Source organism: Tistrella mobilis (genome assembly GCF_039634785.1).
GTDB classification, from domain to species: Bacteria; Pseudomonadota; Alphaproteobacteria; order Tistrellales; family Tistrellaceae; genus Tistrella; species Tistrella mobilis.
Window position 1 is genome coordinate 1 of sequence record NZ_JBBIAB010000019.1, and the last position, 93500, is coordinate 93500.

Genomic DNA, 93500 nt, shown 5'->3' on the forward strand with positions numbered 1-93500 from the left:
CCTCTGCGAAGTCGGCAAAATCGACGCAGCTCTCGCAGCCGCAGATCGAAGCCGTCAACGCGATCACCAGGAGGTCCAGAAGCTCATGGCGTCTCGCGTTACCCGTGCGCGGGTCGGGCACTTGGCGCAGGATGGTGATCAGAGATGGCATCGGTTCCTCCTTGGAACCGAATAAAGAATCCATCTTTGACCATTCCGCTACCCGGGATTTTCAAATGCGATTCCCCTGCCGGGGCGATGCCGCACTGCGGTGCCGCTCACCGCCGCGCATAGGCATCGAAGGCATAGGGGCCGGAGGTGCTGTTGTCGATCATCTCGGGCACATGGGGCGGGATTTCGGGATGGCCGGGGTCGAACAGGCCGCAGGCCCTGAGCGCGCCGGTCAGCGACAGCCGCGCCGGAATCCGCTCCAGATAGACCCGGACGGAACAGGGCATATGCGCCTGATCGGCCGAGACCCCCAGCTTCACCCCATGCAACCGGGTCCAGCGGAGCGCGTAATCCGGGTAAAGCACCGTCTGGGTCAGCTCGATCCCGGCGCCGTATTCATAATCGGACATGAACACCCGGTCCCCCGCGACCAGCGCCGCCCCCTGATAGCGGTAATGCCGCCTTCCGGGCCGGTCGTGCGGCCCCATGCGTTCCAGACGCCGGTAGAAGGTCCGTCCGTCCTCGACCGAGAACACGATCAACCCGCGGATGACCTTCCCCTTCTGCGACATGGAATAGTAATATTCAAAGAACATGCCGGTCAGATTGCGCACCCGGGCATCGCCCAGCGCCATCACCCGGTCGAAATGCTGGCGCAGCCGACGGTTGGTGGTGCCCTCGTCCAGACCGCGCACCCGGACGATCTCGGCGAAATCGCGCGGCGGCAGCATCATCTCGTAGGGCTCGACGCCGAAATAGTCACAGATCTTGCGCAGCAAGGCCGGCCGCGGCGTGGAACTGCCGGCCAGATAGCGGTTGAGCTGGCTGCGGTTGATGCCGAGATCCCGTCCGACCTGAGAGATCGACGGCCGGTACGAGCAGAGCAGGCGAAGATTCTCGGCAATCTCGGTCATTTGCGCTCTTCGGTGCCGTAACAGCATAAATCTGCACCAGATTGAGCACCGAGTGCCGCATTGTCAAGCCGTGCCCCCGCCGACACCATTCCATGGCAGCTTCTGCGTCTTCGGACCATGCCTTCGGACCAGGCCTTTGGGCCATCTTCGCGGGAAAGACCCCCACGCCATGACACCGCGCCCCCATGCCTCCCGGGCCTATACGCTCGGCATCATCACCGGTTCGGGTCCCGAAGCCGGGCTCGACCTCTGGGCCAAGATCCTGCGCCATACCCAGGCCCTGATGGGGCCCGGCTTCCGCGGAGATCTGGACGCGCCGCGCCTGGTGGCGGTGTCGGAACCGGCCCTCGGCCTGTCGATGGATCTGAAGGCGAACGAGGCGGCGGTCTGGGCGGCGATGGAGCGGACGGTGCGCGAAATCGCCCCAAGGGTCGATGCCTTCGCCATCGCCTGCAACACGCTGAACTGGTATGCCCCCCGCATCGACGCGCTGCTGGCCGGCATGCCGGGCGCCGGGCAGCTGGTCTCGTTCCAGGGCGTGCTGCACGACGAAATCCGGCAGAGCGGTGCCGGCCGGGTCGGGCTGCTGGGTGCGGCCCCGGTCGTGGCGCTGGACGACCACTCCGCCTATGCTGGCCTGGCGGCCCATGTCGCGATCGAGACCCCGGCCGATCCCGACCGGCTGCAGACGCTCATCCACGACGTGAAGCGGCTGGGCGGCGCCCATCCGTCGCTTAGCCCGCGGCTTGAGGAGATCATCATGCAGATGGAGGCCGATACCATCCTGCTCGCCTGCACCGAACTGCCGCTGATCGCGCAGCCCGTCGCCGGGCGGCGGCTGATCGACGTGACCGATGCCGTCGCCGCCCGTCTGGCGGCGCTGGCGCTGGGTCATGCCGGCATGAAGGCGGCCTGATGCGCCTGCTGCTCATCCACACCGGCGGCACCATCGGCATGGGCGACACGCCCCACGGCCTCGGCCCCGTCGACGGGCTGGTCGAAGCCGCGGTCGAGGCGCGCCTGCCCGGAGGCATCCGGCTGACCACACGGGTCTTCGCGCCGCTGCTCGACAGCGCCGATGTCGGCCCGTCGCACTGGAACCGGATGCTCGACCTGATCGACGACCACCCGGGCACGCCGGTGATCGTCACCCACGGCACCGACACCATGGCCTTCACCGGTGCAGCGCTGTCGCAGGCGCTGGCAGGCCTTGGCCGCCATGTCGTGCTTTGCGGCGCCATGCAGCCGCTCGGCCGCGGCGGCGATGCGGAAGACAATCTCGATCTGGCGATCGATGCCGCCCTCCGCCCCGGCGAGGCGGTGATGCTGGCCTTCGCCGGCCGTCTGATGCCGGCGGAAGGGCTGGTCAAACATGATTCGCAGGGCGCCGACAGCTTCCGCGCCATCCCCCAGCCCCCCGCCTGCCCGCCCCGCCGCCGGCGGTTCGGCGACCGGCGGCTGGCGGTCCTCTCCCTCTCGCCCGGCATGCCGGCCGCCATGCTGCGGGCCTCTCTGGCGGAGCTGGATGGTGCCGTGCTCAGGGTCTTCGGCTCGGGCACGGCGATGGCCGATCCCGAGGTTCTGGCAGCCCTGTCCGCGGCCGTGCAGGCCGGCAAGCGCATCCGCGCGGTCAGCCAGTGCGAACAGGGCGGGCTGATCCCCGGCAGCTATGCCGCCGGCGCCGGCCTCTGGTCCTGCGGGGTGGAAAACGGCGGCACCGAGACCCCGGAAGCCGCCCTGATCCGCCTCTGGCTGGGCTGACCCCGGATACGAAATCGGGGGAGCCTCCCCCCGAAGCTCCCCCGATCCGTCGCCGCACCGGCTCCGCGTCAGCGAAGCCAGGCGGCGATCTCCTCATGACTGCCGAACCCCAGCCGCTGAGCGGTCTCGGCAACCCCTGCCCCGTCTGCCAGCGCCGTCTTCGCCACCCGGGCGGCCCGTGTATAGCCGATATGGGGGACGAGCATCGTGGCCAGCACCAGCGAGTTCTCCAATGCCCCCTCGCATTGGGCGACATTCGCCTCGATGCCGGCGACGCAGCGCGTGGCCAGCGTGTCCATGGCCCTGATCAGCATGCGCATGGACTGAAGCAGGTTGAGGATGATGACCGGCTCGAAGGCGTTGAGCTGCAACTGCCCCGCCTCTGCGGCCATGGTGACGGTCAGGTCGTTGCCGATCACCTGAAAGGCGACCTGATTGACGACTTCGGGGATCACCGGGTTGACCTTGCCCGGCATGATCGAACTGCCCGCCTGCATCGCCGGCAGCCGGATCTCGTTGAAGCCGGATCGCGGCCCCGAGGACAGCAGGCGCAGGTCGTTGCAGATCTTGGACAGCTTGACCGCGATCCGCTTGAGCACGCCCGAGAAGGTGACATAGGCGCCGGTGTCGGACGACGCCTCGACCAGATCGCCGGCGAGCGTCACCTTCAGCCCCGAGACCAGGGCCAGTTCGGCGACCGCGCGTTCGGCATAGCCCTCGGGCGTGTTGACCCGGGTGCCGATGGCGGTGCCGCCCAGATTGACCTCCAGCAGCAGTTCCGACAGCCGGGCGATGATCGCGATGTCCTCGCGGATCGTGGCGGCGAAGCCGGCGAATTCCTGGCCCAGCGTCATCGGCACGGCATCCTGAAGCTGGGTGCGGCCGATCTTGCGGATATGGGCAAAGGCCGCCGCGCGATCGTCGAAGGCGGCACAGAGCCGCAGCTGGGCGTCGCGGAAGGCGGCGCACTGGTCGACGATCGCCAGCCTCAGCGCCGTCGGATAGACGTCGTTGGTCGACTGCGAGCGGTTGACGTCGTCATTCGGATGCAGATGGTCGTAATCGCCGGGCCGATGTCCCATGCGGATCAGGCCCAGATTGGCGATCACCTCGTTGACGTTCATATTGGTCGAGGTGCCGGCACCGCCCTGGATCATGTCGACCCGGAAATGCTCCAGATGGCGGCCCTCGATGATTTCGGCCGCGACCGCCACGATCACGTCGTGCTTTTCGGGCGCAAGCACGCCCAGCGCCAGATTGGCGCGGGCCGCCGCCATCTTCACCCAGGCCAGCGCCCGGACGAATTCGGGAAACAGCGACAGCGGGATGCCGGTGATCGGGAAATTGGCGATCGCCCGGGCGGTGTGGATGCCCCAGAGGCAATCCTCGGGCAGAGGCATGCGGCCAAGGCCGTCCTCTTCGATGCGCATGGTGTGGTGCATCGGTCTGATCCAGGCTGTGATGTGCGGGGGTGGGACCGGAGCCGTCCGGAAAGAACGGCCCCGGCAGTCGGGTCCGGGTTACTTCCAGACCGTCGGATCCCAGGCCTTGCGATCGATGTCGAGATCGGGGAAGCGCGCGGGATCGAGCACCGGGCGGGCGACGCCGGCCTTCAGCTGGGTGCGGTAGTCGTCGATCACCCGCATCGCCACGGGGAAGAGCATGATGATCGCGATCAGATTGACCAGGGCGAGCAGGCCCATCATCGGGTCCGAGAAGAAGAACACCGAGGTGGCCTGCGGGGCGGCGGCGCCCAGGAAGACCATCGCCAGGATGGCGAGGCGCAGCGCCAGAACGGCCGGCTTCGACCGGGTCATCACCGCCAGGCCGTTTTCGCCCAGATAGTAGTTGTAGATGATCGACGAGAAGGCGAAGAGCAGGATGGCGAGCGTCAGCAGATAGCGCGCGGCATCGCCCAGATGGCTGGCCAGCGACTGCTGGGTCAGCGCCACGCCGTCGATGCCCTGGGCACCCGGAACATAGACGTCGCCCAAAAGGATGATCAGCGCCGTGCAGGTGCAGATCAGCATGGTGTCGATGAAGACCGACAGCGACTGGGTGATGCCCTGGCTGACCGGATGGCGGACCAGCGCGGTGGCCGCCACGTTCGGCGCCGAGCCCAGGCCGGCTTCGTTGGAGAACAGGCCCCGGCGCAGGCCCTGGGCGATGGCCGCCCCCATGCCGCCGGCAACCGCCTGATCGAAGCCGAAGGCCGAGCGGACGATGCGCACCAGCATGTCGGGCACATCGGCGATGTTGAGGCCGATGACCAGAATGGCGACCGCGATATAGCCGAGCGCCATGACCGGCACCACCACATCCGCCGCCCGGGCGATGCGCTTGATGCCGCCGAAGATGACCAGCGCGGTGACGGCGACGATCACGATGCCCGACCACAGGCGGTCGATGCCGAAGCTGTCATGCAGGGCGCCGGCCATGGTGTTGCCCTGGAAGGCATTGAAGCCGAAGCCGAACGAGGCCATCAGGCAGATGCCGTAGACGATGGCCAGCCAGTTGTAGCGCCCGCCGAGACCGCGGCGGATGTAATAGGCCGGCCCGCCCCGGAACCCGCCCTCGCCGTCGCGGGTTTTGTAGAGCTGGGCGAGCGTGCATTCGATCAGGCTGGTCGCCATGCCGCAGAGCGCGATCGCCCACATCCAGAACACCGCACCCGGGCCGCCGAGCGTGATGGCGACCGCGACACCGGCGATGTTGCCGCCGCCGACACGCCCGCCCACCGAGACCAGCAGCGCCTCCCGCGCCGAGATCGCGTTCGGATCGGCATTGTTGGCGCCGCGCCCCAGCACGCGGAACATCCGCCGGAAAAACACGAACTGCACGAAGCCCGACATGATCGTCAGGAACACGCCGAACACGACCAGGATCGGGATCAGCGCCCATCCCCAGGTCAGATTGTCGATCGCTCCGAAGAACGCCGTCAGAAACTCCATCGTCTCCCTCCTGCCCCACGGCCGTAATCCGGCCCGTTATGGATGAGCGTCATGGTAGAGAGACCCCGCACGCCGCAGGATTCCGCTGTTGGCTGCAACCTGATGCAGTTTGGTGCTGTTCACGCGCCAGGGTGAACCAGGCATGCCAGGGCGCCCCGCGGGCGGCCCCTGCCGGGCCCAGATGCGGCGATCCCTGGCCCGCAACGGGAAGGCGCTGCGGAAATAGGCGGTTGACGGAGAGATGACACCCCGCCATCTTTGCGCCGCACGGCACTCGTTAAAGGTGGTTGACGCGGTCGCTGAGGCGTGCAATTGCCCGCGCGCACCGCAGGCCCGCTTTGCCCGTGGCGCTCCCTGTCGGCCCTGCGCCGGCCGCTGCCCCTCTTCGAACGCTTGCGTGAAGGCCCATGACCGCTCAGACGACCGATGCCACCGCGACCACCGCGCCCACGCCGCGTGACATGGCGAATGCCGTGCGCGCCCTTGCCATGGACGCCGTCGAGCGCGCGAATTCCGGCCATCCGGGCATGCCGATGGGCATGGCCGACGCGGCCACCGTGCTGTTCACCCGTTTCCTGAAGTTCGATCCCAAGGCCCCGAAATGGGCCGATCGCGACCGCTTCGTGCTCTCGGCCGGCCACGGCTCGATGCTGCTTTATGCCCTGCTGCATCTGACCGGCTACGAGGACATGACGCTGGACGAGGTGAAGAACTTCCGCCAGCTGGGCGCACGCACCGCCGGCCATCCCGAATACGGCCATGCCTCGGGCATCGAGACCACCACCGGTCCGCTGGGTCAGGGCATCGCCAACGCGGTCGGCATGGCGCTTGCCGAGCGTCTGCTCGCCGCCCGCTTCGGCGGGTCGGTGGTCGACCACTACACCTATGTCATCGCCGGTGACGGCTGCCTGATGGAGGGCATCAGCCAGGAGGCGATCTCGCTCGCCGGCCATCTGAAGCTCTCGAAGCTGATCGTGCTCTGGGACGACAACGGCATCTCGATCGACGGCCCGGTGTCGCTGTCCAGTTCGGAAGACCAGCGGGCGCGCTTCGAGGCCGCCGGCTGGGCGACCGATGCGGTCGACGGCCATGATGCCGAGGCGGTTGCCGCAGCACTCGACCGGGCGCGCAGCTCCGACAAGCCGGTGATGATCGCCTGCCGTACCGTCATCGGCTATGGCGCGCCGAAGAAGGCCGGCACCTCGGGCGTGCATGGCGCGGCGCTGGGCGCCGAAGAGATCGCCGGCACCCGCGAGGCGCTGGCCTGGCCGCATGCCCCCTTCGAGATCCCGGCCGATATCCGTACCGCCTGGGCCCATGCCGGCGCCCGCGGTGCCGCCGAACGCGCGGCCTGGGAACAGCGCCTGGGCGCGCTGGACGCCGGGACGCAGGCGGAATTCACCCGCGCCATGGCGGGCGAGCTGCCGGCGGGCTGGAAGCAGGCGCTCGACGACTACATCGCCGGCCTGATCGCCTCGCCCAAGACCGTCGCCACCCGCAAGGCATCGGAAATGGCGCTGGAAGTGCTGGTGCCGGCCATCCCCGAACTGATCGGCGGTTCGGCCGACCTCACCGGATCGAACAACACCCGCACCAAGGGCATGAAGCCGGTGGCGCCGGGTGAATTCGACGGCCGCTATGTCTTCTGGGGCATCCGCGAGCACGGCATGGCCGCGGCCATGAACGGCATGGCGCTGCATGGCGGCGTCATCCCCTATGGCGGAACCTTCCTGGTCTTCACCGATTATTGCCGGCCGTCGATCCGTCTGTCGGCGCTGATGGAGCAGCGGGTCATCTATGTCATGACCCACGACTCGATCGGCCTGGGCGAGGACGGCCCGACCCATCAGCCGGTCGAGCATCTGATGAGCCTGCGCATGATGCCGAATGTGGCGGTCATGCGTCCGGCCGACGTGGTCGAGACGGCGGAATGCTGGGCGGCGGCGCTGGAGCGGACCAACGGCCCCTCGGTGCTGGCGCTCAGCCGCCAGAACCTGAAGCAGCTGCGCCTCGAGGCGTCGGCCGGGAACCTTTCGGCCAAGGGCGCCTATATCCTGCGCGAGGCCTCGGCCGCCCCTGAGGCCGTGCTGCTCGCCACCGGTTCGGAAGTCGAGATCGCAGTCGCCGCGGCCGAGGCGCTGGAAGCCAAAGGCGTGCCGACCCGCGTGGTTTCGATGCCCTGCTGGGAGCTGTTCGCAGCCCAGCCGGCCGATTATCAGGCCCAGGTGCTGGGCGGCGATGTCGTCCGCATCGCGATCGAGGCCGGCATCGGCTTCGGCTGGGAACGCTGGACCGGCCCCAAGGGCGCCGTGATCGGCATGACCGGCTTCGGCGCCAGCGCGCCGGCGCCCGAACTCTACCGTCACTTCGGCATCACCGCCGAGGCCGTGGTCGACGCCGCACTCGCGCGCGTCTGACCGGGGATCCGGTCCCGGCCTCCCCCGTTCGGGGGCTGGCCGATCCGGGATGCCGCAGCGACCGTAACAACCCCCCAGGGGCGCCGCCAAGGCGGTCGGCGCCCCCACGTCGAAGACAGTTCGGAGGAAGGCATGACCATTCGGGTGGCGATCAACGGCTTCGGCCGCATCGGCCGTGGCGTTCTGCGTGCGATCGTCGAGTCGGGCCGGACCGACATCCAGGTCGTCGGGATCAACGATCTCGCGCCTGCCGAGACCAACGCCCATCTGTTCAAGTACGATTCGGTCCATGGCCGTTTCAACGGCGAGGTCAAGGTCGAGGGCGACACCATCGACGTCGGCACCGGCCCGATCAAGGTGACCTCGGAACGCGACCCGGCCAAGCTGCCCTGGGGCGAGCTGAAGGTCGACGTGGCGCTGGAGTGCACCGGCATCTTCACCAAGCGTGATGCCGCCGCCAAGCACCTGGAAGCCGGCGCCCGCAAGGTGCTGGTCTCGGCCCCGGCCGACAATGCCGATTACACCGTGGTGTTCGGCGTGAACGAGGCCGGCCTGACGCCTGAGCACACCGTGGTGTCGAACGCGTCCTGCACCACCAACTGCCTGGCCCCGGTCGCCAAGGTGCTGAACGACACCATCGGCATCGAGCATGGCTACATGACCACGGTCCACGCCTATACCGGCGACCAGCCGGTTCTGGACGTGGCCCACAAGGATCTGCGCCGCGCCCGTGCCGCCGCGCAGTCGATCATCCCGACCTCGACCGGTGCCGCCCGGGCGGTCGGCCTGGTGCTGCCCGAACTGAAGGGCAAGCTGGACGGCGTCGCCGTGCGCGTGCCGACCCCGAACGTGTCGATGATCGACCTGACCGTCGTCGCCAAGCGCGGCACCACGGTCGACGAGGTCAATGCCGCGATGCGCGCCGCCGCCGAGGGCCCGATGAAGGGCGTTCTGGGCGTGGTCAGCGAGCCGCTGGTGTCGATCGACTTCAACCACGACCCGCATTCGTCGAGCTTCGACACCACCCAGACCGCGGTGATCGATGGCACGCTGGTGCGTGTTCTGTCGTGGTATGACAACGAGTGGGGCTTCTCGAACCGCATGGCCGACACGGCCGTGGCGCTCGGCAAGCTCTGATCTTGTCCGATGCGGGCCCCGCGCAGCGATGCGCGGGGCCCGTTTCTTTAGATCGTCGTCAGATCGCCTCTCAGACGGCCCTTCCCTCGCGAGAACGGAACGCTCCCCCATGCCCGCCAGCTTCAAGACCCTCGACCAGATCGACGTCGCCGGCAAGGTCGTCCTTGTCCGCCTGGACCTGAACGTGCCGATGAAGGACGGTGTCGTCACCGACGCGACCCGCATCGAGCGCCAGGCCCCGACGGTGCGCGCGCTGGCCGAACGCGGCGCCCGGGTGGTCGTGCTCTCGCATTTCGACCGGCCCAAGGGCAAGGTCGTGCCGTCGATGTCGCTGAAGCCGGTGGCGGCCCCGCTCGCCGCCGCGATCGGCCGTCCGGTCGCCTTCGCCGAGGATTGCATCGGCGACGCCGCCGCCGCCGTGGTCAGCAAGCTTGGCGACGGCGAGGTGGCGCTGCTTGAAAACCTGCGCTTCCATGCCGGGGAAGAGAAGAACGAGGCCGGTTTCGCCGATGCGCTGGCGAGCCTGGGCCAGGTCTTCATCTCCGACGCCTTCTCCTGCGCCCATCGCGCCCATGCCTCGACCGTGGGTCTGGCCGAGCGTCTGCCCACCGCCGCCGGCCTGTCGATGCAGGCGGAGCTTGAGGCCCTGGGGGCGGCGCTTGCCGAGCCGCAGCGCCCGGTGGCCGCGATCGTCGGCGGCGCCAAGGTCTCGACCAAGATCGATCTGCTCAACAATCTGGTCGCGCGGGTCGATGCGGTGATCATCGGCGGCGGCATGGCCAACACCTTCCTGCATGCCCAGGGCATCGCGGTCGGCAAGTCGCTCTGCGAGGCCGATCTGGCCGAGACCGCGCGCGGCATTCTGGCCAAGGCCGAGGCTGCCGGCTGCAAGGTCGTGCTGCCGGTGGATGCCGTGGTGGCGCGTGAGTTCAAGGCCGGGGCCGACAACCGCACCGTCGACGTGGCCGAGGTGGCGGCCGACGAGATGATCCTGGATGTGGGGCCCAGGACCGTCGCCGAGGTCGAAGCCTGCCTCGCCGGCTCGAAGACCCTGCTCTGGAACGGCCCCTTCGGCGCCTTCGAGATCCAGCCCTTCGATGCCGCGACGGTGGCGGTTGCGAAGGCGGTCGAAAAGCTGACCGGCGCCGGCACGCTCGCCTCGATCGCAGGCGGCGGCGACACGGTCGCGGCGCTCGCCCATGCCGGGGTGGTCGACGCGCTCACCTATGTCTCCACTGCCGGCGGCGCCTTCCTCGAATATTGCGAGGGCAAGGAACTGCCCGGCGTGGCAGCGCTTTCCCGTTGACCGATGACGGCCGGTGCAGGCGGGGATGATCGCGTGGCGGCGGTGGCGGCGCTCGCCGACATCACCGCCCTCGCCGATGCGATCAGGGACGGGCGACGGGCGGCGCCCGCCGCGGTGACCACCCCGCCCGGCCTGATGGCCGCAGGCGGGATCGGCTGGATCCGGGAACTGGCCGCGGCGCTGACCGCGCGCCCTGAAACCGCCGGTTGCCGGCTGGTGGTCGACTGCGGCAGCGATGCCGCACGCGCCCATATGCTGGCGGCCTCGGGGCTGGCCGATCCGGTGATCGAGACCTCACCGGCGGTGTTCATGACGCTCTGCGCCGCCGCCGCCCCCGAAACCAGGGTACGAACGCCCCAAGACCCCCTCTGAGGCGCCCTGTCGGGGCCGCTGACACGAAGTTGTCGCGCCCCCCACCGTGGTCGGGTGATTGCAAATCACGCACGTCTCGGTTACAAGGCGCATCGGACGGGCATCCCCCGCGGCCGGCACTGCTTTTCAGCGCCGGACCAGGAGTTTACAGCAAAGGTGGCCGCCTCTGGCGCCGCCGGCGCATCAGCCAGGGAACGACGACCGGATGAAGATCACTCAGCGCGTGAAGCGGATCCTCGCCAATTACGAAGGCGAGAACCCGGGTGTGAAGGCGAACCTCGCCCGCATCCTGATGGAAGGCCGTCTGGGCGGCACCGGCCGTCTGGTCATTCTGCCGGTCGACCAGGGCTTCGAGCACGGTCCCGCGCGCAGCTTCGCCCCGAACCCGCCGGCCTATGACCCGCACTACCACTATCAGCTGGCGATCGATGCCGGCCTGTCGGCCTATGCCGCGCCGCTCGGCATGCTGGAAGCCGGTGCCGACACCTTTGCCGGCGCGATCCCGACCATCCTGAAGGTCAACAGCTCCAACAGCCTGGCGACCGAGAAGGACCAGGCCGTGACCGCGACCGTCGACGACGCCCTGCGTCTCGGCTGCGCAGCCATCGGCTTCACCATCTATCCGGGCTCGGAATACCAGTTCGAGATGATCGAGGAGCTGCGCGAGCTGACCCTCGAGGCGAAGTCGAAGGGCGTCGCCGTGGTCGTCTGGTCGTATCCGCGCGGCGGCATGCTGTCGAAGAAGGGCGAGACCGCCCTCGACGTCTGCGCCTACGCCGCCCATCATGCGGCCCTGCTCGGCGCGAACATCATCAAGGTGAAGCCGCCGACCGCCGATCTGGAGCAGGACGAGGCCAAGAAGGTCTACGAGAAGTTCGACATCGCCCGCTCGACGCTGGCGGAGCGCATCTCGCACGTCATGCAGGCCTCGTTCGCCGGCCGCCGCATCGTGGTGTTCTCGGGCGGCAACGCCAAGGGCACCGACGAGCTGATGGACGAGATCCGGCAGCTGCGCGACGGTGGTGCCAACGGCTCGATCATCGGCCGCAACACCTTCCAGCGCCCGCGTGAGGAGGCCCTCGCCCTGCTTGACCAGATCATCAAGATCTATCAGGGCAAGGCGTGAGCGCGTCCCGCGATTGCCGCCTCTATCTGCTGACGCCGCCGGCCTTCGTGCCGGCGGCGTTCGCGGATACGCTTGCCCGCGCGCTCGACGGCGGTGACGTCGCCTGCCTGCAGATCCGTCTGAAGGATGCGGCTGACGACGACGTCCGGCGCGCGGTAGAGCGGCTGCTGCCGGTGGCCCAGCCGCGCGGTGTCGCCGTGCTGGTCAACGACCGCCCCGACATCGCCGCCGAAATGGGGGCCGACGGCGCCCATATCGGCCAGGACGACATGGATCAGGCCAAGGCCCGCAAGATCCTGGGGCCCAACGCCATCCTGGGTGTTTCCGCCTATGCCTCGCGGCACCGCGCCATGGTCGCGGCCGAAGAGGGGGCGGATTACGTCGCCTTCGGCGCCTTCTTCCCCTCCACCACCAAGACGCCGCCGGCGACCGCCGGGCTGGATCTGCTGGACTGGTGGCAGGAGCTGATGGAAGTGCCCTGCGTCGCCATCGGCGGCATCACGGTCGCCAATTGCGCAGCCCTGGTCCGTGCCGGTGCCGATTTCCTGGCGGTCACCGCCGGGGTGTGGAATTACGAAGCCGGCCCCGCCCAGGCGGTCGCCGACTTCAACCGCGAGATTGCGCGGGCCCTCGAAGACGAAGGCCCCGTCCCCGACCGGGGCTGACGGCCCGAGGGTTCCTCTCCGCGGCAGCGGCCGCGCGGACCCGCGGCGTTCCGTCAGCCTCCGAGACCCGGGGCGGCGGCGATTTCACGGGATGGCGGCGCCCCTTATCATCGCCCCTGTTCGACCAGCGCCATCCCGAAGACCCGTCCCGAGCCCCCCGCCCCGGCAGCCTGTCCGGCGGCTGAGCGGGGCCGGAAACGAAGGACCGCAGGCCATGAAGATCAACGGCAACGCCATCCGCCCGGGCATGATCATCGAGCATCAGAACCGGCTCTGGGTCGCCCGCCGCACCATGCACACCCAGCCCGGCAAGGGCGGTGCGTATCTGCAGGTGGAGCTGAAGGACATCCGCACCGGCACCAAGCTGAACGAGCGCTTCCGCGCCTCGGAAGCCGTGGAGCGCGTGCGGCTGGACGAAAAGGAATATCAGTACCTCTACGCCGACGGCGACATGCTGACCCTGATGGATCAGGAGACCTACGAGCAGATCAACGTGCCCCGGGATCTGGCCGGCGACGCCGCGGTCTTCCTGCAGGACGGCATGACCGTCACCGTCTCGTCCTACGAGGAAGAGCCGCTGTCGGTGGAACTGCCTGAGTCAGTCATCCTCGAGGTCACCGAGACCGAGCCGACCGTCAAGGGCCAGACCGCCGCCGCGTCCTACAAGCCGGCCCTGCTGGAGAACGGCGTGCGCATCATGGTGCCGCCGCATATCGAAACCGGCACCCGCGTGGTGGTGATGACCGCCGATCAGACCTATCTGGAGCGCGCGAAGGACTGACCTGCGGCATCCGCAGTTCCGTCCCGCGCCCCGTTCGGGCATGATGCGCCCCCGCAGGCGGTTCCACGCCGGCGGGGGCGCTTCGTCCTTGGACGACGGCGCCCGCGCGGCCCCCTGCCCCGTTCTTTCTGTTCGTCCGACGACCTCGTGCCCGGGAGTTGCCACCGATGGCCATCCGTTCCCCCATCCTCAATGTCATGATCGGTGCCGCCCAGAAGGCCGCCCGCGGCCTGATCCGCGATTTCGGCGAGGTCGAGAACCTCCAGGTGTCCCGCAAGGGCCCGGCCGATTTCGTGTCCAGCGCCGACCTGAAGTCCGAGAAGGTGCTGCGCGCCGAACTCGCCAAGGCCCGCCCCGATTTCGGCTTCCTGATGGAGGAAGGCGGCGAGGTGAAGGGCTCGGGCGACGGCCCGTCGCATCGCTGGATCATCGATCCGCTGGACGGAACCCACAACTTCCTGCACGGCATCCCGCATTTCGCCGTGACCGTGGCGCTGGAGCGCGAGGGCGAGATCATCGCCGGCGTGACCTATGATCCGCTGCGCGACGAGATGTTCTCGGCCGAAAAGGGCTATGGCGCCTTCGTCAACGACCGCCGCATCCGCGTCGCCGCCCGGCGGCAGCTGATCGACTGCGTGGTCGCCACCGGCATTCCGCGCGCCGACAAGCCCAACCACACCGAATACCTGAAGATGCTGGCTGGCATGATGAAGAACACCGGCGGCATCCGCCGCTTCGGCTCGGCGGCGCTGGACCTCGCCTATGTCGCGGCCGGCCGCTTCGATGCCTTCTTCGAGCTGGACCTGCAGCCCTGGGACATGGCGGCCGGCGTGATCCTGGTCCGCGAGGCCGGCGGTTTCGTCAGCGACCTGACCGGCGGCGACGGCATGCTGACCAGCGGCCATATCATCGCCGGCAACACCACCGTCCACGGCCAGACCCACAAAGTGCTGAGCACGATGCTGGCCAAGCGGCCGCGCCGCCCGGGCGAGGCGCCGGCCAAGGCGTAAGGCCGGCGATCCTGCGACGGCGGGGCGCAGTCATACCCGCCGGGCTTGCCGCTGCTTCGGCGGGTGGGCTATGGTTGGACGGGTCGGCGCACCCCGGTGCACCGGCCGGTCCTGCCGTGCGGCCGCATGACGGCCGCAGGCGATCAGCCATCAGGATGCCATGACGCCCGCGTCGACGCCGACATCCACCGCCCGGCAGCGCAACACCCCCCGGCCACATGGCCGGGGCGTTCGTGTCGCGCCCGCCCTCTGCCGCCGCCCCATCCGCCGCACCATGGCCCGCCGCACACTGGTCCGCCGCACACTGGTCGCCGTCATGACCGGTCTGGCCGCCCTGCTGCCGCTGGCGGCCGGAACGGCGACCACCGCGGCGGCCCAGCAGGCCGTATCGCAGGCCCCCCTTTCCATTCCCTTCGAGACCGGCAGCGCCGACATCCCGACCTCCGGGCGGCGCGCGGTCGAAGATTTCGCCCGCGGCCTGCCCGACCGGACGCGCGTGCTGGTCGATGCCTATGCGACCGCCGCCGCCGATGCGCCGCCCCATGCCGCGCGGCGGCTGGCGCTCGACCGGGCGCTGGCGGTGCGCGAGATCCTGTCGGGCGCCGGGATCGGCCCGACGCGTATCGAGTTGAAGGTACACGGCGCCGCCCCCGACGGCCCCGCCGACCGGGTCGATCTCGACATCCGGGGGGCGGGATGAGCGGCGTTGGCCTTCCGGGCCGGCCGCCGCCGTTCCCCCACCACATATTCCCCTGCCCGCAGGTCGGCATCGTCCGGCCGCATGCCAGACACCGATCGAAGAGCAAGGGTTGATCCGCATGGCCCGCCCGACGACCGACACCCTGACCCGCCCCCAGCGCTATCTGGTGCGGATGATCATCTTCCTCGTCCTGGCGCTGGCCGTGGCGGCCCTGCTTGGACAGACCCTGATCGACGCCTTCATGACCAACCCGGTCCTGAATGCGCTGATCATCGGCACCGCGGTGCTGGGCTGCGCCTATACGCTGCGCAATGTCTGGCGGCTGAACGGCGAGGTCGCCTGGCTGGAGGGCTTCCGCCAGAACCGGCCGGGCATGGCGGCGACGCCCACCCCCGATCTGCTGGCGCCGATCGCCGGCATGATGTCGCAGACCCGCGAGGACGCGAAGCTGTCGCCGCTCGCCAGCCGTTCGCTGCTCGACAGCCTGGGCTCGCGGCTGGATGAAAGCCGCGAAATCAGCCGCTACATCATCGGCCTGCTGATCTTCCTGGGCCTGCTCGGCACCTTCTGGGGGCTGATTCAGACCATCACCGCGGTCGCGGCCGTGATCGGCAATCTCTCGGTCGGCACCGGCGATGTCGGGCGGCTGTTCGACGACCTGAAGGCCGGGCTGGAAGCGCCGCTCGCCGGCATGGGCACGGCCTTCTCGTCCTCGCTCTTCGGCCTTGCCAGCTCTCTGGTGCTGGGCTTCCTGGACCTTCAGGCAGGCCAGGCCCAGGGCCGGTTCTTCAACGAAGTCGAGGAATGGTTCTCGCGCCTCACCAAGCTCGGCGGCGGCGCCGGTGCGATCGAGATCGAGGGGGCGCCCGGCGCCGGGGCCTATCTGGCGGCGCTGGTCGAACAGACCGCCGAGAACCTCTCGGATCTGAAGCGCACCCTGCAGCGCTCTGAAGAGGCCCGCCGGCAGGGCGACGAGAACCTGAAGGCCCTGACCGAACGGCTCGCCACCCTCACCGACCAGATGCGCGTCGAACAGACCGTGCTGGTCAAGATGGCCGAACAGCAGAAGGATCTGAAACCCCTGCTTTCCGCCCTGGTGGATGCCCAGAACCGCGATGACGGCTTCGACGAGGCCAGCCGCGCGCATCTGCGCAATGTCGACATCCTGCTCTCGCGGATGGTCGAAGATATTCCCCAGGGCCGGCAGCAGGCGGTGGAGGACATCCGGTCCGAGGTCCGCCTGCTTGCCCGCACCATCGCGGCCCTTGCCGCCGAGGACGACGCCCGGCGCTGAGCCGGACGCCCTCTTCGTCAGCCCCTGCCGGCATCCCACCCGATGCCCCGTCAGCGTTCCAAGGATCGACGCTCATGCGCCGTTATCGCCGCAAACAGGGCGGCAGCGACATCTGGCCCGGCTTCGTCGACGCTTTGTCGTCGCTGCTGCTGGTCATCATCTTCCTGCTCGTGGTTTTCATGCTGGCCCAGTTCTATCTGAGCCAGGCCCTGTCGGGCCGCGAGGAGAAGCTGGACCAGTTGACGCGGCAGCTCAACGAGATCACGGCGCTTCTGAACCTGGAAAAGGCCGGTGCGGATGAATTGCGCACCACGCTCGACCGGGTCTCCAGCGACCTCGAACGTTCCACCGCCGAGCGCGACAGCCTGGCGGCGCGGGTGTCCGAGGCCGACCAGCGGATCACCGCCCTTGAACAGGCGCTGAACGAGGCAGCCCAGACCCAGCAGGCCACCGAGGCCGAGCGGGCGCGGATCGCAACCGCGCTGGAAAGCGCCGAGAGCGACAAACGCAGCCTGAACGACCGGGTGGCGGAGCTGGAAGAACGGCTGCGCATCCTGGACGAGCGGCTGGTGGCGAGCGAGCAGACGGCGGATCAGCGCGCGCTGGCGCTGCAGAGCGCCGGCGACCAGCTGGCCGATGCGAAATCGGCGATCGAGGCCCAGGCCTCCAGCGTCGATGCGGCACTGGATCGCGCCGACCGCCAGAAGCAGCGCGCCGATGCCGCCGAGGCCCGGGTCGCCGACATGGCGGCACAGCTGGAGCGGCTGAACCAGGAACTGGCCCGGCTTTCCGGCCTGCTTGATGAAAGCCGCAAGCGCAGCGAGGAACAGCAGGCGACCATCGCCGATCTGGGCCGGCAGCTGAACCAGGCCCTGGCCGCCAAGGTCGAGGAACTGGCCCGCTACCGGTCGGAATTCTTCGGCCGCCTGCGCGAGGTGCTGGGCGGACGCGACGACATCCAGATCGTCGGCGACCGCTTCGTCTTCCAGTCGGAAGTTCTGTTCGACAGCGGCTCTGCCGACGTCACCGGCCCGGGCCGCGCCCAGCTCGCCCGGCTGGCGGACGCGCTCAACCAGATCGCCGGCGAGATTCCGGAAGACATCAACTGGGTGCTGCAGGTCGACGGCCACACCGACATCCGGCCGATATCCACCCCCGCCTTCGCCTCCAACTGGGAACTGTCGGCGGCGCGGGCGATTTCGGTGGTCAAGTTCCTGATCTCGCAGGGTGTGCCGCCCTGGCGGCTGTCGGCGGCCGGCTATGGCGAGTTCCACCCGATCGATACCGCCGAGACCCAGGAGGCCTATCGCCGCAACCGCCGGATCGAGCTGAAGCTGACCAACAAGTGAGGCGATTCCGCCCGGCGGGACGTTATTCGGCTGGACGGGTTGCCCTGTCCATGGTATGTCGCAGCCTCGAATTTTCCGCGAGGAGGCATCGCCATGAAGCAGGGCATCCATCCGGATTACCACGAGATCACCGTGGTGATGACCGACGGCACCACCTTCCAGACCCGTTCGACCTATGGCAAGCCCGGCGATACGCTGCAGCTTGACGTCGACATCAAGACCCATCCGGTGTGGACCGGCGGCAGCGTCCGCCTGTCCGAGAAGGCCGGCCAGGTCGCGAAGTTCAAGAAGCGTTTCGCGAACTTCGGCATCTGAACGACCGCCGGGCGGCCAGCGCCGCCCTCCGGAGCGTCCTCGCTGAAACCCGGCATTCGTCCCCGTCCAGGGGCTCGGATGCCGGGTTTCCGCGTTGAGGGGGCAGGTTCAGGTGCGACCCGGCATGAGGTGGCTGCCCCCCTCTTGAACGGGCTTCGGGCCTTCTTACATCATGGTCGTGCCGGGGCCGAAGCGTCGGACCGGCACCGACCGACCACCACCTGTGCGGCCCCGAAGCGGGCGCATGAACGGATGCAGCGGCGTCGGTCGATCCACACATTGCTCGTCTATCGGAGGATGTGACCCATGGCTGGTCTCCTGCAGTTTGCTCCCGCGTTCCGTGCCACCCGCGGCTTCGATCCCTTCCGCGCGCCGCTGTTCGATCTGGTCGACCGTCTGGCCGACGGCCGCACCGACGGCGTGAACATCGCCCGCACCGGTGAAGACACCTTCCGCATCGAACTCGCCGTCCCGGGCTTTGCCGAGAACGAGATCGAAATCACCGTCGACAACCGCGTGCTCACTGTGAAGGGCACCAAGCTGGCCGAGGCGGCTGAAGAGGGCGTCACCTATCTGAGCCGCGGCTTTGCGCCCGCCTCGTTCGAGCGCCGCTTCACCCTGGCCGAGCATGTCGAGGTGGCCGCGGCCGATCTCGCCGCCGGCGTGCTCACCGTGTCGCTGATCCGCAAGCTCCCCGAGGAGCGTCAGCCGAAGCGCATCGCCATCGGTGCCGCCGGTAACGCGTGAGCCTCGATAGGGCCTGAACAACGGCAAGGCCCAGGCGTCGGGGCATAACGCCCCGCCCCTCTGACACCGACACATCAAAAGGCGGGAGCCGCGCCCAACGGCCCCCGCCCTCGCCTGCCAGAAAGCCCCCGCCACCGGCGGGGGTTTTTTGCGTTCAGGCTTCGGCGTCTGTCGATCGGGCGGCAGCTCAAGATCCACGGATCTCGTGAAGGATGTCACCAAGCGATTGATCGGACGTTCCGCTCTCCTCGCCCTCGATCAGGGCCGCCACAAGGGCATCCCGGCTGCGCTCGGTGTCGCGATCGCGTGCGATCAGATCAGCGATGTAGCTGTCGACATCACCAAACCGCCCGCGGCCAAGCTGCTCGCGGACCCAGTCTTCTGCCGCATCGGGCAGGCGCACCTTCAGGACAGCCATGTGTCGGATCCCCGGACGTGAAGCAGGAGCGATACACCCCCTGATAATGGCCCCGTCGCCGGGCAGCGGCAAGGCTGGGGCGTCCCCACGCCCGACGGCATATTTCAGACCGCCACGCTCGTTTTACGTGAGCATCGTGATCACCCACAGACTTTGTGGCACCCCATGGGTTTTCAAACCGGCCCCAATGTGATACACACAGATCACGCATAGATTTCCGGGCATGACATGAAGTCAGTCCGGACATAACCGGCGGCCCATCCGTCCAAACGGCATACGCGTCGTCTGGATACTCGTGGTCGGCGCCCATAGGCCCGTTACGAACGGCTATGCGCATCTCTGATGCGATTGTCACCCGATGGTCAGGCGGTTCCGCTCGACTGTCCGGGGCCTTTTTTGTCTGGTGTCTTCCGTGATGCCCGGCATCGGCGCCGCCCCCACCTCAAGCCCGGTGGGCCCGCCCGATCAGATCGACGGAGCATGAGCGACAACAGCGAAAAGATCGTCGTCCAGGGGCTGACCAAGGTTTTCGGGCCCCACCCCTCTCAGGCGCTGAAACGCATCGCCAAGGGAGAAAGTTCCGCCGCCATTCACGAAGCCACGGGGAATACCGTGGCGGTCCGCGAGGTGGACTTCACGGTCCGCGCGGGCGAGATCTTCGTGATCATGGGGCTGTCCGGTTCGGGCAAGAGCACATTGGTGCGGATGCTGAACCGGCTGATCGACCCGACCGACGGCAAGGTCCTGATCGACGGGGTCGACGTGACCGCCATGGATACCAAGACGCTGCGCGACCTGCGCCGCCGGGATATCGCCATGGTGTTCCAGAGTTTCGCACTGATGCCGCATCTGACCGCGCTCGACAACGCCGCCTTCGGGCTGGATGTCGCCGGGATGAAGGTGTCGGAGCGCCGCGACCGCGCCCGTGCCGCGCTCGAGAAAGTGGGCCTCGGCCATCTAGCCGACCGCTATCCGAACGAGCTGTCCGGCGGCCAGCAGCAGCGTGTCGGCCTTGCCCGGGCCCTGGCCCAGAACCCGACCGTCCTGCTGATGGACGAGGCGTTCTCGGCCCTGGACCCGCTGATCCGCAGCGAGATGCAGGACGAGCTGATCCGCCTCCAGGAAGAGGAAAGCCGGACCATCGTCTTCATCAGCCATGATCTGGACGAGGCGATGCGCATCGGCGACCGGATCGCGATCATGGAAGGCGGCCGGATGATCCAGGTCGGCACGCCCGACGAGATCCTGCGCGACCCGGCCGACGACTATGTCCGCGCCTTCTTCCGCGGCGTCGACGTGGCCCAGGTCTACACCGCCGCCGATGTGGCCCGCCGCGAAGGCCTGACGGTCGTCAATCTTCAGGAAAGCCATCTGCGCGCGGCGCTTGAACGCATCCGCCGTGCCGAGCGCGACTTCGCCGTGGTTCACGACCGTCGCCGCCATTTCCGCGGCGTCATCTCGGTCGAGAGCCTGGAAGCCGCGATCGCCGAGCGCGACCGCAAGCATGGCGACAAGCCTGTCGACCACGAGGCCGTGCTTCGGGCCGCCTATCTGCCCGATCCGGTGACGGTGCCCGCCGATGCCGCATTGTCGGACATCCTGGGCCCCGTGGCCGCCGCCCCCTATCCGGTACCGGTGATCGACGCCGAAGGCGTCTATCGCGGTGTCGTCAGCCGCCGGGCGCTGCTGAATGCGCTCGATCGCGGCAGCGACGACCAGACGGCGGCCGATGCCGCTTCGGCAACCGGCAGCGGGGAGGCCGCGTGATGAACGATCTTGGATTTACCCTTCCGATCGGCGATGGCGTCGAGGCGGTGGTCGACTTCCTGCTCGACAATTTTTCCCCCGCCTTCGACGCGATCGCCGACGTGGTCGAGACCGTGGTTTCGGCCTTCGCCAGCGTGCTCGCCTTCATTCCCTGGTGGCTGATGGTGATCGCGCTGACCGGCATCGCCCTGTGGCGGGTCAGCCGCGGCTTCGCGGTCTTCGTCCTGGTCGCCCTGCTGGCCCTGGTCGGCATGGATCTGTGGGACGCCACCATGCGCAGCCTGTCGCTGGTGATCGCCTCCACCCTGCTCAGCCTGGCGATCGGCCTGCCGCTCGGCATCGCCGCCGCCCGCTCCGACAAGGTGGAAACCGCGATCCGGCCGGTGCTCGACCTGATGCAGACCATGCCGCCCTTCGTCTATCTGATCCCGGCGGTGATGTTCTTCGGCCTGGGCCAGGTGCCGGGCGCCATCGCCACGGTGATCTTCTCGATGCCGCCGGCGGTGCGCCTCACCAATCTCGGCATCCGTCAGGTGCCGGCCGAAATGGTCGAGGCCGGACGTGCCTTCGGCTGCAGCGGCGGCCAGCTGCTGGTCAAGGTCCAGCTGCCCAGCGCCCTGCCCTCGATCATGGCCGGCGTGAACCAGACCATCATGCTGGCGCTGTCGATGGTGGTCATCGCCTCGATGATCGGCGCCGGCGGCCTGGGCAACGAAGTGCTGCGCGGCATCCAGCGGCTGGATATCGGCCTGGGCTTTGAAGCCGGGCTGGGCGTGGTGGTGCTGGCCATCGTGCTCGACCGCCTGACCCAGAGCTTCGGCCGGAGCCGCGGACGCAGGCGCTGACGCCGCCGGCCAGTCCCCGCCACCCACCAACGCCTTTCTGAAGTCACCTGCACCCGAAACCATTCCCTTGAGGAGATCGACATGAGCTTCATCCCGAAGCGTGCCCTCACGGCCCTTGCCGCCACCGCCCTGGTCGGCACGATGGCCACCTCCGCCATGGCCGCCGAGGAGAAGAAGATCAACATCGGCTGGACCGCCTGGTCGGATGCCGAGACGGTCACCAAGATGGCGGCCAAGGTCATGGAAGACCGCCTGGGCTATGACGTCGAGCTGACCCTCGCCGATATCGCGCCCCAGTATCAGGGCGTCGAGAAGGGCGATCTGGACCTGATGATGATGGCCTGGCTGCCCGACACCCATGCCGATTACTACGAGAAGGTCGCCGGTAAGGTGATCGACCTCGGCCCGATGTATACCGGTGCCAAGCTCGGCTGGGTCGTGCCCAACTACATCCCCGAGGATCAGGTCAAGACCATCGCCGACCTGAAGAAGCCCGAGGTGGCCGAGAAGCTGGACAACAAGATCCAGGGCATCGACCCCGGCGCCGGGCTGATGCGCCTGTCGGACGAGGCGATCAAGACCTATGGCCTTGATTACGAGCTGGTCTCGGCCTCGGGTGCGGCGATGACCGCGGCGCTCGACCGCGCGATCAAGCGCAACGAGTGGATCGTGGTCACCGGCTGGAGCCCGCACTGGATGTTCGGCGCCTATGACCTGCGCTATCTGGAGGATCCCAAGGGCGCCCTGGGCGGTTCGGAGCGTGTCCACGCCATCGCGCGCATGGGCCTGGATCGCGAGCATCCGGAACTCTTCGCCTTCCTGACCCGCTTCTCGCTGCCGCTGGAAGAGCTGCAGGCGGTGATGGCCGAGGCCGAGAAGACTTCCTACGAGGATGCGGTCGCGAAGTACATCGAAGAGCATCCCGCCCGCGTGAACTATTGGGTCACCGGCGAGATCAAGGGCTGATCCCGCAGGATCACCCCCATGACAGGGCCGCCGCCGGGCAACCGGCGGCGGCCTTTTCGTTTGAAGATGCCTCCGGTATTCTACCTGAACGTTTATGATCGGGAGGCAGACATGCGACGTGGATGGAAGGCGGGCATCTTTGCAGCCGGGCTGGCCATACCCGGCATCGCGGCAGCCGGGCCCGCCCTGCTGCCGGGAGAGGCCGGGCAGACCGCGGAAGAGGCCCGCGCCATGGCAGACCGCGCGGTCGCCTATTTCGAGGCCCATGGCCGCGCCGCAGGCCTCGCCGAAGTCAATCGCGGGCCGATCGAATTCGACGATCGTGATCTCTATGTCTTCGTCTACGACCTGAACGGCACCTGCCGCGCCCATGCCCGCAGGCCGGGCCAGACCGGCATCAATCTCCGCCGGATCAGCGACGGCGACGGCAACCGCTTCATCGAAGACTGGATCCGCATCGCCCGCTCCCCCGAGGGGCAGGGCTGGTCCCGCTACAGCTACGCCCACGAAGCCAGCGGCCGGGTGCTGCCGAAGATGGCCTGGATCCGCCGCTATGACGATCTGCTGATCGGCGTGTCGGCCTTCATCTATCCCGAGCCCTGATCCACATCCTGCGACATTCCGCCGCAGATGCAGCGGCAGGCCCGCCCGGGCATTCTGGCCGGATGACCCGAAGCCGCCGGCCCCTGCATCACCGCCATCCGTCTGCCGCCTGGGCGCTTGCCCTGGCGCTGCTGCTGCGCGCCCTGCTGCCGGTGGGCGTGATGCCCGACCTCACGGCCGCGGCCGAGGGCCGCTTCGACCTGGTCACCTGCCTGGGTCTGCGTTTCGATCCGCCGGCAGATGGCGGCATCGATGGCCGGGCCGACGACCGGCGCGGATCGCTCTGCGATTTCGCCATGGTGGTCGTGCCCGACCTGCCGCCGGCACCGGCGGGCCCGGCCCTGCCCATGGCCCTGCCCGCGATCGACCACCCGCCGGCCCCGGCCGCGGTGGCACCGGTGCCGGCCCGGGCCGGCCCGCCGCTCGGCGCCCATGCGCCGCCTGTCCGTCCGCGTTCCGCCTGATCACAGGATCCCACGGACCGGACCGGATACCAACATCATGACCGTCACGACCTCCGCCGCCACGGCGGCGCGGCCGGCAAGCCTTGCCGGCACGCTTTATCGCGCGCTCTGGCGCTGGCATTTCTTCGCCGGGCTGCTGACCCTCCCCTTCCTGCTGCTGCTGGCCTCGACCGGCGCGATCTATCTCTACAAGGATACCTTCGACCGGCTGATCGACGGCCATCTGCTGGTGCTGGACCAGCCGGTCGCACCGGGCCAGACCACCCTGCCGCCCTCGGCGCTGATCCAGGCCGCCGGGGCGGCCCGGCCCGACGCCCGGCCGGTCTCGTATCTGGCCCCCGCCGCCGCCGACCGCAGCGCCGGCATCGGCATGAAGACGGCCGACGGCACCGCGATCACCCTGTTCCTGGACCCGCGCACCGGCCGGGTTCTGGGCAGCCGCGCCGATCTGGCCGCCCCGATGATGGTGGTGCGCCGGCTGCACAGCCTGATCATCGCCGGCGATGTCCCCAACCTGCTGATCGAGATTGCCGGCGGCTGGACGGTGTCGCTGATCCTGACCGGGATCTGGCTGTGGTGGCCGCGGGGGCCAAAGCCCGCGGGGAAGCGGCCAGGCGGGGTGCTGCGCATCCGCACCGCCTCTCGCGGCCGCCCCGGCCCGGCAGGCCGGGTGTTCTGGCGCGATCTGCATGCCGTGACCGGCATCGTGGTGGCGCCGGTGATCCTGTTCCTGGCGGTTTCGGGCATGACCTGGAGCCAGGTCTGGGGGCCGGCCGTGCGGTCCGCCGCGACCGATGCCGGCCTCGGCTATCCGCTGGGGGTCTGGCAGGCGGTGCCGACCAGCCCCGTGCCGACCTCGGCGCTGGGCGAAACCGCCTGGACGCTGGAGGACGCCCCCCTGCCCCGCTCCCCCGCCACGACCAGTGCCGTTCCCGATATCGGCATCGACCGCGCCCGCATGATCGTGGAAACCCTGGGCATCGCCCCCGGCTACAAGCTGGCCCTGCCCCAGGCGCCCGACGGGGTCTATACCGCCATGGTCTTCCCGCACGATCTGGCGCATCAGCGGATCATCCATCTGAACCGCTGGACCGGCGAAACGCTGATCGATGCCTCTTACGCCGATTACGGCCCGGTCGCCCGTGCCACCGAATGGGGCGTCAACATCCATATGGGCCAGGAATGGGGCGCCCTGAACCGGCTGGTCCTGCTGCTCGCCTGCCTCGCCCTGATCGTGATGTGCGGGGCCGCCCCGGTGATGTGGTGGAAGCGCCGCCCGAAGGGGCGCCTTGGGGCCCCCCGCCAGGCGGATGGCCGCAGCCAGGCCCGGGCGGCGGCGCTGATGGCGGTGCCGGCGATCATCTTCCCGGTGATGGGGGCCACGATGCTCGCGGCCCTGCTGGTCGAAACGATCATTTTTCTCAGCCGTCGAAGGAGTCTGTAGTCGGTCCCTCGCCGGGCGGGCGTGTCCCACGCCCTTGGCCGCCGCCTCAATGGCGGCTGGGGGCACCTTTTCAGGCGCCCCGGAGTCCTCACCCGGCGGGTTCCGCCTCGCCGGCCTTGCGATAGGCGAAGGTCTCGTCGAAGCGCGACAGGATGTATGCGCCCGAGGTGACGGTGGGATAGCGCGCCGGGCGCTCGGCGGTGGTGCAGGTGTCCAACACCTCGATCGGCGTGTCGTAATCGGGGCCGAAGAAGAACGGGATCGAATAGCGTTCGCGGCCCGACCGGTTGATGGCGCGGTGGATGGTGGACGCAAAGACGTCGTTGGTCCATCGCGCCATCTGATCGCCGACATTGATGATGAAGGTGCCCGGGATCGGCGGTGCCTCGATCCACTCGCCCGCGCCGTTCAGCACCTGCAGGGCCGACACACCCTCCATCTGGTTCAGGATGGTGAAGCACTCGTAATCCGAATGGGCGCCGATGCCGATCTGGCGCTCGTCGATCGGCCCCTGCTGCGGCGGGTAGTGGACCACGCGCAGCTGCGCCATCGGCTTGCGGATCAGCGGTTCGAAATGATCCTCGGGCAGGCCCAGCGCCAGGGCGAAGCCGCGGAAGATCCGCCGGCCCAGCTGATAGACCGCCTCGTAATACCCCTCCATCGCCGGGCGGAACCCGTCCAGCTCCGGCCAGATATTGGGACCATACATGGTTTTGCCGGCCAGCACGTCGGGATCGTCGGCCGGCACCTCCAGCGCCATGTCGAAGGCCTCGTGCAGGTCGCCCTTCGCGGTCGGGTCGGTGTTCTCTTCCAGCAGCGGCACATAGCCGCGATGGTTGGTCGACTTGCGGATGTGGATCCGCATCTTCTGGTCCATCGGCAGGGCGAAGAAATCGCGAGCGGCCCGGTAGGTGCCGTCGATGACCGACGGATCGACACCGTGATTGCGGACATAGAAGAAGCCGACCCGCGTGCAGGCGTCGCGCACCGCATCCCCCACCGCCAGACGCTCGGCCGGGGTGGAAGCAGGGTCGACCAGCGCCCCGAAATCGATCACCGGGATTTCGGTGAAGGCGAGGCTGCGGGCATCGAGCCCGCTGTCGACGAGTTCGCGCGGCCCGTTGCCGGTCTGAACCACGGCCATGATCTGTCGTCTCCGTTCGGCATGTCGGTGGGGGGAGATGGTCCGGCGCAGGCCTCAGCAAGAAGCGGACCAGCCGCCCGGACCATGCCACCGCAGGCCGGCAGGCCGGCAAATCCCGACCGGATGGTCAAAATTTAGACAGCCCCTGGCGGTCTGTGCGGAAATTGTGCACACCATATGATGTGGCCGGCCGAAGCGTCCCGCATTCCGGGCCCGGCAGGCTGCGGCACGGGGATTGCTAAGACGGTGCCGACACCCCCTTTCTCCCTGTTGCGAGGACCGCACCCGGATGTCTCTTTCGCGCTTCGCCCGCCGGCTCGGCATCGCCGGCTTCGCCGTCCTGATCGCCGCCACCTCGCTCACCATGGCCCCGCGGGCCCATGCCGCCGACGAGGCGCTGCGTGTCGCGGCCGTGCTGCCCGGCAGCATCCGCGACCAGGCCTGGAACCAGAGCGCCTATGACGGGCTGATGAAGGCCAAAGAGACCATGGGCATCGACGTCGCCTATGCCGAAGGCGTGGCCGAACCCGACCAGATGTCGGCGATGCGCGATTTCGCCCGGCGCGGCTATGGCATCGTGATCGGCCATGGCGGCGAGTTCCAGGACCCGGCCGACCGCCTGGCGAAGCAGTTCAAGGACACGCTGTTCGTGGTCTCGTCGGGGGCGACCGCCGGCGGCAATGTCGCGACGATCAATTTCGACTACCGCCAGCTCGGCTATGTGCTGGGCTATATGGCCGCCAAGGTGTCGAAGACCGGCACCATCGGCTGGCTGGGGGCCACCGAGATCAAGTTCTCGACCGAACTGGTCGAGGGCTACACCAAGGGTGCGGAGGCCGGCAAGCCGGGCACCAAAGTCCTGGTCACCTATATGGGCGACTGGAACGACGTGGCGAAGGGCAAGGAGGCCGCATCGGCGCAGATCTCGCAGGGCGCGGACGTCCTGTTCCCGACCATGGATCTGGCCTCGAACGGGGCGCTGACCGCGGCGAAGGAAGCCGGCGTGAAGGCCTTCGGCATCTATTACGACGCCATCGTCGACTGGCCCGACACCGTCATCCAGTCGGTGATCATGGATGTGAATGCAGCGCTGGTGCACTTCCTGGAAGACGCCAGGGCCGGCAAGGCCGGCGGCAAGGAATATGTCTACGGTCTCGCGACCTCTGATGCCGCCCGCTTCGGCAGCTTCCACGAGGCCGTGCCCGCCGGGGTGAAGGCCGAGGTCGAGGCGCTGATCGCCGATCTTGCCGCCGGCAGGAAGCAGATCTGACCGCCGGCCTTTCCCGCGTCGCCCCCCCTGCCCACCACCCCCCCTGCCCACCACCCCGGATACCTGCCCCATGCCGCGCCTCACGCTCGACGGCATCGCCAAGAGCTTCGGCGGTGTGCCCGCCCTCGACGGCATCACCCTCGACATCGCCCCCGGCACCGTGCATGCGGTGCTGGGGGAAAACGGCGCCGGCAAATCGACGCTGATGAACATCCTCTCAGGGCTTTACCGCCCCGATGCCGGGCAGGTCGCGCTCGACGGCCGGCCGGTGCCGCCGGGGGATCCGAAACGGGCGCTGGATCTGGGCTTCGGCATGATCCACCAGCACCTGACCCTGGTCGACCGCTTCACCGGCGCCGAAAATGTGGCGCTGGCGACCGGCGGCCGGCTGGATCGGGGCCTCGGCCGTGCCCGGGCCGAGGCCCTGGCCCTTGCGGCAGAGCTGGGCTTCACCGTCGATCTGGATGCCAGGGTGGAAGACATGCCGCCCGGCATGCGCCAGCGGGTCGAGATCCTGAAGGTTCTGGTCCGCGGCGCCCGCATCGTGGTGCTGGACGAGCCGACCAGCGTGCTGACCCCGGCCGAAGCCCTGGGGCTGATGGCGGCGCTCCGCCGGCTGGCCGCCGCGGGCCGCACGGTGCTGCTGGTCACCCACAAGCTGGCCGAAGTCTTTGCCGCGGCCGACGAGGTCACCGTGCTCCGCCGCGGCCGGCTGGTCGCCACCCTGCCGATCGGCGGGGTGGACGCCGACGGGCTGGCGGCGCTGATGGTCGGGGCCGACGAGGCCGGCACGGTCGCGGCCGCACCCGCCGCGCCCTCGACGATCGACGGCCAGGCGACCCCGGTTCTGGAAGTGGCCGGCCTCGACATCGACGACGATGCCGGCCGGCCGGCGGTGCGCGGGGTCTCGTTCCGGATCGCGCCGGGCGAGGTGCTGGGCATCGCCGGTGTCGACGGCAACGGCCAGGCAGAACTCGCCGAGGCACTGGCGGGGCTGCGCCGGCCGGTGGCGGGCGATGTGCTGGTCGACGGCGTAACCGTCACCCCCGGCAGCGCGCGCGACCGGCTGACCCGCCATCGGGTGGCCTATGTCCCGCGCGACCGCCACCATACCGGGCTGGTGCTGGACATGGACGGCGCCCGCAACCTGATCCTGCGCGATGTCGACCGCCCGCCGGTCCGGCGTCGCTTCGGCATCATCGATCAGGCACGCGCCGCCCGCCGCCTGGCGCAGGCGATCACCGATTTCGATATCCGCGGCGCGGCCCATGGCCCCGCCCGGGCGCTGTCCGGCGGCAATCAGCAGAAGCTGGTTCTGGCGCGCGAACTCGGCCATGCGCCCCGGCTGCTGATCGCCGAGCAGCCGACCAAGGGGCTCGACGTCGCCGCCACCGCCTTCGTCCAGCGCAAGGTTCTGGACCTGACCCGGAGCGGTGCCGCCGTGCTCTATATCTCGACCGAACTCGACGAGCTGCGCATGGTCGCCGACCGGATCGCGGTGATGAGCGGCGGCCGGATCACCGGCATCGTCACGCGCGCCGAAGCCAACCCGCAGACCCTGGGCCGGCTGATGGGGGGCGGCACCGCATCCCCCGCCGCCGCCACCGATCCCCGCACCGGAGATGCCGCATGAGCCCCGCCCGCCTTCTGAAAGGGGCCGCCGTGCCGGTCGGTGCGGTGGTGCTCGCCCTCGTCGTGGGCGCGCTGCTGGTGGCGGCGACCGGCGGCGACCCCGTCGATCTGGGCGCCCAGATCGTCGACCGGGTGCTGCTCGACTATTGGGGCCTGTCCGACCTGCTGTCGCGGATGTCGCCGCTGCTGCTCGCCGGGATCGCGGTGGCCATCCCGCTCCGCGCCGGGCTCTACAATGTCGGTGCCGAGGGGCAGATCTATATGGGCGGCCTGTTTGCGACCGTGATGGCGCTGAACCTGCCCGCGGGCGTGCCGATGCCGGTGGCGGTGCTGGCCGCCAGCCTGGCGGGTGCCGCAGGCGGGGCGCTCTGGGCCGGGATCGCCGGCGTGCTCAAGGCCCGGCGCGGCATCGATGAGGTGGTCACCACGCTGCTCATGAACTATGTGGCGCTCAACCTGGTCAGCTATGCCGCAAGCGGGCCGCTGAAGGCGCCGGGTGCCCCCTATCCCTATTCGCCGGAAATCCCCGAAGCGAGCTTCCTGCCGCTGCTGATGGCCGATACCGAGGCGCATCTGGGGGTGGTCGTGGGCCTGCTGGTCGCCGTGCTCGCCCGTTTCGCCCTTGGCCGCACGGCCTGGGGCTATGGGGTGGAGGTGGCGGGCAAATCGCCCGGCGCCGCCACCTATGCCGGCATCGCCGTCGGCCGGACCACGGTGATCGCCTTCGCGCTGGGCGGCGCCGCGGCCGGGCTTGCCGGTGCCTTCGAGGTGATCGGCCTCAAGCACCGGCTCTATGCCAATTTCGCCGCCGGCTATGGCTATGACGGGCTGGTGGTCGCCTTCCTGGCGGCCGGCGATCCGGTCTGGTCGGTGATCTCGGCCGCCTTCATGGCGCTGCTGCGCACGGCGGTCACCACGCTGAAAAGCGCCGGTCTGGACGCCACCGCCGTCACCATCGTTCAGGGATTGATCGTGCTTTTCGCAGCCTCGGGCCTCGCCCTTCAGCGCTATGGCGCCTTCGACCGGCTGTTTGCCCGCAGGCGCCGACCTGCCGCCGCCGCAGCGGGCAGCGGAGCCGCATCATGATCGACATGCTGACCGATCCCGCCGCCCTGGGCGAGCTTTTCGCCACCATGCTGCGCCTGTCGGTGCCGCTGGTCTTCGCAGCGCTGGGGGGCGTGTTTTCGGAACGCGCCGGCGTCGTGAACATCAGCCTGGAAGGCTCTATGATCCTGGGTGCCTTCGGGGCCGCCTGGGGCGCCATCGCCGGCGGCTCCGCCGGCTGGGGCGTGGTGACCGGGGCGCTTGCGGGCGGCATGCTGGGGGCTGCCTTCGGGATCGCCACCATCTATGCCGGCGCCAACCAGATCGTCGCCGGCATCGGCGCCAATCTGGCCGGGCTCGGCCTCGCCGCCTTCCTGCACCGGCTGACCGCCGCGGGCCGCGCGGCGGAAAACCGGGTGCCGGGCTTCGGCGACATCACCATTCCGGGGCTCGCCGACATTCCCATGATCGGCAAGGCCCTGTTCTCGACCGATCCGATGACCTGGGCCGCCATCCTGGCGGTGCCGCTCGCCGCCCTGATCCTGGCCCGCACCGGCATCGGCCTCAGGCTGAAGGCGGTGGGCGAAAACCCGCGCGCCGCCGATGTCGCCGGGCTGCCGGTCCGCCTCTACCGGCTGGGCGCGGTCGTCGTCTGCGGCATGCTGGCGGGGCTGGGCGGTGCGGTGCTGGTGCTCTCCCAGGTTTTCCTGTTCACCGAGGGCATGACCGCGGGCAAGGGCTTCATCGCCGTCGCCGCGGTGATCCTGGGGCGCTGGTCGCCGGTAGGCGCCGCCCTCGCCTGCCTGCTCTTCGGCCTGTCGGATGCCATTCAGCTCCGGCTGCAATTCGCCAATGGCGACGTGCCCTATCAGCTCTTCGTGGTGCTGCCCTATCTGGCGGCCATCCTCACCCTGGTCGGGCTGGTCGGCCGCAGCCGTCCGCCCCAGGCCTCGGGCAGCTTCTATCGACGGGAGAGCCGCTGACCCCATGGATGGCCTGATCCCGCCGGGCAACCCCGACCACCGCCCCCGCCGCCACCGCGCCTCGGACGAGCGGATCGACCGCATCCTGACCGCGGCGGTGGCGGTGTTCTCGCGCGTCGGGCTCGACGGGGCACGGATCGAGGCCATCGCCCGCGAGGCGGGCATGTCGAAAACCAACCTGCTCTATTATTTTCCGACCAAGGAACGGCTTTATACCGCAGCACTCGACCGGGTGCTCGACCGCTGGCTGGTGCCGCTGCGCGACATGGATGTCGAGGACGATCCGGTGGCCGCGATCCGCGGCTATATCGCCGAAAAGCTCGACTGGTCGCGCCGCGACCCGGCCGCCTCCAGGCTCTTCGCCATGGAGATGCTGCGCGGCGCGCCGCTGCTCAAACCCCTGCTCGAGGGCGCGCTGCGCGATCTGGTCGACGAAAAGAGCCACATCATCCGGGGCTGGATCGCCGCCGGCCGCCTGGCCCCGGTCGACCCGCGCCATCTGATCTTCGCGATCTGGGCGACCACCCAGCACTATGCCGATTTCGCGGTTCAGGTCGAGGCGGTCGCAGGCCACACCCTCGACGACCCCGCCTTCGCCACCACCACCGCCGACGCCCTCACCCGGCTTCTGCTCGACGGGCTGCGGCCGCGGGCGTAACGGCAGCGCTCAGTTCCCGGCGCGAAGACGGGCGACGAATGCGGTCAGGCGTTGGGCATCGAGACTGGCTAGAAAGGCCTGGCGGTCCGGCGTGCTTGTTCTGAGGTTGCGCCGCGCCTTCTCGACGCTCTCACGAATGATGTCTGGATGCTCGCTCTCCAGGTCGCACAGGAACAGGTCGGGCGTTTGGCAGCGCAGATCATGCCGTGCAAGCTCTGCTTGAGGGAAGTCCGAAACATTCCATGTGATGATCACGTCCGCCTGCGCTGAAATGGCCGTCGCCACGACGTGACGATCGCCGATATCAGGAAGCTGGATGCATTCAACAACAGTCGGTTCGCTCACGACATCGGCATCCGGCAGAACCGCACACATCAGGTCACGCGTCTTCTCCAGTCGGGAGCGGCTTATATCGGGACGATTCTGGACGAGGTTTCGAATCCACTCCTCGTGAATTTTCTGGCTCCACTTCGCCTCGACCAGTCCGTCGACGGCGAGTTGCATCAGAAGATTCCGCAGATGAAAAGGGTATAGGACACAGGCGTCATAGACGGCGACAGGCGGCCTATAGCTCATGATGGCAGATCAGGTCTTCGGTGTCCGCCGCCAGCGCATCAAGGGCCTTCTGGCGTGCCTCGCCTGCTGCCTGGAGCTTGAGGACATCGGCCAGACGCACGCGTCGGTGACTGCCGACCATGCGGAAGGGCAAATCGCCCCGGTCCATACGCAGAACGACCATCGGTCGCGACATGCCGAGGATCTCTGCCGCTTCGGCAGGCGTGAGTTCCTGATCCTCCGCCAGAACGGCGACCCGTTCGCCTTCGATAAGCGAGGTCAGCAAGGTGCTTACGGCACGCACGGCCCCCTCGGGCAATATCAGCACGTGCTCGCGCCCATCCTGCCGGACGCGAAGTTCGACCTGATCCGCACCGACGAGGGGCGGCAATGCATCCGCGCTCTCGCGCTCCCGGACGGGGAGACCGGCATAATGCAGAACACGTGTCGTCATGAGGCGGGTCCCTCCCTTTGTTGAGGATGTGGGAGGGACAGGCCTCGCGTCAATAACTGAAATAACTGAAAGTGCCGGCTGCCGCTTCAGACCACCGGGCTGATCACCCCCACCGCGCGCCGGAGCACGGCCAGCACCGCTTCGGGCTTTTCGTGCAGCATCATATGGCCGACGCCATCCAGGGCGGTGACCTCGGCATGGCGGAAGGCGGCGGCGAGGGCGCGGCCCTGCTTTGCCCGGGTCATCTTGTCGGCCTCGCCCACCACCACATCGACCGGCATGGCGAGGGCGGCGGCAAGGTCGAGCGCGCTGCCGAAGGCGTTGCAGGCGGTGAGGTCGGCATGGAGCACGCCCGCCGGCGCATCGGCGGCATTGGCGCGGGCCTCGGCGCAATGCGGGCCGTCGGGGATGCCGTAGGACCATTTGTCCATCATCGCCTGGGCGGCAGCCGGGTCGTTCAGGGTCTGCTGGAGCAGCGCATCGTTCACCGCCATCACGTCGGCCGGCGCCAGAAGAACCAGGCGGTCGACCGTCACCGCGTCGTCGCCGCGGAGCAGCAGCGCCGTCTCCATCGCGATCAGGGTGCCCATGCTGTGGCCGACCAGCACGGCGCGGCGCACGCCCGCCGCCTTCAGTGCCGCCGCGATCCAGGCGGCACTGTCGGAGATGCGGGTGAAGGCCATCCCCTCGCTGCCCTGGCGGCCCGGCAGGTCGAAGGCGATCACCGGCGTGGTGATCGCGGCATCGTCGAAAACCGGGCGCCAGAAGCGGCGGTTGAGACCGGCGCCATGCAGCAGCACCAGCACCGGTGCATCACCGGCGGCCGGATCGCCCTTCACCCGGGCGGTGGCCGGCTGGCCGTGCACCATGTAGACGCGCGGATCGGTGGCGGATGGGGTCTCGGTCATCGGGGGGCGTTTCCTCGGCTGGTTCTTGTTGGTGATGATGAAGACGGGATCAGCGGGCGGTCCAGGCACCATCGACCGGCAGCGAAATGCCGGTGATGTTGTCGGCGGCGGCGCTGCACAGGAAGACCGCCACGCCACCCAGCTGTTCCGGGGTGGTGAAGCGCAGGGTCGGCTGCTTCTCGGCCAGCAGGTCGCGGCTGGCTTCCTCGATCGAAATGCCGTGCTCCTTGGACTTGGCCTCGATCTGGCGTTCGACCAGCGGCGTGCGCACCCAGCCCGGGCAGATCGCATTGCAGGTGACGCCGGTCTCGGCAGTTTCGAGCGCGGTGACCTTGGTCAGGCCGACGATGCCGTGCTTGGCCGCCACATAGGCCGATTTTTCGGCCGAGGCGACCAGGCCATGGGCCGAGGCGATGTTCAGGATCCGGCCCCAGCCCTTGGCCTTCATGCCCGGCAGCGCCAGCCGGCTGGTGTGGAAGGCGGAGGACAGGTTGATGGCAATGATCCGGTCCCACTGCTCGACCGGGAAATCCTCGATCTTCGCCACATGCTGGATGCCGGCATTGTTGACCAGAATGTCGATCCCGTTCGGGGCTGCATTGGCGAACAGCGCCTCGATCTCGGCGGGCTTGCTCATATCGGCGCCGTCATAGACGACCTTCACCCCGGCCTCGGCCTGGATCTCGGCCACCAGCGCCTCGATCTGCGCTGCGTCGCCGAAACCGTTCAGGACCAGATCGGCGCCGGCCAAGGCCAGCGCGCGGGCGATGGCCAGCCCGATACCGCTGGTCGACCCGGTGACGAGCGCGGTCTTACCCTTGAGATTCATGACGAAACGGCTCCTCTGAACTCTGACGGCGCCGCCCGCCTCCGGAAGCCCTTCCGGAGGATCCCGCAGCGCCGTGGCAGTCTAGCCCCGCCCGCCCCGCCGCCGCCAGCATCAAGGCCTGTCCCGGCTGCTGCATCGCAACATGGTCACATGCATACTGTCGCAGTCTCCCTTTCCTCAAACCATGTTTAAAGTGACCGAAATATCAAGAAAGCAGACGTAAGATTTCTTACAACGCATCCAATTTATAATCAGCTTGCGTGACGATAACATTCAGTTAACCATCTAAGCAAAGGGACGGCATCCGGAGCGATCTCCGGGACTGAACGACACGTCCCGACGGCATGCACCCCGCCACGATGACGATGGCGGGGGCTGCAGGTGGACCGGCTGCCACTTCTGCCCAACGGAGCGGCCGGCCACGTCAGGCAGCGGCCCGGCCCGATCTGCCGGACCGCGAAGGGAGGAGAAGACCAGGTATGATCACGAACCGTCAGGGGACGGGCGCGTCCGTCCGCCGGCATGGCCGGCGCCTTGCACGCACCGCCGCAGCCACGGCCATGGGATGTCTGATCGCCGGCACCGCACTGGCTGCCGACGACTGGACCAAGTCCAAATGGGGCCCGGATGACGAGATCGGCGCCGCCAACAATCTGAGCCCCGAGAAGGTTCTCGAGGCGGCCCAGCTGATCAAGACCGGCAAGACCTATCCGCTGGGTATCGAGACCAATTCCAAGACGCCGGCCTATGCGCCGCGCGGCTTCAAGATCTATGTCGTCCAGCCGGGTCAGGCCCAGGGCGGCAGCCTGGGGCCGACCAAGACCACCTATAACGACGACATCATCGAAGGCTGGCTGGGCATCGGCAGCCAGATCGACGGTCTTGGCCATATCGGCATCGACGGCACCTATTACAACGGCCATCAGGCCAAGGACTTCGCCGCGATGACCGGGCTCACCAAGCTCGGCATCGAAAAGGTGCCGCCGATCACCACCCGCGGCGTGCTGCTCGACATGGCCGCCCATTACGGGACCGACATCGTCAAGGAAGGCACCGCCTTCAACAAGGCGGAGATCGACGAGGTCGCGAAGAAGCAGGGCGTCGAGATCCGCAAGGGCGACGTGGTGCTGTTCAACACCGGCTGGATCAGCCTGATCGGCAAGGACGACAAGCGCTATTCGAGCGGCGAGCCCGGGCTCGGCCGCGAAGGCGCACGCTATCTGGCCGAAAAGGGCGTGGTCGCGATCGGTGCCGACAGCTGGGCGCTGGAAGCCATTCCCTTCGAGGAAGGCGCCGGCGTGTTCGAGGTGCACCAGATCCTGCTGCCCCAGAACGGCGTCTATATCCTCGAGAACATGAACACCGCCGAACTCGCCAAAGACAAGGCTTACGAGTTCATGTTCGTGCTGGGCCAGCCCCGCTACACCGGCGCGGTGCAGGCGATCATCAACCCGGTCGCCATCCGCTGAGCGAAGGCGGCCGAGGCTTCGTGGCCGTCATGCGACGAGGCAGCAGGCATGACGGCGACGCGGCATGGGCGGGTGCTCCCTCCTGTCTCCCCGCCTGCCCGTGCCACTCGGGGCGGCGCCGGTGCGGCCCGGCGCAGGGCGCCGTCCCGTTTTCACTTCGCAGGGCGCCGTCCCTCTTCGTTCTGAACGACGACACCCCCTCCGGCAGGCCCGGAGGGGGTGTCGTCATCAGCGCGGCAGATCGTGGAAACTGTCGGTCAACAGATCGACCACCAGGCCTTCGCGGGCGATGAAAGCGCCGGGCCACATCACCGCGGCCGCCGCCCCCACCCGGTCCATGAAATCATCCTCGTGATCCGGGTCGTGATGGAAGATGGCGAGCCGGCGCGCCCCGGCCATCCGGGCCAGGCGCACCCCTTCCTGCCAGGTGGAATGCCCCCAGCCGGCCTTGGCCGGGTATTCGTCGTCGGTATAGGTGCTGTCATAGATGGCGAGGTCCACCCCGTCCATCAGCGCCAGCACGTTCTGGTCCGGCCCGTCGGGGCGATGTTCGGTATCGGTGATGTAGGCTACAGACCGGCCGGCATGGTCGATGCGATAACCGGTAGCACCGTCGGGGTGGTTGAGCGGCAGGGTCCGGACCCGGATGTCGGGGCCCAGCATCAGCGTATCGCCGGCGGCGAAATCGTCGAAGGTCATTTCGGCATTCATCGCCTCCAGCGGCACCGGAAAGGTCGGGGCCTGCATCTGGCGGTCGATGACCCGCCGGATGCCGCCCGACGCGATCAGATGGCCGGCCAGCACTTCGAACCGGTTGCCGCGGCGGAAGGCGGGCGAGAAGAAGGGGAAGCCCACGATGTGGTCCCAATGGGTGTGCGACAGCAGCAGCGTGGCCGTGCGCACGCCCGCAAGGTTCATGTGGTGCCCCAGCTCGCGGATGCCGGTGCCGGCATCGAAGATCAGCTGGCGGTCCCCACAGGTCACCGCCACGCATGACGTGTTGCCGCCATAGCGCATATGACGGGGTGTGGGGCAGGCGATGCTGCCGCGTACCCCCCAGAAGGCGACTGAAAAGGTCATCATGCGCCTGTTCGTGGTGATCGGCCTGTCGTCTTCAGAACCGTAGTGTGCGGCGGCGTTCCGGGCAAGATGTGCGCGGTTTGCATCACGCCACCGAAGCAGGCAAACTGCCGTTCGGGAGACCTGAGGATCACCGCCGGGAGAGCGGTGGCCGAAAGGACAGGGACCGCCGGAGAGCCACCGGTGCGGGCCGGCCATGCCGGAACCGCATGGGGCGTCGTCGCATCCCTGTCACCATATACCTGTAGAGCACGCGGGGTCGGACAGGAGAGGCCGCTCGAAACGGCGGGTAAGGGATTGGCAAAGACACAGGAATTCTGGGTGAAGTTCTGGGGTGTGCGCGGCAGCATCGCCTGCCCCGGCCCGTCGACGGTACGCTATGGCGGCAACACGTCGTGTCTGGAGATGCGATGCGGAGACCGACGCCTGATCTTCGATGCCGGCACGGGGCTGCGCGTCCTGGACGACGAATTGAGAACCCGGGTTCCCGTGGATGCGGACCTGTTCCTGACCCACACCCATTTCGACCATATCTGCGGGTTTCCGTTCTTCTCCACCGCCTTCGATCCGCGCAACACCTATCGGATGTGGGCCGGGCACCTGCATCCGGAGCGCAATCTGCGCGACCTGCTGTGCGCGCTGATGAGCGACCCGGTCTTTCCGGTCCCGGTCGAAATCATGAAGGCGGATATGAGCTTCCGTGATTTCGTTCCCGGCGATGTGCTGGAGCCGCATCCGGGGATCCGGATCCGCACCGCCCTGCTGAACCATCCGCAGCGGGCCGTGGGCTATCGGGTCGAATTCGATGGCCGCGCCATCTGCTACATCACCGATACCGAGCACCCGGCCGAGGGCGTGGATCCGCGCATCGCCGAGCTGGTGGCCGGTGCCGACATCATGGTCTACGACGCCATGTTCACCGACGAGGAATATCCGAGCCGGGTGGGCTGGGGCCATTCCACCTGGTCGGCCGGCATGCGTCTGGCCGAGGAGGCGGGCGTGAAGACCTATGTCGTCTTCCACCACGACCCGGCCCATGACGACGATCAGATGGACCGCATCGCCGCCGAGGTCGCCGAACGGCGGCCGGGCACGGTGGTCGCGCGTGAGGGCATGGTGCTGGAGCCCTGAGCCCCACCTCATCGGCTTCCCCTTCCATCCGGCCGGCTTTGGGTCCATGCTCGGCCGCGAACCGGAATGATCATTTCCGACAGCCGTGCCCCGCCCGACCGGGGCCGCGGTGGTGCCCCGCCACCGCAGGACAAGACCGGAGACGCCCTGCATGACCGCCCTGCCCCAGACCGCGCTACCCGACACGATGACCGCGATCGAGATCACCGCCCCCGGTGGTCCCGAGGTGCTGAAGCCCTGCACGCGCCCCGTCCCGCAGCCGGGCCATGGCGAGGTGCTGATCCGGGTTGCCGCCGCCGGCGTCAACAAGCCGGATTCGCTGCAGCGCCAGGGCAACTACCCCCCGCCGCCCGGTGCCTCGGACATTCCGGGCCTGGAGGTTGCGGGCGTGGTGGTGGCGGCCGGCGACGGCGTCACGCGGGTGAAGCCGGGCGACCGGGTCTGCGCGCTGGTCACCGGCGGCGGCTATGCGGAATATGTGGCGGCCCCCCAGGAACAGTGCCTGCCGGTGCCGGCGGGGCTGGATCTGGTGAAGGCGGCCGCCCTGCCCGAGACATATTTCACCGTCTGGACCAATGTCTTCGAGCGCGGCGCGCTGAAGGCGGGCGAACGCCTGCTGGTCCATGGCGGATCCAGCGGCATCGGCACCACCGCCATTCAGCTGGCGGCGGCACTGGGCGCCGAGGTCTATGCCACGGCGGGGTCCGACGACAAGTGCCGGGCCTGCGAAGAGCTGGGGGCGACGCTTGCGATCAATTATCGCACGGCCGATTTCAAGGAAGCGGTCGAGGCCGCGACCGCCGGCGATCCCGGCGTCGACGTGATCCTGGACATGGTCGGCGGCCCCTATCTGGGCCGCAACCTGCAGCTGCTGCGCCGCGACGGCCGGCTGGTCTATATCGCCTTCCTGCAGGGGCCGAAGACCGAGGTCGACCTGCGGCCGATCATGATGAAGCGGTTGACGGTCACCGGATCGACCCTCAGGGCCCGGCCGGTGGCCGAGAAGGCGGCGATCGCCGATGCGCTGGCCGAAAAGGTCTGGCCGCTGATCGAGGCCGGCCGGGTCGGCCCGGTGATCGACAGCGTGATGCCCTTCGACCGCGCGGCCGATGCGCATGCCCGGCTGGACGGCAGCACCCATGTCGGCAAGATCGTGCTGAAGGTGGCCGATCTCTGAGCCCTTGGCCGCCGGTCACATAAATGGCCGCGCGACGGTGCTTGCCTGTCGCGCGGCTTTCGTTTAAAGCCGGGGCTTCGCTATAGTCATCGGCACGACCGCCGCCGGGGGCCCATCCCCGAGCCCCCAGCGGGTGCCTGCCAGGCGGTAGCCTGAACAGTTCGAACGAGGAGCGACATGGCTGGTCCCCTGATGCCGAAGGCCACCGCCGTCTGGCTGGTCGAGAACACCGCCCTCACCTTCGACCAGATCGCCGAGTTCTGCAGCCTTCACCCGCTGGAGGTTCAGGGCATCGCCGATGGTGACGTCGCGACCGGCATCGTCGGTCAGGATCCGATCAAGAACGGTCAGCTCACCCCGGAAGAGGTGACGCGCTGCGAGCGCAACCCGGCGGCGCGGCTGAAGCTGCGCGAGCCGACCGTGCCGCTGATGCGCCGGACCAAGGGCCCGCGCTACACCCCCGTGGCCAAGCGCCAGGAGCGGCCCGACGCGATCGCCTTCCTGCTCAAGAACCATCCCGAGCTCGACGATGCCCAGGTCTGCAAGCTGCTGGGCACGACCAAGCAGACGGTGAACGCGGTCCGCAACCGGACCCACTGGAACAGCCCCAACATCAAGCCGCGCGATCCCGTGCTGCTGGGCCTGTGCACCCAGACCGACCTGAACCGCGAGCTGGCCATCCGCCGGCTGAACCGCGACCCCAACGAGCAGATCCCCGAACCGATGCAGTTCGACGAGGATGACGATCACGGCTACAACGACGACTATTGAGCCGTCGACGGCCGGGCTTTTCAGACGGGCGGCACCTTCGCGGGTGCCGCCCGTCTGGTTTATGGCTGATCCGGTTTATGCGCCAGGCTCCCAAAGCCGCACGGCCCGCCAGCCGGTGCGGCCCCTTTTGTCGGTGCGCCGGATCGCAAGGCAGCTCCGGCCCGGCCAGCTGCCGATCGCGATCCCGGCCGCAAGATCGGGTGGCACGAAGACATCGCCCCCGGGGCTGCGCAGAAAGGCGAAGGCCTGATCCTCCTGGCGGTCCAGCACACCGGTGAAGCGCTCGCACAAGCCCGGCAGCGTGTCGGCCGCAGAGGGGCGCCAGTCGATCGCCGGCCCGTCGGCCGTGGCATGGCCCACCTCCACCACCGTACCCGGCGGCAGCGTCCTGATCGCCGGAAACCGGCCATGGGGCAGAACGAAGCCGCTGGTCACACCGGTCGCCACATAGCTCAACGCCTTGGCCGTGTTGACATGGTCGATCACGCCCGGGCTGTAGCCGAGATTTGCCCGTTCCAACCCGCGCAGCAGCGCCTCGGCTTCGGCATCGACCGGGGCCGGCGCACGCGGTACCGCGGCGGCGAACCAGTCGGCCGCGCAGAAGGCCGCCAGGTCCGGCGGGATGCGATAGCCGTGCTGCTCGCGATACCGCGTCGCCTGGCGCAGCTGTTCCGCCGCCTCGTCGAAGCGGCTGTCGAGCGCCAGCAGCCGGGCCAGGCGGATGCGCAGCTGGCCCAGCTCCTGTTCCTCGCGGGCAAGACGGGTCGCATGGATCAGGCAGATCAGGGCATCGCTCCGCGCGCCGGCCTCTTCCAGGATCTCGCCCAGCAGACCCCAGACCCAGGCCGCCCGCCCCTGACGGCGCAGCACCGGGATCAGGCGGCGGCTCGCCGGGGCGGTCTCGCCATCGGCGAGGTGCAGCCTGCTGCGGTAATAGTTCAGCCATTGATCGTCGGGTGCGCCCTCCAGCGCCCGGTCCAGAACCTCCCGCCCCCAGGCCAGGGATGCCGCCTCCGGGCCTTCGGCGCCGGCCTTCGCCACCGTGGCACGACAGACCGCCCGGACGAAGCGGGTGCGCAGATCATCGAGCTTGCGGCCGGTCTCGTCGACGAAGGGCTTGTGGTCGTCCCAGGTGAAATCGTCGATGCCGGCCCAGTGGGCGAAGGACAGGAAGTCGGGCCAGACGCCCGAAACCTTGCCGGCCAGACGCAGGACCTGCGAAAAGGCGCTGTCGCGCCGGAGCGGATCGGCCATGCGTGAGAATTCGCGCAAGGTCGGCGAAATCTCAGCATGAAGCGCCGTGGGGGAGAGACGCCCGGCCTCGTGCGCATCCACCGCCTGTCGGATCCGGTCGTAGAGCACCCAGGCATAGGCGCGCAGCAGCCAGATGTCGGGGGCACCCTCGCCCGCCCCGGCATGGGCGCGGCGCGCCAGATCCAGCGCCTCGGCCTGGCGGCCCTGGCGGCGCAGGGCGAAAATCTCCCGCGCGCTCATGCGCCGCGTCCGATCCGGTCGGTCATCAAGCGGCGCAGATCGTCGCACAGCCCGCCGGTCGCCCCCGGGCCGCCCACTTCCTGAACCGCCGTCCAGTTCTGGCGGGCATCGTGGATGACATCGATCTCGCCCCTGCGGGTGGCATCGGCGAGCGCGATGCGCAGGCGATAGGGCATCGGCTTCTGGCCGGTGCGCCGGATGGAGGTCCCCGCCAGCGCCGCATCCAGTTCGACGAGGAAATCCCGGATGAAGGCCGGCTGTCCACCTTCGGCCGTGCCGTCCGCCGCCGGCCGGAAGGCCGCGAGCGCCTCCTCAGCAAGTGCGGCATCCCCGCCGCCCGGCGCCATGCCGGCCCGGCCGGGCTGGAACTTTCCGTTGTAATGATACTGCACCATGACCCGCCGGCCCTCGCGGGCCAGGGTGTAGCGCTCGCAATACTGAAGATGCTGCAGGCCGTCGATCGTGATGCCCCGGGCCGCCCAGAAGGCGCGCAGCCGGCGGTGGACCGGCATCAGCGGGGCGGCGGCAGCGGGAAAGGACAGGCGATGCCAGTCGGGATCCGCCCGCGGATCCTCGGCCGGGCCATCGGCCGTGGCCGCCGGTGCCGGATCGGGTGCCCAGATATCCGCCGGGCCGAAATCGGGCGGGTTGACCAGGATCAGCCGGCCCACCGCCCGGGTGACGGCGGTATAGGCCCAGCGGAAGAAGGCCGGGTTGCGCTGGCCGCGGCCGGGGGCGAAATGGACCAGAACCGTCTGCCACTCCCCGCCCTGCGCCTTGTGGCAGGTCATCGCATAGCCGTATTTGACCTGGAGCGCGTTGACATAGGGGTCTTCGACGATCGCCTGCCGGAAGGCCGCAGATTTCGGAGACAGATCCGGATGGCGGGTGCGGAAATGGACCAGCAGGGCCCGCTGTTCCAGCGGGGCAAGATCGCGCCCCGGCTGGTCGAGCAGGTTTTCGAGCAGCAGACAGCGGGTGCGGACGACCGTCCCGTCGCCCTCGCGATGCGCCACCACCGCTTGCCGGAAGCGCAGGGTGATCAGATGGCCGCCGGCCAGCGGCACCGGCACGGTCTCGGCCGTCTGGTCGACCGACAGCACCTTCACCACATCGCCGTTGCTGAGGCCATGGCGGCGCGAATTGCGGTTGACCAGCAGCGTGTCACCCGGCTGCGCCGGCAGGGCGGCATCCCCCCACAGCCGTTCGCGGACACTGCGATTATAGTCGAGCGCGGTGGCGTTGGAGGCGACCACGGCCACCACCTGGTCGCGCGCATGAATGCCGCCCACGATCAGCCCGACGGCACCGGCGGCACCCACCTCCACGATCTCTGTGGCATCGGGCCTGAGCGAGAGGGTATCGAACCGCCCGGCCGCCAGCGCCTCGCGGATCCGGGTCGCCCGGTTCAGGATGGCGCTGCCCTCGGCCTGACGCAGCACCACCGCCAGATCGAAACCGGCGACCTGCAGCCCGAAGGTCGCGGCCAGATAACCGGCATCGAGCGCGGGCGAGGTTTCCTCCCCCACCGGCGGCAGCTGGGCGGGGTCGCCGACGAAGAGCAGTTTCGCCAGCCGGTCCCCCGCGCGCCCCGGTCGCCGCATGCGGCAGAAGGCAATCAGATCGGCCAGCAACCGGCCTGAACCGAAGCGCAGCAGATCGCCCTGCATCTCGCGATCGCCGACCATCGAGGCCTCGTCGACCACGATCAGCGGGGCGACCGCCTCCTCGCCCTGCAGCGGAAAGATCATCCTGAGGCCGGGATCGGTCTCGGAGACCGCGTCTTCGTTCACCTCGATGCGGTCGAGGGCATAGATCGCACGGTGGATGGTCACGGCCGTGGCCGCCTCGCCACCGGCCATCCGGCCGACCTTGTGGGTAAGGATCCGTGCGGCCCGCCCCGTGGGGGCGACAAGGGCCGGTGACAGGTTCCGTGCCGCCAGACGGCCGACCAGGGCCGCGATCAGCGCCGTCTTGCCGGTGCCGGCCCCGCCCCGCAGGATGAAGGCATCCAGCCCGTCATCCCGCAGGAAGCCCTCGATCGCATCGAGCGCCGCCGCCTGATCCGGTGTCAGTCTGATGGGCGTCGCGTCGCTCGGTCTGGTCATCTCGCCTGTCATCGCATTCCGGTCGGCCCCAGCATAGTCGCCGGACGGGGCGGCGGGGAAGCTGCGTGACACGAAATCGAGCGCAGGTGACCACGCGTCAGGCCGGCAGCGCCGCGCGCCCCGGGCGCAGATCCCGGCCGCGCGGCCGCGCGAGGGTGAGCACGATCAGCACCGCCACTCCCGACAGGGCGGCGGCCCCATACCAGAGCCCGGCATAGTCGCCGGTTGCGGCGAAGATGCGCCCGCCCGCCCAGGCGCCGAGCGCGGCGCCGAGCGAATGGCCGGCCGAAAGCAGCCCCATGGCCAGACCCATCCGGTGCAGCCCCAGACGGTCGGCGACCAGCCCGGCCGTGGGGGCGACGGTCGAATAGTCGAACAGGCCGAACAGCACCGCGAAGATCAGCAGCAGGCCGTAATCGTCGCCGATGAACACCAGCAGCACCAGCGCCGCCGCCCGGCCGGCATAGATCACCGCCAGCAGCCGGCCGCGATCGATCCGGTCCCCCAGATGGCCCGCCAGGATCATGCCACCCAGATTGACCGCGCAAAGCACGCCATAGGCCGTGGCCGAGGGCAGCGGCGGAAAGCCGCAGAGTGCGGCATAGGGCATCAGATGCACCTCGATCACGCCCGAGGTGGTGATGCCGCAGATGAAAAAGCTCCAGAACAGCGCGTGGAAGACCGGGTTGGTGGCCAGGAAGCCGATCCGCCGGCCCATGGGCTCGACAGCCGGTGCCGCACCCCCAGGGGCCGCCGCCGCGGCACGGGCGCGGGGCAGCAGCACGAAGGCCGCCACGGCCGCCACGCCGGCCGCTATGGCGAGACCGATGAAGCCGGTGCGCCAGTCATCCGCCGTCATCCAGACCGACAGGATCGGCACCAGGGCAAGCTGCCCGGCCGTGGCGCCGGCGGTCGCGATGCCGGTGGCGAAGCCGCGTCGGGCGGCCGGCACCATCAGCGCCACCGCGGTCGCCACCACATGGGTCGCCACCGCGCCGAAACCGATGCCGCCCACCACCGAAAAGGCCAGGATCAGCATCACCGGCCCGTCGGCCAGAGAGATCAGCCCGGCCGCGGCGGCCACCATCACCAGCCCGGCACCCAGCAGGCGGCGGGGGCCATGGCTGTCGGTCAGAAGGCCGGCGGTCGGCGCCAGCAGGGCCATCACCACCAGGGCGAGCGCGCCGGCATTGGACACCTCGGTCCGGCTCCAGCCTTCCGCCTGTTCCCAGACCGGCATGGCAAGGCCCAGCGCCGCGCGGGTCGAGAAGGCGAGGCCGAGCGACAGGAAACCGATGATCACGACGGTCCAGGCAGCCAGGCCGAAACCGGGCTGACGCGGCAATGGAGAGGCGGCGGACATGGGGCGGGAGGCTCCGCGAGAGATGAAACTGCGCGGCATTTAGCCGCGGCGGGCAAGCTTCGTCATCATCTCAATGCCGGCCGCGATCCCATACCCCCGTCCATCTTCGGGCAAGGCGAAGCCCAACTTGCCCTCGGCCCCCGTCGCATCACGCAAAAAAGGCCGGCCGATCAACCGCTGATCGGCCGGCTAACTCCCGGAAACGAGCCGCGGCGGGGACGAAGGAGATGGCCGCGACAGAATGATCATGTCGTTCTATGAGTGAACACGCAAGTAGATTTTTTCTTTGGCTTATTCATTATAATTTAATTTCAAGATATGTGATGCATGAATGCTGTGATCCGGCCCCTCCCGCGGACGCATGTCTGCAGGGGCGGCCGGCCCCCCGACCATCGGAGGGGGTCCACACCCTTGACTTGAACCATGTTTTACCCGATCAACTCTTTCAACGGGACCCGGTGGGAAATTACGCGGACGATGGCCCGGGCATCCCGATAATTATTGCATCCAGGCGCAAGCCGTCCGCAGCCAGGGGGAAACGACCATGTCCGATCAGGCCGCCGCCAAGATCGCCGCGCTGCTGACCGTCACCGAACGCTTCGATCCGCCGGCGCGTGTCGTCGAGGCCGCGACGGTCAAGGATCCCAAGGCCTATGTCGCCGCCGCCAATGCCGACCCGCTGGCCTATTGGGCGGAGCGGGCGCAGAGCCTGACCTGGACGAAGCCCTGGGACGAGGTCTGCCGCTTCGAGATGCCGGACCATCAGTGGTTCACCGGCGGGCGCACCAACATCTCGATCAACTGCCTGGACCGCCATGTGCAGGCGGGGCGCGGCGATGCCAAGGCCATGACCTTCGTCTCGGAAAACGGCGAAGAGCGCAGCTTCACCTATGCCGAGGCGCTGGCCGAGGTCTGCCGCATCGCCAACGGGCTGAAAAGCCTGGGCGTCGCCCGCGGCGACCGGGTGGTCATCTACATGCCGCTGACCCCGGAAGGCGTGTTCTCGATGCATGCCTGCGCGCGCATCGGCGCGGTGCATTCCATGGTCTATGCCGGCATGGGCGAAGGTGCGCTGAAAAAGCGCATCCAGGACAGCGGCGCGAAAGTGGTGCTGGTTTCCGACGCCACCTGGCGGCGGGGCAAGATCGTCGACCTGAAGGGCATCGTCGACCGCGCGCTTGCGGGCGACGACGCGCCGAAGCTGGATCATGTCGTGGTGCTCTCGCGCACGGGTCGCGAGGTTGCGGCCGGCGAGGTCGATTTTGCGTCCCTCATCGCCCATCAGCCCGACTTCATCGAGGCCGAGGAGATGGAGGCGGAAGACCCCCTCTTCATCCTGTACACCTCGGGCACGACCGGCGCGCCCAAGGGCGTGGTCCATGTCCATGGCGGCTATATGGTCGGCTGCGACACGCTGATCCGCACCTTCTTCGGCGTGACGCAGGATTCGGTCTGGTGGTCGCTGTCGGATATCGGCTGGATCGTCGGCCATTCCTACATCGCCTATGGCCCGATGCTGGTCGGCTGCCATCAGATCATCCGCGAGGGCACGCCCGACTACCCGGATGCCGGCGTCACCTGGGACGTGGTCGACCGCTTCGGGGTGACCGAAATGTTCACGGCACCCACGGCGGTGCGGATGTGGATGCGGTTCGGCAGCGATTTCGTGAAGAAATACTCCCGCCGCAGCCTGAAGGTCATGGCCTGTGCGGGTGAACCGCTGAACCCCGAGGCCTGGTCCTGGGCGCAGCGCGAGATCCTGTCGGATGACGGCGAGGCCTTTGCGCATTGCGTCGACAACTTCTTCCAGACCGAGGTGGCGAGCCCGATGCTCGGCACCTATCCGGCCATGGCCACCCGCCCCGGCCGCGCCGGCATCGCCATGCCGACACTGCTCGCCCGCATCGTCGACCCCGAGACCGGAGCCGACGTCCCCAATGGTCAGGGCGGGCTGTTCGTGGTGGAAAAGCCCCTGCCCTACATGCTGCGTACGGTCTGGGGCGACCCCAGGCGCTATGCCAGCTATTGGTCGGAGCGCCTCGGCGGCTATGTCACCGGCGATCTGGCGGTGCGGGACGATGAAGGCTATATCGCCCTGCTCGGCCGGTCCGACGACGTGATCAACGTTGCTGGCCACCGCATCGGCACCGCCGATGTCGAAAGCTCTCTGGTCGGCCATCCGGCCGTCGCCGAGGCCGCCGTGGTCGGCCTGCCCGACGAGTTGAAGGGCGAGAAGATCAAGGCCTTCGTGGTGGTGCGCGCCGGCGAAACCGGCGATCAGGCCCTGGTGGCGAAGCTGGTCGCCCATGTCCGCGAGGATCTGGGCCCGATCGCCCAGCCCTCGGAACTGGTGATCGTCGACAAGCTGCCCAAGACCCGGTCGGGCAAGATCATGCGGCGCCTGCTCAAGGCCCGCGAGCTGGGCCTGCCCGAGGGCGACACCTCGACCCTCGACGAATGATCCGCTCTGCGGAATTATAGCGATCCGGGCGCGACTGCCTTGCGGGTGGTCGCGCCTTCAGGTTTTCAGGACCATCCGGAGAGACCGCCCCATGTCGGCCGAGAGCACCCCGTCGAAATACGACACCAACCTCGATCGCAACCCGGCGAATTATCAGCCGCTGACCCCGCTCTCGCTGCTGGAGCGCACGGCCGACGTCCATCCCGACCGGGTGGCGGTGATCCATGGCGATCAGCGCTGGACCTATCGCGAACTCTATGCCCGCTGCCGGCGCCTGGCCTCGGCGCTGGCGGCGCGGGGCATCGGCTATGGCGACACGGTCTCGATCATGGCGCCCAACACCCCTGCCATGCTGGAAGCCCATTACGGCGTGCCGATGACCGGGGCGGTGCTGAACGAGCTGAACATCCGGCTCGATCCGGAAGCGCTGGCCTTCATCCTGAAGCATGCCGAAACCAAGGTGCTGTTCACCGACCGCGAATTCAGCGGCGTGATCAAGGCCACGCTGGAGCTGCTGGACGACAGGCCGCTGGTGATCGACATCGACGATCCGGCGATCACCCATGGCGAGTTCCTGGGCGAGATCGAATACGAGGCCCTGCTGGCCGAAGGCGACCCCGACTATGCCTGGCAGATGCCGGCCGACGAATGGCAGTCGATTTCGCTGGGCTATACCTCGGGCACCACGGGCGATCCCAAGGGCGTGGTCTACAGCCATCGCGGTGCCTGGATGAACGGGGTCAACAACATCCTGACCTGGGATCTGCCCAAGGGCTCGGTCTATCTCTGGACCCTGCCGATGTTCCACTGCTCGGGCTGGTGCTTCCCCTACACCATGGTCGCGGCCGCGGGCACCCAGGTCTGCCTGCGCCGGGTTGAAGCCAAGGCGATCTTCGATGCGATCGAGACCCACGGCGTCACCCATCTCTGCGGTGCGCCCACCGTGCTCGGGCTGCTGGTCAATGCGCCCGCCGAGGTGAAGCGGAATTTCGACCACAAGATCCAGATGATGACTGCGGCCTCCGCCCCGCCCTCTTCGGTGATCGCGGGCATGGAGGCGATGGGCTTCGAGATCACCCATGTCTATGGCCTGACCGAGGTCTACGGCCCGGTGGTGGTCTGCGAATGGAAGCCCGAATGGGATGCGAAGCCGCTGGAGGAACGCGCCCGGATCAAGGCCCGCCAGGGCGTGCGCTACGCCCTGCAGCAGGGGCTGACGGTCGCCGATCCGGAAACCCTGGAACCGGTACCGGCCGACGGGCAGACGATGGGCGAGGTGATAATGCGCGGCAACATCACCATGAAGGGCTACCTCAAGAACAAGTCTGCCACCGACAAGGCCTTCGCCGGCGGCTGGTTCCATTCCGGCGATCTGGGTGTGATGCACCCCGACGGCTATATCGAACTCAAGGACCGGTCGAAGGACATCATCATTTCGGGCGGCGAGAACATTTCCTCGATCGAGGTCGAAGAGGTGCTCTACAGCCATCCGGCCGTGATGGAAGCCGCGGTCGTGGCCCGGCCCGACGAGAAATGGGGCGAGACGCCCTGCGCCTTCATCACCCTGAAGCCGGATTCCACCGCCACCGAAGCCGAGATCCGCGAGCACTGCGCGAAGCACCTGGCCCGCTTCAAGCTGCCCAAGACCTTCGTCTTCACCGACCTGCCCAAGACCTCGACCGGCAAGGTGCAGAAATTCGTGCTGCGCGAACGCGCGCGAGGGCTGTAAGACGCCGACAGCCGGCCCGGACATACGAAAACCCCTGCCGTCCTATCCGGGCGGCAGGGGTTTCGCGGGATCGCGGGGGTCTTCATCGGCCGTATCGGCGCTGGGCGGCCGCGGCCTGATCGCCGCAGCGCAGGCCGGCATCCCGCCGGCGGGCACTACGGCCTCGGATAGGCGGGTCTACCGGTCAGTTGATCTCCAGCCGCGAGATCTCTTCCTTGACTTTCAGCTTGCTGCGCTTCAGCTCGGCGATCGCGTGGTCGTCGGGCTTCGGTCGGATGTACTCGCTGTGCAACGCCTCGTCGAGAGCGGCATGCTTCTGCTTCAAGGCTTCGACACGCGCCTGAACGCTCATGGACACCTCCGTTGCGCAATACCATCTTGGACCGGGACAGGCGGCCACGTCCCGTGGCACGGCCCGATCCCTTACACAGGGCGACCCCTCAGAAAGTTACGTGGATATGACGACGGACGGCTTCAACCCCCCTGATGACGGTTCGATGACGGCAATGAATGGCATGGGCCGGCCCGGGCCCCGCCGTCTGATCGTCGGCATCTCGGGCGCCTCGGGCGTCGTCTACGGTATCCGCCTGTTGCAGTTGCTGAAATCGGCCGGAATCGAGAGCCATCTGGTGATGAGCAAGGCGGCCGAGATGACGGTCGCCTATGAAACCGATCTGCGCATCGCCGAGGTAAAGGCGCTGGCCCACACGGTCCATGATCCGCGCGATGTGGGCGCCGCGATCTCCAGCGGCTCGTTCCGCACGCTGGGCATGGTGGTCGCCCCCTGCTCGATCCGCAGCCTGTCAGAAATCGCCTATGGCAACACCACCGGCCTTCTGACCCGGGCCGCCGATGTGGTGCTGAAGGAACGCCGCCGGCTGGTGCTGATGGTCCGCGAAACCCCGCTGCATCTGGGCCATCTGCGCGCCATGACCCAGGCCGCCGAAGCCGGCGCCATCATCGCCCCGCCGGTGCCGGCCTTCTATGCAAAGCCCGACAGCCTGCAGGCGATGATCGACCACACCCTCGGCCGGGTGCTGGACCTCTTCGACATCGACACGCCGGGGCTGAAGCGGTGGGGGGAGACGGCAGCCACTCCGGATAAGGCACAGGCTGATCTATAGATGCAACATGTTGCAACATAACAGATTTTTACACGAAACCTGTCGGCACTTAGCCTGACTCCCGCATCCGAAGGTATTCCGCGCCAGCCTGGAACGGAGGCCTTCGGCCAGCATTTACAGCGGGAGTTTGCCCCATGAAGTTCGTCCTGCCGATCCCCGTCCCGGTCGATGGCAACGGCACGCCCTACCCGTTCACCCGGCTTCATCTGTTCGATGCCGGCACCACCACGCCCAAGACGGCCTGGGTCGATGCCGCCCATACCGCCACCCACAGCCATCCGATCCTGTCCGACGCGGATGGCCGTTTCCCCGAGATCTGGCTGGATGATGCCCCGGCAGCCGCCCGGCTCGGCCGTACCGACGGCACCCTGATCTGGTCGGCCGACCCGGTCGGTGGCGGTGTCGAATATCCCGCTCATCTGGATGGGTTGAGAGCCTGGCCGGTGCTGAGCGGCGCGGTCTATGTCCACGGCCACGACCTGCCCGGTGATGGTGGTGGCGGCTGGTTCGTCTACGATCCCGCTTCAACCGCAGCCGATGACGACGGTATCCTGGTCAAACCCGACGCGGTCGCCGGCACCAGCCCCGGCCGCTGGCGGCGAAGCTTCGAAGGGCCGATCTATGCCGCCTGGTATGGCTGCCGCCCGCGCAGCCTGACCAGTTCCGAGGGCGTCGTCAATTCGGCGGCCCTGAACAGGGCGCTCGCCGCCTCTCGCCATGTGATCCTGCCCCAGGGTGAGATCCCTCTCGCGGGCGGACACCGTATCAACAAGACGGTTCTCGAAGGCAGCGGTACCAGCGTCACCATGCTGGTCCACACCGGCGGCCATCAGTACTGCCTGATGCTCGAAACCCTGGACACGCTCAAAAATCGGGATTGCCCGCGCGGCTGGGGCATTCGCGACTTCTCGGTCATCAAAAAGGCCGGCGTGACCGGTGGCCACACCGGCATCTGTGTCACCGGCGCCATGTTCACCGTCAACCAGCGCATCCGCGTGTCGGACTACGCCCATCCGGCGGACATCTCCATCCACTTCCTGAACGGGGTCCCGGATTTTGGTCTGCCACCGGATTTCGGCGACCCGAAGGAATTTCTGTACAGCGAATACACCATCTTTGAAGACTGCGTCACCGCCAACACCGTTCGCGGCGTCCTCTTTGAAACCAGAGAGGCCAACGGATCCTTCCACGGCTGCCGTGTCGTCAGGCATGTCCATTGCGAGATGCCCTGGGACACGTCGCTCGAGTCCGTCGGTATCGAGGTCCGGCGTAACCCCGGTCAGGAAGGCAACGCGACCGCCACGCTCTATAACGGCGAGATCGATCTGAGCGTCTATCTGTCCTCGACCAATTCACGCAACACCGGCGGTGAGGCGCTGCGCTGCGGCCTGCTGGTAAGTGCCCGGCTCCAGGAATCGAAGATTTCGGTTCGCGGTGAAGGTGTGGGCGGCGATATCGCGCGCTGGAGCGCCGGGCGGACGTTCACCATCGCGGCCGGCAAGCAGGCCATGGTGATCCCGCCACTCGGCACGGCGACGGGCCTGATGTATAGCGCCACTCAGAGTGGCCAGACATCGACCATCGAACCCGACTGGCCACTGGTCCCTGGCGGACAGGTGACCGACGGCACCATCACCTGGACGGCCATTCCGGGCGTCTGGCTGATGTATCTGGAAGACGATGCCAATCTCCGTGATAACCGGGTCGCCTTGGCAGGTGTTGCCTCGAGCACCCGCTACTTCCTGGAAAAGCTTCCCTTTTCGATCACCGAGCCGTCGGGTTTCAACCCCAAAGACCCGGCAGCACCGGTGAATGAATGGAATATCTACGGCAGCTGGTCGATCGGCGTCCGTCCGACGGAGGCCCTGCATCAGGCGACGGTTTCAGCCCCTTATGGACGCGACGGCCTGCTGATCGACATGGGCGGGCACAACACCACCGCCCCGCTCACCCTGCGCAACGGCGAACTGACCGTCATCGACGGGCAGCCCCATATGCGGGTTCGGTATTACGAGGGGGCTTCCAATCTTGAAACGCCTGAGACCCGGCGTCTGATCCCGACGCTCGACTCCGACGCCAACTGGTCAGGCACGCCGCGCTTCATCAACGGCATGCAGCTGGGCATGTGGCATGAACTGCGGCATGTCGACATCGCCGCCTCTCCCTGGCTCTGGAACACCGAAGTGAAGCGGGGCGACATCCGCTTCAGACTGAACCCGGCGGCTGGCGGCAACATCGGCTGGGTGGTGGTGACCAGCGGTCACATGGTGCAGTTCGCCTGGGCGACGGGCGAAACGGTCGCGATCGGTGACTTGCGCTATAACGGCACCAAGGCCTACAAGGCCACCACAGACGGCACCACCGGCACCACGCCGCCGACGCACACCTCGGGCACTGCCAGCGACGGCGGCGTCACCTGGGAACATCTCGGCACGCGTGCCGTCTACAAGAACTGGGGGGCCATCGAGGCCTGATCGGCTCCTGTCGCGCCATCCGGGTGGCGGTGTCAGCCTTGCCGGCGCCGCCACCCCACCAGTTGCCGGATCTTGTCGTCCGCCCCCGGTCCCGCCACGGCGGTGATTTCCTGCGGGCGGAGGGGGCGGCCGTCTTCGGAGCGGACCGCCATCTGCGCCACCGGGCGGCCGGTGGCGGTTTCGGTCAGAAACATGCGCTCGCCGCCGGGATCCGGGGTCCAGCGCTCGCCCCAATGGAGCAGCGCCACCATCACCGGATAGAGGCCGAGCCCCTGTTCGGTCAGGCGGTATTCATAGGACCGGCCGTCGGTGGGCGACGGGGTCTTGCGCAGGATGCCCGCCTCGGTCATCTGCTTCAGGCGGGTGGAGAGCACGCTCGACGACAGGCCCAGATGGTCCTGGAAGGCGTCGAAGGTGCGCATGCCGTTGAAGGCGTTGCGCAGGATCAGGAAACCGTCGATCGACCCCACCACGTCGAGCGCATGGGCGATGCTGCAATTCATCCGATCGAGCGGTTCCCGCGCCACCGTGCTCCCCCTCCCGCGTGCTCTCCTCCCGGCCCGGATATCAGCCGGCGATCATGCCGGCGAGGCGCTGATTGATCAGGCCTTCGGCCTCGGACATGATCCGGTCGATCAGCTCCTGACAGCTCGGCACGTCGTGGATCAGGCCGGCGACCATGCCGCAGCTCCAGGCGCCGGCATCCATCTCACCCTCGATCATCACCCGCGGATAGACGCCGGCCACCAGATCGTGGATGTCGTCGATCTTGAGGTCGGCTCCCTTTTCGCGCTCGATCTCGACCAGCCGGTCGACCGCGGCGTTGGCCAGCACGCGCTCGGTATTGCGCAGCGGGCGCATGACCAGGCGGGTATCGAGTTCGGTCGCGGCCACGATCGCCTGCTTGACGTTCTCGTGGACCGGCGCCTCTTTGGTCGCGATGAAGCGGGTGCCCATGTTCATGCCGTCGGCGCCCAGCGCCAGCGCCGCCACCAGGCTGCGCGCATCGGCCATGCCGCCCGAGGCGACGAAGGGGATGGTCAGCTCTTCCGCCGCCCGCGGCAGCAGGATCATGTTGGGGATGTCGTCTTCACCCGGATGACCGCCGCATTCGAAGCCGTCGACGCTGACCGCGTCGCAGCCGATCTTCTCGGCCTTCAGCGCATGGCGGACCGAGGTGCATTTATGGATCACCTTGATCCCCGCCGCCTTCAGCGCCGGCATATAGGCCTCGGGGCTGCGGCCGGCCGTCTCGACGATCTTCACCCCGCCTTCGACGATCGCCTGGATGTATTCCGGATAGGGCGGCGCCTGGAAGGTCGGCAGAAAGGTCAGGTTCACGCCGAAGGGCTGGTCGGTCATCTCGCGGGCCCGCGCGATCTCGCGCGCCAGAAGCTCGGGCGTCTTCTGAGTCAGGCCGGTGATGATGCCGAGCGCACCGGCATTCGACACTGCGGCTGCCAGTTCGGCGAAGCCCACATAATGCATGCCGCCCTGGATGATCGGATGCCGGATGCCCAGCAGTTCCGTGATGCGCGTCTTCATGAGGCGTTCCTGCCTTCCCGTTCAGGACCGGGGCCTTCGATGGCCCCCGTGTCATTTAGCTTCGATTTTCGAAGCTATCTCCGGGCGCGACGGAAGGCAAGCCCGCGACGGGCGGCACGGCATCACGGGTGGCGCGGATCATCAGGTCGCGCCAGGCCGCCATCGGCCGGACCGGCGCATCGGCGGCAAGCGTCAGACCGGGGGTCAGCCCCTCGGCCTGGAAGGCGCGGATCAGGCCGGCATCGCGGGCGATCACATGGATCGGCACGCTGTGCGGGGCATCGGCCGGGGTGACCAGCGGCGGCTGGTGGTCGCCGACCACGATCATCAGGGCATCTTCCGGCATGCGCTCCACGGCCCAGCGGCCGACCAGGGCCAGGGTATAGTCCAGCGCATTGGCATAGCGTTCCGCCCAGACGGCCGTGTCGCGGGCAAAGGGCTGGCCCTCGGGCGGGGCCGCGGTCTCGAAGATCCACCCGCCGGCGGCGCCCGCCATCGACCAGTCGTCGAGCAGCGGCGGCAGCGGCCCCCAGGGGTGATGGCTGGTGATCATGGCGAATTCGAGGAAGAGCGGCGGCCGGTCGACGGGTGCCTGTTCCTCGGCGGCATAGCGGTCCAGCGCATACTGATCCGGCACCGTCGGCCAGCCGAAAGCCGGGCCGCGATAGTCGAGTGCCGCCGCATCCATCACCCGGTCATAGCCGAAGGCGGCCGCCTCGGGCCAGGTTTCGCGGATGGCCGGCATCAGCGCCACCGTCCGCCAGCCGGCGCGGCCGAACAGATCGACCAGCGTCGTGCGCCCGGCCGAGAGCGCATAGTCATAGGCCCGCTGCCGGTCGAGCGTCAGGCCCGAAAGCAGCGTGCCATGGGCCAGCCAGGACTGGCCGCCGACGACGGGGCTGTCCAGCCAGCCGCTCACCACCCGGAAGCCCGCGGCATCGAGCCTGTGCCCCAGATCCGCCAGCCGCCGGCCCACCGCATCGCGGATCCGCGGATCGTGATGGGCCGACCAGCCATAGCTTTCCATGAAGAACAGGTTCACGTCGCGGCCGCGCAGCCGCGGAAACAGGGCCGGCCCCGGCAGGTGAGCTGCGGGATCATCCGCCACCGCCGCGGCAAGCTCCGCCTCGATCCGGGCCCGTGCCTTCAACGCATCGGCCTGGAAGGCGGCGAGCCGCAGCGCCCCCGCCCCCACCGGTCCGCCGGTCTGGCTGGCGGCCCCGACCACCTGGCCCAGCGCCAGCATGCCGCCCAGCACCGCGACGGTCATCGCCGGCCGGCGGCCGCCGGTCAGATGGCGCCGGGCCAGGATCTGGCCGCGCCGGGCGAGCAGATAGACCGCCACCGCCGGCAGGATCCAGAAGCCGAGCACGGCGGCGAGCCGCGCCGGATCACCCGCCAGCACATCCCAGAGCGCCGGCATCAGATAGAGATCGCGACCGAGATCGAGCGGCCGGCCCGCGGCGGCATGGGCGACCAGATCGGCGCCGCGCAGCAGCACCAGTGCCGCCAGACCGGCCGCCGCCAGCCGGAGCAGGAAACCCGGCAGCCAGCGTTCGGCCTGTGCCGGGCTGCGGGCCAGGCCGCTGCCGCGGGTGACGGGAAAGCCCCCCGGCAGGGCCAGGGCGAGCAGGATGACCGCCGCCACCTCGACCGACAGGCGGAAATGGGCCGGCGTGAACCAGGCATCGAAGCGCGCCGGCATGTTGACCAGCAGGCCGGCCAGGATCCAGACCAGCAGCAGGCGGGCAAGGCCGGCAGCGAAGCTTGTGGGGGGCTGTCTCACCGCGGGGCGATCCTCGGCAGCACGGGAGGCGGGGGCGCAGAAGGCGGGGGCGGCAGGCAGACGCCCTGGAAGTGGAAGAAGATGGGCCGACGCCATACGTGATCAAGCCCATACGCGGTCAAGACGGGGCGCGGTCAAGACGGGGCACGGTCAAGGCGGGGCGCGATCAGGCCCGGCCTTCCGTCTCCCCCCGCGGAATGGCCGGGCCCATGCTGGCCACCAGCCCGTCCCGCACCCGGGCCCAGCCGTCGGGCAGGGCCACCAGCAGCGTCCCATAGAGATCCAGCATGCGGGCAAAGGCGGTGCGGCCGTCTTCCCCCGCGCCGAGCGGCCGGGCGAGGCCGTCCAGCACCGGTGCCAGGGCATCGAGCATGGCGGTCTCTGCCGCAATCTCGTGGGCGAGCAGGCCGTCGCCGATCGCCCGGGCACGATCCGCCGCCATGCCGGCCATGACCGGGGCATCGCCGCGCAGCCGCCGGCGCAGGGCGCGCAGCGGCCGCACCACCTCGGCCCGCCAGCCGGCGGCTGCCGCATCCAGCGCCGCAATGCCATGCGCGTCCAGCCGGCGGCCGGTTGCGGCCACATGGTGGAAGGCCAGGATCAGCACCACATCGGCGCCATGGCCGTCCTGGGCCTCAAGACAGACCTCGCGCGCCGACGGCCGGCCATAAACCGCATGGGCATGGCGGCCAAGGGGGGTTTGCGGCGTGGAGGGGGCAGGCACGGGGCTGGGCATGATGCGCATCTTCCGGCAATGTCTTGAGAGGGGGCGTGCTGGGCTTATGCGTCGGCGCGAGTATACACGGCCGGGCGGTGTTTGTATGATCCGCGGCCCCCGATCCCTCCTGAAGGTCCGGCAGCCGCGCCGGCCCGATCCGCCAGAGACAGAAGGACAAGGCTTCATGACCGGAACGCCCGCCGGAACGCCCGCCGCCACCTCTCCCCTGGTCGGCATCGTGATGGGCAGCCAATCCGACTGGGCCACCATGCGCCATGCCGCGGTGCTGCTGGAACGTTTCGGCATCCCGCACGAGGTGCGCATCGTTTCGGCCCATCGCACGCCGCAGCGCATGGCCGATTACGCCGCCGCCGCGCGCGGCCGGGGCCTGCAGGTCATCATCGCCGGTGCCGGCGGCGCCGCCCATCTGCCGGGCATGATCGCCGCCCAGACCAGCGTGCCGGTCTTCGGCGTGCCGGTGCAGAGCAAGGCGCTGAACGGCATGGACAGCCTGCTGTCGATCGTGCAGATGCCGGCCGGCATCCCCGTCGGCACGCTGGCGATCGGCGAGGCGGGCGCCAAGAATGCCGCCCTGCTCGCCGCCGCCGTGGTCGCCAACCACGATGCCGCCGTGCTGGAGGCGCTGGAAGCCTTCCGCGCCGAGCAGACCGACGGCGTGGCGCTGGAACCGGTCGACGACCAGGCCTGAGCCGCCTTCTCATCTTCCCTCACCCTGTACGGACGACCCCGATGACCGATCGCACCACCACCCCCGCCCCGCTCGCCCCCGGTTCGGTGATCGGCATCATGGGCGGCGGACAGCTTGGCCGGATGGCTGCGATCGCGGCCGCGCGGATGGGCTACAAGGTCCATGTCTATGCCCCCGAAGCGGAAAGCCCGGCCGCCGAGGTGGCCGATGCCTGGACCCGTGCGGCCTGGGATGATGCGGCCGCCCTCGACGCCTTCGCGGCCGCCGTGGATGTGGTGACCTTCGAGTTCGAGAACGTGCCCGCGGCAAGCGTCGCCGGGCTGGCGGCGAAGCGCCCGGTGCGCCCGGCCTGGACGGTGCTGGAGACCACCCAGGACCGCCTGTCCGAGAAGGATTTCGTCAACCGGCTGGGCATCGGCACGGCGCCCTATGCCCGGGTGGACGATGTCGACGGGCTGGTGGCCGCGATCGAGAGGCTGGGCCGGCCGGCCATCCTGAAGACCCGCACGCTCGGCTATGACGGCAAGGGTCAGGCCCGCATTGCGGCCGAGGGCGACATCCGCGCCGCGGCCGAGGCCGCCTTCGCAACGATCGGTGGCCGGCCGGCGATCCTTGAAGGCATGGTCGATTTCGGCTGCGAGATCTCGGTCATCGTCGCCCGCTCTCCCGCAGGCGAGGTGCGCTGCTTCGAGCCGGCCGAGAACGAGCATCGCAACGGCATCCTGCATCTGAGCCGCGTGCCGGCGCGGGTGGCCGAGGCCACCGCCGTCGAGGCGCAGCGCATCGCGCTGGCGCTGGCCGATGCCTTCGGTCTGGAGGGGCTGCTGGCGGTGGAGATGTTCGTCACCCGCGACGGCCGGGTGCTGGTCAACGAAATGGCGCCGCGGCCGCATAATTCGGGACACTGGTCGTTCGACGCCGCCGCGACCAGCCAGTTCGAGCAGTTCATCCGCGCGGTCGCCGACCTGCCGCTGGGCGATCCCGCGCGGCTGGTCGATGCCGAAATGGAAAACCTGCTGGGCGACGATGTCGACCGCTGGCGCGAGATCCTGGCCGAGCCGCGCGCCAAGCTGCATCTCTACGGCAAGAGCGAGGCCAAGCCGGGCCGCAAGATGGGGCATGTCACCCGGCTCGGCACCGCGCGCAGCTGACGGGCGGGCGGGGGCTCAGCGCCCCCGCATCCGCAGGGAATTGCGGCCGGCGAAGCGGCTGCCGCCGGGCAGGAAGCGGCGCGGATCGGGCAGCATCTTTTCCACCCGGCCGCGGACCTTCTGGATGCGCATCACATCGGCAATCCGCCGGTCCAGGAAGGCGCGGGTGTCGGCGAAGCCTTCGCTTCTGTCGTCCAGCCAGACCGCGAGCGTCGAGCTGTAGACCGCAGCCAGGGTCGCGCGCTTGGTGTAGAAGCTGAAATCGGTCGCGGTGTCGCCCGCCGCCCACCACATCGCATCGACCGTGCGATAGAGCGTCTTCAGGCCGAGGGCGGCATTCTGCGGCAGGGCGAGCAGGCCGAGCGCGGTGCGGATCGCCTCGCGATGGGGCAGGTTCTGCTCCAGCCGCACCAGAACCGCGGTGGTGATGCGGCTGCGGATCGGCAGCGACGGCAGATCGATCCGCTCCAGCTCCGCCGCCATCCGCCGGTCGGCATAGTCGCAGAAATGCACGATCAGATCGATCCGCCCGCGCGGGAACAGCCGGCGGGTGGCGGCGGCGTCGAAGCCGGCGGCCTGGCCGGCGCGACGGACCAGGTCATCCGTCCAGCCGTCGAAGGGCACATCGGGCAGCGCCTGTTCCAGCACCGCATCGCGGTCGCGGAGCAGCTGCGGCACGCCGGCTTCAAGCTCCCCCGCCCCGCCGGTTTCGGTATCTGAGGGCGGCAGAACCCCGGCCTCGTCGTCAGCGCCCGTCTGGTCGCGGGTACGTCCGTCGTCTGCGGTCATCTTCCGTCTCCCTCAGGATCGGCATGGTCGTCGCGGCACCATGCCAGATCAGCTAGCGTCGCAAGCCTGCGCCGTCAACGGGTCATGCCGCCGCATAAGCCGCATCGAAGAAGGCGCGTTCCGCCGAAACCGCGCGCCGGAACAGATCTTCGACCCGCGCCCGGGCCGCATCATCCAGCATGGGGCCCACCCGGTCGAGTTCCGAGACCAGCCAGCCCACGAACTCCCGGAAGAACGGGTTGTCGTGGAGCGTGATCCATTCGGCATGCTCGAAGCGCGGCGGCAGGCGGCCTCCGGCCCGCTCGGCCCAGGAGAGATAGCTCCATTCCGCCACCACCAGCACCGCCAGACAGCAGGCATAGTCGGCCGTCAGCCGCGCCTCGGCCATCAGCGCCTTGAAGGTGGCGGTTGCCGGGTGGTCGGGCAGGTCCGCCCGCATCGCCTCGTCCACGCCCAGTGCCTTGAAGGCCCGGAGGAAATAGTCGTTCTCGTCGCTGGTGACCATGGCGGCGAAGCGGCAGAGCGGGATCCGCGCCTCGAAGCGGTCGGCCGAGGCGATGGCCGCGCCCAGCAGGGCCACGAATGCGTCGATGAACCGGTGATCCTGAACCAGATAACGGGCGAGCACCGCATCATCCAGCGTGCCGGCGATCAGCTCGTCGGTGAAGCGGTGGCCGGTGACCGCGCTCCAGTCGGGCTCGGCGGCGGCACGCAGGCTGAGGCTGAAACGCGCCTCGGCGGGGCTGGCGGACATCTGGCATCTCCCTGGGTCTTCTGATCCGGCCACACGCCCTTGCCGGCGTGGGCCCCTTCCCCTATACTCGGTTTCGAACAAACACGCACGCCGTCGGGATCTCGGGACGAGAGGCTGGGAGGCCACTCGTGCCGGCTTTCGTTTCGCAACGGTCGAATCGGTTTGACTTTCATCCGTCGCCCCGGTACCAAAGGCGGCCGATGGTCGCCGAGGGTTTCGGTGGTCGTGATCTGTCGCGGTGCTTCGCGACGGGCCCGGACGGAGGACGTCCGGACCGGGTTTCAATCGACTGACAAGACGGGTGTAGACTTGGTGCAGGTCATCGTTCGCGACAACAATGTCGACCAGGCGCTTCGCGCGCTGAAGAAGAAGATGCAGCGTGAAGGCATCTTCCGCGAGATGAAGATGCGTCGGCATTATGAGAAGCCGTCGGAGAAGCGCGCCCGTGAGGATGCGGAGGCCGTTCGTCGCGCCCGCAAGCTCGCGATGAAGCGTGCGCAGCGCGAGGGCCTGCTCTGAGCAGCAGGCGCGTTCCGCGCCCCGACGACCGGATGCATGCCCTGAAGCCGAACCGGCCAACGGCATGACATGCCTGCCGTTACGAAAGACCGCCCTCCTCGCGAGCGGCGGTTTTTTGTTGCCCGGATTCCGGTGACGGGTCTAGCTTCCGCCGGCGCCCTGCCGTGCCGCCCTCCCCCCCCGGTCGTGAAGGAAGCCCGATGATCCGGCATATCGTGATGTTCAGCGCAAAGACGCCGGCCGATCTCGCTGCGGTGCGCGACGGCCTCGCGATCCTGGGCGGCATTCCCCATGCCCGCCGCTTCGAGGTCGGCACGAATACCAAACGCGATGCGCTGTCGTCGGATGTCGATCTGATCGTCTATGCCGAGTTCGACGACGAGGCGGACCTCGCCGCCTACAAGGCCGACCCGCTTTATGCCGAATCGATCGCCCGCGTCCGCCATCTGCGCGATCTGCGCATCGTGGCCGATTATGTCGTCGAGGATGCCGTCATCGCCGACCGGCGCGGCTGAGACCGGGCAAAGCGCCCCGGCGTCTCTCCGGTCCAGCGCCGGAAGGCGCGGGTGAAGGCGGCGGCATCGGCATAGCCCAGCGCTATCGCCACCCGTTCGACCGCCGCCCCCTCGCCCAACAGTCGCCGGGCGCGTTCGGCCAGTGCTGCATCCCGCCGTTGCCGGAAGCTGGTTCCGGCCGCGGCCAGCCGCCTGCGCAACGACCGTTCCGACATCGCCAGCCGCCGCGCGGCCTGAACCAGATCGACCGGCGGCCCGGCCTCGTCGCGCAGCAGCACGTCGAGTGCCGCCACCGGGCCGCCGACGCTGCGCCTTGCCGCCTCGGCCAGAAAGGCCCGTTCCGCCGTGCGCGTGGCCACCGGATGGGCAAAGGGCAGCGGCCGACCGGCCAGGGCCGCATGATAGACCAGCCGATGTCCGCCGCCCCCGCCGAAGACGAGATGCGGCCCCAGAACCTCGTGGAAACGGTCCCGGTCCTGAACCTCCGGCGGCGGCGGAATGTCGATCCCTGCCGCCATCGGCATCACCGGGGCCGCCAGCAGATCGGCGGTGAGCACGGCGGTCGAGATCAGCCCGCGCGCCACCAGAAAGCGATGCACCGCACGCGGCAGAGAGACCAGGCCGTGATCGTCCAGGGTGAAGACGATCGCCTCCCCCGGCGGATATCGGGCGGTGATCGCACTGAACGACAGGCCGAGCGTCGGCAGCCGCGCCCAGAGGGCCAGGGCGTCGGCAAAGGCCGCGCGGGTCAGCATAGCCCAACCGAACAGGCCAAAGGCAGAGACGCGATAGCACAGCCCGGTTTCCAGCCCCAGCAGGGCCGGATCCTGGTCCGGCAGGGCGCGCAGCACCGCTTCGATCACCGCCAGTTCCTGCCAGGCCAGCACCGGGGCATCGGCCGGCCGCACGGCGTCCAGCCCGCCCGCGGCCGCGAGTGCAGCGGGATCGAGCCCGCGCCCGCGGGCCATCTCCAGGATGTTGACCACGCCCACCGGATCGCGCCGGTCGCCGGCATGGACCATCGCCACCCTCCTCGTCTTCAGCGGTCGATCTGGCCGATTTTATCAAGAATCCGGCCGGCTCCGCCATGGCCGCCCGGCCCTTCCGGCGGCACTCTCAACCTGTCGAAGCCGGCATCACGAACCGGCCGCCCGAAGGGAGGACATGCCCGATGACCGCCAATCCGTTCTTTTCGGCCAAACCGCCGACCGCCCGCAGCAATGCGCCCCGCCCGTCGGCCCATTTCACGGCCCGGCCCCTGACCGGTGCGCTGGGTGCAGACATCACCGGCATCAACGTCGCCACGGCCCCGGATGAAGCCATCGCCGATCTGCGTGCGGCCCTGGTCCATCATCAGGTGCTGGCCATTCGCGGGCAAAGCCTCGATCCGGCGGGCATGGAGCGGGTGGCGCTGCGCTTCGGCGCCTTCGGCCAGGATCCCTACGTGCGCCCCCTGCCCGGCTTCACCAATGTTCTGCGCCTGCTGAAAACGGCGGACGAGGCGCATCCCAATGTCTTCGGCGAGGCCTGGCACAGCGACTGGTCGTTCCTGGACACGCCGCCGGCCTTCACCCTGCTTTATGGCCACGACGTGCCCGACTGGGGCGGCGACACCATGTTCGCCAGCCAGATCCGCGCCTGCGAGGCGCTGAGCCCGGCCATGGTCCGGCTGCTGGAACCGCTGAAGGCGGTGCACAGCGCCCGGCGCGGTTATGGCCCCGCCAGCCGCGAGGCAGTGGCCGACCGGCTGCCCAATATGGACATCGTGGTCAGCGAGACCGCCATGGCCACCCGCCTGCACCCGGTGATCCGCACCCATCCCGAAACCGGCGCCCGCGCGCTCTATGTCAGCCCGGCCTACACCATCGGCCTCGACGGCTTCACCGATGCCGAGGCCGAAGCCCTCCTCGGCTACCTCTTCCAGCTCTCGGTCGACCCGCGCTTCACCTGCCGGGTGCGCTGGGAACCGGGCACGCTGACCATCTGGGACAACCGGTCCGTGCTGCACCTGCCGATCGGCGACTATCACGGCGCCCGCCGCGAGATGTACCGCACCACGGTGGCAGGGGATGAGCCGGTGTTGACGCCGGTGTAAGTGCAGGGGCGGGAGCCCGTCACCGTCCGGATCAACCGGTTCCGTCGTCAAGACCCCGATCATGGACGCGACCGGCCCTTGCATCTGCCATCCCGCGATGCAGGCGCTCTGCGTTTCGCGGAGAGCGGAGCAAATGAAGGGTCTCGATGAGACCTCCCCAGCTACGACGCGACAGGATCACGACCGGCTCTCGTCCATCAGAGCGGCTGACAAGGACGGGCTCTCCGCCATGTGCGACTTCATCACAGATGGCATCAAGAGACTCTGCAAACTCGCGCTGATTGACGATGCGCATGTCACCTCTCCGGAGCCGCACCTCTTTCTGCAGTTTACGAAAAAACGCGGCCCCCGTCTCCGGAGGCCGCGTTTTTCGTCGTCTGATGCGTCGTCGTGGACGCGGTCGGGCGGTGCCTGATCAGGCGTGCTCGATCGCCTTCACGATTTCCTCGGTCATCTTCTTGGCGTCGCCGAAGAGCATCATGGTGTTGTCGCGGAAGAACAGCTCGTTCTCGACGCCGGCATAGCCCGAGGCCATGCTGCGCTTGATGAACAGCACCGTGCCCGCGCGCTCGACGTCCAGGATCGGCATGCCGTAGATCGGGCTTGCCGGGTCGGTCTTGGCCGCCGGGTTGGTCACGTCGTTGGCGCCGATGACGAAGGCGACGTCGGTCGAGGCGAAGTCGCGGTTGATGTCTTCCAGCTCGAACACCGCGTCATAGGGCACATTGGCTTCGGCCAGCAACACGTTCATATGGCCGGGCATGCGGCCCGCGACCGGATGGATGGCGTAGCGCACCTTGACGCCCGCCTTCTCCAGCATGTCGGCCATTTCCTTCAGCGCATGCTGCGCCTGGGCCACCGCCATGCCATAGCCGGGGACGATGATCACCGACGAGGCGTTCTTCATGATGAAGGCGGCATCCTCGGCGCTGCCCTGCTTCACCGTGCGGTCGCCCAGATCGGCGCCACCCGCGGCGGCCGAGCTGCCATCGGTGCCGAAACCGCCCAGGATCACGTTGAAGAACGAGCGGTTCATGCCCTTGCACATGATATAGGACAGGATCGCGCCGCTCGACCCCACCAGCGCGCCGGTGATGATCAGCAGGTGGTTTTCCAGGGTGAAGCCGATGCCGGCCGCCGCCCAGCCCGAATAGCTGTTCAGCATCGACACCACGACCGGCATGTCGGCGCCGCCGATCGGGATGATCAGCAGGATGCCCAGCGCCAGCGCGATGAGGGTGAGCAGCCAGAAGGCCGCCGGCGCCTCGGTCAGGCAGAACACCACGATCAGCGCAATCACGGCGATGCCGAGACCCAGATTGATAGGGTGCTGCATCGGGAAGCGCACCGGCGCCGACTTGAAGATGCCCTGAAGCTTGCCGAAGGCGATGATCGAGCCGGTGAAGGTGATCGCACCGATGGCCGAGCCCAGCGACAGCTCGATCAGGCTGTTCACCTTGATGCTGCCGGCGGTACCGATGCCATAGGCCTCGGGCGCGTAATAGGCGGCGATGGCGACGAACACCGCGGCGAGGCCGACCAGGCTGTGGAAGGCCGCGACCAGCTGCGGCATCGCGGTCATCTGGATGCGCAGCGCAATGATCGTGCCCACGGCACCGCCGATGATCACGCCCAGCACCACCAGCCAGTAGCTTTCGACACCCGGCTGGAACAGGGTGACCAGCACGGCCAGCGCCATGCCACCAATGCCGATGCGGTTGCCGTTGCGGGCGCTGACCGGCGAGGACAGCCCCTTCAGCGCCATGATGAAGCAGACGGCGGCGACGAGATAAAGGAGTGAGGAAAGGTTTGCGTTCACGGTTCCGCCCTCAGCCCTTCTTCTTGAACATCTGCAGCATGCGGTTGGTCACCACGAAGCCGCCGAAGATGTTGACCGAGGCGAGCGTGACCGCCAGGAAGCCCATCACCGTGGCGAAGCCGAAGGTGGCAGGACCGGCGGCGATGATCGCACCGACGACGATGATGCCCGAGATTGCGTTGGTGACCGCCATCAGCGGCGTGTGCAGCGCCGGCGTCACCTTCCAGACCACGTAATAGCCGACGAAGATCGCCAGCACGAAGACGGTCAGGCCAAGCACCAGCGGATCGACGCCACCATGGGCGGCGGCACCATCAACGGCAAGGCGGGCGATTTCGGCCTGCGCCTGACGCGCGGCGTCGAGGCTGGCATTGGCCGCCTCGAGATTGGCATCGGCGGCAGACTGAAGCTGGTCGAGCGCGCTCATCACTCGGCCTCCTTGAAGTTCGGATGCACCACGGCGCCGCCCTGGGTCAGCAGCGTGCCGGCGATGATCTCGTCGGCCGTGTCGACCTTCAGCGCCTTGGTTTCCTTGTCGACCATCAGCGTCACGAAGGTCAGCAGGTTCTTGGCGTAGAGCTGGGCGGCATTGACCGCCACCCGGGCCGGCACGTTCGGGAAGGCGACGATGCGCACGCCACCCGGGGTCTCGACCACCTCGCCATGGCGGGTGAGCGCGCAATTGCCGCCGGTTTCCGACGCCAGATCGACGATCACCGAGCCCGGCTTCATCGAGGCCACCATCTCCTCGGTGATCAGCACCGGGGCGGGCTTGCCGGGGATCTGGGCGGTGGTGATGACCATGTCGTTCTTCTTGACATGATCGGCCAGCACCTGCGCCTGGCGGGCCTTGTAGGCGTCGCTCATCTCGCGGGCATAGCCGCCCTTGGTCTCGGCAGAGGCGGCCTCGTCATTGGGCACGTCGACGAAGCTCGCCCCCAGGCTTTCGACCTGTTCCTTCACCGCCGGACGCACGTCGAAGGCCGAGACGACACCGCCCAGGCGCCGCGCGGTCGCGATCGCCTGCAGGCCGGCGACGCCGGCGCCCAGCACCAGCACGCGGGCCGGTGGCACGGTGCCGGCTGCGGTCATCATCATCGGCATGGCGCGGCCGAACTCGGCAGCCGCGTCGATCACCGCCCGATAGCCCGCCAGATTGCTCTGCGACGAGAGCACGTCCATCGACTGGGCGCGGGTGATGCGCGGCACCAGCTCCATGGCGAAGGCGGTCACCCCGGCCTCTGCCAGCCGCTTCACCAGCTCACGATTGGTGTAGGGGCTCAGCATGGCGACCAGGGTCGCCCCCTTGGGCAGGGCCGCGGTCTCGGCCTCGTCGGGTGCCTGCACCTTCAGCACAAGGTCGGCCCCGGTCAGCGCCGCCGCGGCATCGGCGGCGATCTCGGCACCTGCTGCCTTGAACGCATCGTCGGTGATGGCGGCCCCCAGCCCGGCGCCCGCCTCCACCACGACCTCAAAGCCCAGGTCGCGATATTTTTTGACCGTTTCGGGGGTCGCCGCGACGCGCTTCTCGTGCGCGCGGGTCTCCCTCGGAACTGCGATCTTCATGGTCTCTCCGGCCCTCGTTCTGTCTCTGCGGCGCCCCGACGCCGCCGACGCTGCGGTGCAGCAATATTATGAGGCAGTTATTCTTGCCTCAGGTAACTTTGTTTGCCAAGTCCGCGATTTCATGGAACGCCGTTCCATACGCCACTGCATCTGGCACCGCACATGCCGCAGTGCACCCACGGTCCGGCAAACCTGTCCAGACATCCACCGGCGGAGATGATCACCCGCCGGCTTCAGGGCCCCCCGGACCGGCGGGATGGTATCCCATGCCGGCCCCCTCCTTCCCTTATCACCCGGACGGCCGCGCGGTTCAACGGTGGATTCATGACGTTCGATGCAATCGCCGCAGCGCGGTTGCGGCCGATCGTCACGGAACCATCCCGCACATCATCAACCATAACGCGCAGAACTGGACAAAAGGAAGGCCGGCCCCGGATACAGCCGGGGCCGGCCTCGGGTGGTCAGATCCCCGTCAGACGGAGAAATACTTCGCCTGCGGGTGCAGCAGCACGATGGCCGATGTCGACTGTTCAGGGTGCAGCTGATCCTCGTCCCCCATCTGAATGCCGATGCGATCGGCGCCCAGCAGTTCCAGCAGCACCCGCTGATCTGCAAGGTTCGGACAGGCCGGATAGCCGAAGCTGTAGCGGGACCCGCGATAGCCCTGCTTGAGCATCCGATCGATCTCGCGCGCATCCTCGGCCGCATAGCCGAGCTCGGCGCGGATCCGCTTGTGCACGTATTCCGCCATCGCCTCGGCGATCTCCACCCCCAGCCCGTGAAGGTAGAGATAATCCTGATAGCGATCGGCGGCGAACCAGTCGCGGGCGACGTCGGAGGCATGCTGCCCCACGGTCACCACCTGCAGGCCGATCACGTCGCGCACCGGATCCGAGATGTCGCGGACGAAATCGGCGACGCAGAGCCCGCCCTCGCGATCCTGCCGCGGCAGGCGGAAACGGGCCAGTTCGGTGGTGCCGTCGGTCTCGAACAGCACCAGATCATTGCCCTCGCCCGCCGCCTTCCAATAGCCATAGGCCGCCTGCGGATCCAGGATCTTCTCTTTGGCGCAGGTCTTGAGCAGGGCTTCGAGCTTGGGCCACAGTTCCTGCTTCACATAGGCCTCGAACTCGGCCGGCTTGCGGCCGGCACGCTTGTAGCCCCAGTGGAACTGGAACAGCATGGTCTCGTTCAGATAGGGCACCACCGATTTCAGCGGCACATGCTCGATCACCCGGGCGCCCCAGAAGGGCGGCTCGGGCACCTCGATCCCCCCATGCAGTTCCGTGCGGCGCAGCCGGACCTCGTCGAAATCGACCGGCCGGTCGAGCATCGCCTTGATGTCCTCGTCGCTCGATGCCCGCTTCTTCGGGCCCCGGATGCTCGACGGCCGGGCCTCGCGCTTGCGCTTCGCCTCGTCGAGCACCGCATCGAAACGGCCGTCGACCACCGCATTCATCAGGCTGAGCCCGTCGAAGGCATCGCGGGCATAGGCGACGCGGCCGGCGCCATAGGCGGCGACGCAGTCTTCCTCGACATATTTGCGGGTGAGTGCGGCACCGCCCAGCAGCACCGGCACGTCCAGCCCCTCGCGCGTCATCTCTTCCAGGTTCTCGCGCATGATCACGGTCGATTTGACCAGCAGGCCCGACATGCCGACCGCATCGGCCTTGTGCTCGCGCGCCGCCTGGACGATCGAGGCCACCGGCTGCTTGATGCCGAGGTTGACCACCCGATAGCCGTTATTGGTCAGGATGATGTCGACCAGATTCTTGCCGATGTCGTGGACGTCGCCCTTGACGGTGGCAAGCACGATCGTCGCCTTCTGCTCGCCCTCCACCTTCTCCATATGCGGCTCCAGCCAGGCGACCGCCGCCTTCATGGTCTCGGCCGATTGCAGCACGAAGGGCAGCTGCATCTTGCCGGCGCCGAACAGCTCGCCCACCACCTTCATGCCGTCGAGCAGCACGGTGTTGATGATCTCGAGCGGCGGCATCTTCGCCATCGCCTCGTCCAGATCCGCGCCCAGCCCCTCGCGGTCGCCGTCGATGATGCGGAGCTTCAGACGCTCTTCCACCGTCTCGGGCCGCACCTTGGTGGCCTGGCTTTCCGCCTTGCGGTCGGCGAACAGCGCCATGAACGAGATCAGCGGGTCATAGCCCTCGGCGCGACGGTCGAAGATCAGGTCTTCGGCGACCTTCACCTCGTCCTCGGCGATCTTGTGCAGCGGCATCAGCTTGGAGAGATGCACGATCGCCCCGCTCATGCCCGCCTTCAGCGCATGATCCAGGAAGACCGAATTCAGCACATGACGGGCCGCGGCCTTCAGACCGAAAGAGATGTTCGACAGGCCGAGGATGATCTGACAGCGCGGGAAGCGCTCGCGGATCAGCCGGATGCCCTCCAGCGTCTCGATGCCGAGCTTGCGGTCGTCCTCGTTGCCGGTGGCGATGGTGAAGGTCAGCGGGTCGAACAGCAGATCCTCGGGCGCCAGGCCGTATTCGTCGACCGCAAGCGCATAAAGCCGCTCGGCGATCGCGAGCTTGCGATCGGCGGTCTTGGCCATGCCCTCTTCGTCGATGGTCAGCGCCACCATGGCGGCGCCGAACTTCTTCGCCAGCGCCAGCCGGGCGCGCGCCGGCTCTTCGCCGTCCTCGAAATTGATCGAGTTGATGATCGGCTTGCCGCCATAGAGCTTCAGCGTGGTCTCGATGACGTTGAGCTCGGTCGAATCGATCACCAGCGGTGCCGAGACCGCACCGCGCATGGCGGTGGTGAGCGCGGTCATGTCCGCGACCTCGTTACGGCCGGTGAAGGCGGCGCAGAGATCGATGGCGTTCGAGCCCTCCTTCACCTGCTCGCGCGCCATGCCGACGCAGCCGTCCCAGTTGCCGGCGTCCTGCATCTCGCGGAACTTCTTCGAGCCGTTGGCATTGCACCGCTCGCCGATCGAGAAATAGGCGTTTTCCTGGAAATAGGGCACGAAGCCGAACAGCGAGGCCGCCCCCGGCATCCAGTTCACCTCGCGCTTCACCGGCGCCGGGCGGTGCCGGGCGCCGCCGCGACGGCGCAGCATGTCGTCGATCGCCCGGATATGGTCGGGGCCGGTGCCGCAGCAGCCGCCGACGATGTCGATGCCGTCCTCGACGATGAACCGCTCCAGCCACTGGGCCAGTTCGCGCGCGCCCAGCGGATAATGGGTGCGGCCGTCGACCAGTTCGGGCAGGCCGGCATTGGGCAGCACCGAAATCCGCCTGCGCCAGGTCTGCGACAGGTAGCGGACGTGTTCCTGCATTTCCTGCGGGCCGGTGGCGCAGTTCAGGCCCATCACATCGACGTCGAGCGCATCGACGATCGCGGTCGCCGCCGCGATGTCGGTGCCGACCAGCAGCGTGCCGACGGTTTCCACCGTCACCTGAACCATGATCGGCAGGTCGACGCCCGCTTCCGCCCGGGCGATCTTGACCGCATTCACCGCCGCCTTGATCTGCAGCGGATCCTGGCAGGTTTCGATCAGGAAGGCATCGGCGCGGCCGGCGATCAGGCCGCGGGCCTGGATGATGAGCGCCGCCTCCATCCGGTCGTAGTCGATATGGCCGAGCGAGGGCAGCCGCGTGCCCGGCCCGATCGAGCCGATCACGAAGCGCTCGCGGCCGTCGCCCCTGAACCGCTCCGCCGCCTCATGCGCCAGCTCGCAGGCCTTCACATTGATCTCGAAGGCCTGATCGGTGAGGTCGAACTCCCCCAGCGTGATCGGAGAGCCGCCGAAAGTGTTGGTCTCCACCGCATCCGCGCCTGCCTCGAAATAGGCGGTGTGGATATCGCGGATGATGTCGGGGCGGGAGAGGTTGAGGATTTCGGAGCAGTTCTCCTTGCCCCAATAGTCGCCGTCGACGCTGAGATCACGCGCCTGAAGCTGGCTGCCCATGCCGCCGTCGAGCAGCAGGACGTTGGAGCCGAGAAAGTCGAGAAGCCGTGACATCTTGCCTCGATCGCGCTGTTCGGGGACCAGGATAACGTGGTGAGGGTTGCGGTCAGCCGGCCGCGCGGGCGGCGGCCACCTCCGCCCGCGGGCGGATGCCGAGCAGGTGGCAGGCGCTGATGGTCAGCTCCGCCTTGTTCAGGGTGTAGAAGTGCAGATCCGCGCAGCCTTCCGCCGCCAGCACCCGCGCCTGTTCGGCGAGCAGCATGGCCGAGACCGCCTGATGGGTGGCTTCGTCGGCATCGGCGCCATCATAGAGCCGTTCCATCCAGTCGGGAATCCCGGCACCGCAGGCGGCCGAGAACCGCTTGATCTGCTGGAAGCCCAGCACCGGCATCAGCCCGGGCAGGATGGGTCTGGTGATGCCGGCCGCCGCCGCGCGGTCGCGGAAGCGCAGGAACACCGCCGGGTCGAAGAAATACTGGGTGATGGCGCGGGTGGCGCCGGCATCCAGTTTGGCCTTCAGATTGTCGAGATCGGCCCCGGCGCTTTGTGCCTGGGGGTGAACCTCGGGATAGGCCGCCACGCTGATCTCGAACCGGCCGAGATCGGCCAGGGCGCGCACAAGATCCACCGCGAAGGGGAAGCCGTCCGGATGCGGAACATAGGGCCCGGCCCCCTGGGGCGGGTCGCCGCGCAACGCCACGACATGATCGATGCCATCTGCGATGTAGCCCTCGGCCACCGCCATGACATCCGCGCGCGAGGCGTCGACGCAGGTGAGATGAGCAGCGGCGGCAAGGCCGTAGTCCCGGCGCATGCGCAGCACCGTGTCCCGCGTCTTGTCGCGGGTGGACCCGCCCGCGCCATAGGTCACCGACACGAAGTCGGGTGCATAGGCGGCAAGCCGTGCGACATTCTCCCACAGTCGCGCCTCTGCCTGGGCGCCGCGGGGCGGGAAGAACTCCAGGCTGATCTTCAGCCCGGGCACCGGCGCGGGCGCGTCCCAGAGCGCCCGGGGGGTCAGGACCCGCCCGTCGGTGGTCACCGTCATCACGTCGTCTCCCTGTTCTTATGGCCGGTCCTGCGGCCAGCCGCAGCCCGAAGGGTCTCGTCCTCCCCCGGCCCTGCCGCACCATCCGTCCGGTGCGCGGGCCACAACACCACCGTCAGCGGCTCACCCGGCAGCCGGATCGGCACCCCGGACCTGAGCCCGGCCGCCGAGAGCCAGTCTTCAACCTCGTCGTCGGAAAATCCCAGCCGGCGATGCGCGTGATCACGCCGCAGATCCTCGAGCGTATGGGCGGCGAAATCCACCACCACCATCATCCCGCCCGGGCGCAGCACCCGTGCCGCTTCGGCCAGCGCATGGCCGGGATCGTCCAGATAGTGCAGCACCTGGTGGATCACCACCGCATCGAAGGCCGCATCGGTCACCGGCAGCTGGTTCAGATCGCCCAGCCGCACCTGGCAATGATCGAGCCCCGACGAGGCCAGCTGTTCGCGCGCCACCGCCAGCATCTCGCGCGAGCGGTCGATCCCCAGCCCGAAATCGACCAGCGGGCCCAGCAGGTCCAGAATCCGGCCGGTGCCGGTGCCGATATCGAGCAGGCTGCGCGGCCCGGCCGTGCGGATCAGGCCCGACAACGCCGCCTCGACCTGCGCCTCGGGCACATGCAGGGCGCGAATGCGGCGCCATTCCGCCGCATTGGCCCGGAAATAGGCTTCGGCCTGACGGGCACGGTCTTCCTTCACCCGCCGCAGCCGGCCCAGATCGACCGCCAGCGCCGGATCGTCCAGCGGCAGCAGTTCCACCAGGCGCCGGGCCAGACCTGCGGCCGCCCCTTCGCGCGCCAGGCGGTAGAACACCCAGGCCCCTTCGGGAATCCGGTCGAGCAGCCCGGCCTCGCACATCAGTTTCAGATGGCGGGAAACGCGCGGCTGGCTCTGGCCCAGGATCTGGGTCAGTTCGGTGACGGTCAGCTCGCCTGCCGACAACAGGGCGAGCAGGCGCAGCCGGGTCGGTTCCGCCGCAGCCTTCAGCCCGTCGAGCAGCGTGTCCATGGCTGCCACGGTCGCCGTATCATGCGGCCCGTCGACGGCCGGAAGGCTTCCCATCCCCTGATGCTCCCTCTGCGGGTCATGACATAAACATATCTTTATATCTTAAATCGACCTGTGGCAAGCCGGCAGCGCATATCCGGCCCAGGCCCCCCGAAGCATGGGGGCTGCGGGCTTTTCCATGGCCTGCGGCAGTGTCCTGTGATAGGTGAACCTGTCGCACGTCGTCTTTCCATGTGATAGTTCGGGGTGCGGGTCGGATCGGGGCCGCGAATACGGAGGACGGACGCATATGGCCGCAGTCGCAAGCCGGGCGGAGTGCCAGACCATGACCATCCAGTCCCCGGAAGCGGACAGCCCCCGGCCCCGGCGCCTGGCGGCACGCCTTGGTGCAGCCGTGGCCGCGCTCGCCATGCTGGGCGCCTGTGCCACCGCCGGAAACGACGTGCCGATGTCGGCCGTGCCCAACCAGCCGGCCGAGCTGTCGGACCCGATCGAGCCCGTGAACCGGGCGATCTTCGCGGCCAACACCTTCGTCGACGGCCTGCTGATCCGTCCGGCGGCGATGTTCTATCGCCAGATGATCCCGCCGGCGATCCAGACCGTGATCGGCAACTTCCTTGTCAACCTGTCGCTGCCGCTGGTCTTCGTCAACGACGTGGCCCAGGGTGAGCCGGAACGCGCGGCGGAAACCGCCGGCCGCTTCATGATCAACAGCATCGCCGGTGTCGGCGGCCTGATCGATGTGGCGACCGACGCCGGCATGCCGCCCGCGCATGACGAGGATTTCGACCAGACCTTCGCGGTCTGGGGCATCGGCCCCGGCCCCTATATCGTGCTGCCGATCCTGGGGCCGGCGACGCTGCGCCATACCTTCGGCCGCGCGGCCGATGCTTTCGGCAATCCGGTCGACTATGCCATCGACGATCAGGGCACGATGATCGGGATCACCGTGGCCAAGGGCATTGTCGCGCGGGAGCGTGCGATCGAGCCGCTGGACGACCTGAAGCGCAATTCGGTCGATTTCTACGCCGCCGTGCGCAGCGCCTACTGGCAGCGCCGGCTGGCCGAAATCTCCAACGGCAAGGTCGGCACCGGTCAGGGCAATGACGACGTCTTCCGTCTGGACCTCGACGCGGACTGAGTCGTGGCCCATATGTTGGCGGTACGTCCGTCGGGCGGCGCAGCACCCGGCGTGCAGCCCACCATCACCAGGCACACCACCAGGAGAGTCATCGCGATGACCATCCGTCTTCGCGGAATCGCGGTTGCCGTGGCACTCGGCGCAGCGCTGCCGATTCTGCCAGTCTTCGGACCCGCCACCTCGTCCGTGGCGATGGCCGCCATCTCGCCCCAGGCTGCGGCCAGCTCGATCGAGGATTTCGGCAACAAGGCGATCTCGGCCCTGTCCGAACCCGGCCTCGATCGTGAGACCCGGACCGAGCGGTTCCGCAAGCTGTTCCATGAAGGCTTCGATTTCGACTGGATCTCGCGCTTCGTGCTGGGCCGCCACTGGCGGACCGCGAGCGGGCCCCAGCGCGACGCCTTCCGCGACGCCTTCGACGCCTATGTCGTCGCCACCTATTCCAGCCGCTTCGCCGACTACATCGCCGATACCTATTCGAAGCAGCTGGCGGCATCGGGCGAAGGCAAGGCCTTCAAGACCACCAATGTCCGCGCCGATAGCAATGATGACCGGATGGTCGTGATTTCCGGCCAGATCTGGCGCCCGGACGGGCCGCCGGTGCCGCTGGATTTCCGCGTCCGCGTGGACGGCAGCAGCCCGCAGATCATCGACATCGCGATCGAAGGCGTGAGCATGGCCATCACCCAGCGCTCCGAATTCTCGTCGGTGATCGAGCGCTCGGGCATGGACGGGCTGATCGGCGAGCTGAAGCGCCGTACCGAACAGGTCACCGCCTCGGCCCGGTAAGCCCGGCTCTGCACACCCGTCACTGAAAGCCGGTGGCCTCTCCAGAGGGGCCGCCGGTTTTTCATGTCAGCTGCCCTCGACCGCCTGCATCACGGCCAGGACGCAGGTCACCGGATCGACGCGCTCATTCCCGAAATAGACACTGCCCTGCTGACGCAGGAAGCCTTTGGTCGTCAGCACTTTACCGATGTCGTTGTAAGCGTTCTGCCACGAGGGATCGTGGCAGGCCGTCTTCAACGCTTCGGTACCCAGGTCGAAAGCGATGGCATGCACGGTGCGCCTCGGCTGTCCGGTGTTGTGGCCGACACCCGCAGTCACAGCTGATGCACTGATGTCGGACGTGGCGCTGATCATGGCATGCCTCGCGTCATACGTCATCTTCTGCCTGCTTTCCATCGCCTGAAACGATATCGCCCCCATCCATGCAAGAGATGGGGGCGATGATGTCGCAGTGACAGGTCTCCGCAGATGCGAAGATCCGTCGCCTCAACCGCGGGTCAGCGGCTTATACCTGATCTGGTGCGGCTCGACCGCGGCATCGCCCAGGCGGCGGCGCTTGTCGGCCTCGTAGGCTTCGAAATTGCCCTCGAACCATTCGACATGGCTGTCGCCCTCGAAGGCCAGGATGTGGGTGGCGATGCGGTCCAGGAACCAGCGGTCATGGCTGATCACGATCGCCGAGCCGCCGAAATCGAGCAGCGCGTCTTCCAGCGCGCGCAGGGTGTCGACGTCGAGGTCGTTGGTCGGCTCGTCGAGCAGGATCAGGTTGCCGCCCGACTTCAGCGTCTTGGCCAGATGCACGCGGTTGCGCTCACCGCCCGAGAGCTGGCCGACCTTCTTCTGCTGGTCAGACCCCTTGAAGTTGAAGGCGCCGCAATAGGCGCGGCTCTTCACGGTGCGCTTGCCGAGCACAATGTCTTCGTGCCCGTCGGAAATTTCTTCCCAGACCGTCTTGTTGGCGGCCAGCGCGTCACGGCTCTGGTCGACATAGGCGAGCTTCACGGTCTCACCCACCCGGAAGCTGCCGGAATCCGGGGTCTCGTGGCCGGTGATCATCTTGAACAGGGTCGACTTGCCAGCACCGTTCGGGCCGATCACGCCGACGATGGCACCGGGCGGGATGCGGAAATTCAGGTCGTCGATCAGCAGCCGGTCGCCGAAGCCCTTCGAGACATGCTCCGCCTCGACCACCACATTGCCCAGACGGGGCCCGGCCGGGATCACGATCTGGGCGACCTCGCCCACCCGCTCGCGGTCCTGCTCCAGCAGGCGCTCATAGGCGGCCAGACGCGCCTTGGACTTGGTCCGCCGGGCCGACGGCGAGGAGCGCACCCATTCCAGTTCCTGCTTGAGGGTCTTCTGGCGGGAGCTTTCCTCCTTCTCTTCCTGCTCGAGCCGCTTGGCCTTGTGGTCCAGCCAGGCGGTGTAGTTGCCCTCGAACGGCAGCGCCCGGCCGCGATCCAGTTCCAGGATCCAGCCCGCGACATTGTCCAGGAAGTAGCGGTCATGGGTGACGGCCACGACGGTGCCCGGATAGTCGTGCAGGAAGCGCTCCAGCCAGGCCACCGACTCGGCATCGAGATGGTTGGTCGGCTCGTCGAGCAGCAGCATGTCGGGCTTGGAGAGCAGCAGCTGGCAGAGCGCCACGCGGCGGCGCTCACCACCCGACAGCTTGGTCACGTCGGCATCGGCCGGCGGGCAGCGCAGCGCATCCATGGCGATGTCGACCGTGCGGTCGATTTCCCAGCCATTGACCGCGTCGATCTTCTCCTGCAGCTCGGCCTGCTCGTTGATCAGCGCGTCCATCTCGTCCGGGTCCTCGACCTCGGCGAACTTCGCGCTCACCGCCTCGAAACGGTCGAGCAGATCCTTCACCGGCCGCACGCCGTCCATGACGTTCTCGAGCGCGGTCTTGGACGGATCGAGCTGCGGCTCCTGCGACAGATAGCCGACCTTCAGCCCCTCGGCCGCCCAGGCCTCGCCGGTATAGTCGGTGTCCATGCCGGCCATGATCTTGAGCAGCGTGGACTTACCGGCACCGTTCACGCCCAGCACGCCGATCTTGGCGCCGGGCAGGAAGGCCAGCGTCACATCCTTGACGACCTGACGGCCGCCCGGATAGGTCTTGTTCAGACCACGCATGGTATAGACGTACTGGTAGGAAGCCATATGCCACCCCGTGAGGCCCTGGCGGAGGCGATCTCCGCGGGCGCTTGAAGAGAAATGGTGCCGGGCAGCGCTCGCCCGTGTCGGCCCCGCCCGTGTCGGCCCCGGTTGTACCCCATCAGGGCCGGTCGCTTCAATGTTCTGGGGCCGGGGGCGCCCCTGTCAGCTGCGCATGGCCGAGAGCTTCTTCACCTGATAGGCCCTGACCGTCCGCCGGTCGGGCTCCGGCGCCGTCAGCGGCTCCGCCCGCCGCAATTCGCCGGCCAGCGCCCGGCGGCGGAGGTCGTCATAGCTGAGCGCACCTTCGCGGATCCAGCCGATCTCGGCCTCGCCCACCTCGCGCAGCGGCTTTGCCGGCACGCCCGCCACCATGGTCCGCGGCGGCACCTTCATGCCGGTCTTCACGAAGGACATGGCGGCGACCACCGAGAAATCGCCGATCTCGGCATCATCCATCACCACCGCATTCATGCCGACCAGCGCGAGCTGGCCCAGCCTGCAGCCATGGAGCACAGCGCCATGGCCGGCCGCCGCCATCTCGCCCACCACGACCTCGCCGCCCGGATAGGTATGGGCGACGACATTGTCCTGAAGATTGGCGCCCCGCAGCACGGTGATCCGGCCGCTGTCGCCGCGCAGCGACGCCCCCGGGCCGACATAGGCCTCGGGGCCGATGATCACGTCGCCGATCAGCACCGCGGTCTCGTGCACGAAGGCGGTGGGATCGATCACCGGCACCACGTCGTCATAGGCATAGATGAAAGCCATCGGGAGCGTCTCCTCGTCTCGGTCGGCGCCCGCTCGTTGGGGGAGGTGGCAGCGCCTTTGCTTTCCGGTTTATAGCGCGTTTCGCAGGGCTGCGGGGTCAAATCCGTCCAATACGCCACGGCTTTCCACGGGTTAGGATGACCTCTCCCCCCTTCCCCAACGGTGATGTCCGGACGTGGCCCGATACGACCCCGACAACCATGCCGTCTTCAGCCTGGACCGCCAGATCGCCGGGCTCGGCCTGCTGACCGCCGCCTTCGGCACGCTGGTCTTCGCGCCCCATGTCCACGAGGAAATGGTCATCGCCGTCACCCAGGCCGGGGCGGGGCGCTGCGTCACCCGCGGCACCGCCTCGGTCGGCACGCCGCAGACGGTGATGGTGTTCAATCCCGGGGAACCGCATCAGGGCGGCGTGACGGGCGACGCGCCCTGGTGCTATCGCAGCTTCTATCTGGGCCCCGATCTGCTGACCACCCTGGGTGACGAGACCTTCGGCCGCCGCATCACCCTGCCCTGGTTCCGCGAGGCGGTGGTGAACGACCCCGATCTGGCCCGGTCGATGCTTGCGGCCCATCGGGCGATCGACGGCGGCGCCGGGCGGCTCATGCGCGAAACCCTGCTGCTGGAGGCCCTGGCCCTGCTGTTCCGGCGCCATGGCGCCCCGGCGCCCCACCTGCCGGTCCCCGGGCGGGAGGGCAGGCCGGTGCAGCGGGTGGCGGCGGCGCTCCGCGACGACCCCGCCGCCGACTGGTCGGTGGCGACGCTCGCCGCCCTGGCCGGCATGAGCCCGTTCCATTTCTGCCGCGCCTTCCGCAAGGAAACCGGCCTTGCCCCCCATGCCTTCCTGACCCAGGCGCGGCTGAATCTCGCCCGCCGGCATCTTGCGGCGGGCATGGCACCGGCCGAGGTCGCGGCCGCAACCGGGTTCTGCGATCAGAGCCATCTGACCCGCCAGTTCAAACGCTGCTACGGCATCACGCCGGGCCTTTGGGCGGCGGCGGTCGCGGGCGCAAGATCCGCCAATACAGAGGCCCGCTGACGGGCCAGTCTGGCAGGACATCATGTTCAGGGAGCCTGCCGCCATGACCAGACCCGTCGTTCTCGTCTCGGGCGCCACCTCCGGCATCGGCCGGGCCACGGCGCTGGCCTTTGCCCGTCAGGGGGCCCGGCTGATGCTGGGCGGGCGGGATGCGGCACGCGGCGAGGCCGTGGTGACCGCCTGCCGGGCCGAAGGCGCCGAGGCCACTTTCCTCGCCGGCGACCTTGCCGAGGCCGGCACCGCCACCGCCCTGGTCGATGCCGCGATCGCATGCTGGGGGCGGCTCGACATCGCCTTCAACAATGCCGGCTGGCAGGAACCGCAGGGGTCGCTGGTCGATCGCGATCTCGCCGTGCTCGACCGGGTGTTCGCGATCAACCTGCGATCGGTCGCCGAGGCGATGCAGGCCCAGATCCGGGTCATGCGCCAAAGAGACGGCGGCGGGGTGATCGTCAACGACGCCTCGGTCAGCGGCGTGCGCAACCCCTATCCGGGCTTTGCGATCTATGCCGCCTCCAAGGCGGCGCTGCTCTCGCTCACCCGCTCGCTTGCCATCGAGCATGCGCCCCGGGGCATCCGGATCAACGCCGTCTCCCCCGGGCGGATCGAGACGCCGATGATGGCAGGCGCCGGGGTCGCCGATTTCGCGACCATCGCCGCCACCCTGCCCGCCCGGCGCATGGGCCGGCCCGAAGACGTGGCCGCAGCCGTGCTCTGGCTTGCATCGGATGCCGCAGGCTTCGTGATCGGCCAGAACCTCTGCGTCGATGGTGGCTTTCTGGCCGGGTGATCAGATGCCCTCCAAGGCCTGCGTGATCGCCGCCCGGGCGGGGGCCTGGATCTCGTCGGTTTCCATCAGGATTTCGTGCAGCGCCCCCGGCACCACCACCAGCCGGGCGCGGGGCAGCCGCGCCACCAGCCTGGACTGCGCGACCGGGTCGACCACCATATCGGCGCCGCCCTGCAGCAGGGTGACCGGAACATCCAGCCCTGCGCCCGCACGGATCACCGCCCGCTCCAGATCGCGGATCGAATCGAAGGCCGCCGCCAGCCAGCCCCAGCTGCTGCCGCCCAGATGCAGGGCGGGATCGGCCGCCAGCAGCGCCTGTTCCCGCGCCCAGCGCGCCGGATCATGGGTCAGCCGGTTGCCGGCGAAACCGCCGCCGCTGGCCCGCCCCGGCCCCTGGCCAGGGGCATAGGTCATGCCACGGCCGCGGGCGCGCATCAGCCGTGCCAGCGGCGGCACCAGCCGCCGGGCCGGCAGCGGCATGCGGATGTCGATCATCGGCGCCGACAGGATAATGGCCGCCGGCCGTGCCGCGGCCGGCACCCGTTCCAGCACCCAGCGCATGCCCAGATGGCCGCCCATGGAATGGCCCAGCATCACCAGCGGCCGCGGCAGGCCGGCAAGCGGCCCCGCCGCCAGCGCATCCAGATCGTCCAGGCAGTCGTCGAACCGGTTCAGATGCCCCATGGCCCGATCAGGAGCAAGCCGGCCGGACCGGCCCTGCCCGCGCCAGTCGGGGGCGAAGACCGCCCAGCCCGCCGCCCGCAGCCATCCGGCCAGCTCGGCATATTTCTCGACGAATTCGCCGCGGCCCTGAAGCAGCAGCACCGTGCCGCGCGGCGGCATCCCGGGGGCCGGATGCCAGATCAGATAGCGGATCACCATGCCGTCCGGCCGGTCGAGCAGATCGGCCTGATCTGCCGCGGGCCCCTGGGGTGCGGGGGGCACCGTCACCGAGGCGAGCGCGGCCCGGGCGGCCGCAACGGCGTCGAAATCCATCGGAACCTTCAGCCTCCCAGCGAGCTGCGCATCACCCAGGTCATCGCATCAATATGCTTGAGGGCTGATTTCAACCGAGACCGGCGGCGGGAGTCCAGCGCCGTGACGTCGACCAGCGTGTCCGGGACCTTGCCTTCGCGCAGGCGCGCGACCTGCGCTTCCAGGAGCAGCGCCATCACCAGGGCGTGGGATCGGTCCAGCTGCTCGGCATCGGCAGGGTTCAGCAGGCCGGCCTGGGCCAGCGCCTTCACCCGGGTTGCGGTGCCGGTGGCGGCGATGCCGTGGCGCAGCGCCAGCGCCCGGGCGGTCAGCGTCAGCGGCAGCAGCCCGTGGCGCTTCAGGTCCAGCCGGCCCTTGCCGTCGGTGCGCAGATCGCCGAACAGGCCGATGGGCGCGTGCATGCGGTCCAGATCGCGGATCATCGCCTGCAGGAAATGCGGCGCATGGGCGGCCTGGGCCAGGGCATAGCCATGCAGCTCTTCGGCAAGCGCCAGATCGCCCGCGACCGGCGCCATGTCGAAAAAGATGTCGGCGTTGAGCATGTTGTCGCCATCGGGATCGCCGATCCAGGCCCGCACCCGGCCACGCCAGCCCTCCAGCCCATGGCGCCAGGCGGGCCTGGAGGCCATCACCCCGCCCTGGCAGAAGGGGATGCCGGCATCGGCGAGCAGCCGGCACATCCGCTGGCCGAAGGCCCCGAACCAGCCGTCATCGGCATCGCGCCCGGCATGGACGATGGCGTTGTCCTGGTCGGGCACCAGCAGGGTCTCGCCACGGCCGGCCGATCCCAGCACCAGCACGGCATAGGGGGCGGGGGCGGCGCCCTGCCCCTCGGCCACCATGGCCGCTTCGGCGAGGGCGGCCGCGCGCTGGGTCAGGTCGCGTGTGACGGCCGAAATCACCGAGGCGATGGCCCGCGCGTCGACCGCCTGATCCAGAAGGCTTGCGGCCAGCGGCCCCAGATCGGCGCGGACGAGGGCCAGGCCCTTTGCATCTTCCGCCGCCTCCACCCGATCGCCCATGGCCAGCGCATCACCGGCCCTGAGCCTGAGCAGGGCGCGCCGGGTGATCATGCCGGTGGCCCGGCCGGCCGTGTCGACCACCACCAGATGGCGGATTTCGAAGCGGCGCATGCGGCCGATGGCGACATAGACGAAGGCGTCGTCGTCGACGGTGCGCACCGGCCGGCTCATCAGCGCCGCCGCCGGCAGACCCGCCGCGTCGGCACCCTCGCGGGCCAGGGCGCGGACGACGTCACGCTCCGTCAGGATGCCGGTCGGGCGGCCGTCCTCGTCCCGCTCCACCAGGGCGGAAATGCCGGCCCGCGCCATGGCCCGGGCCGCATCCTGAACCGTCATGCCCGGCTCTGCCGTCACCAGCGGTCGCGAGGCGACCTCCCCCGCCCGATGGCGATAGGGATAACTGTCCAGCCGGAACAGGGCTTCGGCTTCGGAAGGCTCCATCGGGACGGGCTCCCCTCTGGGATCGTGAGGCTGTGGCGATCATGCGCCCCCCGATCATTCCATGCCACGCCGCCGATCGCCAGCCCGCGCGACCTACCAGCCCGCGCGACGCTGCGCCGCAGCCACGGCCCCCGCACCATCGGCAAAGCGCCGGGCCGCCCCCAGATCATGCACCCCGATCTCGGCCAGGCGCGGGATCATGGCCGCGAACACCCGCCCGGTGAGCAGGGCATCGCCCAGGGCCGTGTGCCGGCCCGATACGGCGATGCCATAGCGGTGGGCGATGGCCTCCAGATCCAGTTCCGGCCGGTCGGGGTCGAGCCGGGCCGCCAGGCGCAGCGTGTCCAGGGCCGGCCCGCCCGGCCCCAGCCAGTCGGGTACCGCGCGGCCCGCCCGGGCCGCTTCGGCACGCAGCACGGCCAGATCGAAGCCGATATTATGGCCCACCACCACCCGCCCGGCCGCCAGGGCCGTCAGCCGTTCCACCGCCACCACCGGCGGCGGCGCACCCTGCAGCATCGCCCGGTCGATGCCGTGAATGCGGGTCGCGGCCGCAGGCACCGGTCCACCCGGATCGACCAGCATGTCCAGGACATCGGCCAGGAACAGCCGCCCGCCCACCATGCACACCGCGCCCGCCGAGACCATCCGGTCGGTGGTCACCTCAAGGCCCGTGGTCTCGAGATCCAGCGACAGCACCGGCAGCCGGTCGAGCGGCGTGGCATCACAGGCCGGCGGCAGATCGGGGGCAAGATCGTGGAGCGCCAGCGCCATCGGCAGCTCGGCGGCCGGCAGGACCGGCATGCCGGCCGCCGGCGGATCGGCAAAGATCAGCCAGCCCGCCGTCGCCGCCGGGGCGGGCAGCTGCACGGCCGTCAGGTCCAGCAGCCGGCCGTCGACATGATGAACGCCGGCCCGCCGCATGCCGCCGTCGGCGGCCGTCAGCAGCGGGGCCAGGCTTTCCCGCGCCAGCGCCGCATAGACCGAGGTTCCGGGCATCACCGCCCCGATCAGCGCCGCCATCGCCGGGTTGACCAGGGTGACCAGCCCGGTCGCCCCCACCCCCATCAGCGGAACCGGCAGGGCCGCGACCAGGGCGGCCAGCCGGGCATCGCCGCGGCCGCCGGCCGCCCGCGCGGTTTCGGCAAGCGCCCGCGCCAGCGCCACCAGCCGCCCGTCGGCGCCCGGCAGATCCCCGGCCGCAAAGGCCGGGAGCGGCAGATCGGGATCGGTCGCCGCCCGCAGCGCCTGGGCCAGATCGCCCCGCAGCCGCCGGCCGGCCCGGGCGGCCGAGCGGATGATCCAGAGGCCGAGCCCCAGCCCCGAGGCGCCGGCGAACAGGGCAAGCCCCAGCGGCAGGGCCGCGGCCCCCGCCGCAAGCCCCGCCCAGCCGGCACCGGCCAGCCCGCCCGCCGCCAGCAGCCCGGCGACGATCAGCGCCGGCCGGTTCTCGTCACGCGCCAGCCCGTCACGCGGCGGCCCGTCACGCGGCAGCACGTTACGCGGCGACACGGGCACCGGCAGCCAGATCGGCGGCGAGCGCGGGCCAGTCGAAGCGCAGATCGGCCCTGGCGAGCGCCCCCACGGCGTGGAAGCACACCCCGTTCACGATCATCTCCCGCTCGTGGTCGCGCAGGCTGGGATGGATGGGCAGGCAGTCGAACACCCGGCCGCCGCCCTGGGCGAAAATCCGGGCCGGGGGTTGCGGATCTGCGGCCCGGCCAAGCGCCAGGCGCGCCGCAAGCGCCGCCACCTCGGCAGCGAAGCCGTCTGGCCGGTCGGTGAAATGCGGGGCGGCGGCCAGGGCGGCCGCGAAGTCTTCGACCAGCGCCGTCTCGATGGCGGCAGGATCCCCGGCATGGGGCCGCAGCCGGTCGCGGATCGCCACCGCCATATCGGCCCGCACGGCGGCAAAGGCTTCCCAGCGCGACCGTTCAAGCAGGACCTGAAATCCCGCTTCGCGAAACAGGCTGTGCCGCAGGGGGCCTGCCTTGATCTCGCAGTAACCGATGGTCATGCGCTGCGCAACATAGGCGGACTGCGCCTCGACGAAGCGGTCGAGGGCAGCCCGGTCGCGATCGCGCGGCGTCTCGCGCAGAAGGCGCATCATTCTCCGGAGCATCGGTGGGGACGACCTCCTCCCTCGGGAAACATTCTGTCGCATTTTACAGAAGAAGCCGCTGCCACCAGCGGATCTTCATCTTGGTTGTTGACAAGATTACCAGTTTGGCCCGGAAATCTATAGAAGATCGTCACCCGCCCCTGGGTTGATCCGACGGGTGACCGCCGGCCCGGCCGGCCAAGGCTGCATGAAAGCGGCCGCGTGGAGCTTATGGGGGGAGACATGTCTGAAAATCGCAGCCTGACGCCGCAGAAGGCGCAGGAGTACTGGCAGAGAACCAAGGGCCTGATGTGGACGGTGCTCGCGATCTGGTTCCTGTCGGGATTCGTGATCCACGCCTTCGCACCGGAGCTGAACCAGATCCGGATCCTGGGCTTCCCGCTCGGCTTCTACATGGCCGCGCAGGGCTCGCTGATCATCTTCGTCTGGCTGATCTTCTGGTATGTCGCGCGCCAGAACCGGATCGACGACGAATTCGGCGTGTCCGAAGACTGAGGGGGCACGGGCCATGAAGGGCGATTTCACCCAGAATCTGGGCAAGGTCTACGGCATCTACACCGGCAGCTTCGTCGGCTTCACCATCCTGCTCGCCATCCTGGAACAGATGGGCGTGCCCGACCGGATCATCGGCTACGCCTTCGTCGCGGTGACGATCGGCGTCTATGCGATGATCGGCATCCTGAGCCGCACGGTTCAGGTCTCGGAATATTATGTCGCCGGCCGGCGGGTGCCTGCCCTCTATAACGGCATGGCCACCGCCGCCGACTGGATGAGCGCCGCCTCGTTCATCGGCATGGCCGGCACGCTCTATGCTTCGGGCTATAACGGCCTCGCCTTCGTGCTCGGCTGGACGGGCGGCTATGTGCTGGTGGCGGTGCTGCTGGCGCCGTATCTGCGCAAATTCGGCCAGTTCACCGTGCCCGACTTCCTGGGCACCCGCTATGACGGTCACGCCCCGCGGCTGATCGGCATCGCCGTGCTGATGATGTGTTCCTTCACCTATGTCGTGGCCCAGGTGACGGGCGCCGGCATCATCGCCTCGCGCTTTCTGGCGATCCCGTTCGAGATCGGCATCTTCGTCGGGCTCGTCGGCATTCTGGTCTGTTCGATGCTGGGCGGCATGCGTGCCGTCACCTGGACCCAGGTCGCGCAGTACATCATCCTGATCATCGCCTATCTGATCCCGATCATCCTGATGTCGGCGCAGCTGACCGGCGTGCCGGTGCCGCAGATCATGTACGGCTATGCGCTGCAGGAGATCGAACAGATCGAGCCGACGCTCGGCGTCACGGTCGGCCATGTCACCGCCTTCGCCCGCGACGGCGACATGCTGAACTTCTTCAGCCTGGTGCTGTGCCTGATGGTCGGCACCGCCGCCCTGCCCCATGTGCTGATGCGCTTCTTCACCACGCCCAGCGTGCGCGAGGCGCGGTCATCCGTGGGCTGGAGCCTGCTGTTCATCTTCCTGCTCTATTTCAGCGCGCCCGCCTATGCCGCCTTCGCCAAGCTGGAGGTGTATACCAACGTCATCGGCCAGCCCATCGCCAGCCTGCCCGACTGGGTGCGGATCTGGTCTGATATCGGTCTGCTCGCCATCCGCGACGCCAATGGCGACGGGCTGCTCCAGCTTGCCGAATTCACCATCAACAATGACGCGATCGTGCTGGCGACCCCGGAAATCGCCGGCCTGCCCTATGTGATCGCCGGTCTGGTCTCGGCCGGCGGCCTGGCCGCGGCGCTCTCGACCGCCGACGGCCTGCTGCTCGCCATCGCCAACGCCCTCAGCCACGACATCTACTACAAGATGATCGACCCCAAGGCGAGCGCCGCCCGCCGGCTGATCGTGGCCCGGGTGCTGCTGATCCTGGTTGCGATGCTTGCAGCCTATGTCGCCTCGTTCCGCCCTGCCGGCATTCTGGCCATGGTCGCCTGGGCCTTCTCCATCGCCGCATCGGGGCTGTTCCCGGCCCTGGTGATGGGGGTGTGGTGGAAACGCACGACCAAGGCCGGCGCCTGCGCCGGCATGCTGGCCGGGCTTGCCGTCTGCCTGATCTATCTGGCCGGCACCCAGTGGTACGGCATGGAGCTGTGGTTCGGGGTGCGGAACATCTCGGCCGGCCTGTTCGGCATTCCGGCCGGCTTCCTGGTCACCTGGGCGGTCAGCCTGATGACCCGTGAACCGTCGAAAGACATGCAGGATTTCATCGAGTTCGTGCGGGTGCCGAGCGCCCGCCTGGCCGAGAACAATCCCTATGCCCAGGGCCTGAAGAACTGACCGATCGCCCGTCAAGCCAGCGCGGCGCCGGAGGGCATGACCTTCCGGCGCCGCCGCCGTTGAGAGACCGCACCACCCCATGCAGTTCGATCCGTTTTTCTGGACCTACTGGGCCTACAACCTGCCCAATTACGTGCTGTCGCTGCTGATCTACACCCTGATCGGGCGCGCCCTGCTCTCGGCCTTCATCCGGCCGGGGGATCCCAACTACATCTGGCGCTTTTTCTGCCGGATCACCGATCCGGTGCTGCGGCTGACGGCGCCGCTGACCCCGCGTTTCGTTCTGCCGGGGCTGCGGCCGCTGGTGGCGGCAGGCTATCTCTGGATCCTGCGGATCATTTTCTGGCTGGTGATGTACAATCTGGGCCTGGCGCCACGCCTGAACGCCCCCGCATGATATTCAAACGGTATTCGGATGAATTTCCGCCTGAAGATCGGGCGGGTGGGGCCTCTTCGCGCAGAAGGTCATGACATGCCCTCGTATCGGGGGATGACAGGCCGGGGCCCCGCGGGCTAGGATAAAGGCACCAATTTTGCCACTGGCGTCGCCGTGACGGGGGCCCCATCTTCGGTAACAGGTCCAGGTCGTCTGCCGTATCGGCCCCTGCTCCCGTGTTCCCCCGTCGCGTTCTTTTCCGCCGTCACGTGGTCCTGCCCTCCGGCACCTCTGCCCGTCGCCGTTCCACAACGCGCCGTCTCCGCAACGCACCGTCGGCCCGTCCCCCCAACGAGCCGGCCTCAGCCCGTCGTTCTCAGATGCAGACAGATCTCATCGAACAAGCCGCGGCGGTGTCCGTCCGCCGCGCCTGTGCCTTTTCGCTGTTCGCCATCTGGGTCATCATGATGGCGCTGGTCTATGACCCGATGATGAGTCTCAGATCCGGCGCCATCCTCGTGACCCTGATGGGGGCCATCCTGATGCTGAAGGGCTATCGCGCCCCCCATCGGGACCATCGCCGCACCGAGGTGTGGCAGGCGGTGAAATCGGAGCTGAAGCTGCCGGCCGAACAGGCCCGGGCACTGATCAACGCCACGCTCCAGGACACCTATTTCCACCACGCCACCCTGGTGGGCGTCGGCGCCCTGGCGCTCTGGACGACGATCGTGGCCCTGGGGCTGGTCATCGCCCTCAGATAAGGGCGATGACCGAAAGGGCAAACCGTCAGAAGCGCAGGCCCAGGCCCGCGGTCACGGCGGTCTGCGCGCCGTCGTCATGGCCGAAGCGGGTTTCGACCTCGGCATAGGTAGAGACCGTCTCGCCGAAGAAGATCCGCGCGCCCAGCGTCGCCCGGCCGAAATCGTCATCGGCCTCGGCCAGCGCCACCTGGCGCGACGACCCGTCCCCCGCCGTCAGACGGATGGCATCTGGCCGGCCATCGGCGAATTCATGCACCCAACCCGCACGGGCATAGGGCGCAAGCGTCGTGGTCTCGCCAATGGCGACACTGCCGCGCACCCGCCAGCCCAGCTCGCCTTCGGCCGAAGAATAGTGCTGGTCGGGATAGGTGAGTGCGGTGCGTGCCGGCCCGGTCTCGGTGAAGCCGTCCAGTTCATAGCGGGTATAGTCCAGCCCGACCACCGGGCCGGTGGCGATGCCACCCAGCGCCAGATCCCAGCCGCCCTCGATCCGCGCCCCGAAGCTGCGGGCATTGGTCTGCCCGTCGAAGCGCTGGTCCAGGATGGTGGCCCCCAGCCCCGAGGTCATGGTGAAGGCACGGGTGCCGTCGACCCGGGCATAGCCGGCCGACACCGAGGCCACCAGCCAGCCGGGCGCGCCATCATTCACCAGCACGCCCAGACCGAAAGCGACGCCGGTGCGGTCCAGATCCGACCCGCCCGACAGATCGTCGCGCCCGCGCGACAGATGCAGATCGGCGCCCAGCGTCACCAGATCGCTCAGCCGGTGGTCGGCCCGGAAGCCGATGCGGCCGGCCGTTTCGTGATCGGCCGTGGCCGCGCCGTCGAACCCGCCCGGCCGCGCCAGACCCTCGACGAAGACATCGACGCTGGTCTCCCCCAGCCCGGGCCTGCGGGTGAACAGCGCCAGCACCGCACGGTCGACGGCCGCCTGGAAGGCCTGATGATCACGGGCGAGCTGATCGGTCATCGCAAGGCTGAAGCCGGCGCCCGACTGCGCCGAGGCCGCAAGATCGGCATTGGTCAGCTCCACCAGCAGCCGGGTCAGCAGCCGCGACCAGTCTTCCAGCCGGTCGGGGATGTGATCGGGGCCGAAGGCCGCCTCCAGCACATCCCAATTGTCGATCGCCGGGTCATGCCAGCTGGCGCCGCCCGGAATGCCCGGATTGGTGGTCTGGGTATACCCGTCCAGATCCCCGATCTCCCAGTTGGTCGCCTCCAGCCACAACACCGGGATGTTCAGATCCTCGTAGTTGCCGGCGTCGCTGCAGCAGCCGGTATCGACCGGATAATGCGGGTTCAACCCGGGATTGCTGCGCAGGTCGATGCCCAGCTCGTCGGCAATGGCGTGGATCCGCGTCCAGTAGGATTTCAGCGCCGGGTCGGTCAGATAATTGGTGCCGGCATGGGCATACATGAAATCGCCGGTGATCAGGCTGTCGATATTGATCATGCCCTTCAGCCGATCGATCTCGCCCGCCGCCTCCAGCTCCTGCCGATAGAAGGCAGAGCCTTCAAGCCCGGTCTCCTCGGCGCCGAAGGCGTTGAAGACCAGCCCGGTTTCGACCGGCAGCCCCGCCAGATGGGCGGCGATCTCGGTCAGCACGGCGGCGCCCGAGCCGTTGTCGTCCACGCCCTGCAGGGCGGGGCCGGTATAGCCCGGGCGTTGCGGCGCGCTGTCGAAATGGGCGCCGACCAGGATGAAGCCCTGATCGGTATTGCCCACCGTGCCGATCACGTTCTGGGAGGCGAGGCCCCGGCGGGTGGTAAAGGGCTGGCGGGTCAGCGTGGTGCCGCCAAGGGTGAAGCGCGACGACATCCAGTCGGCTGCGTCCTCGAAGGCCTCCGTGCCGCTGTGGCGGCCGGCATGATCGATGGTCAGGGTTCTGAGCGTGTCATAGGCGAAGTCGCCATACTCCGCCGCCTGCACCGGCAGGGCCGGGATGGCGACGGATGCGAGCAGCGCGAGACAAAGCGGACGCAGGGTGAGGCGGCCGGGCATCTGACCTCCTGAAGGGGGAGCATCGCCCCGGATAGCCCCGGTGGCGATGGTGGTGCGGGGATGAGGGTGCCGCAGGCATGATGGGCCGGTATCGGCGCAAGCTTCACACAGCCTTAACTGAACCATACCCTGTCATCATCCGTCCGGTCACCTCCGGATCTGTCCGGATCAACCGCTGTCATCTGCCCCTCAACCGGGCCGCCCGTCCGGCCCCAACCCCACAACCCGGCCACCGGTTTCCCGAAGCCGGGCCCGCCACGCGCCCGCCAGATGGACCACCCGGCGCGGCCTCAGCCGCCAGAGCCGCTCGGCCCCCGGATGGCGGGCAAGCTCGGGCCCCTGCCAGACGATTTCGACATCGCCGGTGATGGTCAGCAGGTCGCCGGTTGCGAAATCCGGCACCAGCAGCCCGGCGGCCGGGCGCAGCACCATGTTGCCCAGCGTGTTGAAATAGCGGTTGCCGGCGTAGTCCGGCACCGTGATCACCCCGGCCTCGTCGACCGCCACGAAGCCGGCCGGCCCGCCGCGATGCGAGGCATCGGCCCCGGCGGCCCGGCCTTCCACGCGTGTATCGGCGGCGCTGGCGACGAAGATCGTATCGGCCTGGGCGATCATCTCCCGCGCCCGCGGATCCGGCACCGCCTGAGACACCACCGCCGGCGCCGGATCCATCCCGCCGCGGCCGGGCACGGCCTGGCGGGGGCGGATGTAACGCGGGCAGTTGCCGAAACACTGGTCCACCAGCAGGTCGATGCGCGGCGCGCCGTCACGATCCAGCGCCAGCACCCGGCCATTGACCCGGATGCGCCGCCGGGTGGCGAGATCGATGCCGAGCAGGCCCAGCGCCGCCCCGGGCTGAAGATTGGCCGCCAGCGGGTCGCCCGCCGGCACGGCGCCCAGGATGCTGAGCACCCTGGGATCGGGCGAGGCGATGAAGCCCGGCGGCCCCGCCAGCAGCGAGGCCCAGGGCAGCCCCTGCCCGTCGACCGAGGCGACCACCAGGAATTCCAGATCCATGAAAAACAGCCGGAACGGGTCGGGCAGCGCGGTCATGAACACCTGGGCGCCGATCGACGCCATGCGCTCCCCCAGGCCATACAGATCCTGCACCGCCCGCTCGCCCAGATGAAAGCCGATCCCCTCCGCCGCGGGACCGGCCGGCGGCCCGTCTCTGGTCATGGACTGGCCGGTCCTGGACTCGTCGGTCATGGATGCGTCTCCCGTCGGCAGATCGTCCCGCGATCATACACCGGAACCGGCGCTACCGTGACCACAGGAAGGCGCCGGCCGGCCGATCGGCCGGCTTTGGGCCCAAAACCGGCCGGGGTCTGACCAAATCCGGTCACGTCTTTGTCCGCAGCGGAGCCCCGCGCCGGGTGCTACATTTCAATCAACACGAAGCAAGTCGAAAGCGGCCGACAGAAAAAACCTGACCGCCTTCCCGCACCGGCTTTCGTATCCCGCCTCGCCCGGACATTTCGGGCTTGAGATCATTCGGAACAAGATGACTGCGAAACGACTTTACACGGGTGGCGTATCCCATCCGGATGTCGCAGGCACCATCCGAAAAGACAAGGAGATCTGAACCATGGGCAGCCTTCTTCATTGGGCCATCGTTTTCCTGATCGTGGCGCTGGTCGCGGCCCTTCTGGGCTTTGGTGGTGTCGCAGGCACGGCGATGGCAGGTGCCAAGATCCTGTTCTGGGTGGCGATCATCATCTTCGTCATCACCCTGGTCGCAGGCCTGATGCGCAGGGGCCGCTGACCGCCGCTCTTCCTCCCGCCTCCCTCCCCCCGCAGCACGACGGGCGGCCGGTTTCCGGTCGCCCGTCGTGTTTTTCAGGCAGGGGTCAGGCAGGGTTCCGTGACATCACCCGTGGTCACGACGAAGACATGTCAGCCGCCGGTCATCTCCGCCACCTGCGGCACATCCTTGTCGCCGCGCCCCGACAGCGAGACCACCATCACCGCATCGGGCGCAAGATCGGGCGCCATGCGGATGGCCCGCGCCAGCGCATGGGCCGATTCCAGCGCCGGGATGATGCCTTCCAGCCGGGTGAGCAGGTGGAATGCCTCCAGCGCCTCGGCATCGGTCGCGGGCAGATAGGTCACCCGGCCGATCTGGTGCAGCCAGGCATGTTCCGGCCCGATGCCCGGATAGTCGAGCCCGGCCGAGATCGAATGGGCCTCGGTGATCTGGCCGTCATCGTCCATCAGCAGGAATGTCCGGTTGCCGTGCAGCACGCCCGGCCGGCCGCCGGTCAGCGAGGCGGCGTGTTTGCCGCTCTCGATCCCGTGCCCCGCCGCCTCGATGCCGTAGATCGCGACCTCTGCGTCGTCGAGGAAGGGATGGAACAGGCCCATGGCATTGGACCCGCCGCCGACACAGGCCATCACCACATCCGGCAGCCGCCCCTCTGCCTCCAGAATCTGGGCCCGCGCCTCGTCGCCGATGACCGTCTGGAAATCGCGGACGATCATGGGATAGGGATGCGGTCCAGCCACGGTGCCGATGCAGTAGAAGCTGTCTTCGACATTGGTCACCCAGTCGCGCAGGGCCTCGTTCATCGCATCCTTGAGCGTGCGGGAGCCAGAGAGCGCCGGGATGACCTCGGCGCCCAGCATGCGCATGCGGATGACATTGGGCATCTGCCGGGCAATGTCGACCTCGCCCATATAGACCACGCAATCCAGCCCATAGCGGGCGCAGAGCGTCGCGGTGGCGACACCGTGCTGGCCGGCGCCGGTCTCGGCGATGATCCGCTTCTTGCCCATGCGCCGGGCGAGCAGGATCTGGCCCAGCACGTTGTTCACCTTGTGCGAGCCGGTGTGGTTCAGATCTTCGCGCTTCAGATAGATCTTCGCCCCGCCCAGATGCGCCGTCAGCCGGTCGGCGAAATAAAGCGGGCTGGGCCGGCCGATATAGTGCCGGCGCATGTCGTCCATCTCGGCCGCGAAGGCGGGATCGGCCCTCGCCTCCGCATAGGCCTGCTCCAGCGCCAGCAGGTTGGGCATCAGGGTCTCGGCCACGAAGCGGCCGCCGAAGATGCCGAAACGGCCATTCTCGTCGGGGCCGTTGCGCAGGCTGTTGGGCAGATGAGAGGCGGGCTGGGGGGACGTCATCGGTCGAAAACCTCCGGATCGGGATCGCTGGAGGGTCGCCGCCCCGGATCCCCGCCCCTGTCGTGCGCATAAACGACAAAGGCCGCTCTCCGGAGTGAGCGGCCTTCCACAGGGCATGACGACTGCCGGTGAAACCGCCCGCTTACGCGGGCCACCAGCGGCGGGTCTGCATCGGGCAGAAGATGGGGTGCAGCATCGTCATGGGCTGACGGTAACAGAGCGGGCGGCGGGGGACAATGGGGGTCATGCATCGCCGCAGGGCTATCGCATTTGCCCGATGACGGATCGGGCGAATGCGTCGGACCATCCGGATCGCTTTCGCTTGCGACGGATGGAGATGGATGGCCTGGCCGTTTTGAGGACGTTGAGGGCGAGTT

At 68.4% G+C, this 93500-nt stretch carries 87 protein-coding genes and 1 pseudogene; 48 read left to right on the plus strand and 40 right to left on the minus strand.

Annotated elements, in window-relative coordinates:
• Both WI697_RS21375 and WI697_RS21380 read right to left on the minus strand, forming a co-directional pair.
• Nucleotides 1-151: transposase family protein (locus WI697_RS21375; RefSeq protein ID WP_345959914.1), on the minus strand; the 151-nt coding region annotated here is incomplete at its 3' end.
• A 106-nt stretch (nucleotides 152-257) separates the two neighbouring features.
• Nucleotides 258-1064, minus strand: a complete 807-nt coding sequence (locus tag WI697_RS21380; RefSeq protein WP_062766752.1) for a helix-turn-helix domain-containing protein — start codon at nucleotides 1062-1064, stop codon at nucleotides 258-260.
• A 169-nt stretch (nucleotides 1065-1233) separates the two neighbouring features.
• On the opposite strand from WI697_RS21380, the gene WI697_RS21385 reads away from it, so the two are divergent.
• Nucleotides 1234-1980 carry an aspartate/glutamate racemase family protein gene (locus tag WI697_RS21385; protein WP_345959858.1) on the plus strand — a complete coding sequence of 249 codons (747 nt, stop codon included), beginning with the start codon at nucleotides 1234-1236 and terminating at the stop codon, nucleotides 1978-1980.
• Nucleotides 1980-2825 carry an asparaginase gene (locus WI697_RS21390; protein ID WP_345959859.1) on the plus strand — a complete coding sequence of 282 codons (846 nt, stop codon included), beginning with the start codon at nucleotides 1980-1982 and terminating at the stop codon, nucleotides 2823-2825. The genes WI697_RS21385 and WI697_RS21390 overlap by 1 nt, the downstream gene beginning before the upstream one ends.
• Nucleotides 2826-2893: 68 nt before the next feature.
• Here WI697_RS21390 and WI697_RS21395 read toward each other — a convergent pair whose 3' ends face one another.
• Together WI697_RS21395 and WI697_RS21400 are read right to left on the minus strand one after the other, a co-directional pair.
• Entirely contained in the window at nucleotides 2894-4267 is a 1374-nt protein-coding gene (locus WI697_RS21395) for an aspartate ammonia-lyase (RefSeq protein WP_062766743.1), read from the minus strand.
• A gap of 78 nt (nucleotides 4268-4345) precedes the next feature.
• The gene (locus tag WI697_RS21400; protein ID WP_345959860.1) at nucleotides 4346-5776 is read right to left on the minus strand and encodes an alanine/glycine:cation symporter family protein; all 1431 of its coding nucleotides are present in this window, start codon (nucleotides 5774-5776) and stop codon (nucleotides 4346-4348) included.
• A gap of 407 nt (nucleotides 5777-6183) precedes the next feature.
• On the opposite strand from WI697_RS21400, the gene tkt reads away from it, so the two are divergent.
• From tkt to WI697_RS21465, 13 genes are all read left to right on the plus strand, one after another.
• Entirely contained in the window at nucleotides 6184-8193 is a 2010-nt protein-coding gene (gene tkt, locus WI697_RS21405) for a transketolase (protein WP_345959861.1), read from the plus strand.
• 132 nt (nucleotides 8194-8325) lie between these two features.
• Complete coding sequence (gene gap, locus WI697_RS21410) at nucleotides 8326-9330, plus strand: type I glyceraldehyde-3-phosphate dehydrogenase (RefSeq protein WP_062766737.1); 1005 nt, start codon at nucleotides 8326-8328, stop codon at nucleotides 9328-9330.
• Between the two features lie 109 nt (nucleotides 9331-9439).
• Complete coding sequence (locus WI697_RS21415) at nucleotides 9440-10636, plus strand: phosphoglycerate kinase (RefSeq protein ID WP_345959862.1); 1197 nt, start codon at nucleotides 9440-9442, stop codon at nucleotides 10634-10636.
• A 3-nt stretch (nucleotides 10637-10639) separates the two neighbouring features.
• The gene (locus WI697_RS21420; RefSeq protein ID WP_345959863.1) at nucleotides 10640-11008 is read left to right on the plus strand and encodes a hypothetical protein; all 369 of its coding nucleotides are present in this window, start codon (nucleotides 10640-10642) and stop codon (nucleotides 11006-11008) included.
• Between the two features lie 205 nt (nucleotides 11009-11213).
• Complete coding sequence (locus tag WI697_RS21425) at nucleotides 11214-12134, plus strand: class I fructose-bisphosphate aldolase (protein WP_014744399.1); 921 nt, start codon at nucleotides 11214-11216, stop codon at nucleotides 12132-12134.
• Nucleotides 12131-12799, plus strand: coding sequence for a thiamine phosphate synthase (thiE, locus tag WI697_RS21430; RefSeq protein ID WP_062766729.1), 669 nt, complete (start codon nucleotides 12131-12133; stop codon nucleotides 12797-12799). The genes WI697_RS21425 and thiE overlap by 4 nt, the downstream gene beginning before the upstream one ends.
• Before the next feature lie 214 nt (nucleotides 12800-13013).
• On the plus strand, nucleotides 13014-13580 hold the full coding sequence (gene efp / locus WI697_RS21435; protein ID WP_014744397.1) for an elongation factor P: 567 nt from the start codon (nucleotides 13014-13016) through the stop codon (nucleotides 13578-13580).
• 167 nt (nucleotides 13581-13747) lie between these two features.
• Nucleotides 13748-14590, plus strand: coding sequence for an inositol monophosphatase family protein (locus WI697_RS21440; RefSeq protein ID WP_345959864.1), 843 nt, complete (start codon nucleotides 13748-13750; stop codon nucleotides 14588-14590).
• Nucleotides 14591-14750: 160 nt separating this feature from the next.
• A complete protein-coding gene (locus WI697_RS21445) occupies nucleotides 14751-15290 on the plus strand; it encodes an OmpA family protein (protein ID WP_345959865.1) in 540 nt (179 codons plus the stop codon).
• Nucleotides 15291-15408: 118 nt separating this feature from the next.
• A complete protein-coding gene (locus WI697_RS21450; protein ID WP_062766757.1) occupies nucleotides 15409-16584 on the plus strand; it encodes a hypothetical protein in 1176 nt (391 codons plus the stop codon).
• A 74-nt stretch (nucleotides 16585-16658) separates the two neighbouring features.
• Nucleotides 16659-17933, plus strand: a complete 1275-nt coding sequence (locus WI697_RS21455) for a peptidoglycan -binding protein (protein ID WP_062766719.1) — start codon at nucleotides 16659-16661, stop codon at nucleotides 17931-17933.
• Nucleotides 17934-18026: 93 nt separating this feature from the next.
• The gene (rpmE, locus tag WI697_RS21460; protein ID WP_062766717.1) at nucleotides 18027-18248 is read left to right on the plus strand and encodes a 50S ribosomal protein L31; all 222 of its coding nucleotides are present in this window, start codon (nucleotides 18027-18029) and stop codon (nucleotides 18246-18248) included.
• Nucleotides 18249-18554: 306 nt separating this feature from the next.
• Nucleotides 18555-18995: an Hsp20 family protein gene (locus WI697_RS21465; RefSeq protein ID WP_345959866.1), complete on the plus strand. Its 441-nt coding sequence runs from the start codon at nucleotides 18555-18557 to the stop codon at nucleotides 18993-18995.
• A gap of 187 nt (nucleotides 18996-19182) precedes the next feature.
• On the opposite strand, the gene WI697_RS21470 is transcribed toward WI697_RS21465, so the two are convergent.
• Nucleotides 19183-19413, minus strand: coding sequence for a ribbon-helix-helix domain-containing protein (locus WI697_RS21470; RefSeq protein WP_014744389.1), 231 nt, complete (start codon nucleotides 19411-19413; stop codon nucleotides 19183-19185).
• Nucleotides 19414-19893: 480 nt separating this feature from the next.
• Here WI697_RS21470 and proV point away from each other — a divergent pair, with 480 nt between their 5' ends.
• The 6 genes from proV (at nucleotide 19894) to WI697_RS21500 (ending at nucleotide 25502) form a co-directional block, all read left to right on the plus strand.
• Nucleotides 19894-21180, plus strand: coding sequence for a glycine betaine/L-proline ABC transporter ATP-binding protein ProV (gene proV / locus WI697_RS21475; RefSeq protein WP_345959867.1), 1287 nt, complete (start codon nucleotides 19894-19896; stop codon nucleotides 21178-21180).
• Complete coding sequence (locus WI697_RS21480; protein WP_014744387.1) at nucleotides 21180-22025, plus strand: ABC transporter permease; 846 nt, start codon at nucleotides 21180-21182, stop codon at nucleotides 22023-22025. Before proV ends, WI697_RS21480 begins: the two co-directional genes overlap by 1 nt.
• An 81-nt stretch (nucleotides 22026-22106) precedes the next feature.
• On the plus strand, nucleotides 22107-22991 hold the full coding sequence (locus tag WI697_RS21485) for a glycine betaine ABC transporter substrate-binding protein (protein WP_345959868.1): 885 nt from the start codon (nucleotides 22107-22109) through the stop codon (nucleotides 22989-22991).
• A gap of 111 nt (nucleotides 22992-23102) precedes the next feature.
• The gene (locus WI697_RS21490) at nucleotides 23103-23594 is read left to right on the plus strand and encodes a cache domain-containing protein (RefSeq protein WP_062766708.1); all 492 of its coding nucleotides are present in this window, start codon (nucleotides 23103-23105) and stop codon (nucleotides 23592-23594) included.
• Nucleotides 23595-23656: 62 nt separating this feature from the next.
• Complete coding sequence (locus WI697_RS21495) at nucleotides 23657-24058, plus strand: DUF2946 domain-containing protein (RefSeq protein ID WP_345959869.1); 402 nt, start codon at nucleotides 23657-23659, stop codon at nucleotides 24056-24058.
• Between the two features lie 37 nt (nucleotides 24059-24095).
• The gene (locus tag WI697_RS21500; protein WP_345959870.1) at nucleotides 24096-25502 is read left to right on the plus strand and encodes a PepSY-associated TM helix domain-containing protein; all 1407 of its coding nucleotides are present in this window, start codon (nucleotides 24096-24098) and stop codon (nucleotides 25500-25502) included.
• An 88-nt stretch (nucleotides 25503-25590) separates the two neighbouring features.
• Here WI697_RS21500 and WI697_RS21505 read toward each other — a convergent pair whose 3' ends face one another.
• Nucleotides 25591-26646 carry an isopenicillin N synthase family dioxygenase gene (locus tag WI697_RS21505; RefSeq protein ID WP_062768296.1) on the minus strand — a complete coding sequence of 352 codons (1056 nt, stop codon included), beginning with the start codon at nucleotides 26644-26646 and terminating at the stop codon, nucleotides 25591-25593.
• 289 nt (nucleotides 26647-26935) lie between these two features.
• Between WI697_RS21505 and WI697_RS21510 the strand changes: the two genes are divergently transcribed.
• The 5 genes from WI697_RS21510 to rutR all read left to right on the plus strand — a co-directional run bounded on the left by WI697_RS21510 (nucleotide 26936) and on the right by rutR (nucleotide 32233).
• Nucleotides 26936-27916, plus strand: a complete 981-nt coding sequence (locus WI697_RS21510; protein WP_345959872.1) for a BMP family protein — start codon at nucleotides 26936-26938, stop codon at nucleotides 27914-27916.
• Between the two features lie 70 nt (nucleotides 27917-27986).
• Nucleotides 27987-29549: an ABC transporter ATP-binding protein gene (locus WI697_RS21515; protein WP_345959873.1), complete on the plus strand. Its 1563-nt coding sequence runs from the start codon at nucleotides 27987-27989 to the stop codon at nucleotides 29547-29549.
• On the plus strand, nucleotides 29546-30634 hold the full coding sequence (locus tag WI697_RS21520) for an ABC transporter permease (protein WP_345959874.1): 1089 nt from the start codon (nucleotides 29546-29548) through the stop codon (nucleotides 30632-30634). The genes WI697_RS21515 and WI697_RS21520 overlap by 4 nt, the downstream gene beginning before the upstream one ends.
• Entirely contained in the window at nucleotides 30631-31575 is a 945-nt protein-coding gene (locus tag WI697_RS21525; protein ID WP_345959875.1) for an ABC transporter permease, read from the plus strand. The genes WI697_RS21520 and WI697_RS21525 overlap by 4 nt, the downstream gene beginning before the upstream one ends.
• A gap of 4 nt (nucleotides 31576-31579) precedes the next feature.
• The gene (rutR, locus tag WI697_RS21530) at nucleotides 31580-32233 is read left to right on the plus strand and encodes an HTH-type transcriptional regulator RutR (protein ID WP_345959876.1); all 654 of its coding nucleotides are present in this window, start codon (nucleotides 31580-31582) and stop codon (nucleotides 32231-32233) included.
• 9 nt (nucleotides 32234-32242) lie between these two features.
• Here the strand turns inward: rutR and WI697_RS21535 are convergent, their stop codons facing one another.
• The 4 genes from WI697_RS21535 to WI697_RS21550 all read right to left on the minus strand — a co-directional run bounded on the left by WI697_RS21535 (nucleotide 32243) and on the right by WI697_RS21550 (nucleotide 34979).
• Nucleotides 32243-32809, minus strand: a complete 567-nt coding sequence (locus WI697_RS21535) for a PIN domain-containing protein (RefSeq protein WP_345959877.1) — start codon at nucleotides 32807-32809, stop codon at nucleotides 32243-32245.
• Nucleotides 32799-33242, minus strand: a complete 444-nt coding sequence (locus WI697_RS21540; protein ID WP_345959878.1) for a helix-turn-helix domain-containing protein — start codon at nucleotides 33240-33242, stop codon at nucleotides 32799-32801. Before WI697_RS21540 ends, WI697_RS21535 begins: the two co-directional genes overlap by 11 nt.
• A gap of 86 nt (nucleotides 33243-33328) precedes the next feature.
• Nucleotides 33329-34150 carry an alpha/beta fold hydrolase gene (locus WI697_RS21545; protein ID WP_345959880.1) on the minus strand — a complete coding sequence of 274 codons (822 nt, stop codon included), beginning with the start codon at nucleotides 34148-34150 and terminating at the stop codon, nucleotides 33329-33331.
• A gap of 49 nt (nucleotides 34151-34199) precedes the next feature.
• Entirely contained in the window at nucleotides 34200-34979 is a 780-nt protein-coding gene (locus WI697_RS21550) for a 3-hydroxybutyrate dehydrogenase (protein WP_062768275.1), read from the minus strand.
• A gap of 560 nt (nucleotides 34980-35539) precedes the next feature.
• Between WI697_RS21550 and WI697_RS21555 the strand changes: the two genes are divergently transcribed.
• The gene (locus tag WI697_RS21555) at nucleotides 35540-36448 is read left to right on the plus strand and encodes a cyclase family protein (RefSeq protein ID WP_345959915.1); all 909 of its coding nucleotides are present in this window, start codon (nucleotides 35540-35542) and stop codon (nucleotides 36446-36448) included.
• A 228-nt stretch (nucleotides 36449-36676) separates the two neighbouring features.
• Here WI697_RS21555 and WI697_RS21560 read toward each other — a convergent pair whose 3' ends face one another.
• Nucleotides 36677-37528, minus strand: a complete 852-nt coding sequence (locus tag WI697_RS21560; RefSeq protein ID WP_062768321.1) for an MBL fold metallo-hydrolase — start codon at nucleotides 37526-37528, stop codon at nucleotides 36677-36679.
• A gap of 297 nt (nucleotides 37529-37825) precedes the next feature.
• Between WI697_RS21560 and WI697_RS21565 the strand changes: the two genes are divergently transcribed.
• From WI697_RS21565 to WI697_RS21575, 3 genes are all read left to right on the plus strand, one after another.
• Nucleotides 37826-38659: an MBL fold metallo-hydrolase gene (locus WI697_RS21565; protein WP_231889516.1), complete on the plus strand. Its 834-nt coding sequence runs from the start codon at nucleotides 37826-37828 to the stop codon at nucleotides 38657-38659.
• Nucleotides 38660-38810: 151 nt separating this feature from the next.
• Nucleotides 38811-39836 carry an NAD(P)H-quinone oxidoreductase gene (locus WI697_RS21570; RefSeq protein ID WP_062768272.1) on the plus strand — a complete coding sequence of 342 codons (1026 nt, stop codon included), beginning with the start codon at nucleotides 38811-38813 and terminating at the stop codon, nucleotides 39834-39836.
• Between the two features lie 177 nt (nucleotides 39837-40013).
• A complete protein-coding gene (locus tag WI697_RS21575; RefSeq protein WP_014744369.1) occupies nucleotides 40014-40607 on the plus strand; it encodes a DUF1013 domain-containing protein in 594 nt (197 codons plus the stop codon).
• A gap of 75 nt (nucleotides 40608-40682) precedes the next feature.
• Here the strand turns inward: WI697_RS21575 and WI697_RS21580 are convergent, their stop codons facing one another.
• The 3 genes from WI697_RS21580 to WI697_RS21590 form a co-directional block, all read right to left on the minus strand.
• Nucleotides 40683-42101 carry a tetratricopeptide repeat protein gene (locus WI697_RS21580; protein ID WP_345959881.1) on the minus strand — a complete coding sequence of 473 codons (1419 nt, stop codon included), beginning with the start codon at nucleotides 42099-42101 and terminating at the stop codon, nucleotides 40683-40685.
• Nucleotides 42098-44209, minus strand: a complete 2112-nt coding sequence (locus WI697_RS21585) for an ATP-dependent DNA helicase (RefSeq protein WP_345959882.1) — start codon at nucleotides 44207-44209, stop codon at nucleotides 42098-42100. Before WI697_RS21585 ends, WI697_RS21580 begins: the two co-directional genes overlap by 4 nt.
• Nucleotides 44210-44306: 97 nt before the next feature.
• Entirely contained in the window at nucleotides 44307-45572 is a 1266-nt protein-coding gene (locus tag WI697_RS21590; protein WP_345959883.1) for an MFS transporter, read from the minus strand.
• A gap of 544 nt (nucleotides 45573-46116) precedes the next feature.
• Between WI697_RS21590 and WI697_RS21595 the strand changes: the two genes are divergently transcribed.
• Both WI697_RS21595 and WI697_RS21600 read left to right on the plus strand, forming a co-directional pair.
• On the plus strand, nucleotides 46117-48033 hold the full coding sequence (locus tag WI697_RS21595; RefSeq protein WP_345959884.1) for an acetate--CoA ligase: 1917 nt from the start codon (nucleotides 46117-46119) through the stop codon (nucleotides 48031-48033).
• Nucleotides 48034-48124: 91 nt separating this feature from the next.
• A complete protein-coding gene (locus WI697_RS21600) occupies nucleotides 48125-49762 on the plus strand; it encodes an acyl-CoA synthetase (RefSeq protein WP_345959885.1) in 1638 nt (545 codons plus the stop codon).
• A 184-nt stretch (nucleotides 49763-49946) separates the two neighbouring features.
• Here WI697_RS21600 and WI697_RS21605 read toward each other — a convergent pair whose 3' ends face one another.
• Complete coding sequence (locus WI697_RS21605; protein WP_014744362.1) at nucleotides 49947-50114, minus strand: YdcH family protein; 168 nt, start codon at nucleotides 50112-50114, stop codon at nucleotides 49947-49949.
• 145 nt (nucleotides 50115-50259) lie between these two features.
• Here WI697_RS21605 and WI697_RS21610 point away from each other — a divergent pair, with 145 nt between their 5' ends.
• Nucleotides 50260-50886 carry a UbiX family flavin prenyltransferase gene (locus WI697_RS21610; protein ID WP_345959886.1) on the plus strand — a complete coding sequence of 209 codons (627 nt, stop codon included), beginning with the start codon at nucleotides 50260-50262 and terminating at the stop codon, nucleotides 50884-50886.
• A 134-nt stretch (nucleotides 50887-51020) separates the two neighbouring features.
• On the plus strand, nucleotides 51021-53360 hold the full coding sequence (locus WI697_RS21615; RefSeq protein WP_345959887.1) for a hypothetical protein: 2340 nt from the start codon (nucleotides 51021-51023) through the stop codon (nucleotides 53358-53360).
• Between the two features lie 32 nt (nucleotides 53361-53392).
• On the opposite strand, the gene WI697_RS21620 is transcribed toward WI697_RS21615, so the two are convergent.
• The 4 genes from WI697_RS21620 to WI697_RS21635 all read right to left on the minus strand — a co-directional run bounded on the left by WI697_RS21620 (nucleotide 53393) and on the right by WI697_RS21635 (nucleotide 57427).
• The gene (locus tag WI697_RS21620) at nucleotides 53393-53887 is read right to left on the minus strand and encodes a winged helix-turn-helix transcriptional regulator (protein WP_345959888.1); all 495 of its coding nucleotides are present in this window, start codon (nucleotides 53885-53887) and stop codon (nucleotides 53393-53395) included.
• 40 nt (nucleotides 53888-53927) lie between these two features.
• Nucleotides 53928-54905 carry an NAD(P)H-dependent flavin oxidoreductase gene (locus WI697_RS21625; RefSeq protein ID WP_014744358.1) on the minus strand — a complete coding sequence of 326 codons (978 nt, stop codon included), beginning with the start codon at nucleotides 54903-54905 and terminating at the stop codon, nucleotides 53928-53930.
• A gap of 55 nt (nucleotides 54906-54960) precedes the next feature.
• Entirely contained in the window at nucleotides 54961-56691 is a 1731-nt protein-coding gene (locus WI697_RS21630; protein WP_345959889.1) for an alkaline phosphatase family protein, read from the minus strand.
• A gap of 166 nt (nucleotides 56692-56857) precedes the next feature.
• Nucleotides 56858-57427 carry a TIGR02444 family protein gene (locus WI697_RS21635; RefSeq protein WP_345959890.1) on the minus strand — a complete coding sequence of 190 codons (570 nt, stop codon included), beginning with the start codon at nucleotides 57425-57427 and terminating at the stop codon, nucleotides 56858-56860.
• 166 nt (nucleotides 57428-57593) lie between these two features.
• Between WI697_RS21635 and purE the strand changes: the two genes are divergently transcribed.
• Both purE and WI697_RS21645 read left to right on the plus strand, forming a co-directional pair.
• Nucleotides 57594-58118 (plus strand): 5-(carboxyamino)imidazole ribonucleotide mutase, encoded by a 525-nt coding sequence (gene purE, locus WI697_RS21640; protein ID WP_345959891.1) that lies wholly within the window; start codon nucleotides 57594-57596, stop codon nucleotides 58116-58118.
• Between the two features lie 41 nt (nucleotides 58119-58159).
• Nucleotides 58160-59269, plus strand: a complete 1110-nt coding sequence (locus WI697_RS21645) for a 5-(carboxyamino)imidazole ribonucleotide synthase (RefSeq protein WP_062768247.1) — start codon at nucleotides 58160-58162, stop codon at nucleotides 59267-59269.
• A 15-nt stretch (nucleotides 59270-59284) separates the two neighbouring features.
• Here WI697_RS21645 and WI697_RS21650 read toward each other — a convergent pair whose 3' ends face one another.
• Entirely contained in the window at nucleotides 59285-60058 is a 774-nt protein-coding gene (locus WI697_RS21650; protein WP_062768244.1) for a COQ9 family protein, read from the minus strand.
• Between the two features lie 82 nt (nucleotides 60059-60140).
• Complete coding sequence (locus WI697_RS21655) at nucleotides 60141-60812, minus strand: TenA family protein (RefSeq protein WP_062768241.1); 672 nt, start codon at nucleotides 60810-60812, stop codon at nucleotides 60141-60143.
• A gap of 312 nt (nucleotides 60813-61124) precedes the next feature.
• Here WI697_RS21655 and rpsU point away from each other — a divergent pair, with 312 nt between their 5' ends.
• Entirely contained in the window at nucleotides 61125-61331 is a 207-nt protein-coding gene (rpsU, locus tag WI697_RS21660; RefSeq protein WP_014744351.1) for a 30S ribosomal protein S21, read from the plus strand.
• A 200-nt stretch (nucleotides 61332-61531) separates the two neighbouring features.
• On the plus strand, nucleotides 61532-61846 hold the full coding sequence (locus WI697_RS21665; RefSeq protein ID WP_345959892.1) for a Dabb family protein: 315 nt from the start codon (nucleotides 61532-61534) through the stop codon (nucleotides 61844-61846).
• On the opposite strand, the gene WI697_RS21670 is transcribed toward WI697_RS21665, so the two are convergent.
• Nucleotides 61804-62868: a helix-turn-helix domain-containing protein gene (locus tag WI697_RS21670; protein ID WP_345959893.1), complete on the minus strand. Its 1065-nt coding sequence runs from the start codon at nucleotides 62866-62868 to the stop codon at nucleotides 61804-61806. The genes WI697_RS21665 and WI697_RS21670 overlap by 43 nt on opposite strands.
• A gap of 149 nt (nucleotides 62869-63017) precedes the next feature.
• On the opposite strand from WI697_RS21670, the gene WI697_RS21675 reads away from it, so the two are divergent.
• Entirely contained in the window at nucleotides 63018-63941 is a 924-nt protein-coding gene (locus tag WI697_RS21675) for a TauD/TfdA dioxygenase family protein (RefSeq protein ID WP_345959894.1), read from the plus strand.
• 31 nt (nucleotides 63942-63972) lie between these two features.
• Here WI697_RS21675 and WI697_RS27495 read toward each other — a convergent pair whose 3' ends face one another.
• The 7 genes from WI697_RS27495 to WI697_RS21705 all read right to left on the minus strand — a co-directional run bounded on the left by WI697_RS27495 (nucleotide 63973) and on the right by WI697_RS21705 (nucleotide 73366).
• Nucleotides 63973-64236: a type II toxin-antitoxin system Phd/YefM family antitoxin gene (locus WI697_RS27495; protein ID WP_385997493.1), complete on the minus strand. Its 264-nt coding sequence runs from the start codon at nucleotides 64234-64236 to the stop codon at nucleotides 63973-63975.
• Between the two features lie 120 nt (nucleotides 64237-64356).
• Nucleotides 64357-65706, minus strand: coding sequence for an NAD(P)(+) transhydrogenase (Re/Si-specific) subunit beta (locus WI697_RS21680; RefSeq protein WP_385997507.1), 1350 nt, complete (start codon nucleotides 65704-65706; stop codon nucleotides 64357-64359).
• A gap of 64 nt (nucleotides 65707-65770) precedes the next feature.
• Nucleotides 65771-66187: an NAD(P) transhydrogenase subunit alpha gene (locus WI697_RS21685; RefSeq protein ID WP_385997494.1), complete on the minus strand. Its 417-nt coding sequence runs from the start codon at nucleotides 66185-66187 to the stop codon at nucleotides 65771-65773.
• On the minus strand, nucleotides 66187-67326 hold the full coding sequence (locus WI697_RS21690; RefSeq protein ID WP_345959897.1) for a Re/Si-specific NAD(P)(+) transhydrogenase subunit alpha: 1140 nt from the start codon (nucleotides 67324-67326) through the stop codon (nucleotides 66187-66189). Before WI697_RS21690 ends, WI697_RS21685 begins: the two co-directional genes overlap by 1 nt.
• Nucleotides 67327-67798: 472 nt before the next feature.
• Nucleotides 67799-71308, minus strand: a complete 3510-nt coding sequence (gene metH / locus WI697_RS21695) for a methionine synthase (RefSeq protein ID WP_345959898.1) — start codon at nucleotides 71306-71308, stop codon at nucleotides 67799-67801.
• 52 nt (nucleotides 71309-71360) lie between these two features.
• Nucleotides 71361-72302: a methylenetetrahydrofolate reductase [NAD(P)H] gene (gene metF / locus WI697_RS21700; protein ID WP_345959899.1), complete on the minus strand. Its 942-nt coding sequence runs from the start codon at nucleotides 72300-72302 to the stop codon at nucleotides 71361-71363.
• On the minus strand, nucleotides 72302-73366 hold the full coding sequence (locus WI697_RS21705; protein ID WP_345959900.1) for an ArsR/SmtB family transcription factor: 1065 nt from the start codon (nucleotides 73364-73366) through the stop codon (nucleotides 72302-72304). Before WI697_RS21705 ends, metF begins: the two co-directional genes overlap by 1 nt.
• Nucleotides 73367-73637: 271 nt before the next feature.
• On the opposite strand from WI697_RS21705, the gene WI697_RS21710 reads away from it, so the two are divergent.
• Together WI697_RS21710 and WI697_RS21715 are read left to right on the plus strand one after the other, a co-directional pair.
• The gene (locus WI697_RS21710; protein ID WP_345959901.1) at nucleotides 73638-74453 is read left to right on the plus strand and encodes an MlaA family lipoprotein; all 816 of its coding nucleotides are present in this window, start codon (nucleotides 73638-73640) and stop codon (nucleotides 74451-74453) included.
• A gap of 96 nt (nucleotides 74454-74549) precedes the next feature.
• On the plus strand, nucleotides 74550-75242 hold the full coding sequence (locus tag WI697_RS21715; RefSeq protein ID WP_345959902.1) for an MlaC/ttg2D family ABC transporter substrate-binding protein: 693 nt from the start codon (nucleotides 74550-74552) through the stop codon (nucleotides 75240-75242).
• 66 nt (nucleotides 75243-75308) lie between these two features.
• On the opposite strand, the gene WI697_RS21720 is transcribed toward WI697_RS21715, so the two are convergent.
• From WI697_RS21720 to WI697_RS21730, 3 genes are all read right to left on the minus strand, one after another.
• Nucleotides 75309-75596 carry a hypothetical protein gene (locus tag WI697_RS21720; RefSeq protein ID WP_345959903.1) on the minus strand — a complete coding sequence of 96 codons (288 nt, stop codon included), beginning with the start codon at nucleotides 75594-75596 and terminating at the stop codon, nucleotides 75309-75311.
• Nucleotides 75597-75728: 132 nt separating this feature from the next.
• Entirely contained in the window at nucleotides 75729-77411 is a 1683-nt protein-coding gene (gene ettA, locus WI697_RS21725) for an energy-dependent translational throttle protein EttA (protein WP_014744338.1), read from the minus strand.
• 159 nt (nucleotides 77412-77570) lie between these two features.
• Nucleotides 77571-78176, minus strand: a complete 606-nt coding sequence (locus WI697_RS21730; RefSeq protein ID WP_062768210.1) for a gamma carbonic anhydrase family protein — start codon at nucleotides 78174-78176, stop codon at nucleotides 77571-77573.
• Nucleotides 78177-78351: 175 nt separating this feature from the next.
• On the opposite strand from WI697_RS21730, the gene WI697_RS21735 reads away from it, so the two are divergent.
• Entirely contained in the window at nucleotides 78352-79215 is an 864-nt protein-coding gene (locus WI697_RS21735; RefSeq protein ID WP_345959904.1) for an AraC family transcriptional regulator, read from the plus strand.
• A gap of 43 nt (nucleotides 79216-79258) precedes the next feature.
• Nucleotides 79259-80005, plus strand: coding sequence for an SDR family NAD(P)-dependent oxidoreductase (locus tag WI697_RS21740; RefSeq protein WP_345959905.1), 747 nt, complete (start codon nucleotides 79259-79261; stop codon nucleotides 80003-80005).
• Here the strand turns inward: WI697_RS21740 and WI697_RS21745 are convergent, their stop codons facing one another.
• From WI697_RS21745 to WI697_RS21760, 4 genes are all read right to left on the minus strand, one after another.
• On the minus strand, nucleotides 80006-81001 hold the full coding sequence (locus WI697_RS21745; protein WP_345959906.1) for an alpha/beta hydrolase: 996 nt from the start codon (nucleotides 80999-81001) through the stop codon (nucleotides 80006-80008).
• 8 nt (nucleotides 81002-81009) lie between these two features.
• The gene (locus WI697_RS21750) at nucleotides 81010-82464 is read right to left on the minus strand and encodes a DUF294 nucleotidyltransferase-like domain-containing protein (RefSeq protein ID WP_345959907.1); all 1455 of its coding nucleotides are present in this window, start codon (nucleotides 82462-82464) and stop codon (nucleotides 81010-81012) included.
• A 93-nt stretch (nucleotides 82465-82557) separates the two neighbouring features.
• On the minus strand, nucleotides 82558-83976 hold the full coding sequence (locus WI697_RS21755; RefSeq protein WP_345959908.1) for a 3'-5' exonuclease: 1419 nt from the start codon (nucleotides 83974-83976) through the stop codon (nucleotides 82558-82560).
• Nucleotides 83963-84574, minus strand: a complete 612-nt coding sequence (locus WI697_RS21760) for a hypothetical protein (RefSeq protein WP_345959909.1) — start codon at nucleotides 84572-84574, stop codon at nucleotides 83963-83965. Before WI697_RS21760 ends, WI697_RS21755 begins: the two co-directional genes overlap by 14 nt.
• Nucleotides 84575-84808: 234 nt before the next feature.
• On the opposite strand from WI697_RS21760, the gene WI697_RS21765 reads away from it, so the two are divergent.
• The 4 genes from WI697_RS21765 (at nucleotide 84809) to WI697_RS21780 (ending at nucleotide 87998) form a co-directional block, all read left to right on the plus strand.
• Nucleotides 84809-85081, plus strand: coding sequence for a DUF4212 domain-containing protein (locus WI697_RS21765; protein ID WP_041604819.1), 273 nt, complete (start codon nucleotides 84809-84811; stop codon nucleotides 85079-85081).
• Between the two features lie 13 nt (nucleotides 85082-85094).
• Nucleotides 85095-86861, plus strand: coding sequence for a sodium:solute symporter family protein (locus tag WI697_RS21770; protein WP_345959910.1), 1767 nt, complete (start codon nucleotides 85095-85097; stop codon nucleotides 86859-86861).
• Between the two features lie 79 nt (nucleotides 86862-86940).
• On the plus strand, nucleotides 86941-87258 hold the full coding sequence (locus tag WI697_RS21775; RefSeq protein WP_062762152.1) for a YggT family protein: 318 nt from the start codon (nucleotides 86941-86943) through the stop codon (nucleotides 87256-87258).
• Nucleotides 87259-87650: 392 nt separating this feature from the next.
• The gene (locus tag WI697_RS21780) at nucleotides 87651-87998 is read left to right on the plus strand and encodes a hypothetical protein (RefSeq protein WP_156503050.1); all 348 of its coding nucleotides are present in this window, start codon (nucleotides 87651-87653) and stop codon (nucleotides 87996-87998) included.
• 25 nt (nucleotides 87999-88023) lie between these two features.
• On the opposite strand, the gene WI697_RS21785 is transcribed toward WI697_RS21780, so the two are convergent.
• Nucleotides 88024-90000 carry an autotransporter outer membrane beta-barrel domain-containing protein gene (locus WI697_RS21785; RefSeq protein ID WP_345959911.1) on the minus strand — a complete coding sequence of 659 codons (1977 nt, stop codon included), beginning with the start codon at nucleotides 89998-90000 and terminating at the stop codon, nucleotides 88024-88026.
• 189 nt (nucleotides 90001-90189) lie between these two features.
• Nucleotides 90190-91209 carry a pyridoxamine 5'-phosphate oxidase family protein gene (locus tag WI697_RS21790; protein WP_345959912.1) on the minus strand — a complete coding sequence of 340 codons (1020 nt, stop codon included), beginning with the start codon at nucleotides 91207-91209 and terminating at the stop codon, nucleotides 90190-90192.
• A gap of 379 nt (nucleotides 91210-91588) precedes the next feature.
• Here WI697_RS21790 and WI697_RS21795 point away from each other — a divergent pair, with 379 nt between their 5' ends.
• Entirely contained in the window at nucleotides 91589-91765 is a 177-nt protein-coding gene (locus WI697_RS21795) for a DUF1328 domain-containing protein (RefSeq protein WP_041607573.1), read from the plus strand.
• A 131-nt stretch (nucleotides 91766-91896) separates the two neighbouring features.
• Here the strand turns inward: WI697_RS21795 and trpB are convergent, their stop codons facing one another.
• Complete coding sequence (trpB, locus tag WI697_RS21800; RefSeq protein ID WP_345959913.1) at nucleotides 91897-93123, minus strand: tryptophan synthase subunit beta; 1227 nt, start codon at nucleotides 93121-93123, stop codon at nucleotides 91897-91899.
• A gap of 261 nt (nucleotides 93124-93384) precedes the next feature.
• Nucleotides 93385-93500, minus strand: a pseudogene (locus tag WI697_RS21805) (ISAs1 family transposase); the annotation flags it as partial.

Coding starts and splice junctions, on each gene's coding strand:
- WI697_RS21380 (WP_062766752.1), bottom strand. CDS start 1,064: ATGACCGAGATTGCCGAGAATCTTCGCCTGCTCTGCTCGTACCGGCCG.
- WI697_RS21385 (WP_345959858.1), top strand. CDS start 1,234: ATGACACCGCGCCCCCATGCCTCCCGGGCCTATACGCTCGGCATCATC.
- WI697_RS21390 (WP_345959859.1), top strand. CDS start 1,980: ATGCGCCTGCTGCTCATCCACACCGGCGGCACCATCGGCATGGGCGAC.
- WI697_RS21395 (WP_062766743.1), bottom strand. CDS start 4,267: ATGCACCACACCATGCGCATCGAAGAGGACGGCCTTGGCCGCATGCCT.
- WI697_RS21400 (WP_345959860.1), bottom strand. CDS start 5,776: ATGGAGTTTCTGACGGCGTTCTTCGGAGCGATCGACAATCTGACCTGG.
- tkt (WP_345959861.1), top strand. CDS start 6,184: ATGACCGCTCAGACGACCGATGCCACCGCGACCACCGCGCCCACGCCG.
- gap (WP_062766737.1), top strand. CDS start 8,326: ATGACCATTCGGGTGGCGATCAACGGCTTCGGCCGCATCGGCCGTGGC.
- WI697_RS21415 (WP_345959862.1), top strand. CDS start 9,440: ATGCCCGCCAGCTTCAAGACCCTCGACCAGATCGACGTCGCCGGCAAG.
- WI697_RS21420 (WP_345959863.1), top strand. CDS start 10,640: ATGACGGCCGGTGCAGGCGGGGATGATCGCGTGGCGGCGGTGGCGGCG.
- WI697_RS21425 (WP_014744399.1), top strand. CDS start 11,214: ATGAAGATCACTCAGCGCGTGAAGCGGATCCTCGCCAATTACGAAGGC.
- efp (WP_014744397.1), top strand. CDS start 13,014: ATGAAGATCAACGGCAACGCCATCCGCCCGGGCATGATCATCGAGCAT.
- WI697_RS21440 (WP_345959864.1), top strand. CDS start 13,748: ATGGCCATCCGTTCCCCCATCCTCAATGTCATGATCGGTGCCGCCCAG.
- WI697_RS21445 (WP_345959865.1), top strand. CDS start 14,751: ATGACGCCCGCGTCGACGCCGACATCCACCGCCCGGCAGCGCAACACC.
- WI697_RS21450 (WP_062766757.1), top strand. CDS start 15,409: ATGGCCCGCCCGACGACCGACACCCTGACCCGCCCCCAGCGCTATCTG.
- WI697_RS21455 (WP_062766719.1), top strand. CDS start 16,659: ATGCGCCGTTATCGCCGCAAACAGGGCGGCAGCGACATCTGGCCCGGC.
- rpmE (WP_062766717.1), top strand. CDS start 18,027: ATGAAGCAGGGCATCCATCCGGATTACCACGAGATCACCGTGGTGATG.
- WI697_RS21465 (WP_345959866.1), top strand. CDS start 18,555: ATGGCTGGTCTCCTGCAGTTTGCTCCCGCGTTCCGTGCCACCCGCGGC.
- WI697_RS21470 (WP_014744389.1), bottom strand. CDS start 19,413: ATGGCTGTCCTGAAGGTGCGCCTGCCCGATGCGGCAGAAGACTGGGTC.
- proV (WP_345959867.1), top strand. CDS start 19,894: ATGAGCGACAACAGCGAAAAGATCGTCGTCCAGGGGCTGACCAAGGTT.
- WI697_RS21480 (WP_014744387.1), top strand. CDS start 21,180: ATGAACGATCTTGGATTTACCCTTCCGATCGGCGATGGCGTCGAGGCG.
- WI697_RS21485 (WP_345959868.1), top strand. CDS start 22,107: ATGAGCTTCATCCCGAAGCGTGCCCTCACGGCCCTTGCCGCCACCGCC.
- WI697_RS21490 (WP_062766708.1), top strand. CDS start 23,103: ATGCGACGTGGATGGAAGGCGGGCATCTTTGCAGCCGGGCTGGCCATA.
- WI697_RS21495 (WP_345959869.1), top strand. CDS start 23,657: ATGACCCGAAGCCGCCGGCCCCTGCATCACCGCCATCCGTCTGCCGCC.
- WI697_RS21500 (WP_345959870.1), top strand. CDS start 24,096: ATGACCGTCACGACCTCCGCCGCCACGGCGGCGCGGCCGGCAAGCCTT.
- WI697_RS21505 (WP_062768296.1), bottom strand. CDS start 26,646: ATGGCCGTGGTTCAGACCGGCAACGGGCCGCGCGAACTCGTCGACAGC.
- WI697_RS21510 (WP_345959872.1), top strand. CDS start 26,936: ATGTCTCTTTCGCGCTTCGCCCGCCGGCTCGGCATCGCCGGCTTCGCC.
- WI697_RS21515 (WP_345959873.1), top strand. CDS start 27,987: ATGCCGCGCCTCACGCTCGACGGCATCGCCAAGAGCTTCGGCGGTGTG.
- WI697_RS21520 (WP_345959874.1), top strand. CDS start 29,546: ATGAGCCCCGCCCGCCTTCTGAAAGGGGCCGCCGTGCCGGTCGGTGCG.
- WI697_RS21525 (WP_345959875.1), top strand. CDS start 30,631: ATGATCGACATGCTGACCGATCCCGCCGCCCTGGGCGAGCTTTTCGCC.
- rutR (WP_345959876.1), top strand. CDS start 31,580: ATGGATGGCCTGATCCCGCCGGGCAACCCCGACCACCGCCCCCGCCGC.
- WI697_RS21535 (WP_345959877.1), bottom strand. CDS start 32,809: ATGAGCTATAGGCCGCCTGTCGCCGTCTATGACGCCTGTGTCCTATAC.
- WI697_RS21540 (WP_345959878.1), bottom strand. CDS start 33,242: ATGACGACACGTGTTCTGCATTATGCCGGTCTCCCCGTCCGGGAGCGC.
- WI697_RS21545 (WP_345959880.1), bottom strand. CDS start 34,150: ATGACCGAGACCCCATCCGCCACCGATCCGCGCGTCTACATGGTGCAC.
- WI697_RS21550 (WP_062768275.1), bottom strand. CDS start 34,979: ATGAATCTCAAGGGTAAGACCGCGCTCGTCACCGGGTCGACCAGCGGT.
- WI697_RS21555 (WP_345959915.1), top strand. CDS start 35,540: ATGGGATGTCTGATCGCCGGCACCGCACTGGCTGCCGACGACTGGACC.
- WI697_RS21560 (WP_062768321.1), bottom strand. CDS start 37,528: ATGACCTTTTCAGTCGCCTTCTGGGGGGTACGCGGCAGCATCGCCTGC.
- WI697_RS21570 (WP_062768272.1), top strand. CDS start 38,811: ATGACCGCCCTGCCCCAGACCGCGCTACCCGACACGATGACCGCGATC.
- WI697_RS21575 (WP_014744369.1), top strand. CDS start 40,014: ATGGCTGGTCCCCTGATGCCGAAGGCCACCGCCGTCTGGCTGGTCGAG.
- WI697_RS21580 (WP_345959881.1), bottom strand. CDS start 42,101: ATGAGCGCGCGGGAGATTTTCGCCCTGCGCCGCCAGGGCCGCCAGGCC.
- WI697_RS21585 (WP_345959882.1), bottom strand. CDS start 44,209: ATGACCAGACCGAGCGACGCGACGCCCATCAGACTGACACCGGATCAG.
- WI697_RS21590 (WP_345959883.1), bottom strand. CDS start 45,572: ATGTCCGCCGCCTCTCCATTGCCGCGTCAGCCCGGTTTCGGCCTGGCT.
- WI697_RS21595 (WP_345959884.1), top strand. CDS start 46,117: ATGTCCGATCAGGCCGCCGCCAAGATCGCCGCGCTGCTGACCGTCACC.
- WI697_RS21600 (WP_345959885.1), top strand. CDS start 48,125: ATGTCGGCCGAGAGCACCCCGTCGAAATACGACACCAACCTCGATCGC.
- WI697_RS21605 (WP_014744362.1), bottom strand. CDS start 50,114: ATGAGCGTTCAGGCGCGTGTCGAAGCCTTGAAGCAGAAGCATGCCGCT.
- WI697_RS21610 (WP_345959886.1), top strand. CDS start 50,260: ATGACGGCAATGAATGGCATGGGCCGGCCCGGGCCCCGCCGTCTGATC.
- WI697_RS21615 (WP_345959887.1), top strand. CDS start 51,021: ATGAAGTTCGTCCTGCCGATCCCCGTCCCGGTCGATGGCAACGGCACG.
- WI697_RS21625 (WP_014744358.1), bottom strand. CDS start 54,905: ATGAAGACGCGCATCACGGAACTGCTGGGCATCCGGCATCCGATCATC.
- WI697_RS21635 (WP_345959890.1), bottom strand. CDS start 57,427: ATGCCCAGCCCCGTGCCTGCCCCCTCCACGCCGCAAACCCCCCTTGGC.
- purE (WP_345959891.1), top strand. CDS start 57,594: ATGACCGGAACGCCCGCCGGAACGCCCGCCGCCACCTCTCCCCTGGTC.
- WI697_RS21645 (WP_062768247.1), top strand. CDS start 58,160: ATGACCGATCGCACCACCACCCCCGCCCCGCTCGCCCCCGGTTCGGTG.
- WI697_RS21650 (WP_062768244.1), bottom strand. CDS start 60,058: ATGACCGCAGACGACGGACGTACCCGCGACCAGACGGGCGCTGACGAC.
- WI697_RS21655 (WP_062768241.1), bottom strand. CDS start 60,812: ATGTCCGCCAGCCCCGCCGAGGCGCGTTTCAGCCTCAGCCTGCGTGCC.
- WI697_RS21665 (WP_345959892.1), top strand. CDS start 61,532: ATGATCCGGCATATCGTGATGTTCAGCGCAAAGACGCCGGCCGATCTC.
- WI697_RS21670 (WP_345959893.1), bottom strand. CDS start 62,868: ATGGTCCATGCCGGCGACCGGCGCGATCCGGTGGGCGTGGTCAACATC.
- WI697_RS21675 (WP_345959894.1), top strand. CDS start 63,018: ATGACCGCCAATCCGTTCTTTTCGGCCAAACCGCCGACCGCCCGCAGC.
- WI697_RS27495 (WP_385997493.1), bottom strand. CDS start 64,236: ATGCGCATCGTCAATCAGCGCGAGTTTGCAGAGTCTCTTGATGCCATC.
- WI697_RS21680 (WP_385997507.1), bottom strand. CDS start 65,706: ATGGCGCTGAAGGGGCTGTCCTCGCCGGTCAGCGCCCGCAACGGCAAC.
- WI697_RS21685 (WP_385997494.1), bottom strand. CDS start 66,187: ATGAGCGCGCTCGACCAGCTTCAGTCTGCCGCCGATGCCAATCTCGAG.
- WI697_RS21690 (WP_345959897.1), bottom strand. CDS start 67,326: ATGAAGATCGCAGTTCCGAGGGAGACCCGCGCGCACGAGAAGCGCGTC.
- metH (WP_345959898.1), bottom strand. CDS start 71,308: ATGTCACGGCTTCTCGACTTTCTCGGCTCCAACGTCCTGCTGCTCGAC.
- metF (WP_345959899.1), bottom strand. CDS start 72,302: ATGACGGTGACCACCGACGGGCGGGTCCTGACCCCCCGGGCGCTCTGG.
- WI697_RS21705 (WP_345959900.1), bottom strand. CDS start 73,366: ATGGGAAGCCTTCCGGCCGTCGACGGGCCGCATGATACGGCGACCGTG.
- WI697_RS21710 (WP_345959901.1), top strand. CDS start 73,638: ATGACCATCCAGTCCCCGGAAGCGGACAGCCCCCGGCCCCGGCGCCTG.
- WI697_RS21715 (WP_345959902.1), top strand. CDS start 74,550: ATGACCATCCGTCTTCGCGGAATCGCGGTTGCCGTGGCACTCGGCGCA.
- WI697_RS21720 (WP_345959903.1), bottom strand. CDS start 75,596: ATGATCAGCGCCACGTCCGACATCAGTGCATCAGCTGTGACTGCGGGT.
- ettA (WP_014744338.1), bottom strand. CDS start 77,411: ATGGCTTCCTACCAGTACGTCTATACCATGCGTGGTCTGAACAAGACC.
- WI697_RS21730 (WP_062768210.1), bottom strand. CDS start 78,176: ATGGCTTTCATCTATGCCTATGACGACGTGGTGCCGGTGATCGATCCC.
- WI697_RS21740 (WP_345959905.1), top strand. CDS start 79,259: ATGACCAGACCCGTCGTTCTCGTCTCGGGCGCCACCTCCGGCATCGGC.
- WI697_RS21745 (WP_345959906.1), bottom strand. CDS start 81,001: ATGGATTTCGACGCCGTTGCGGCCGCCCGGGCCGCGCTCGCCTCGGTG.
- WI697_RS21750 (WP_345959907.1), bottom strand. CDS start 82,464: ATGGAGCCTTCCGAAGCCGAAGCCCTGTTCCGGCTGGACAGTTATCCC.
- WI697_RS21760 (WP_345959909.1), bottom strand. CDS start 84,574: ATGATGCGCCTTCTGCGCGAGACGCCGCGCGATCGCGACCGGGCTGCC.
- WI697_RS21765 (WP_041604819.1), top strand. CDS start 84,809: ATGTCTGAAAATCGCAGCCTGACGCCGCAGAAGGCGCAGGAGTACTGG.
- WI697_RS21770 (WP_345959910.1), top strand. CDS start 85,095: ATGAAGGGCGATTTCACCCAGAATCTGGGCAAGGTCTACGGCATCTAC.
- WI697_RS21775 (WP_062762152.1), top strand. CDS start 86,941: ATGCAGTTCGATCCGTTTTTCTGGACCTACTGGGCCTACAACCTGCCC.
- WI697_RS21785 (WP_345959911.1), bottom strand. CDS start 90,000: ATGCCCGGCCGCCTCACCCTGCGTCCGCTTTGTCTCGCGCTGCTCGCA.
- WI697_RS21790 (WP_345959912.1), bottom strand. CDS start 91,209: ATGACCGACGAGTCCAGGACCGGCCAGTCCATGACCAGAGACGGGCCG.
- WI697_RS21795 (WP_041607573.1), top strand. CDS start 91,589: ATGGGCAGCCTTCTTCATTGGGCCATCGTTTTCCTGATCGTGGCGCTG.
- trpB (WP_345959913.1), bottom strand. CDS start 93,123: ATGACGTCCCCCCAGCCCGCCTCTCATCTGCCCAACAGCCTGCGCAAC.